This window comes from Serratia sp. CY32780 (assembly GCF_052169135.1).
GTDB lineage: Bacteria > Pseudomonadota > Gammaproteobacteria > Enterobacterales > Enterobacteriaceae > Serratia > Serratia sarumanii.
Map to the genome: position 1 here is coordinate 1 of NZ_JBJNLI010000003.1, position 111,804 is coordinate 111,804.

The following is a 111,804-nucleotide window of genomic DNA, read 5'->3' on the forward strand; positions in this document are numbered from 1 at the left end:
TCGGGCTCGACCGGTAAACCGAAGGGCGCGATGAACGAACACCGCGGGGTGGTCAACCGGCTGGTGTGGATGCAGGAGGCCTACGGCCTGACGGCGGCGGACACGGTGCTGCAAAAAACACCGTTCGGCTTCGACGTCTCGGTGTGGGAGTTCTTCTGGCCGCTGATGGTCGGCGCGCGCCTGGTGATGGCGAAGCCGGAAGGGCACAAGGATCCGGACTACCTGAGCCGCGCGATCGAACAGTATGGCGTCACCACGCTGCACTTCGTGCCGTCGATGCTGCAAAGCTTCCTGGCGGACGGGCAGGCGGCGACGCGCTGCGGGCAGGTGGTGCGGGTGATGTGCAGCGGGGAAGCGCTGCCGGCGACGCTGGTGGCGGAGTTTTACCGCCGGCTGCCGCAGGCGGAGTTGCATAACCTGTATGGGCCGACGGAGGCGGCGGTGGACGTCACCGCCTGGCACTGTTCGCGGGAGGCGGAACGGGTGTCGGTGCCGATCGGGCGGCCGATCGCCAACACGCGCATCTACCTGCTGGACGAGCGCGGGCAGCCGGTGCCGCTGGGGGCGGTGGGCGAGCTGTATATCGGCGGGGTGCAGGTGGCGCGGGGCTACCTGCACCGGCCTGAACTGACGGCGGAGCGCTTCTTGAGCGATCCGTTCGCGCCGGGCGGGCGGATGTACCGCACCGGCGACGTGGCGCGTTATCTGGCGAACGGCGACATCGAGTACCTGGGGCGCAACGATCAGCAGGTAAAAATCCGCGGCTTCCGCATCGAATGCGGGGAGATAGAGGCGGCGCTGGCGACGCACCCGGCGGTGCGCGAAGCGGTGGTGGATGCACGGGCGGTGGGCGACGACAAACGGCTGGTGGCGTGGGTGGTGCCGGCCGCGGACGTGGCGGAAGAGACGCTGGCGGGCGCGCTGCGGCAGCATGTGAGCGCGGCGCTGCCGGACTATATGGTGCCGTCGGCCTGGGTGGTGGTGGCGGCGTTGCCGCTGTCGCCGAACGGCAAGCTGGATCGTCGGGCGTTGCCGGAGCCGCAGGGGGCGCAGAGCCAGGCGGCGTACGAAGCGCCGCAGGGTGAACACGAAACGCTGCTGGCGGCGATCTGGCGCGAGCTGCTGAACGTGGAGCGGGTCGGGCGCCACGATAACTTCTTCGAGCTGGGGGGCCACTCGCTGCTGGCGGTGCGTCTGACCAACCGTCTGCAGCAGATGGAATGGCAGCTGCCGTTGCAGGTCCTGTTCGCCAATCCGACGCTGCTGGCATTGGCGCAGCAACTGCGGAGAACCGATGAGGCGCTGCCGCCGATCGAGGCTATGCCACGCGGCGCCGCGTTGCCGCTGTCGTTTGCTCAGCAGCGTTTGTGGTTCCTGACGCAGTTGGAAGGCCTGAGTGAAACTTACCATATTCCCCTGGCACTGAGCCTGCGCGGCGAGCTGGATCTGCCCGCCTGGCGGCAGAGCCTGGATGCGCTCTATGCCCGCCACGAAGCGTTGCGCAGCCGGTTTGTCACCGTCGAGGGGCAGCCGCAGGCGCACATTCTGCCGGCAGACGCGCTGCCGTTGACGGTGCACGATCTGCGTGGGCGGCAGGATGCTCAGAGCCAGGCGCGGCAACTGGCGCAGCGCCTGACGGAGGCGCCTTTTGATTTGACGCAGGGGCCGCTGGTGCGCGCCGCGCTGATCCGCCTGGCGGATGAGGAGCATCTGTTCCTGCTCACCTGTCATCACATCATTTCCGACGGTTGGTCGACCGGCATTCTGCTGCGTGAACTGGGGGCGTTGTACGGCGCTTTGCGTCGCGGCGATGCCGATCCGCTGCCGCCGCTGCCGCTGCAATACGCAGATTACGCCGCCTGGCAGCGTCGCTATCTGACGCCGGAGCGGCTGGCGGCGCAGGCGCAATACTGGCGCGAAACGCTGAGCGATGCGCCGGCGCTGCTGACGCTGCCGACCGACCGGCCGCGTCCGACGGTGCAGTCTTTCAGCGGCGGGGAGGTGCCGATCGCGATCGACGCCGAGCTGACGCAGGCGCTGCGGCAGTTCAGCCGGCAGCATGGCGGCACGTTGTTCATGACGGTGCTGGCGGCCTGGAGCCTGGTGCTGGCGCGCATGGCCGGGCAGCAGGAGCTGGTGATCGGTACGCCGGAGGCCAACCGTGGCCGGCTGGAAACCGAATCGCTGGTCGGCTTCTTCGTCAGCACGCTGGCGCTGCGCATCGATCTTCGCGACGATCCGGATCTGCCGACGCTGATCGCGCGGATCCGCCACGCGGTGCTGGCGGCACGGGAAAATCGCGATCTGCCGTTCGAGCAGGTGGTGGAGCTGGTCAATCCGCCGCGCCACCTGGGTTATACCCCGCTGTTCCAGGTGATGTTGGCCTGGCAGGACGGCTCGGTGCGCGATATCTCGCTGCCTGGGCTGCAGGCCGAGAGTGCCGAGTTGGGCTATCAGATCGCCAAGTATGATTTGACGCTCGATCTGGCGGAGCGCGACGAGCAAATCAGCGGGACGCTGAACTTCGCCACGGCGCTGTTCGACCGCGCTACCGCCGAACGTTACGGCGTTTACCTGGTGCAGGTGCTGCGGGCGATGGCGACAAATGCTACGCAGCCTGCGTCGCATCTCGATCTGCTGCCGGCTGCCGAGCGCGAACTGTTGTTGTACGGCTGGAACCGAACCGCGGAAGTTTATCCGGCGCAGAGCTGTGCCCACGTCCTGTTTGAACAGTGGGTGCAGCGCACGCCGGACGCCGTTGCGGTGGTGAACGATCGGGACAGCCTGAGCTACGCCCAATTGAACGCCCACGCCAACCAACTGGCGCACCAACTCATCGCACAGGGCGTGCGCCCGGGCGATCGCGTGGCCACGTCGCTTGAACGCAGCGTTTCTCTGGTCATCGCCCAGCTGGCGATCCTCAAGGCGGGGGCCGCTTATGTGCCGCTCGATCCGCACCTGCCCGTTGCGCGGCAGGCGTGGATCATCGGCGACAGCGGGGCGTCGTTGATCCTGTGCGATCGCGATATCGACCGCGAGATAGCCGGCGAGATCGCCTGCCTGCGTATCGATCGGCTGCGGCAGAATCCGACCCACGATCCGGCGGTGCCTCGCGCCGGCGGCGCGCCGGCCTACATCATGTATACCTCGGGCTCGACCGGTACGCCTAAAGGCGTCATGGTGACGCACCAAGGCATCCTCCGGCTGGCGATCAACAATCGTTTTGCGTCGTTTGAACGCGGCGATCGCTTCGCTTTCGCCGCCAATCCGGCGTTTGACGCCAGCACGCTGGAAATGTGGGGAGCCCTGTTGAATGGCGCCAGTCTGGCGATCATTGCGCCGGAAGTGTTGACGGAAGCCGAGGCGTTGGCGGCGGCGCTGGTGCGGCAAGGGATTAACGTCTTGTTCCTGACCACCTCGTTGTTTAACCAATATGCCCATAGCATCGCCGCGACGCTGGCGCAGTTGAAATATCTGCTGAGCGGCGGTGAAGCGGCGGATCCGCACGCCTTTGCCCGCATGCTGAAAGAGGCTGGGCCGGTACGGTTGATCAACGCTTATGGGCCGACCGAGTGTACGGTGTTCGCCACGACGGCCACGATCGAGCGAGTGGATCCATGGCAGCGTTTGCCTATCGGGCGGCCGATCGGCAATACCCGGATTTATCTGCTGGATGAGCACGGGCAACCGGTGCCGCTCGGCGCGACCGGCGAGATCTACATCGCCGGCCCCGGGGTGGCGCTGGGTTATCTCAACCGCGCAGAGTTAACGGCAGAGCGATTCCTGGCGGATCCGTTTAACCCAGGCGAGCGGATGTATCGCACCGGCGATCTGGCGCGCTATCTGCCGGACGGCAATATCGACTACCTGGGACGCAACGATCGGCAGGTGAAAATTCGCGGCTTCCGCATCGAATGCGGTGAGATCGAGGCGCGAGTGGCCGGTCATCCGGCGGTGCGCGAAGCGGTGGTGGATGTCCTCGGCGAAGCGGACAATAAGCGACTGGTAGCCTGGGTGGTGCCGGAGGCTGACGCGGCTCGCCAGACGTTGGCGGTGACGCTGCGACAGTATCTGGCGGGGATGTTGCCGGAGTTTATGCTGCCGGCGGCCTGGGTGGCGCTGGATACGCTACCGCTGACGCCGAACGGCAAACTGGATCGGCGCGCGCTGCCTGAGCCGCAGGAGGACGCCTACGTGCGTGAGGTTTACGCCGAACCTGAAGGCGAACTTGAAACGCTGCTGGCGGGGATCTGGCGCGAGCTGCTGGGCATTGAGCGGGTCGGGCGCCACGATAACTTCTTCGAATTGGGCGGCCACTCGCTGCTGGCGGTGAAGTTGATGGCGCAGCTGCGCCGTGTCGGGCTGAGCGCCGGGGTGCAAACGCTGTTCACCGCGCCGACGCTGTCAACGCTGGCGCAGACGTTGGTCACGCAGCAGGAAGTGAGCGTGCCGGCCAACGGTATCCTGCCGGGCTGCGTAGCCATTACGCCGGAGATGTTGCCGCTGGCGACGCTGAGTCAGCCGGAGATCGACGCGGTGGTGGCGCAGGTGCCGGGCGGCGTGGCCAACGTACAGGACATCTACGCCTTGTCGCCGCTGCAGGAGGGGATTTTGTTCCACCATCTGCTGGCGGAACGGGGCGACCCGTACCAGCTGTCCGCGGTGCTGCGTTTCGACAGCCGTGCGCGCCTGGACGCCTGGCTGGCGGCGATGCAGCAGGTGATCGATCGCCATGACATTCTGCGCACCGCGTTCATCACGCAGGGCGTGTCATCACCGGTGCAGGTGGTGTGGCGCAAGGCCGAGTTGTCGCTGCGAGAACTGCGGCTCAATCCGGAGGAGGGCGAGATCGGTTCGCGGCTGACGGCGTTGTTTGATCCGCGCCGCGTGCGGCCTGATCTGACGCGCGCACCGTTGCTGAGCTTTGTCGCCGCACAGGGGGAAGAAGGCAGTTGGTGCGTGCTCCAGCAGTGGCATCACCTGATCGGCGACCACTCGACCCTGGCGGTGATGCAGGAGGAGATCAACCTGATCCTGGCCGGGCGCGGGGACGAACTGGCCAAGGCACCGCCGTTCCGCAACGCGGTGGCGCAGGCAAGGCTCGGCGTCAGCAAGGCAGAACACGAACGGTTCTTCCGCACTATGCTGGCGGATATCGATGAACCGTCGCTGCCGTTCGGCCTGAGCGACGTGCATGGCGAAGGGCGGGATATCTCGACGGCGCACCTGGCCTTACCGCCTGCGCTCAACCAACAGCTGCGGCGGCAGGCGCGGCGGCTGGGCGTCAGCCTGGCCAGCCTGTGCCACCTGGCCTGGGCGCAGGTGTTGGCGCGCGCTACCGGCCGCGATGAGGTGGTATTCGGCACCGTATTGTTGGGCCGCATGCAGGCCGGAGACGGGGCGGAACGGGCGCTCGGATTGTTTATCAATACGTTGCCGCTGCGGCTGGATGTCAACGAGGTCGGCGCGGAATCGGCGGTGTTGCAGGCGCACATCCGGCTGAGCGGGCTGCTGGCCCATGAGCATGCGCCGCTGGCGTTGGCGCAGCGCTGCAGCGGCGTCGCCGCGGGCACGCCGCTGTTCAGTGCCCTGCTGAACTACCGGCATAACAGCGGCGAGGATACCGCATTGCCGACCGGCGTGTCGCTGCTCGATAGCCAGGAACGCACCAACTATCCGTTCGTGCTGTCGGTCGAGGACGGCGGTGATTCGCTGGGCCTGACGGCGCAGGTCAGGCAGCCGATTGAAGCGCAGCGCGTGTGCGGCTATATGGCGCAGGCGTTGAGCGCATTGGCGCAGGCATTGGAGCAGGCGCCTCAGACACCGGTCTGTGAACTGGAGGTGATGCCGGATGAAGAGTATGCGCTGCAGCTGTGCCGCTGGAATCATACGGCGGAAGCTTACCCGGCGGATACCTGCGTGCACGAACTGTTTGAACAGCAGGCGCGGCTGACGCCGCAGGCCATCGCTTTGATCCAGGATGCGCAACGGCTCAGCTACGCACAGTTGAATGCGCGCGCCAACCGGTTGGCGCACCGGCTGATTGAGCGCGGCGTACAACCGGGCGACCGGATCGCGGTGCGGCTGGCGCGCAGCATCGAACTGGTCTGCGCCCAATTGGCGGTAATCAAGGCCGGGGCGGCGTATGTGCCCATCGATCCGCAACTGCCGGCCGCGCGTCAGGCGTGGATCGCCGATGACAGCGGCGCCTGCCTGATGCTGACGGACGCCATCGGCGACGAGGAGATCCCGCAGCTGACGGTCGAGGATCGCGAAGCTGAAGATCATAACGGTAACCCGGCGTTGCGCGTGTCGAGCGGCGCGACGGCCTACATCATGTATACCTCCGGCTCGACCGGTACGCCGAAAGGCGTCATGACGCCGCACCAGGGGATCACGCGTTTGGTGCGCAACAACCGCTACGCCGCTTTTGACGCCGACGACCGCATCGCCTTTGCCGCCAATCCGGCATTTGATGCCAGCACGATGGAGGTTTGGGCCGCCCTGTTGAATGGCGGTGCGCTGGTGGTGATCGCGCCGGAGGTGATGATGGAGGCCGAGCGTCTGGCGGCCGAACTGCAACGCCATCGCATCACCACGCTGTTCTTGACCACTGCGCTGTTCAATCAGTATGTGCACAGCATCAGTGGCGCACTGGCGCAGTTGAAATATCTGATTAGCGGAGGGGAGAAAGAGGATCCGGGCGCTTATGCGCGGTTGTTGCAAGAGCGGGGGCCGGTGCACCTGATCCATGCCTATGGGCCGACGGAGACCACCACCTTTGCGACAACGGCACGTATCGAGCGGGCTGAAGGGGAGGCGCGCTTGCCGATTGGGAAACCGATCGGCAATACCCGCGCTTACTTGCTGGACGCCCGCGGGCGCCCGGTGCCGATGGGGGCGGTGGGGGAATTGCATATCGGCGGCGTGGGGGTGGCGTTGGGCTACCTGAACCGACCGGAACTGACGGCACAGCGCTTTCTGAGTGATCCGTTCAATCCGGTCGGCGGCGGCCGCATGTATCGCACCGGCGATCTGGCGCGTTATTTACCGGACGGCAGTCTTGAATACCAGGGGCGATGCGATCAGCAGATCAAGCTGCGCGGGTTCCGCATCGAACCGGGCGAGATTGAGGTGCAGCTGGCGGCGAGCCCGTGGGTGCGGGAAGCGGTGGTGCAGGTTTGTTCGACGGAACATCATCCGCGCCTGGTCGCCTGGATCGTACCGACGGCCGACGTTGACCGCAGCGCGTTGCAGGGACAGCTGCGGGCCTATCTGAGCGAACGTTTGCCGGAGTACATGGTGCCGTCGGCTTATGTCTGGCTGGATGCGCTGCCGTTGACCGCCAACGGCAAGCTGGATCGGCGTGCCTTGCCGGAGCCGGAGCGCGCGGCAGTCGGCACTCGGGAGTATGTGGCGCCTCAGGGGGAGACCGAAACGACGCTGGCGCGGGTATGGTGCGAGCTGCTCGAGATTGGCCAGATAGGGCGCCACGACAATTTCTTCGAGCTCGGTGGCCATTCGCTGCTGGCGGTACGTCTTTCCAGCCAGCTGCGTCAGCAAGGCATCACCTTGCCGGTACAGGCGATCTTCAACCATCCGATATTGGCCGAGCTGGCCGAGCGGATAGATCGTCGCACCGCAGAGGCTCCGATGCGCAAGGCGGTGCCGGCTCGCAGCAGCGGCAGCCGGCCGCCGCTATTCTTCGTTCCGACCGGCTTTGGCGACCACTCCTACGTGTTTGAATTGGCCAAGGAGATCGACAAGACCTTCCCGGTCTACGCCGTGCCGTGGCCGGCGATGGAGGAGAAGCCGGCCACCATGTCCGATATGGCCGCCAGCGCCGTGGCGTTGATTCGCGAAGTGCAGCCGCAGGGGCCATACCATCTGGCGGGGTACTCTTCCGGCGGGGTGTTGGCCTATGCCATCGCCGAGCAGCTGCAATCGGCCGGGGAAGCGGTCGCCTTCCTGGGGTTGATCGACACGTTGCGGCCGGTGGAGGCGATGCACAGCCCGGTCCAGCTGTTGCTGAACTGGGTGGAGTCAACGCAGGAAAGGCCGGATCCCCAGTTCTGTCAGCAGTTGGCCGAGCTGCCGTTGCCGGAGGCGATCGCGGCCGTGCAACGCGCCGGGATCAAGACTCAGCGTGAGGAAGTGGCCGACGAGGCGGCGCTCTGGCAGCAGCGGCACCACTACGCCAAACTGGTGGAAGCGACCCTGGTGCAGCCCGCATCGCTGAAAATCCATCTGTTCAAGGCGAAGCAGGAGCAGGTTTCCGTCAATTCGCAGAACGCACAGTTCCAGGCGTATTGGCAGAGGATCAAGCAGGCGGGATATTGCCGCGAAGACGCTTCCGCGTTGGGATGGGATAAGCTGCTGCCGCCGGCGACCGTCCGCGTCAGCCAGGTCAACGGCGACCATGTGTCGATGATGGAGCATCCGGTTCATCGGCGTGAACTGGGGCAACACTTCAACCTGGCGTTGCGCGAGCTCGGACAGGCGTAAGCCGGCGAGATGTATCCGATGAGAAAGCCCTCGCAAGAGGGCTTTTTTTTACCCGTTGGCGGCGGTTTTGACGAGTTCCACCACCAGCGGTGAAAGCTCGCCGCGCAGCGCGGCGCGTTCCGACTGGAACAGCGTGGCGACGTAAAAACGCCGGCCCGGCAGTTCGATGGCGCGCACGTCGCCTTCGGTGTCGTGGCCGCTGACGATCAGCGGGAAGCGCTCAAGATCGGCGACGAACTCCGGATTTACGCCGAAGTTGCAGTGGTAGCCTTCATGGGTGTTCAGGCTACCGTAGGCCTGCGCGACGCGGGTGTCAGGCTGAAAAGCGATGTCGCCGGTTTTTTCCACCAGCGAACAGCTCAGCGGGGCGATCACCAATCGGCCGCCGCTGTCGGTTTCCGCATGGCCGGCGTCGTGCCAGCCCATCACGTTGCGGGCGTACTCGACGATGGCGTATTGAAAACCGCCGCATGAGCCGAGGAACGGCACGTCGTTTTCCCGCGCATGGCGGATCGCCATAAAGGCGCCGTCGTCGTAACGATACGGGCTGCCCGGCACCACCCAGATGGCGTCGAAATTTTGCAGCACGTCGGGGGAGGTCAGGGTTTCTGTCGGTAGCCATTGGGGCTGCACGTCGATGTCGAGATGGGCGGCGGTGAGCTGGAGCGCCACGGGGATAGCCTGATGGGCCACGGCTTGCGGGTTGTAATCACCGACCAGAGCAATGCGAACTTGAGCTTTCATCATTTCCTTTCCTGTGCGGGTAAAAAAGGAGATTACAGGAAAGTAGAGTGTCGAGCCGCCGCTTTTTAAACGTGGCGCACAAAAAAGCCCGGCGTTGGCCGGGCTGGAAAAAAGAGGGTCAGTACAGCGAGGGCGCGCCGGCCGGTCGGGTTTTGAAGCGGCGGTGCAGCCACATGTATTGCTCCGGCGCCCGCATGATCTCTTTCTCGATCACTTTGTTCATGTAAGCCGCCGCCGCCTGTTCGTCGCTGAGCGGGTAGTCTTCCAGGGCCGGTTGAATCAGCAGGTCGTAGCCGCGGCCGCCTTCGCGGCGGATCAGCACCACCGGCACCAATGCCGGGTTGGCCATGCGCGCCAGCATGAAGGTGCCGCTGGTGGTGGCGGCCTGATCGACGGCGAACAGCGGCGCGAATACGCTGCCGCGCGGGCCGTAGTCCTGATCCGGCGCGAACCATACCGCCTCGCCGCGCTTGAGCGCGTGCACCATGCCGCGCAGATCCTTGCGATCGATCATCGCCTTGTTGGAGCGCATGCGGCCCTTGGTCTGCGCCCACTCCATCGCCTTGTTGTTGTGCGGGCGGTACATCGCCATCATCGGTTGGCACAGGCCCATCGCCCGGCCGCCCAGCTCCAGCGACATAAAGTGCACGCCGATCACCAGCACGCCGCGATCGTCGCGCTGCGCCATTTTGAGGTGGTTGATGCCGGAGACGTTGAACCAGCGCTTGACGCGTTTATCCGACCAGAACCAGGCCATGCCGGTTTCCAGCAGGCCCATGCCGAGCGATTCGAAGTTGCCCACCACTTTACGTTCGCGCTGCGCTTCGTCCATCTCGGGGAAGCACAGTTCGAGGTTGCGGCGGGTAATGGTGACGCGACGCTTAAGAAAACGCATCGAAGTGCGCCCCATCCACACCCCCAGCCGATTGAGCAACGGGTAAGGGAGCTGTACCAGCAGGAACAGCAGGGCCAGGCCGAACCAGGTCAGCCAGTAGCGCGGGTGCAGCAAGGAAAGTTGAAATCTCTTTTGGCGTTTCATAGCAGCTCGTTTATGCGTTAGGGGGTAGCAACCTGTAACGCATAAAGGATCCACTCGATTGCGATACAACACTCAGACACCCAAGTACGGCCAGGGTTTAGTCGGAATTCCATAATTGACTAAACATTTACATTCGAAGGGCGGTTTGCGCTGCTATCAGGCTTCGGAGGGATAGCTGTTGGCCAGCGGAGGCGGCTCTAGGAACGTGTATGTTAACACAGGGTACGGGGTACAGAGGAAGAGGGGCATGCGAATATTCTCATTCGCGTTGCCCCTGAGTTGAAGATTGGCTCGTTTTATAGGCTGGGAATGATAATCGCGGCGAAAATCGCAGCGATCACCAGCCATTTCAGCAGGTAGTAACCGCGGCGGTTGCGCGCCTTCAGGCGCTGGCCGGCATCGCGCACCGCGTTGACGTATTTGAAGATGCGGTTGATGCCGCCGGTGCGGTCCTGATCGTCGTTTGGCGAGCTGGCCGCCGACATCAGCGTGGTGCCGACCCAGTGGTTGACCGCCTGCGCCCAGCGCCATTTCATCGGCCGCTCGACGTCGCAAAACAGAATGATGCGCGTCTGATCGGTGGCGTTCTGCGCCCAGTGCACGTAGGTTTCGTCGAAGATCACCGCCTCGCCGTCGCGCCAGCTGTGCTGCTCGCCGTCCACCTCGATGAAGCAGCGATCGTCGTTGGGCGTCATCAACCCCAGGTGATAGCGCACCGAGCCGGCGTAAGGATCGCGGTGTTTACCCAAATGGCTGCCGGGCGGCAGCTCGGCGAACATCGCGGCCTTGACCGACGGGATGCGGTTGAGCAGCTCGACGGTTTTTGGGCACAGCGTCTGCGCCGAAGGGTGGCTGTCGCTGTACCACTTCAGATAGAAACGTTTCCAGCCGCGTTTGAAGAAGGTGTTGAACCCCGCATCGTTGTGCGACTGCGCCTTTTTGATGTGATGCTGCAAGCGCACCGCTTCCTCGCGGATCACCTGCCAGTTGTCGGTCAGCGTCTGCAGCTCCGGGAAAACTTTTTCGTCGAAATAGGGCTGCCTGGCGGGCAAACGGGAGAAACCGGTCATAAACATATTGATCGGCCCCATAAAGGTGGAGTGATCGAACAGTTGGCGGGTAAGCTTTTGTTTCTCCTTGCCGCGGGAGTGTGCGTAAAGGAAGCTGACGATAAAAACGCCTATAATGATGACGGCAACCATAGAATCCATCCCTGTCATTACTGATTATTACGAGGTAAAAAACGTAAAAATTATAGTTTTGTGACAGATAAAATTTAACTTTTTCGTGCCATTTCGCCATTGTTGAACGTAGATGGCATGAAAAGTTAATTAAGATGTGAGTGTTGATATTTTATGTTGGTATTTTTGGTTTTCGTACTATTCTTAGGTTTCTTTAACGGGATTGTGTGCCATCTTATTTCATGAAGAATGGCACGTATCTGAGAAAAGAGGGACTTATGAAGAAATCAATCATTGCCTTGTCTGCACTGCTGCTCGCTTCCCCGGTGTTCGCCGCTGAGACCGCGACCGACACCGCCGCTCACGCCAGCAACGAGGTCGTTGCCGAAGCGCACAAAGGAGCGGATACCGCCAAAGAAAAGCTGCACCAGTCTCAGGACAAGGGTGAAGAGCTGAAGCTGAAAGCCAAGCACGCCGCCGAAGGCAAGAGCGACAGCGTCGGCAGCAAAGTGAGCGAAGGCTCGCAAAAGGCCTGGCACTCCACCAAGCAAGGTTCAGAGAAGGCTTGGGACAAGACCAAGCAAGGGGCGGAAAGCCTCAAGAACAAAGTGACCGAATAAGGTCGCCGCTTTGCCACAAGGGCCGCGCTGCGGCCTTTTTTATTGCCCGCAAACCGGGGGCGCCCCAAAAGAAAAAGGCGCTTATCAAATGAGATAAAGCGCCTTTTCAACACGTTAACTGACTAGTATCAGTTCATGCCGTATTTTTTCAGCTTCTTGCGCAGCGTGCCGCGGTTGATGCCCATCATCAGGGCTGCGCGGGTCTGGTTGCCACGGGTGTATTGCATCACCATGTCCAACAGTGGCTGTTCAACTTCAGCCAGTACCAGCTCATACAGGTCATTTACGTCTTGACCGTTCAGTTGAGCAAAATAGTTCTTCAGTGCTTGTTTAACCGAGTCACGCAGAGGCTTTTGAGTCACCTGATCTTGTGAGTTAACGGTAGAAACGGTCAGTACGTCAGAATTTACGCGTTGTTCGAACATAGTTCTGTCAGCTCTTTTTTTACGCTAAGATTTTCGAAATATGCCTCCAACGCCTCCAGCTGTTCGCTGGCATCCTCTATGGCGTTGAATGTGCGCCGAAACTGGTCATTCGGAGCGTGTTCCTGGAGATACCAGGACACGTGCTTACGAGCAATCCGGAATCCCTTGCCTTGGCCATAGAAGCCGTGCAATTCCCGAATGTGCCCAATCAACAAGCGCTTCACCTCGCCAAGCGGCAGCGGCGGCAGCAACTCCCCAGTGTCCAGATAATGCTGGATTTCCCGGAAGATCCAGGGTCTCCCCTGAGCAGCGCGGCCTATCATCAGGGCATCGGCCCCGGTGTAGTCGAGCACTGCTCTGGCTTTATGCGGGTCAGTAATATCCCCATTCGCGATAATCGGAATGGAAACACTCTGCTTAACTGCCCGAATGCTGTCGTATTCCGCGTCGCCGTTAAACAGACAGGCGCGGGTTCGGCCGTGAATCGTCAGGGCCTGAATACCACAGTCTTCGGCCAGTTGGGCAATCTCTACACAGTTACGATGCTCTGGCGCCCAGCCGGTGCGAATCTTCAGCGTTACCGGCACATCCACCGCGTCAACCACCGCGTGGAGGATCCGTTTAACCAGATCCGGGTACTGCAACAAGGCGGACCCGGCAAGCTTCCGGTTCACTTTTTTGGCCGGGCATCCCATATTGATGTCGATGATCTGCGCGCCGCTGGCCACGTTGATACGCGCGGCGGCGGCCATATCATCAGGATCGCATCCGGCAATCTGCACGGAGCGGATCCCTGGTTCATCGCTATGCACCATACGCAGACGCGACTTATCCGTCCGCCACACCTCCGGGTTGGAGGAGAGCATCTCGGATACAGCCATCCCAGCACCCATTGCATGACAGAGGGTTCTGAACGGGCGATCTGTAATACCGGCCATCGGGGCCGCAATCAGGCAATTAGTAAGCTGGTGGTGTCCAATGCGCATAGACAAAGAGTGACCATACTGTGTCCGCAAGGGCGCGTATATTACGCATTTTTGCGCCGAGATGAAAGGCCAAACTTTAACCAATTGGCGCGATATTAGGGCAAAAAATGCGCTGCGCAGTGATTCATAAAAATATTGTATATATTTTACAATGAGTTGACGAAAAGTGCTTATTTAGTGTGCGGTAAAATATTCGCCTTTGCGCAGAATATTATCTGCATTCACCCGCGTTTTTTGCCGGGATAGCCTGCCTGGAAGGCGCATTGTCAGGGCGATCCGTCGTTGAACGGCGAAAAATTGCATAAAATTTTGTCTCGCCCGCGGGCCGATCGCCAGGCAAAAAAAATCCACCGGCGCAGGGCCGGTGGATGAGGGAGCAATAGACCGTGACGCTTACTTGCGGCGGCCGGTGATGCGGCACCACTCTTCACGCTCGGCGGCCGGGTCGAGCGTGAACTTCTCTTCGTAGGCTTGCGCAACGCTGCTCGCCTGACTGGCCAGCACGCCGGACAGCCCCAGATGGCCGCCGGCCTTCGGCAGGCAACCGATCAGCGGCGCCAGCTCGCGCAGCGGGCCGGCGAGGATGTTGGCGACCACCACGTCCGCCAGCAGGTCCGCCGGCTGGTCTTTCGGCAGATACAGCTCCAGACGCTCTGAAACGCCGTTACGCTGCGCGTTGTCGCGGCTGGCCTGAATGGCCTGGGGATCGATGTCGATGCCGATAGCGCGCGCCGCACCCAGCTTCAGCGCGGCGATTGCCAGGATGCCGGAACCGCAACCGAAGTCGATGACGGTTTTGCCGGCCAGATCGAGGCCGTCCAGCCACTGCAGGCACAGCGCGGTGGTCGGGTGGGTGCCGGTGCCGAACGCCAGGCCCGGATCGAGCATCACGTTGACCGCATCGGGATCCGGCACGTCGCGCCAGCTCGGGCAGATCCACAAACGCTCGCCGAAGCGCATCGGGTGGAAGTTATCCATCCATTCGCGCTCCCAGTCCTTATCTTCCAGCTGCTCTATCTTGTGGCGGAAACCGGCGCCCAGCAGCGGGTGCTGTTCCAGCATCGCCACCACCTCGGCCATATCGGTTTCCGCGTCGTACAGGCCGATCACGTCGGTATCGCCCCACAGCAGGGTTTCACCCGGCAAGGGTTCGAACACCGGGTTGTCGTGGGTGTCCTGGAAGGTCACCGACACGGCGCCGCTTTCCACCAGCGCGTCGCTCAGGTCTTCCGCCTGGCTGCCGGTGGTGTTCAGTTTGAGTTGGATCCAAGGCATAGCAATTCTCTTCAAGAGGGTAATGATGACGCCGTCCGGCGCTTTTCGCCGACGACGTTACCGAGATAAAACGCCAACAGGCTGAGCAACAGCGAAGGCACGATAGGGTGCAGCCCCGCCGGCTGCAGGTTGAAGCTGGCCAATAGCGTATAGCATACCGCACCCGACACCATTGAGCTAAGCGCTCCCTGAGCATTGGCGCGTTCCCAGTACAGGCCCAGCACCAGCGGCCACAGGAACACCGCCTCCAGCCCGCCGAAAGCCAGCAGGTTGAGCCAGATGATCATCTCCGGCGGCCGCCAGGCCGCCAACAGCACCAACAGGCCGAGGATCAGCGTGGTCAGGCTGGAGAAGCGCTTGATCAGCCGCTCGTTGTGGATCTGCTGTGGGCGTACGCCAAGGTAGAGATCCTTGATGATGGTGGCGGAGGATTGCAGCAGTTGGGCGTTGATGGTCGACATGATCGCCGCCATCGGCGCCGCCAAGAAAATCCCGGCGGCGTACGGCGGCAGCACGGTGATCATCAGCGTCGGGATCACCTGATCGGGGATCTTGAGATCCGGCAACACCGCGCGGCCGAGCGCGCCGGCCAGGTGCATGCCGAACATCAGCACCGCCACCACCACTGTGCCGAGCAGAATGCCGCGGTGCACCGCCTTGCTGTCCTTGTAGGAGATACAGCGCACGGCGGTGTGCGGCAGGCCGATCACCCCGAAGCACACCAGGATCCAGAACGACGCCATAAACGGCAGGCTGAGGATCTGATCGCCGCCCTGCGGCGACACCAGCGCCGGATCGATCTGCTGCAGTTTGCTGACTGCGCTGTCCAGTCCGCCGGCGGCATGGATCACCGCCACCAGCAGCAGCACGGTGCCAAGCAGCATCACCAGCCCCTGCATGGCGTCGTTCAGCACGCTGGCGCGGAAGCCGCCGAAGGCGGTGTACAGCGCGATGCTGATGCCGAAGATCAGCAGGCCGGTGTCGTAAGGAATGCCGGCGGCGGTTTCCAGCAGGCGTGCGCCGCCGATAAACTGCACCGTCATGGCGCCGAGGAACGCCACCAGCAGGCTGAGGCTGGCCAGCCACACCAGCAGGCGGCTTTGGTAGCGGCCATACAGCATGTCATTGAGGGTGATAGCGTTGTAGCGCCGCGCCAGGATGGCGAATTTCTTGCCCAGCACGCCGAGCGACAGCCACACCGCCGGCAGCTGGATCATCGCCAGCAGCACCCAGCCTAGGCCGTATTTGTAGGCGGCGCCGGGGCCGCCGATAAACGAACTGGCGCTGATGTAGGTGGCGGTCAGGGTCATCGCCAGCACAAAGCCGCCCATCGAGCGGTTGCCGAGGAAATATTCGCTGAGGAAATTTCCATTCTGACGGCGGCGATAGGCGTATACCGACAGGCCGAATACCAGCAACAGGTAGGCGACCAGCGGCAGGATCACTTCAGTTTGCATCGCTGTCCTCCAGCGAAATGTCGCGGAACACCGTGCGCACCATCAGCCAGCACAGGCCGATGAACAGCAGCGGCACCAGCAGGCAGGCCATTTCGAACCAGTGCGGCAGGCCGGTGACGCCGACGGCGCTGTCCGGCAGATAGGCCGCCAGCCCCCAGGCCAGCAGGTAGAGCAGCGTCAGCCCCAGCGCCCAGCGCGCTTCGCGGTGCGCCTGAATAAAGCGTTTGTCCATCCGTGTCTCCCATAGGTTTACGGTGATGGATTCATCAAAGGTAGGGAATTTTACGGCATGACGGCGTTTTGCCAAGCCGTTACTGGCGGCAACGCCAAAGAAAAAGGCCGGTGATTAACCGGCCTTTCGTCAGACGATGCTGCGTGCTGCCTTAGGTTTCCTGCAGACCCAGCTTCTTCTCCAGATAGTGGATGTTGGTGCCACCGTGCTGGAAGTTTTCGTCGTTCATGATCTTCTGCTGCAGCTCAACGTTGGTTTTGATGCCGTCGATGATCAGTTCAGCCAGGGCGTTTTTCATGCGGGCAATCGCCACGTCACGGTTTTCGCCGAAGGTGATCAGTTTGCCGATCATGGAGTCATAGTACGGCGGTACGGTATAACCGGCGTAGATATGAGATTCCCAACGCACGCCGAAACCGCCTGGCGCGTGGAAGCGGGTGATCTTGCCCGGGCTCGGCAGGAAGGTGTTCGGATCTTCGGCGTTGATGCGGCATTCTACCGCGTGGCCGTGGATCTTCACTTCTTCCTGTTTGATCGACAGCGGCTGACCGGCAGCGATGCGCAGCTGCTCTTTGATCAGATCCACGCCGGTGATCATTTCGGTAACCGGGTGCTCTACCTGAATACGGGTGTTCATTTCGATGAAATAGAACTCGCCGTTTTCATACAGGAACTCGAAGGTACCCGCGCCGCGGTAGCCGATTTCCACGCAGGCTTTCGAGCAGCGCTCGCCGATGTAACGGCGCATTTCGCTGGTGATGCCCGGCGCCGGCGCTTCTTCGACCACTTTCTGGTGGCGGCGCTGCATGGAGCAGTCGCGCTCGGCCAGATAGATGGCGTTGCCCTGGCCGTCGGCCAATACCTGAATCTCGATGTGGCGCGGATTCTCCAGGTATTTTTCCATGTACACCATGTCGTTGTTGAAAGCCGCTTTGGCTTCCGCTTTCGTCATGTTGATGGACTGCTCAAGGTCTTTGTCGCTGCGCACCACGCGCATGCCGCGACCGCCGCCGCCGCCGGAGGCCTTGATGATCACCGGATAACCGATGCGCTTGGCGAAGGCACGGTTTTTATCCATGTCGTCGGTCAGCGGGCCGTCGGAGCCAGGTACGCACGGCACGCCGGCTTTCTTCATGGCGTTGATCGCGGAAACCTTGTCGCCCATCAGGCGGATGGTCTCGGCTTTCGGGCCGATGAAGATGAAGCCGGAGCGTTCAACCTGCTCGGCGAAGTCGGCGTTCTCGGACAGGAAGCCGTAGCCCGGGTGGATCGCCACCGCGCCGGTGATTTCCGCCGCCGAGATGATGGCCGGGATGTTCAGGTAGCTTTTTACCGATGGCGCAGGACCGATGCAGACGGTCTCGTCGGCCAGCAGCACGTGTTTCAGATCGCGGTCGGCCGCGGAGTGAACCGCAACGGTCTTGATGCCCAGTTCTTTACAGGCACGCAGGATGCGAAGCGCGATCTCGCCGCGGTTGGCGATAACAATTTTATCAAGCATGGGGGCGCCTCGTTATTCGATGACGACCAGCGGCTCGTCATATTCGACCGGCTGGCCGTTTTCCACCAGGATGGCTTTCACGACGCCGGACTTGTCCGCTTCGATCTGGTTCATCATTTTCATGGCTTCAACGATGCACAGGGTATCGCCGGCGTTCACTTTCTGGCCCACTTCAACGAAGGCTTTCGCGTCCGGGCTTGGGGTGCGGTAGAAGGTGCCTACCATTGGGGAACGAACGACGTGGCCACTCACGGCCGCCGGTGCTGCAGGGGTTTCTGCCGCAGGCGCGGTGGCAACGGCGTTAGCCAGGGCTGGCTGCTGCTGTGCCGGCATCGCGTAGGCCTGCTGCATGACGGGATAAGCCTGCGCCGGTGCGGCACGGCTGATGCGAACCGATTCTTCGCCTTCAGAGATTTCCAGTTCAGAAATGCCTGATTCTTCAACCAGTTCGATCAGTTTCTTGATTTTACGAATATCCATGAGTGTGATTCCGTACTCTTTTTGTGGAGCAATTAGTGGGTTTTCGACAGACGGTTAACCGCTGCCTGTAAAGCGAAAGCGTAGCCATCCGCGCCGAGGCCGCAAATCACCCCTACCGCTACGTCCGAGAGATAAGAGTGATGGCGGAAAGGTTCGCGGGCGTGCACGTTGGACAGGTGGATCTCGATGAACGGGATCTGCACCGCCAGCAACGCATCGCGCAGCGCCACGCTGGTGTGCGTGAACGCCGCCGGATTTATCAGAATGAAATCGGTGTTGCCGCGCGCCTGATGGATGCGATCGATCAGCTGATGCTCGGCGTTGGACTGCAGATGGCTCAGGGTAATATCCAATGCGGATGCCTGGTTTTCCAATCCGTTAACAATCTCTGTCAGCGTCGTGCTGCCGTACTTCTCCGGCTCACGCGTCCCCAGCAGATTGAGATTGGGGCCGTTCAGAAGCAAAATGTGAAACTTATCCGCCATTGTGCTGGTATCTCCGGCAATAAAACCATCATCGTAGAAAATAACCCGATGTTATCGATTTGTCACCTGTTAAGGGGCAAATTCACCCTGAGAACAGAAACAAGGTCGGGCATTATAACGATATCGTAGCAATTCGCAGCTAAATACTGGTCTTATCAGCGAAGATATTCAACCCCAAATCGACGAACTCGGGGATCCGTGACAGGAATATGAGCGCTGGAACACAGAAAAAGTTCCCGCCGGCGGCGCGCGTTTTTCCGTACCAATAACGCGCGCCGCCGCGTAGTTCAGCGCCACCAGGCGCGGAATTTCTTGTAACGCAGGCCCAACAGCGCCACCGCCAGCAGCGCGTAGATGAACGGCTGGGGGGAAAACGTTTTGACCGACCACAGGTAGTGGATGGGGGCGAGGATCGCCGCCAGATAGACGAAGTTGTGCAACAGTTGCCATTTGGCGCCCAGTTTGCGCATCGCCCACAGCGTCGAGGTGGCCGCCAGCGCCAGCAGGATCAGCCAGGTGAGGATGCCGAGCGTCAGATAAGGGCGGTTCACCAGCTCGCTGCCCAGCAGGCCGAGGTTGCTTAGCCCCAGTTCCAGCGTGGAGTAGCTTATCAGGTGCAGCGTGCCCCAGGCAAAGCACCACAGCCCCACCAGGCGGCGGCAGCGGATCAGCAGCGGCTGGCGGGCGTAGCGCGCCAGCGGGGCGATAGCCAGCGTGGCCAGCAGCAGTTTCAGCGTCATCCTGCCGGTAAAATGCTGGATGTCCTTGGACGGATCGGCGCTGAACCAGCCTTGATCCACCGCCAGCACCAGCCAGAGAAAGGGCAGAAACGCCACCAGATGCAGGGCGGCTTTCAGCCATTTGATATGAACAGGCGTCAGGCGCACTTAGAAATTCTCCCGCAGATCCATGCCGCGATACAGCGACGCCACCTGGTCGGCATAGCCGTTGAACAGCAGCGTCGGCTGGCGTTTGACGTCGAGAATGCCGCCGGAGCCGATGAAACGCTCGGTGGCCTGCGACCAGCGCGGATGATCGACGTGCGGATTCACGTTGGCGTAAAAACCGTACTCGTTCGGCGCGGATTGGTTCCAGGTAGTCGGCGGCCGATCGCGCACCAAACGGATATGCACGATCGATTTGATGCCCTTGAAGCCATATTTCCACGGCGTGATCAGCCGCAGCGGCGCGCCGTTTTGCGGCGGCAGGGTTTTGCCGTACACGCCGACGGTCAGCAGCGCCAGCGGATGCATCGCCTCGTCCAGCCGCAGCCCTTCGACGTAGGGGTATTTCAGGCCGCCGCCGATAAAGCGATCTTTCTGGCCGGGCATCTGCTCCGGATCGTACAGCGTCTGGAAGGCCACGTAGCGCGCGTTGCCGTTCGGTTCGGCCAGCTTGATCAGCTTGCCCAGTTCGAAACCGATCCACGGCACCACCATCGACCAGGCCTCGACGCAGCGCATGCGGTAAATGCGCTGTTCCAGCGGGAAACGCTTCATCAGATCGTCGATATCCAGCGTTATCGGCTTCGCCACTTCGCCGTCGATGCGCACTTTCCAGCCTTCGGTTTTCAGCCCGCCGGCGTTGGCGGCCGGATCGGCCTTGTCGAGGCCGAACTCATAGAAGTTGTTGTAGCCGGTGACCTTGTCTTCCGGCGTCATCGCCAGCTGCGCCTGCCAGGCGGTCGGTTTGCTGAATTCCAGCGCTTTGCCCGGCGGTGCCTTGGGGCGATCGTTGCCCTTGAACCACGACAGCAGGTCCGCCTGTGCGCCGGTGGGCAGCGCCAGCGAAGCGGCGGTGATACCGAGCGCCTGCAGCACCTTGCGCCGCTGGTGGAATACGCTCTCCGGCGTGACGTCGGCCTCGGTCAATTTGGGGTGTTTGTTCATGCTTATGTTCTCCGCGACTATTCCCGCCGCTTGCGAGCGGCTGACGGGTCTTCATGAAATAAGCATGGCGCTAAAGGCGGCCGGAAGCGAGGGGACGCGGGAAAATATGAAATTTCGCAGAAGCGGGCGATCCCCCCGTCGCCGGGGGGAGAAGGTCAGCGGATTTTCACCAGGGTGCGGCCGGTGATTTGGTTGTTCAACAGCGCGGCGGCGGTGGCCGGCGCCTGCTCGAGGGAGATTTCGTGCGTGGCCTGCTGATAGAAGCTGTCCGGCAGAATGCCGGCCAGCCGTTCCCAGGCGGTTTGGCGGCGATGCAGCGGCGTATGCACCGAATCCACGCCCTGCAGGCGCACGTTGCGCAGAATGAACGGCATCACGGTAGTCGGCAGCTGATAACCGCCCGCCAGGCCGCAGGCGGCGACGGTGCCGTTATAGTTCATCTGCGCCAGCACCCGCGCCAGCAGTTTGTCGCCGACGGTGTCCACCGCGCCGGCCCACAGCTGTTTCTCCAGCGGACGCGGCATGTCGATATAGCCATCGCGCGGCATCACCTCTTTGGCGCCGAGCGCTTTCAGGTAGTCGGTATTGCTGTCGCGGCCGCTGATGGCGGTCACCCGGTAACCCAGCGCCGCCAGCAGGGCGATGGCGGTGCTGCCCACGCCGCCGCTGGCGCCGGTGACCAGGATATCGCCGTCGTCCGGGTGCACGCCGCCTTCCTCCAGCGCCATCACGCACAGCATGGCGGTAAAGCCGGCTGTGCCGATGATCATCGCCTTGCGCTCATCCAGGCCGTTCGGCAGCGGCACCAGCCACTCACCGGAGACGCGCGCCTGCTCGGCCAACCCGCCCCAGTGGTGTTCGCCCACGCCCCAGCCGGTGAGCACCACGCTTTGCCCCTCTTTGAAGCGATCGTCGCGGCTGTGGCGCACGGTGCCGGCGAAGTCGATGCCCGGCACCATCGGGAAGTTGCGCACGATCTTGCCTTTGCCGGTGATCGCCAGCGCGTCCTTGTAGTTCAGGCTGGACCAGTTGATGTCGACGGTGACATCGCCTTCCGGCAACCGATCGCTGTCGATATCTTTGATATGAGCCAGAGTTTGGTCGTCTTGTTGTTCCAATAACAGTGCACGCATGTCACTCTTCCTCTCGTTTACACTTTTCTATTCAATGGCTGAATCACAGTTATTTGACTATATGCATAATAAGCGGCCCAAGTCCTGATAAAGGACAAAAATGGCGCTTGCAGGTTTAATTCCTCGGCAAGGCTTGTTAGGGTTGGACGGCCCCTTTTAGCTAAAGGGTGAACACTCACTTAACCATAGCGGACAAGGCACAGGGATGCGATTTACCACCAAACTCTCTGCATTGATCACTCTGTTGGTCGCGCTGGCGATGTTTTTGATGCTGATGGGATGCTCATACAGCTTCTTTTACGTTACCCAGGATCGCCAGGAGCGCCGCTTGGATTCGCTGGTCACCACTCTCGATCAAGCCATGCTGAGCGAGCCGCCGCAGGAGCAGGAAAAATGGTTGCCGATCGTCATGCGCACGCTCGGCATCGTGTCGATCCGCATAGAGGCCGGTAGCAGCCAACTGCTCGACTATCAATTGCCGACGCAGGAAAAAGAGCACTGGGATGCGCTGAACGGTTATCGTCAGGTCTCGCGTCCCCTGTTGCAGCATCCGGGCAGCACGCTGCACATCACCTACCGCGATCCCTTCGCCAGCGATGTGCGCACGTTGCAATCCACCGCCGCCGTCACGCTGTCGATCGTCGTGATGGTGGTGGTTTTGCTGTTCAGCCTGCGCTGGCTGCGTGAGCAGGCCGACGGCGAAGATCGTCTGGAACGCCGCGCACGGCGCATTCTGAACGGCGAACGCGAAAACGTCATGCAGGGCGACGTGCGTGAGTGGCCGGCCAATGTCAGCGGCGCGCTCGACCGCCTGCTGGCCGATCTGGCGGAAGCGCGGGAAGAGCGCAGCCGGGTCGATACGCTGATCCGCGCCTTCGCCGCGCAGGACGCCAAAACCGGGCTCAATAATCGCCTGTTCTTCGATAACCAGTTGACCACTCAGCTGGAAGACGAAGGCTCGCACGGCATCGTGATGATGGTGCGGCTGCCCGATTTCGAGACCCTGCGCGAGACGCACGGCAGCGTGGCGGTGCAGGAGCTGATGTATTCGCTGGTCAATCTGCTGTCTACCTTCGTGATGCGCTATCCGTCGGCGCTGCTGGCGCGCTACTTCCACAGCGATTTTACCGTGTTGTTGCCGCATCGAACCCTGAAGGAGGCCGACGGCATCGCCTCACAGCTGGTCAACGCCATCGATGCCTTGCCTTCCACGGCGCTGATCGACCGCGAGGCCTTCCTGCACATCGGCATCGTGGCGTACCGCAGCGGTCAAACCACCGAGCAGGTGATCGATTATGCGGAGCAGGCGACGCGCCACGCTACGCTGCAGGGCGAAAACGGGTGGTATGTGTACGACAGCCAGGTGCCGGAAAAGGGGCGCGGCAGCGTCAAGTGGCGCACGCTGCTGGAACAGGTGCTGGCGCGCGGCGGCCCGCGGCTGTATCAGAAACCGGCGGTGACCGTGGGGGGCGAGGTGCACCATCGCGAGATCATGAGCCGGATCTATGACGGCACCCAGGAATTGCTGCCGGCGGAATATATGCCGCTGGTGCAGCAGCTCGGGCTGGCGGAAAGTTACGATCGCCAACAAGTGAGCCGCATCATTCCCTTGTTGACGCAGTGGCCCGAGGAAACGCTGGCGTTTCCGCTGTGCGTGGACTCGATTTTGCAGCGCTCTTTCCAGCGCTGGCTGCGCGATACATTGCTGCAGTGCGAAAAAAGTCAACGTCGGCGAATTCTGATTGAACTTGCGGAGGCAGATGTGTGTCAACATATCGACCGTTTGCGTCCGGTGCTGAGGCTGTTGTCAGGGCTGGGCTGCCGCCTCGCGGTGTCCAAAGCGGGTTTAACCGTGGTCAGTACGTCCTATATCAAGTCGCTGCAGGTGGAGATCGTCAAGCTCCACCCGGGGTTGGTGCGGAGCATCGATAAGCGGGACGAAAACCAGCTGTTCGTGCAGAGCCTGACCGGCGCCTGCGCGGGCACGCGCGCACAGGTGTTCGCCGCCGGCGTACGCACGCGCAACGAGTGGCAGACGCTGAAAGAGCGCGGGATCCACGGCGGGCAGGGCGACTTTTTCGCGCCGCCGGAACCGATCGACGCGGGGCGTAAAAAATATTCACGTCGTTATCGCGTTTAAGCTGATTGCCGGACAAAAATTGACGTAGAATGAGCGCCGGATCCATCTGGGCCATGTCACCCGTCATTTTGGAGTTTTCTCCAATCTGCCTGCGACAACGACGCCTATTTGAGATAGGCTCTTGTCAGCTTTTATCTGGTTGGCGTTGGTAGGTGCTTACCATCGGCGGCAATCAGGGAATATGTTAGATTTTATGAGCTGTGTTACGCCGTTTCGTGCGTTGACAGGGTGGTAAACTGAGCCTTTGTTCAGGGAATTCAGGCCTCATCCAATTTCCGTGCATTCGAGCAGAAACAATACAGACTATTTTTCACCGAAGTAGAACGTTTTTGCGCCTTGTCGCTGCTTCGTGTGGTTGGTAAAGTAGGCGGATTTTATTTTCCGCCCCCAGCTTGCAGGATTATCCTTTCGTTATGTTTAAGAAATTTCGTGGCATGTTTTCCAACGACTTGTCCATCGACTTGGGTACCGCCAATACCCTGATTTATGTTAAAGGGCAAGGCATCGTACTGAATGAACCTTCGGTGGTTGCCATTCGTCAGGATCGTGCCGGCTCCCCAAAGAGCGTCGCGGCCGTCGGTCATGACGCCAAACAGATGCTGGGCCGCACCCCCGGCAACATCGCGGCTATTCGCCCGATGAAAGACGGCGTGATCGCCGATTTCTTCGTGACCGAAAAAATGCTGCAGCACTTTATCAAACAGGTTCACAGCAACAGTTTCATGCGCCCAAGCCCGCGCGTGCTGGTCTGTGTGCCGGTCGGCGCGACCCAGGTTGAACGCCGCGCTATCCGCGAGTCCGCCCAAGGGGCCGGCGCGCGTGAAGTGTTCCTGATTGAAGAGCCGATGGCGGCGGCGATCGGCGCTGGTCTGCCGGTCTCCGAAGCGACCGGTTCCATGGTGGTGGATATCGGTGGCGGTACCACTGAAGTGGCGGTGATCTCGCTGAACGGCGTGGTGTACTCCTCTTCCGTACGCATCGGCGGCGACCGCTTTGATGAAGCCATCATCAATTATGTGCGCCGCAACTACGGCTCGCTGATCGGCGAAGCGACCGCCGAGCGCATCAAGCACGAAATCGGTTCTGCCTATCCGGGCGACGAAGTGCGCGAAATCGAAGTCCGCGGCCGTAACCTGGCCGAAGGCGTACCGCGCGGCTTTACCCTGAACTCCAATGAAATCCTCGAAGCCCTGCAAGAGCCGCTGACCGGCATCGTCAGCGCGGTGATGGTTGCGCTGGAGCAGTGCCCGCCAGAATTGGCCTCCGACATTTCCGAACGCGGCATGGTATTGACCGGCGGCGGCGCGCTGCTGCGCAACCTCGATCGCCTGCTGATGGAAGAAACCGGCATCCCGGTCGTGGTGGCGGAAGATCCGCTGACCTGCGTGGCACGCGGCGGCGGCAAGGCGTTGGAAATGATCGACATGCACGGCGGCGATTTGTTCAGCGAAGAATAGTCAGCCCCTGGAAGGAGGAATCGTATCGGATGAATGCGCACAGCGAGAATCGGGTACGGTTCCTCTTTCTGTTGTCGAGGAACTCGCATAATTTATGAAGCCGATTTTTAGCAGGGGGCCTTCCCTGCAACTGCGACTTTTTTTGGCGGTGATTGCGGCCATTGGCCTGATCGTTGCCGACAGCCGGCTCGGCACGTTCGTGAAGATACGCAACTACATGGACACCGCAGTCAGCCCTTTCTATTTTCTGGCCAACGGGCCGCGTAAAGTTTTGGACAGCGTGTCAGAAACGCTGGCCACCCGCCAACAGCTGGAGCTGGAAAACCGCGCTCTGCGGCAGGAACTGCTGCTGAAAAACAGCGATATTCTTCTTCTTGGCCAATTCAAGCAGGAAAACGCCCGCTTGCGCGAGCTGCTGGGTTCTCCGCTGCGCCAGGACGAACACAAGATGGTCACCCAGGTGATCTCCACCGGCTCCGATCCCTACAGCGATCAGGTGGTGATCGACAAAGGGTCGGACAACGGAGTCTATGAAGGCCAGCCGGTGATCAGCGACAAGGGCGTGGTCGGCCAGGTGGTGGCGGTGGCGAAAGTCACCAGCCGCGTGCTGCTGATCTGCGACGCCTCGCACGCGCTGCCGATCCAGGTGCTGCGCAACGATATTCGAGTGATCGCCGCAGGCAGCGGCTGCGCCGACGATCTGCAGCTGGAGCACCTGCCGAACAACACCGATATCCGCGTTGGCGATGTGCTGGTCACCTCCGGCCTCGGCGGCCGCTTCCCGGAAGGCTATCCGGTGGCGGTGGTTTCCTCGGTCAAGGTCGATAACCAGCGCGCTTACACCGTGATTCAGGCGCGGCCGACCGCCGGTCTGCAGCGCTTGCGCTACCTGCTGCTGCTGTGGGGCGCCGATCGCAACGGCGACATGCCGTTGCCGCCGGACGAAGTGCACCGCGTGGCCAATGAACGCCTGATGCAGATGATGCCGCAGGTGCTGCCGCCTGCCGGTTCGGTCGGGCCGCAGCTGCCGGCGCCGGCCACCGGCGTGGCGCCGCAAACCGTCGCTCCGGCGTCTGTCCAGCCCCAAGCTCAGCCTGCCGCGGCGGGAGTGGTGCCATGAACAGTTACCGCAGCCACGGGCGCTGGATCATCTGGCTGTCGTTCCTGGTGGCGTTGGTGCTGCAAATCATGCCGTGGCCGGAACAGATCTACATGTTCCGGCCTTCGTGGCTGGTGCTGATCCTCATTTACTGGGTGATGGCCTTGCCGCACCGCGTCAACGTCGGCACCGGCTTCGTGCTGGGGTTGATCATGGATCTGATCCTCGGCTCTACGCTGGGCGTGCGCGCGCTGGCGCTGGGCATCATCGCCTATCTGGTGGCGTTCAAATTCCAACTGTTCCGCAATATGGCGCTGTGGCAACAGGCGCTGATCGTCGTGCTGCTGTCGCTGTCGATGGACGTGGTGGTGTTCTGGGCTGAGTTTTTAGTGATCAACGTCTCTTTCCGCCCAGAGGTGTTCTGGAGTAGTGTGGTAAACGGCATTTTGTGGCCGTGGTTATTCCTGTTGATGCGCAAAATCCGCCGTCAGTTCGCCGTACAGTAAGGGTATCTCAATGACTTCGCTTTATCTGGCCTCCGGCTCCCCACGTCGACGTGAACTGCTGACCCTGCTCGGCGTGTCGTTCGACATTTTGCTGACGCATACCGAAGAGCAGCGCCGGGAAGGCGAAGCCGCCGAAGCCTATGTGCGCCGCCTGGCGCAGGACAAGGCCAAAGCCGGCGTAGCGCTGGCGCAGGAAGATCGGCTGGTGCTGGGCGCCGACACCATCGTGGTGCTCAACGGCCGGGTGCTGGAGAAGCCGCGCGACGAAGCCCATGCGGCGGAAATGCTGGCGGCGCTGTCCGGCAAGCAGCATCAGGTGATGACGGCGGTGGCGATCGCCGATCGCCACGACGTGCGCTGCCAGCTGGTGGTGACCGACGTGACGTTCCGCAGCCTGTCACAACAGGATATCCGCGACTATATTGCTACGGGCGAACCGATGGATAAGGCGGGCGCCTATGGAATTCAAGGAAAGGGTGGTTGTTTCGTCAGAACGATAACCGGGAGTTATCACGCGGTGGTTGGTCTGCCGCTGGTCGAAACACATGAGCTGCTCAGTAATTTTGTCGCATTACGTGATGTAAGAACCGGTTGATGGGCGCTGCCATTATCGACCGGCTCTGAGGAGAAGGCATGACAGCTGAGCTACTGGTTAATATCACACCGTCTGAAACGCGGGTCGCCTATATCGATGGCGGCATTCTGCAAGAGATCCATATCGAACGCGAATCCAAACGCGGCATCGTCGGCAATATCTATAAAGGGCGCGTCAGCCGCGTCCTGCCGGGGATGCAGGCGGCGTTCGTCGACATCGGCCTGGACAAGGCCGCCTTCCTGCACGCCTCCGACATCATGCCGCATACCGAATGCGTCGCCGGCGACGAGCGGAAAAACTTCCACGTGCGCGACATCGCTGAGCTGGTGCGCCAGGGGCAAGACCTGATGGTGCAGGTGGTGAAAGATCCGCTCGGCACCAAGGGCGCGCGCCTGACCACCGACATCACGCTGCCTTCGCGCTATCTGGTCTTCATGCCGGGCGCGGCGCACGTCGGCGTTTCGCAGCGCATTGAAAGCGAAGCCGAGCGCGAGCGCCTGAAAGCCATCGTTGCGCCGCACTGCGACGAGCTGGGCGGTTTTATCATCCGCACCGCGGCGGAAGGCATCGGCGAGGAAGAGCTGGCGCAGGACGCCGCGTTCCTCAAACGCCTGTGGACCAAGGTGATGGAGCGCAAGAAGCGCAACCAGACCAAATACAAGCTGTACGGCGAGCTGGCGCTGGCGCAGCGCATCCTGCGCGATTTCGCCGGCGCGGCGTTGGATCGCATCCGCGTCGATTCGCGGCTGACGCACGATCTGCTGGTGGAGTTTACCGGCGAGTACATTCCGGACATCACCAACAAGCTCGAACTCTATACCGGCAGCCAGCCGATTTTCGATCTGTACGATGTGGAAAACGAGATCCAGCGCGCGCTGGAGCGCAAGGTGGAGCTGAAGTCCGGCGGCTATCTGATCATCGATCAGACCGAGGCGATGACCACCGTTGACATCAACACCGGCGCCTTCGTCGGCCACCGCAACCTCGACGAAACCATCTTCAATACCAACATCGAGGCGACGCAGGCCATCGCGCGCCAGCTGCGGCTGCGTAACCTGGGCGGCATCATCATCATCGACTTTATCGATATGAACAACGAAGAGCATCGCCGCCGGGTGCTGCACTCGCTGGAGCAGGCGTTGAGTAAAGATCGGGTAAAAACCACGATCAACGGCTTCTCTCAGCTAGGCTTAGTTGAAATGACGCGTAAACGCACGCGTGAAAGCATTGAACATGTGCTCTGTCACGATTGTCCTACTTGCAATGGGCGCGGCACCGTGAAAACGGTGGAAACCGTGTGCTACGAGATCTTGCGCGAGATTGTGCGCGTGCACCATGCTTACGATTCCGATCGCTTCCTGGTGTACGCCTCCGCGGCGGTCGGCGAAGCGTTGAAGAGCGAAGAGTCGCATGCGCTGGCCGAAGTGGAGATCTTCGTCGGCAAACAGGTGAAGGTGCAGATCGAACCGTTGTACAGCCAGGAGCAGTTCGACGTCGTCATGATGTAGCCCGTCCGACATCGTAAGGGCCCGGCATGCCGGGCCCGTCAGAGCATAGATATTCCCGTTGCCAGGCAGCGGAGCAAGGAGAACTGCGTGAGGCGACTGCCTGGGATTCTGTTAGCAACAGGCGCCACCCTAATCGTGATTGTGGCGCTGCTGATCAGCGGGCTGCGCCTGATGCTGCCGAAGCTGAACGACTATCGTCCCCAACTGCTGGCGCAGGTGGAGAAGCTGTCCGGCGTGCCCGTGCAGATGGATTTCCTGCAGGGCAGCTGGGAAACGTTCGGCCCACAGCTTGAAATGCGCAACCTGAGCGCCACGCTGCCCAAAAGCGATGTGCATATCGAACGCGTGACGCTGGCGCTGGACGTGTGGCAATCGCTGCTGCACTGGCGCTGGCAGTTCCGCGATCTGACCTTCTATCAATTCCGCCTCGATCTGAACGCCACGCTGGGCGGCGACCGGCAGGGCGAAGGCCTTGAGCCGGGCAAAATCGGCGATCTGATGCTGCGCCAGCTCGACCATTTCGATCTGCGCGACAGCCGTATCTCATTCCTGACGCCTGCCGGCGCGCGCGCCGAATTCGACATTCCCCAACTGACCTGGCTCAACGGCCGCGAGCGCCACCGCGCCGAGGGGCAGATCAGCCTGTCGACGCTGAACGGCCAGCACGGCGTGGTGCAGCTGCGCATGGACCTGCGCGATAATCAGGGCCTGTTGGACACCGGCACGGTCTACCTGCAGGCCGATAACATCGACATGAAACCCTGGTTTACCCGCTGGCTGCGCGCCAACACCGGGCTGGAAAGCGCCGACTTCAGCCTGGCGGCCTGGCTGCAGGTGCAGAACGGCGAGATTGCCGGCGGCCATGCTTTGCTCAAGCAGGGGGCGGCCAACTGGGATACCGGCGCCGCGCAGCACCGGCTGGACGTGGACAATCTGGCGCTGTCGCTGCGCCGCCAGGGCACCGGTTGGCAGCTCGACGTGCCGCAGCTGCGGTTGAGCACCGATGGCCAGGCCTGGCCGCAGGGCACGCTTTCTGCCCTGTGGCTGCCGGAAAACACCGAGTTCATGGGGCCGGCACAGAATGAAGAGCTGCGGGTGCGTGCGACTAACCTTCAGCTGGAGCGCCTGTCGGCGCTGCTGCCGACCTTCTCGTTCCTCAGCCCGGACGTGCTCGATCGCTGGAACGATCTGCAGCCGCAGGGGACGATGGAGGCCCTGGCGCTGGACATCCCGCTGAAGCAGCCGGAAAAGAGCCGTTTCCAGGCGCTGTGGCGCGATGTCAGCTGGCAGCGTTGGGAGCTGCTGCCCGGCGTCAACCACTTCTCCGGCGCGTTGAGCGGCGGGGTGGAGAACGGCCGCCTGACGCTGGGGCTGGCAGGCAGCACCTTGCCTTACGGCGATATGTTCCGTGCGCCGCTTGAAATCAGCAGCGCGCGCGGCGCGCTGACCTGGCGTTACAACGATCAAGGCTGGGAGCTGGCGAGCCAGGGGCTGGACGTCAAGGCGAAGTCGCTGTGGGTCAACGGCGATTTCCGTTATCAGCAGCCGGCCAAGGGCGATCCGTGGCTGAATATCCTGGCGGGCATCCGCCTGTATGACGGCGCCGAGGCCTGGCGCTATTTCCCGGAACCGCTGATGGGCAAGCATCTGGTGGACTACCTGAGCGGCGCCATTCAGGGCGGCCAGGTGGATAACGCCACGCTGATTTATTCCGGCGATCCGCAGCACTTCCCGTACCGTAAAAACGAAGGGCAGTTCGAAGTCTTCGTGCCGCTGCGTCACGCCACTTTCCAGTTCCAACCGGGCTGGCCGGCGCTGACCGATTTGGCGATCGACCTCGACTTCGCTAACGAAGGATTGTGGATGCATGCGCCGCAAACCCGGCTGGGCAAGGTGGCGGGCAAAAATATCAGCGCGGTGATCCCCGATTACCTGAAAGAGCGGCTGCTGATCGACGCCGAAGTCGCGGGTGCGGGCAGCGACGTGCATGACTACTTCATGCAGACGCCGCTGCACGATTCGCTGGGGGCGGCGCTGGATCAGCTGCAGATTGGCGGTGATGTCAGTGGGCGCTTACATCTCGATATTCCCCTGGACGGCGAGCAGGTCAGAGCCACCGGTGAAGTGGCGCTGAACAACAACTCGTTGCTGATCAAGCCGCTGGACAGCGAACTGCAAAAGCTCAGCGGCAAGTTCCGCTTCGACAACGGCAACCTGCAGAGCGACCCCCTGTCGGCCACCTGGTTCGGGCAGCCGGTGGCGGTCAACTTCACCACTCAGGAAGGCGAGCGTGACTACAAGGTCAACGTCGGCCTGAAGGGCGACTGGCAGCCGGGCAAGTTCCCCGGCCTGCCGAAAGAGGCCGCCGATGCGCTCCGCGGCAGTGCGCCCTGGCAGAGCCAGGTGGCCATCACGCTGCCGCATCAGGGCTCGGCCAGCTACGATATCGGCCTTGACGCAGATCTGAAGAAAGTGAGCAGTCACTTACCTTCGCCGTTGGACAAGGCGCCGGGCGAAGCCTTGCCGGTGAACGTCAAGGTCAAAGGCGGTCTGAACGGCTTCATGTTGACCGGCAGTGCGGGCAAGCAGAACCGCTTCAACAGTGAATGGAGCTTCGACAAAAAACAGGTGAATCTGGCGCGCGCCGCCTGGCGAACCAACGGTGGCGGCACGCCACCGCTGCCGGCCGGCAAGTCGATGACGCTGAACCTGCCGGCGCTGGACGGCGAGCAATGGCTGGCGCTGCTGGCGCCGGCGCTGAAACAGGGCGGCGGCAGCGGTCAGGTGGGCGGTTTCAGCTTCCCCACCACCGTGGCGCTGACCACGCCGCAGCTGCTGTTGGGCGGCCAGGCTTGGCATAAGCTGACGCTGTCGGCCGAAAAACAGCTGGGCGCCACCGTGGTGAGCGCCAAGAGCGATGAAGTGGACGGCAGCCTGCGGGTGGCCGATCGCGGGCCGTGGCGCGCCGATATCAACTACCTGTACTACAACCCGCAGTTCGCCGAAACGAAAAGCGCGGCGGGTTCGCCGCCACCGCCGCCGGAGAAAGTCAGCTTCCGCGACTGGCCTTCGCTGATGCTGCGCTGCAAGTCGTGCTGGGTGCTGGGGCAGAACCTCGGCAAGGTCGAGGCGGATCTGAGCAATCGGGGCGATACTCTGACGCTGGATCACGGCCTGGTCGATACCGGCAAAGGGCGCATGAGCGCCACCGGTCTGTGGAAGCAGAACGCGCAGGAAGAGCGCAGCTCGCTGAAAGGCAAGCTGCTCGGCGGCAAGATCGATGAAACCGCCGCCTTCTTCGGCATCACCATCCCGCTGAAAGGCGCGCCTTACGACGTGGACTTCGATTTGTACTGGCGCGGCGCGCCGTGGCAGCCGCAGGTCAATACGCTGAGCGGTGCGCTGCAGGTCAAAATGGGCAAGGGAGAAATCGACAGCATGGGCGGCGGCCGCGCCGGCCAGCTGCTGCGACTGGTCAGCTTCGACGCCTTGCTGCGCAAGCTGCAGTTCGATTTCAGCGATACCTTCGGTAAAGGCTTCTACTTTGATTCCATCCGCAGCACCGCCTGGCTGAAAGATGGCATAATGCATACTGATAATCTATTGATCGACGGCCTGGCGGCGGATATCGCCATGAGTGGCCAGATCGATCTGGCGCGCCGCCGCATCGATATGGAAGCGGTGGTGGCGCCGGCGATTTCGGCGACGGTCGGCGTGGCCACTGCGTTTGTCGTTAACCCGATCGTCGGCGCGGCGGTGTTCGCCGCCTCGCAGGTGCTGGGGCCGCTGTGGAGCAAGATTTCGCTGATTCGTTACCATATCAGCGGCGATCTCGACCAGCCGAAGATCAATGAGGTACTTCGTAAGGCAAAGGAGGATAAGGCGTCATGAGGAATGCTAACGTTGCGTTGTTGCAGTTGTGCAGTGGCGATCAGGTGCGCGATAACCTGGCCCAGATTGAACAGCAGATCAAGCAGCTCAATGCCGGGGTAAAACTGGTCATGACGCCGGAGAACGCGCTGCTGTTCGCCAACTCCGCAGCCTATCGCCAACAGGCGGAAAAACAGGGCGATGGCCCGCTGCAGAACGCGGTGCGCGAACTGGCGCGCCGCTATGGCGTGTGGTTGCTGGTGGGCTCGATGCCCTTGATCAGCCGCGAAAACCCGGAGCTTATCACCACCAGCAGCCTGTTGTTCGACGATCAGGGCGAGATCCGCGCCCGCTACGACAAGCTGCACATGTTCGATGTGGACATCAACGACGCGCACGCCCACTACCGCGAGTCGGATACCTACCAGCACGGGCAGCATCTGACGGTGGTGGATACGCCGGTCGGGCGTTTGGGAATGACCATATGCTACGATCTGCGCTTCCCCGCGCTGTTCCAGGCGCTGCGGGCGCAGGGCGCTGAACTGATTTCGGTGCCGGCGGCCTTTACCCGGGTCACCGGTGAAGCGCATTGGGAAATCCTGCTGCGCGCCCGGGCGATCGAAAACCAGTGCATGATCCTGGCGCCGGCGCAGGTGGGGCGCCACGGGCCGACCCGCCGCACGTGGGGCCACACGCTGGCTGTCGACGGCTGGGGCAAGGTGCTGGCCGAGAACCCGGACGCCGTGGCGGCGCTGAAGGTGCGCGTGGACACCACAAGCCTGCAGCCCCTGCGGCAACAGATGCCGGTGCTGCAGCACAACCGATTCCAGACGTCGCTGACGGCGCCGTCTGACACGTTATCCTCCAATCAAGAGTGAAACCATTATGAGCCTGACGTTTGTCAGTGAGCAGTTACTCGCTACCAACAAGCTGAGTCATCAAGACCTGTACCAGGTACTGGGTCAACTGGCAGAACGCCGTATCGACTACGCCGATCTCTATTTCCAGTCCAGCTATCACGAAGCCTGGGTGATCGAGGACGGCATCATCAAGGATGGCTCTTACAATATCGACCAGGGCGTCGGCGTGCGCGCCGTCAGCGGCGAGAAGACCGGTTTCGCCTATGCCGATCAGATCACCCTGAATGCGCTGCAGCAGAGCGCCCAGGCGGCGCGCAGCATCGTGCGCGAGCAGGGCGACGGGCGGGCGCACACCCTGGGCGAAATCGGTTACCGGGCGCTGTACCCGCTGCTCGATCCGCTGCAAAGCCTGCCGCGCGAAGAGAAAATCGCCCTGTTGCACCGCGTCGATAAAGTGGCGCGCGCCGCCGATGCGCGGGTGCAGGAAGTGAACGCCAGCATCACCGGCGTTTACGAGCAGGTGTTGGTGGCTGCCACCGACGGCACGCTGGCGGCGGACGTTCGCCCGCTGGTGCGGCTCTCCGTCAGCGTGCTGGTGGAGCAGGACGGCAAGCGTGAGCGCGGCTCCAGCGGCGGCGGCGGCCGTTTCGGTTACGACTATTTCCTGGAAAGCGTCGACGGTGACGTGCGCGCCGATGCCTATGCCAAAGAAGCGGTGCGCATGGCGCTGGTCAATCTCGGAGCGGTGGCGGCGCCGGCCGGCAATATGCCGGTGGTGCTGGGGGCCGGCTGGCCTGGGGTGCTGCTGCACGAGGCGGTGGGCCACGGCCTGGAAGGCGATTTCAACCGGCGCGGCACCTCGGTGTTCAGCGGCCATATGGGCGAGCTGGTGGCTTCCGAGCTGTGCACCGTGGTGGATGACGGCACCCTGCAAGGGCGCCGCGGCTCGCTGGCGATCGACGACGAAGGCGTACCGGGCCAGTACAACGTGCTGATCGAAAACGGCGTGCTGAAAGGCTACATGCAGGACAAACTCAACGCGCGGTTGATGGGCGTCGCGCCGACCGGCAACGGCCGCCGCGAGTCCTACGCGCATCTGCCGATGCCGCGCATGACCAATACCTACATGCTGGCGGGCCAATCGACGCCGGAAGAGATCATCGCCAGCGTCGAGTACGGCCTGTACGCGCCGAACTTTGGCGGCGGCCAGGTGGACATCACCTCCGGCAAGTTCGTGTTCTCCACCACCGAAGCCTACCTGATCGAGAAGGGCCGCATCACCAAACCGGTGAAAGGGGCGACGCTGATCGGCTCCGGCATCGAGGCGATGCAGCAGATCTCGATGGTCGGCAACGATCTGGCGCTTGATAAAGGCGTGGGCGTGTGCGGCAAGGAAGGCCAGAGCGTGCCGGTGGGCGTCGGCCAACCGACGCTGAAACTGGATACGCTGACCGTCGGCGGCACGGCGTAATCTTTCCTCAAGGGGCCACGCGCTGGCTCCTTGTTCATTCCCCATGTTGCGTTTTTTCTCGCCCGCGCAAAGAGTGCTGTGCGGCGATGATGCCGAGAAAGATGACGATGGCGTGCTTTGGTGTCTCTATCCAGCGTTGGCTGCTGTTACTGGGCGTTTTGTCCCTGACGGGCTGCGCCCGTTCCGATGCGCTGTGGGGCGTGGTCGATAAGCTCTGCATGGCCAACTATCAGCAAAAGCGAGATCCGGCCCCGTGTGAGCAGATTTATATGCCGCAGGGGAAAGCGCAGGGCTTTAGCGTGCTGCAAAACCCGCGTTATCCCTATCATTTCATTCTGGTGCCGACGGCGCCGCTTTCCGGCATTGAAAGCCCGCTGCTGCTGGCCGGAGAACGAACGGACTATTTTGGCTATGCATGGCTGATGCGTTACCGGCTGGCCGCCGAGTATGGCGGGCCGGTGCCGGACGACAGGCTGGGCATGGCGATCAACTCCGCTTACGGCCGCAGCCAGAACCAATTGCACATTCACCTGACCTGTCTGCGCGAGGATGTGCGGCGCCAGCTGCAGGCGGAACGCCCCTACATACAGGAACAATGGCGCCCCTTGCCGGATAAGCTGCTGCGCCACACCTACTATGCCCGCCGCGTGATGCAGCCGGCCGCGATGGGCATCTACCCGATTAGGGATCTTGCGGATTATTTTCATCTGTCGCCGCCGCAGCTGGCGGAGTATGGCGTGGCCGTCGTCCCGACCACGTTTGCCGGCCAACGGGGTTTTATCTTGCTGGCCTCGAAGCGCGGCTGGGACGTCGGCAACCGCGCCTCGGTAGAATCGCTGCTGGATAAAACGTGCGCGATTTTGCCGCGTTAATCTCAAGACGGCAGGTGAGAGCGATGCGCTCTCACCTTATTCTTCCTATCTGAATCGCGCATCCCGCGCAAACAGGAAAGCGGCCTCCCGCAGGCGAGCGTCGGCTTCCGCCTGAGCCCCCTGATAGCGCAAGATCATGATTAGCGTGGCGTAGACGTTGGCATCGATGCGGCGTTGCAGATAGGCGTTGGCCCACTGCCGATAGCCGGTCAACAGGGCATCATCACGCGTTTGGTTATAGACCAGCAGCGCGTGAGATTGCTCGTCGAACGTTTTGCGCTCCCGGTAGATCCAGGCGGCCGGCGGCGGCATCTGCTCGATGCTGTCGATGGTGGCCAGCATGGTGCGCTCCGATTGGGTGAGCGCCATGCGCCCTTGCCAGGTGAAGACCGCCATCGCCAACACGCCGACTGCCGCCATCGCCACCGGCAGGCTCAGGGCTTTAGCGAACGGCAGGGGGCGCGGCTCGCCGGTTTGGCCGTCCAGCAGCGCCAGCAACAGCAGAAACACCAGCCAGTGCGGCGTAGACAGATAGAAAGGGTATTCCAACTGGGTGTGCACCAGCATCGGCAGCAGCACCAGGAACAGGCCGACGCGGGCACCGGCCGGTTGCTCGCGATCCCGTTGCCAGGCGCGTTTCAGCAGCAGCGCGCCGGCGACGAGGACGATAACGATCCCCGCCAGCGCCGGCAGGCCGCCCTCAACCCACCACAGCAGGATTTCATTGTGCGGATGCCCGGCGACTTCCAGCACTTCTCGCCAGGGCATTGCCTGTAGGCGGAAGTGCGCGAAGCTGTATTCAAAGCCGCCGTAGCCCCAGCCCAGCAGCGGTTTGGCCAGGATCATGGCGCCGACGTCATGCAGCATGGTGAGGCGCGCACTATTGGAAAGCTCCCGACCGATCAGACCCGCGCGGCCATCCAGGCCGAAACCGGTGAACAACACCGTGGTGCCGATCGCCACGCCCAACAGCAGCGCGCCGCCGGCCCAGCAGCTTGCGGCCGGGCGCTGGCGGGCAAAGCGCCACAGCAGCAGCGCCGCCGCCAAGGCGCCGCCCAGCCAGGCGGCGCGTGACTGGATCAGCACCAGCAGGGCGGAGAAAGCGGCCAGTAGGGCGAGCAGCGGGAGCTGCCGCCGCCGCGTCGGCGTGGAGAGGGGGGCAAGCAGCAGCCAGAGCGCCAAAGCCAGCCCGGTGGCGATAAAGCTGCCCAGCACGTTCGGCTGTTGGAAGACGCCATAGACCCGGTGGCCGTTGGGGGCCACCCAGGCCAGCGCGGGGGCGAACAGTTGCAGCGCCGCCAGCAATGCCTGAACGCTTACGGCGAACAGCAGGCCGTACAGCAACAGATCGCGTTGCCGGGTGGTGAGGCGCAGCTGCAGGCAGGCGACATAGAACAGCCAGCCACCGAGCAAACCGGCGCTGCGCCACAGGGCGTCTTCGCGCCACTCGGCGCGGGTATACAGCAGCGGCAGCGCCAATACGGCGATGCCGAGCAGCAACAGGCGTGCCGTGGGGGTAAGCGAAAGACGGGTACGGCCAAGGCAAACGCTGGCGGTCACGAGCAGCGTGGTCAGCGCCATGGCGCTCCAGGCCAGAATGTTTTGCGGCAGCGCCAGGCCGCCGCCGCCCATGTTGGGGTGATAAAACGGCAGGATCGCCGCCATCCAGATCAGCAGCAGGGGCAGCACGGCGATAGCCGGCGCGTTAATGGCGGTTTTATCGGTCATGGTGAACCTGCCATGTTTCGATATCGATCATTGAATGCATATTATTAGGATTCCCTATCCTTATCCTGGTGTTTAAATTCGCTGAAGCTTCAATACCTAAAATTTTTTATGGAAATTGAAAAGACTTCCTATTGAAGCGATAAATAAATTTTTCCTCTGTTAGCGCGGGGGCGGCTTATATAAAAAGGGGTAAGCCGTATTTCAGTTGCCTGCAAAGGGTGTTTTATTTGTTTGAAAAAACAGGGTTGTCATTTTCTCAAATTCACCTTGCTCCAGTCAATTTTTAATCTTTTATTTTATTTTTATATTTAAATCAAGGCATTGTGATTTTTTGTGCGTAGTAAAACGCCGTGTGTGCGACAACGAACGCCTGGACCGACAGGCGATGTAGCCAATAAGATAAGCATTTTCTTGTTAAATCGTTGTTGCCAATGACGGCGCGGCGATCGTGGTTTTATTTACCGCTGTTTTTTATTTTTATTTTATATTTTCTTTATTGAACCTGTATTTATTTTCATTAAGATTCTTCTTGTTTTTTATTGGTTGTTTTTAAATTTTATTTAAATCCATTTTATTAAGATTGTTCTGTTACTGTGGAAATAAAGGGGTGATGATCCCCCTATCCCTGTTGCCGTGCCGCAAGACGGATTAACGCGCCTGTAAAAGCGCGTTAATCCACGCTTCACAGACCTCACTCCACTTCGCCAATCCGTTCCAGCGCATCCACCACCAGATCCCAGAATTTATCCTGATCCAGTTTGACCGCCACCTGAGTGTGGCAGTCCGGCGGCGGCGGCGCGCGGAAATCCGCGACCGTCATGCCCAACGTCAGGGTGCCGGTGAGTTCGATATCCACCGGCGCTTTGCGCACCGTCATCACGCTCGGATCGATCACGTAGGCGACGGCGCAAGGATCGTGTACCGGCGGGGCGCTGAAGCCCTGCGCCTGTTGGTACATACGGCCAAAGAATGCCAGCAGTTCGCCGACGAAGGCGGCCGGCCGGGTGCCGAGGGCGGCGATACGCGCGCAGACTGCCGGCGTGGCCAAAGCCTGGTGGGTAAGATCCAGCCCGACCATGGTCAGCGGCCATTCTTCGTTGAACACGATGTGCGCCGCCTCGGGATCGATTTTGATATTGAACTCCGCCACCGCGCTCCAGTTGCCCACATGGTAGCCGCCGCCCATCAGCACCACTTCCTTGACCCGCTCGGCAATGCGCGGCTCTTTGCGCACCGCCATGGCGATATTGGTCAGGCCGCCGGTCGGCACCAGCGTCACGCTGCCGGGCGGGTGGGCCATCACCGTATCTATGATCAGATCCACCGCGTGGCGCGAGTCCAGCTGCAGGTGGGGTTCCGGTAGCACCGGGCCATCGAGGCCGGAATCGCCGTGGATATCGGGCGCCACTTCGATATTGCGCACCAGCGGGCGCGGGCAGCCGGCGGCGAAGGGCACGCCGGTGATATTGGCGATGCGCGCCACCGCCAGCGCGTTGCGCGTCACTTTGTCCAGCGTCTGATTGCCCACCACGGTGGTGACCGCCAGCAGGTCGATCTGCGGATTGCCCCAGGCCAGCAGCAGGGCGATGGCGTCGTCATGCCCCGGGTCACAGTCCAGTATGATTTTTTTCATGATTATTCCTGATGCAGGGAGAGGTTCCCGCAGCATAACGCAGCGCGGCGGCGTGGGATAATGCCGATGGTGCTTTTGTTAACGGCATCAAAGCCTTGCCACTTTTACGATGTAATGAAACGTAAAGCCTGCTCGCCGGGCTTTACCCTGGAGGTTACTCCAGGGTTTACAGTGAGCTTCAGCGTCAATGCACAGAGGAGAGGCGGGATGAGCTTACTGAAAAGGTTGTTGGGGCAAGGCGGTATTAACCGCGGTCATCAGCGCGCGGGCCACGGCGGCGGGCATCATGGCAACCGCTATAACCAGCATGGCGAGCCGGGGCCGCAGTGTCCGGAATGCCGGGCGGTGAATAAATCGGGCGCGCGTTATTGCCACCGCTGCGGTCAGCCGTTTGCCGCGCTGAGCGCCACCTGCGGCCAGTGCGCCGCGCCGCTGCCGCCGGGCAGCCGCTTTTGCCCGCAGTGCGGCGGCGGTGTGCCGTGAACCGGGGCGGTTGGACGCTAGCGTTGCTGCTGGGCGCCATGGCGCTATGGACGCTGCTGGCCTGGGGCTTAGCCGGCGTGCTGGCCTGGCTCCCGGCGTTGGCGGAAGCGGCCGGCGGCGTATCGCTGCCGGTGAACAGCGCGCTGAGCCTGGTGCCGCAGGCAGTGCTGGACGCCTGGCTGCCGTGGCTGAAACAGCTGGGCAGCGGGCTGGCGAGCTATTTTCCTCTGCTGCTGAACTGGGCCGGCTACGCCGTCTGGCTGCTGTGGGGCCTCGGCATGCTGGCGCTGATGCTGCTGGGCGCGCTGGCGCACCGCTATTTGAGCGCCGCTCAGCGATAGCCCTGATAGACCGCCGCCACGCGTTCGAAATAGTCGGTTAGGTAGTTGATGCACACCTGCACCTTCAGCGGCAGTTTGTCCTTCTCGGTATAGAGCGCGTAGATCGGCCGCGGATCCGAATGGTAGCTTTTGAACAGGATCTCGATCTCGCCGCGCTTGATCTCTTCGATCACCCACATCAGCGGGGCGTAGGCGATGCCGGCGCCGTTTTTCAGCCAACGGATCATGGTGGAGGAGTCGTTGGTGACGAAGCGCCCCTGCGGAGAAATGCGCGTGGTGATGCCCTCCGGCGACATCAGTTCAAATTCGCTGTCGGGCCGCACGCTGTACTCGAGCCAGGAAAAGTTGACCATGTCGCTCGGCTTCTGCGGCGTGCCGTGCTGGCTGAGGTAGCTTTTGGCGGCGCACACCACCATCGGCATCTGCCCCAGGCGGCGGGAGAACAGGCTGGAGTCCTGCAGCGCGCCGGTGCGGATCACCAGATCCAGCCCGTCGGTGATCAGATCCGGCGCCGGAATGCCGGTCACCAGGTTGACCGTCAGGCCAGGGTACTCTTTCATCATCTCGGCGGTCATGTTCGCCAGCACGTTTTGCGCCATGGTGGATGAGCTGCCGATGCGCAGCGTGCCGGCGGGGGTATTGTTAAATGCGTACAGCTGCTCATGCACTTCGCTGACTTCCTGCAGCATGCGTCGGCAACCCTGATAGTAGATTTTGCCGGCCTCGGTCAGGCCGATACTGCGCGTGCTGCGGTTCAACAGCTTGACCTGCAGCTCATTTTCCAGTTTCGAGACGGTTTGGCTGATCGATGAAACGCTCATGCCGAGTTGGCGCGCGGCCGCGGTAAACGACCCGAACTCAACCACTTTGGCGAATACCGACATCCGTTTTAATCTTTCCATTATTCACTCTGGCTTAAAAGTGATTTAGATCACAGATTGTTGATGCCTTGATAGTAAGCAGGCTAATATAACGTGGTCGGGTGAATAGACCTTACCAACGTGCGAGAGCGATCGGCAACGCAATCCTGCCGCTCCTCCGGCACCCTCGCAATCCCTGTCGTGGATGTCTGCCCCAAAGTTTAACCTTTTTTCGGGTTCGTGACCTGGACAAGCTGCCTGGTCAAGATTTGTGGCGCGCGCACGCTAAAATGTAAAGAGAATGTGAATGGCGAGACCTGTCTTTCCCCGGCGCAGTGAACAATAAGGAAAAAGTGATGAGTTTGCTTCCGGTTATGGTCATCTTCGGACTGTCGTTTCCGCCGGTGTTTTTCGAGCTGCTGGTGTCGCTGGCGCTGTTTTTCCTCTTGCGCCGCCTGCTGCAGCCGACGGGGATTTACGATTTTGTCTGGCATCCGGCGCTGTTTAACACCGCGCTGTATTGCTGCTTGTTTTATCTGATTTCATGTCTTTTTGTTTGAGGTCGCTGTGAAAAATTTTTCGATAAAAATAACCCGAATCGCGATCACTTTGATTCTTGTGCTGCTGGGCATCGTCGCGGTATTCAAGGCCTGGGTGTTTTACACCGAGTCGCCGTGGACGCGTGACGCCAAGTTCACCGCCGACGTGGTGGCGATCGCGCCGGACGTCAGCGGCCTGCTGACCGACGTGCCGGTGGTGGACAACCAATTGGTGAAGAAAGGGCAGGTGCTGTTCGTGGTCGATCGGCCGCGCTATGAGCAGGCGCTGGCGCAAGCCAGTGCCGACGTCGCCTACTATCAGACGCTGGCGGCGGAAAAGCGGCGCGAGGCCGGCCGCCGCGTGAAGCTGGGCGTGCAGGCGATGTCGCAGGAAGAAATCGACCAGTCGAACAACTCGCTGCAGACCGTGCAACACCAGCTGGCGAAGGCCGTGGCGACGCGTGAGCTGGCGCAGCTGGATCTGGAACGCACCACGGTGCGCGCTCCGGCCGATGGCTGGATCACCAACCTCAACGTACACGCCGGCGAATACATCACCCGCGGTTCGGTGGCGGTGGCGCTGGTGAAGAAAGACTCCTTCTACATCCTGGCCTATCTGGAAGAAACCAAGCTGAACGGCCTGAATAAGGGCGATCGTGCGGAGATCACCCCGCTCGGCAGCAACCGCATCATGCATGGCACCGTCGACAGCGTGGCGGCGGCGGTGAACAACAGCAGCAGCACGGTGAACAACAAAGGATTAGCCTCGATCGACAGCAACCTGGAGTGGGTGCGCCTGGCGCAGCGCGTGCCGGTGAAGATCCTGCTGGACGCCAAGGACCAACAGCATCCGTACCCGGCCGGCACCACCGCCACCGTGGTGATCGTCGGCAAGAACGATCGCAATGCCGACAGCGGCTCGCCTTTTGTGCGCCTGATGCACCGGCTGCGTGAGTTCGGCTAATGAACAGCCCAACCTTTATCCGGCTGAGATTCGCCTTCAAGCTCAGCTTCGCGATTGTGTTTGCGCTGTTCGTCGGCTTCCATCTCAATCTGGAAACCCCGCGCTGGTCGGCGATGACTGCCGCCATCGTCGCCGCCGGCCCGGCCTTTGCCGCCGGCGGTGAACCCTTCTCCGGCGCCATCCGCCACCGCGGCTGGCTGCGCATCATCGGCACCTTTATCGGCTGCTTCGTCGGCCTGCTCATTATCATCACCACCGCCCGCGCGCCGGTGGTGATGCTGCTGTTGTGCTGCATCTGGGCCGGTTTCTGCACCTGGCTCTCTTCACTGATCAAGGTCGAGAACTCCTACGCCTGGGGCCTGGCCGGCTATACCGCGCTGATCATCATCGTGACGGTCGCCACCAGCGAGGCCCATCTGCTGGAAGCGCCGCAGTTCGCCATCGAGCGTTGCAGCGAGATCGTGCTGGGCATCGTCAGCGCCGTATTGGCGGATCTGCTGTTCTCGCCGCGTTCGATCAAGCAGGATATCGATCGGGCGGTGGATCAGCTGCTGGTGGATCAATATCGCCTGATGCAGATGTGCATCAGCAACGCCGACAAAGAAGACATCGACCGCGCCTGGAGCAATCTGGTGAAGAGCACCACGGCGCTGGACGGCATGCGCAACAACCTGATGATGGAGTCTTCGCGCTGGCAGAAGGTCAATCGCCGGGTGAAGGCGCTGCATACCCTGTCGCTGACGCTGATTACCCAGGCTTGCGAAACCTACCTGATCCTGTTGAATCACCCGGACGCGCTGCAAGCGAGCCTGCGGGAACAGCTGATGGTGCCGGCGGAAACCCCGCAGGAGATCCACAGGCGCATGAAGCTGTTGCGCCAGGTGCTGACCACGCATCGCTCCGAAGAAACGCTGCCGACCCTCACTGGCTGGGTCGGCGCGGCAACGCGCTACCTGCTGCTGTCGAAGGGCGTACACACCAACGGCAGCATCAGCGCGGTGGAAGAGGACGTGTTGAGCAATGAAACGGTGGTCAAGCCGACCTCGGCGGAAGGGCATCATGCGATGATCAACGGCCTGCGCACCTTTGTGGCCACGGCGTTCGGCTGCCTGCTGTGGCTGTGGACCGGCTGGACGTCCGGCAGCGGCTTTATGGTGATCATTGCGGTAATCACCTCGCTGGCGATGCGCACCCCGGCGCCGCGCATGGTGGCGATGGATTTCGTGCTGGGCATGCTGGCGGCGATCCCGGTCGGCTCCCTGTTCTTCATGGTGATCCTGCCGGCGACACAGCAGAGCATTTTGCTGCTGTGCCTCAGCCTCGGCCTGCTGGCGTTTTTCATCGGCATCGAGGTGCAGAAGCGGCGGCTCGGTTCGCTGGGGCTGCTGGCAGGGACCATCAACATTCTGGTGCTGAGCAACCCGATGGAGTTCAACGTCACCCAGTTTCTCGACGGAGCGCTCGGCCAGTTCCTCGGCAGCTGCGTCGGGCTGATGGTGCTGCTGTTGATCCGCGACAATTCGCGCGAACGCACCGGCCGCACGTTGCTCAACCAGTTCGTCAGCAGCGCGGTGTCGGCGCTGACCACCAAGGCGGCGCGCCGTCGGCAGAACCACCTGCCTGCGCTGTATCAGCAGCTTAATCAACTGCTGATGATGTTCCCGAACGACATCGCCAAGTATCGTCTGGCGCTGAACCTGATCATCGCCCACCAGCGCATGCAGCGGGCGGAGATTCCGGTCAGCGAAGAGCTGTCGGCCTTCCACCGCCAGATCCGCAGCACCGCCGATCGGGTGGTCTCGGCCAAAAACGACGTCAAGCGCGCCTATTACTACGATCGCTTGCTGGGTGAAATGAACGAGTACCAGCAGAAGCTGGTGGACAATCAGGCGCCGCTCAGCGTCACCGGGCCGGTGAAGCGCCTGGCCGACATGCTGCATCGCTATCGCCACGCCTTGATCGATTGATGCGTTCCCGCCTGTTGCGCCGCGTTGTGCGGCGCCTTCCCCGACTATACTGAAAGCAGCGCCTGGCACGGCGGGCCGTCTCATGTGGGGCGACCCGTTTTCAGAGCGACTCCGAGTGCCAGAACGGCTGGAAAGTGGCATCATTGTCATGAATGGATGAAACTCTTACCGCCGCGAAAATGTGACGTGCCGGTCATCTTAGTTTCATCCAGGTCGACTATATAGCTAACTAGCCTGGGGGCGCTGCGGTGCCTTCGGCGGCATAATTTCAGGGAATGTCATGAACAAGCGGATTCTGTTGGCGATTGTCATCGCCGTGGTCATCGCCGTCTTCAGCGCGCTGCGCGGCAACGAGCACCGTGCGATCGACGGCAACCCGGCGGTGGCCCAAGCGCCGGCGGGACAGCAGCAGAGCATCGATCGGCTCACGCAGCAGCAAACGGTGGTGAGTTACCTGCAGCAGCATCAGCGGCTGCCGGGCTATTACGTCACCAAGAAGCAGGCGCGCGAGCAGGGCTGGGATCCGCGTTCAGGCAACCTCTGTGCGGTATTGCCGGGCAAGGCGATTGGCGGCGATCGGTTCTCTAACCGTGAAGGGCAACTGCCGAGCGCCGGCGGCCGGGTCTGGCGCGAAGCGGACATCAATTATCAGTGTGGCCGGCGCGGCGCCGATCGCCTGCTGTATTCGAGCGACGGTCTGATCTTCGTCACGCGCGACCATTACAAAAACTTCATTCGTGTGGAGTGAGTTTGATGGCAAAAGTAGAGTTTGATTTCGAACAGATCCAGGATGTGCCGACCTTCTACCGCGATTTCGCGCACAAGTTTGCGCTGGACGAGGGGTTTGGCGCCAACCTCGACGCGCTGTGGGACGTGGTGACCGGCGATATCGGCCTGCCGGTGGAAATCGAGTTCACTCACCTGAATGCCCGCAGCAAGCGTCGTTTCGGCGCGATCATTCTGCTGTTTGAAGAGGCGGAAGAAGAGCTGGAAGGCAGCCTGCGTTTCAATATCCGCGAAAGCAGCGGCGAACCGGCCCATCACCGGGGATGAAACGGGTTCATCCCGGGATGGCGGCGGCGCTTAGTCGGCCGCTTCGGCCAGCTCGCGCAGGTATTGGAAGATCTGGCGGTAAGCCTTAGGCGGCTTGTTGGCGGCCTTCTCTTTCTGTGCGTTGCGCACCAGTGAACGCAGCTGTTGGCGATCGGCGGCCGGATACAGATCCAGGATCGACGGAATCACGTCATCGCCTTCTTCCACCAGACGGTCGCGCAGCGCTTCCAGCTTGTGGAACAGCGAAACCTGCTGGTTGTGGCGGTTTTTCAGCTTGTCGAGCGCGGTCTGGATCGGCTCGATATCGCGGGCGCGCAGCATCTTGCCGATCAGCTGCAGCTGACGGCGACGGCCCTCTTTCTTGATCTTCTGCGCTAGCTCGATGGCGGCGCGCAAATCTTCGTCCAACGGGATGCGATCCAGCGCGTTTTTGCCCAGATCGACCATTTCGGCCCCCAGGTCTTTCAGCGCTTCGGCATCACGTTTAATCTCACTTTTACTGACCCAGATAATCTCGTCATCGTCCTCGTTTTCATTCTCCGGGACATCGTCGAGCCAGTCTTCAGGCTGTTTGTTCATGGTAGGCTCCGTTAAAAAGAGGCTAATCCTAACAGGTTGTCCGGCAACCCGCCAATTGCGTGCCTTGAGCAAACTGAGTATAGCTGCCACGTTGGGGGATTATCGCGCCTGGCTGCCCGTCTTGGGAATTTGCACGGTTGTTTTTATCACCCTGTCTGTATAAAATTTTATACAAAAGGAGGTGATATTCATGGATGATGGCATCGAGAAAGCCATTGATTGGCGTGGCTCATCGCTAGAGGATTTGCTGGCCTTCCCAATCGATGCGCGAAAAGCGGCAGGATTTGAACTGAGTAAAGTGCAAAGAGGTCTGGAACCCGGTAATTGGAAACCGATGGCCAACTGCGGAAGCGGCGTTATCGAAATCCGTTTATATGCCATCGGTGGGGTATTCAGGGTGGTCTATGTGGCAAAGTTCAGCGAAGCGATCTATGTCTTGCACAGCTTTCAGAAGAAGGCGGAGAAAACCAGCCGCCACGATATTCAGATAATCAAAGCGCGTTATGACGCGGTCATTAATGAGCGGAGTAAAGGTCATGACCAAGCCGATTGATAGCGATTCGCGCCACGTTACGCCCGCAGGCGGCAATGTGTTTGCGGATCTGGGATTTTCCGCCGACGAGGCTCGGCAATTGCAAGCGCAGTCCAATGCGGAAATTGCGCAGCTTATCGCACTGAAAAAACAGCTGATGGGTGAGATCAGCGCGTGGATTGAGGAAGAAGGTTATCGCCAGGAGGAGGCGGCGCGTTATCTGCACACTTCCCGGCCGCGCGTGTCCGACGTGGTGAATCAGAAAACCGAGAAGTTCACGCTGGATGCGTTGGTCAACATGATGGCGAATATTGGCAAGTCGGTAAAACTGATCGTCGAGTGATGCACGGCTTTTGCATGTTATCCCGGCTTTGCCGTTCGGCTTTATGCGAAATTCAACGCGGTTCCTGTTAGACTCAACGGCAGAGATCTCAGGATTTTTGCGCGCCGCTCCGCGTGCACAACTACGCCGCTCCGGCACTTTTCTCAACGATTTTCTGATTAATTATGGCAGATTGATGAAAGTAGTCACTCAAGTTGCAGAACAGCGCAAGGCGCTGGAACAGGCCGTTTCTCAGGCGCTGGAGCTGGCCCGCGCCGGTTCCGACGCGGCGGAAGTCGCGGTCACCAAATCGACCGGTATCAGCGTCAGTACCCGCTTCGGCGAGGTGGAAAACGTCGAGTTCAACAGCGATGGCGCGCTGGGCATCACCGTGTATCACCGCCAGCGCAAAGGCAGCGCCTCTTCCACCGATCTCAGCCCGGACGCCATCGCCCGCACCGTACAGGCGGCGCTGGATATCGCGCGCTACACCTCTGAGGATCCTTGCGCCGGCCCGGCGGAGAAAGATCTGCTGGCGTTCGAGGCGCCGGATCTCGATCTGTTCCACCCGATCGAGCTGGACGCCGAGCGCGGCATCGAGCTGGCGGCGCGCGCCGAGCAGGCTTCGTTGGCGGCGGACAAGCGCATCACCAACACCGAAGGCGGCAGCTTCAACAGCCACTACGGCATCAAGGTGTTCGGCAACAGCCACGGCATGCTGCAAAGCTACTGTTCCAGCCGCCACTCGCTGTCCAGCTGCGTCATTGCTGAGCAGGACGGCGATATGGAGCGGGATTACGCTTACACCATCGGCCGTGCGATGGGCGATCTGCAAAGCCCCGAGTGGGTGGGGCAGGAGTGCGCCCGCCGTACGCTGGCGCGTCTCGCGCCGCGCAAACTGTCGACCATGAAGGCGCCGGTGCTGTTCGCCTCCGAGGTGGCCACCGGGCTGTTCGGTCATCTGGTGGGCGCCATCAGCGGCAGCAGCGTTTACCGCAAATCGACCTTCCTGCTGGACTCGCTCGGCAAGCAGATCCTGCCGGCGTGGCTGACCGTCGAAGAGCATCCGCACCTGCTGAAAGGGCTGGCGTCGACGCCGTTCGACAGCGAGGGCGTGCGCACCCAGCGGCGCGATATCGTCAAGGACGGCGTGCTGCAAACCTGGCTGATGACCAGCTACTCGGCGCGCAAGCTGGGCCTGCACAGCACCGGCCATGCCGGCGGCATCCATAACTGGCGCATTGCCGGGCAGGGCGCCGACTTCGCCGGCATGCTGAAACAGCTTGGCACCGGCCTGGTGGTCACCGAGCTGATGGGCCAGGGCGTCAGCGGCGTCACCGGCGATTACTCGCGCGGCGCCGCCGGTTTCTGGGTGGAAAACGGCGAGATCCAATATCCGGTCAGCGAGATCACCATCGCCGGCAACCTGAAAGACATGCTGCGCAACATCGTCAGCGTCGGCAGCGATATCGAAACCCGCAGCAATATCCAGTGCGGTTCGGTGCTGCTGCCGGAAATGAAGATCGCCGGTCAGTGATCCGCGGCGCGGCCGGCGCCCGCCGGCCGCGCGTTATCCAGTCTTAACCTTGCTTACAAATCTCCGGTTTCGGTTTTGCCCGGCCTTGCCTATGGTAACGGTGGGTTAATTAAAACAATAACTGGAAGGTGAGCAAACATGCAGAATACCCTGAAAGCGCTGGCGGCGTTGACGCTGCTGGCAGCCAGCTCGCTGGCGGTCGCCGCCGATCTGGGCGACGATATGGACACCCTGGCAGAAAACTACAAAACGGTGCTGAATACCGATTCCGCCGCCACCCTCAAACAGAGCCTGCAAAACATGCGCGCCGCCGCGCAGGACGCCAAACAGGGCACCCCGCCGAAGCTGGAAGACAAAGCCGCCGACAGCCCGGAGATGAAAGATTTTCGTCACGGGCTGGATACCCTGATCGGCCAGATCGATCAGGCGCTGGCGCTGGCCAATCAGGGCAAAGTCGCCGAAGCGAAGCAGCTGGCGCAGGGCTTCAAGCAAACCCGCGACGCCAACCACAAGAAATTCCGCTAACCCGTCAACCGTCGCGCCCGTCTTCCGTCAGATAGGAGGAGGGCGCCTGCCCCAGCACGCGGCGAAACATGGTTGAAAACGCCGCGCTGCTGTCATATCCCATCTCCATCGCCACCTGCGTTACGCTGCGCCCTTCGGCCAGCAGCGCCAACGCCAGCACCACGCAGGCGCGCTGGCGCCATTGCGAAAACGGCAGGCCGGTCTGCGCGCGAAAGAAGCGGCTGAAGGTGCGAATGCTCATGTACAGACGAGGGGCCCACCGCTGCGCGGAGTCGTGAGCGTCGGGGTGCTGCAAAAAGGCGCGGCACAGCTCGCCCAGCCGGGAATCGGCGGGCAGCGGGATGTGCAGGGGCAAGGGCTGCAGCCGAGCCAGCTCATGCAGCAACAGCGTCGCCAGCGCTCCGTCGCGCCCCTCTTGTGCATACTCCAGCGGCATATCCACCGCGGCCATCAACAGCTGGCGCATCAGCGGGGTGACGCTGACCACCTGACAGACCTGCGGCCGTTCGGCGGGCAACGCGCCGGGTTCGAGATACAGGCTGCGGGTGGTGACGCCGACCATCCTCACCGCGTGCGGCATCTGCGGCGGCAGCCACACTGCGTGCTGCGGCGGGACGACCCAATTGCCTTGCTGCGTGAAAACGTGCATGACGCCGGTGGCGCCGTACAACAACTGCGCGCGCCGGTGGCTGTGCATCGGCAGCAGGTGCCCCGGCGGATAATCGGTGCCGATGGCGATCACCGCGCGCGTTACGTGGTCGATGTCATCAATGCGGACGTTGCGCATGTGTTCCCTTTGGCGGGCAGATTGGCCGAAACGCAATGATAGTTGGCCTTTCATATAAAGCAAGCCAACGGCCGTCGCCCTACTATCGGAGCAGAAAAATAACGCTTGTTCGGGGCGCCGCTATTTTATCGGCCATATAGCCCGTGCAAGTTTTCACACCGGGGTGGGACGAAGATTTTCGTTCTCGCAATACAAGAAGTTAATAAGGAATAAATCGTCTTTTTATTCCAACACCTGAAGCAATAGTTCTTAGCGCAGTTCAATGACTATAAGGTGATATTTCATGTATAAGTTCGGTGTGGTTGGCGGCGGAGCCGCCGGGATCGCTTTTGCGTATAACTTTATAAAAAATAAGTCGGTTAATCATTGCAAAAGGCCGCTTTCCCTGACGGTGTTCGACAAGCAGGGCTTCAAGGGCGGTATGGCATACAGCAGCGATTTTGACAGCCATATATTAAATATGACGCCGGAAAATATGTCGGCGGATATTTTCGACGATGCGCACTTCGTCGATTGGATCACCATGCATTTCCCACAGTTTTGCCAGGATCGTTATCCGCCGCGCTGGCTGTATCGTGAATATCTCGATTTTATTCGCGACATGACGATTTATATGGCGGCGGACAGCAACGTAGCGCTGAATTTCATAACCGCCGAAGTGAATGCCATCGCGCCGCTGGAAGCCGACTACCGGCTGACCACCACCTGTGGCGGCGCCGAACAGATGAACGCGCTGGTGCTGTGTTCGGGGCACAACCCGCCGGAATGTCTCTATCCGGTGGATGGGGTGATCGCTTATCAGGCCCACCAGGATCTGCCGCCGATCAACCCTTATTCGAGCATCGGCGTGATCGGCTGCAGCCTGACGGCGATTGACGCCATCGTTGAGCTGATGGAGCGCCTGGGGGCGACCGACATCTGCGCCCTGTCGCGCTCGGGCCTGTTCCCCAGCGTGCAGCCGGCGCTGATGCGTCCGCCGCCGGAGGCGTTTGTGGAGGGGGTGCGGCGCTTTGTCGCCGGCCGCGATTTCATTGACGCGCACCAGCTGGTGCATGCGATCAACGCCGCGCTGGCGCGCCACTATCCGGGGCCGGAGCGGTTGACGGTGCTCTCGGCGCTGGGGGAAAGGCGCGATTGTTACCGCGATCTGGCGGAAAGCCTCGATCGCGCTCGTTTTGCCCGGGAGCATATCTGCAGCTATCTGGCGGCGATCCACCCGGCGGTGTGCGCCGCCTGGGTCAAGATGGATGCCAACAACCGGCAGGTCTTCATGCGCTTTTACAACTCCTCCTGGATGCGCAATCGGCACGCCATGCCGATCAAGAACGCCAACAAGATCGTAGCGGCGTTGGAGAGCCAACGCCTGCGCGCCTGTGGCGGCCTGGCGGATATCAGCAAGGGAACGGACGGGTTTATCCTTCGTTGCCATGAGGCGCGGGTACATGCGCAGTATCTGTTCAACTGCACCACGCCGTCCTATCAACTGCCGCCCAACCGTCTGAGCCAGCAACTGCTGCAAGACGGGCTGGTGCAAGAGAACCTGTTCGGCGGCGTGAAGTGCAACCCGCACACGCTGAAAATCGCCGACCGACGCGGCCGCGAGCAGCATCTCTACTCGCTCGGCGCGCCTGCCAAGGGCGATCTTTTTTACACCTCGGCGATGGAGTCCATCACGCGAGATATCAGCAAGATCGTGTTCAACAACCCTATTTTCAACGCAAAGAAGGCTGAAGCATGAAAAACGTAGCGCTCTTTGTCGGCAACGACATTTTCTCCTGGCTGGTGTGTCAGGATCTGATCGCCACCCTGAAGGGCGAGTGTGCCTTTACGGTGTATTTCCCTCTGGCGAAAAGCGCCGGGCGCACGCAGGAGCCGGCGGTTCGCCGCCTGGGGCTGTATGAGCGCGAAGTGCTGAACGATTTCGTGTTCCCGTTCGTTGGCCGCAACGCTGCCGCCTGCGAGGGGGCCTATCAGCCGCCGGCCCTGTTCCTGGCCGCCGCCGGGGTCAAAGCGCATCGCGTTCTCGACATCAATGACGCCGCGTTTATCAGCAGCCTGGGGCATATGGATGGGGTGATCTCCCTGCGCTGTTATCAGAAATTCTCCGCCGACTATGTGCGCGCCTTCAGCCGACGCGGCAAGCTGCTGTGGAACCTGCATCCGGGGGACTTGCCGCGTTATCGCGGGGTGATGACGCTGTTCCGCGCGTTGATGAACGGTGACAGGGACTGTGCGGTAACGCTGCATGAAATGGATGAGCACTGGGACGCCGGCCCGGTTATCGCCCGCCTGCCCGCCGAGCTGCGTCACGATCTGTCGTTCCTGGAAAACATGATGCTGTTGGGCGTGCAGAGTGGCTCCTTCCTGGCGCGCCGGCTGATGTTGGCGGAGCACAGCGAAGCGATAGCGGCGGAAAAGCAGGGCGATTCGCGCTATTGGGGCTTCCCGGACGCGCAGACGCTGGCGCAGGCGGAACAGGCGGGCATTGAGCTGGTGGACCATGACGCCGTGCGCGAGCAGTATCTGGGGCTGTTCGTCGGCGATCGTTTCCACCCGCTGGCGGGGCAGTTCTGCGCCGGGTTCGACGACTTCGTGCGGGCGCACGGCCATGATTGAAACCTTGATTGTACTGGGTGCCGGTTTTCTGACCGGCATCACCACCATTCTGTTCGGCTTCGGCGGCGGCTTTGTGGTGGTGCCCTTCGTCTATCACCTGATCTCCGCCTCGGGCGAGCAGCCCGGCCAGGCGATGCATATCGCGGTGGCGACCTCGACGGCGGTGATGATCCTCAACGCGAGTTACGCCACGCTGACCAACTGGCGCAGCGGCAACCTGCTGCGCGAAACCATCGTGCCGCTGATCTTTTTCATCGGCATCGGCGCGGCGCTGGGCGCGTTCGCCTCTTCGCTGCTGGCGGACGGCGTGATCCGCGGGCTATTCGTGGCCTATATGGCGGTGACCATCGCCGACTGTCTGTTCCGCCGGGGTTTTTTGATCAAACCGGCGCGCGCCGAACTTTCCCCCGCCACGCTGTGGGGCGGCGGGCCGCTGATCGGCGGCATCGCCACCCTGCTGGGGGTGGGCGGCAGCGTGATGACGGTGCCGCTGCTGCGCCGCCATGGCTACGACATGAAGTATTGCGTCAGCGCCGCCAACCCGCTGTCGATCCCGGTGGCGGTGATCGGCGCGCTGATGTATATCGTGTTGGGGTGGCGCGAGATGAGCGGGCCGCAGTATCTGGGCTACGTCAATCTGAACGTTCTGGGGCTGCTGGTGGTGGCGGGGATTGCGGGGATCGTATTTGCCAGGCGCTGTTTGCCTAAGGTGAGCGATGCGCTGCATGCCAAAATCTACGTGCTGCTGCTGATCGCCGTGCTGATCGCTATCTGCGTCTGAAACAGAAAGGGCGGCCGGATGCCGCCCTGAGAACCGCTTAACGGTGGTATTCGCCCGCCGCTTCCGGCTGGTACAGCAACTCCAGCACTTCAATCCGCGCTTCTTCACCGTTCGGCAATTGCCAGGAAATCTGCTTGCCGACGTGCATGCCGAGCAGCGCTGCGCCCAGCGGCGCCATCACCGACAGCTGATCGTGGCTGTCTTTCAGCGATGCCGGGTAAACCAGCGTGCGCACGTGCTCTTCATCGGTGTGCAGATCGCGAAAACGCACGCGGCTGTTCATGGTCACCACGTTGGCAGGCATTTTCTCCGGCGGCAGGATTTCCGCGCGATCCAACTCGTCGTTCAGCGCGGCGGCGACGTCGGTGTTGGTAAAGGCCGGTTGTTCCAATAGCGCATCCAGGCGTTCCGCATCCAGCTCATTAATAGTAATGATGGGTTTGGTCATTCCACTCTCCAGTCAAATCAAAGGGTGCCAGTCTGTGCACCCATAAATTCGGAAAAACAACACAAAGCAACACCCCCGCGCCAGAGGAGCGGGGGTGTGGGTAATGTCGATTTGTCCCATTGATAGTAGGCGGTTGGGACGAGAAAAGAAAGAGATCCCGATCACGAAGGCTTTTATCGTCAATTGTGGCGAAAGAAACGGTTAGCCCGGTTATCTATTTGTTATCTCATTAACTTTTTCACCGCAGCGCCGTTTTGCGAAATGGATCCCCGCGCGTCATGCGATTTCCACTTCGAACTGGAAAAAACCGGTCTACACAGAAAATCCTACCGGGGGTAGGGTAAAGACATCACAGAAAGCGGGTTATTCAGGTGATGCGCTTTACGGCTTACTGATTAATGTGGGATCTAGGGGTACTGAAAAGTGAATGATGGATCTGCTTCGATAAAAGAAATTGAACAATCCGATGTCAGCGCAGCCGGTGAGATCACCGCTCGGGTGTTGGCGGATATTGCCGCGATGCTGAATGCTGAAAATATTTATACCAATGCGGTGCAGCAACAGATGCTGGAATCGCATATTCGCGCCATGGTGCTGCGTTCAATAACTGGCGAGCCGTTGCCGGAGGTGGATAAATCGTTGTTCGACGAAATCTCCGCCGAATCCATGCAAATGGCGGAGCGCGTGGTGAATCAGTTTGGCACATTGCCTATCGAAGAAGCCTATTTATTGTCAGTGCACTTCGAAGTGGCGAAAGATAATAACGCATAGCGGTTAACGCATCGATTTCAATCAGGAGAATATACCATGGGTCAAATTACCGTAGTGATCGGCGATCGTTTGGGTAAAGGGCAAAAAGTCGGCCAGGGCGTTGAAAACGCAGGCGGAAAAGCGGTGGTTATCCCCGGCGTGGCGGCGGATATGAAGCTGGGTGACGTCATGAAAGCGGAAAACGCGCAGCTGGGCATCTCTTTTTGCGGCAGCGGCGGCGCCGGCGCGATTACCGCGCAAACCAAACACGGCTACAAAGCCAAATACGGTATGCGTTCGGTGGAAGAGGGAGTGACGGCAATTAACGAAGGCTGCAACGTGCTGGGCTTCGGCTTTATGGATAAAGAAGAGTTGGGCCAGAAACTGGTGGAAGCCTACATCAAAAAACATGGCAATCCATAATGAAAGAGCAATATACCACATCGGTAAAGGTGGAGGGTAAAGGCGACAGCAAAGCGAAAGCTTTTGCTTCCGCCTTGGCTAATGTGCAGGGCGCGGTATTAAAGTCCACCAACAATATTCTGCTGCGTATCGAGCCGCAGGACGTCAGCGTCGTGAGAGCGGAAGAGAAAATAACTAAAGAGAAATTTCTTTTCTTCTTTTTGCCGCGTGAAAGAAAGAGCTATGCCGTTTCTTTGGAAATAACCGTGAACGTAACCATTATCAATACAGAGAAGGTTGTCTTCGTCACGAAATAAAAACGTTAGCATAAATGAAAGGGTATACTGATGTTTTTAATCATCTTATTTAAATCGATTATTATCGGTGGGCTGGTGGGGGTCGGCGTAGGGGCCGGCGCCGCACGCATGTTCCACGCGCCGACAACACAGGGCATGGGGGCGTTTCGCACCCTGGGCGAGCTGAATTCCTGCGAGGGCGATCCGGCTTCCCACTTCTCATTCGGTCTGGGCTTCTTCTTCAACGCCTGGGCGTCTTCCGTGGCGGCGGGTTCCTTCACGCAGGACGTCGACCACCGCATCATCCCGCACTGGGGCGCGGCGGCCCTGATGGTCAAGAACCGCAATCTGGCGCAAACGCTGCACGATCCGAAAAAAATGGCCATCGCCTGCGGCATCATCGGCATGCTGGTGGTGGCGTTCCTCAATACCACCGCTTCCGCCGTGCCGGCCGCGCTGCAGGTCACCGCGATCAAGGTGCTGGTGCCAGCGGCCAACCTGCTGGTGAACACCGTGATGCCAGTGATCTTCTGGCTGGCGGCGATCGACGCCGGGCGCCGTTCCGGCTTCTGGGGCACCATCTTCGGCGGCCTGGCGCAGCTGATCATGGGCAACGCCGTGCCGGGCCTGGTGCTGGGCATTCTGATCGGCAAAGGCGTGGAAGAGAGCGGCTGGAACAAGATCACCAAGATCATGATGGCGGTGATCGTGCTGCTGTTCGTGCTGAGCGGCTTCTTCCGCGGCTTCGACATGAAAGTTCTCGAGTCCTTCAGCCTCGGCGTGCCGGGCTGGCTGGACGCCATTCACAACACCCTGAGCGGTAAATAAGGAGCGGGATGATGGAAGAGCAAACCCAAAAAGGCTTCTGGTACGCCGACTGGTCATTCCCGATTTTTGTTGGCCTGCTGTCCTCTGGCGTGTTCGCCGGGACGCACATGTATTACCTGTACGGCATCGGCGCCTTTAACGAAGTGGCGTTCGTTTCCATGCTGCGGGCGGGGATGGATACCGGCGTATACGGCGCGGTGGCGGCGTTCGGCGCCAGCTTCCTGTTCGCGCGCATCATCGAAGGCTCGCTGGTGGGCATCCTGGACATCGGCGGCGCGATCCAGACCGGCGTCGGGCTGGGCGTGCCGGCGCTGCTGCTGGGAGCCGGCATCGTGTTCCCGGTCGCCAACTTCGCCGCTTCGCTGGTGACCGGCCTGGTCATCGGCCTGGCGATCGGTTACGTGATCATCCTGGCGCGCAAATTCACCATCAATCAGAGCAACTCCACCTACGGGGCGGACGTGATGATGGGCGCGGGCAACTCGTCGGGCCGTTTCCTCGGGCCGTTGATCATCCTGTCGGCGATGACCGCCTCGATCCCGATCGGCATCGGTTCGCTGCTCGGCGCGCTGCTGTTCTATATCTGGGGTAAACCGATCACCGGCGGAGCGATCCTCGGCGCGATGATCCTGGGGGCGATCTTCCCGGTAGCCATTTCTTGAGAGGCCTGCGCCAGGCGCCGCCCGATGCGGCGGCGCCCGGGCTAACAGGAGCAATGCGGTATGTATGACTTAGTAATCAGAGGCGCCAGACTGGCGGACGACACGCTGATCGATCTGGCGGTGAAAGACGGCAAAATCGCCTCGGTCGGGCGGCTGGCGGCGGACGTCAGCGCCGTTCGCCAACTGGATCTGGCGGGCAACTGCCGCCTGAGCGCCGGTTGGATCGATGCGCACGTGCACTGCTATCCCGACTCGCCGATTTACCATGACGAGCCGGATCGGGTCGGCGTCGCCAGCGGCGTCACCAGCGTAGTCGATGCCGGCAGCACCGGCGCCGACGATATCGACGCCTTTTATCAGCTGACGCGCAGCGCAAAAACCAACGTGTTCGCCTTCCTCAACATCTCGCGCATCGGCCTGCTGCGGCAGAACGAGCTGGCGGAGTTGACGGACATCGACAAGCGCGAGGCCGGCCAGGCCATCGCCAACCATCCCGGTTTCATTATCGGCATCAAGGCGCGCATGAGCAGCAGCGTGGTGGGCAAGAACGGCACCCGGCCGCTGGTGTTGGCCAAAGAGATCCAGCGGGAAAACCGCCAACTGCCGCTGATGGTGCATATCGGCAACAACCCGCCGGATCTGGACGAGATCGCCGATCTGCTGACCCGTGGCGACATCATCACCCACTGCTACAACGGCAAACCGAACCGCATTCTGACACCGGCGGGCACGCTGCGCGAGTCGATCCAGCGCGCGCTGCGGCGCGGCGTGTTGCTCGACGTGGGGCACGGCACCGCCAGCTTCAGCTTCGAGGTGGCGCGCCAGGCGATCAAGCTGGGCATTTTGCCGCACACCATCAGCTCCGATATTTACTGCCGCAACCGCATAAACGGGCCGGTGCACAGCCTGGCGACGGTGATGTCCAAATTTTTCAGCGTCGGCCTGACGCTGCCGCAGGTGATCGCCTGCGTGACGGAGAACGCCGCGTCGGCGCTGCAGCTCAGCGGCAAAGGGCGGCTGGAGCCGGGCTATGACGCCGATTTCACGCTGTTTGAACTGCGCCGCGAACCGCAGGTGTTCGCCGACGCCGAGGGGCAAACCGCCGAGGGCGAACAGCTGTTGGTGCCGCTGGCCGCGGTGGTGGCCGGGGAAATCCTATTAACCGAACAAGGGGAGGCAAGCGATGTCTTCGATTTATGAAAAATACGGTTTGAAGCAGGTGATCAACACCTCCGGCCGCATGACCATTCTCGGCGTTTCCACGCCGCGCCAGGATGTGATCGACGCCGTTGACTACGGCCTGAATCACTATTTCGAAATCAAGGATCTGGTCAACAAGACCGGCGCCTACATCGCCGATCTGCTCAACGTGGAGGACGCGGTGATCGTTTCCTGCGCCTCGGCGGGCATCGCCCAGTCGGTGGCGGCAGCGATCGTCAAAGATAACGCCAATCTGCTGGTGAACCTGCACTCGGCGCCGATCGCCGTGCCGCGTGAGATCGTGTTGCCGCGCGGCCACAACGTCAACTTCGGCGCGCCGGTGGACACCATGGTGGCGCTGGGCGGCGGCAAGGTGGTGGAAGCGGGCTACGCCAACGAATGTTCGCCGGAGCAGATTGAAGCCTGCATCACGCCGCAGACGGCGGCGATCCTGTACGTCAAATCGCACCACTGCGTGCAGAAAAGCATTCTGTCCGTCGAACAGGCGGCGGTGGTGGCGCGCAAGCATAACCTGCCGCTGATCGTCGACGCCGCGGCGGAAGAAGATCTGATGTGTTACTACCAGATGGGAGCCGATCTGGTGATCTACAGCGGCGCCAAAGCCATCGAGGGGCCGACCAGCGGCCTGGTTATCGGCAAGAAACAGTACGTCGAGTGGGTGAAGCTGCAGTCCGGCGGCATCGGCCGGGCGATGAAGGTCGGCAAAGAGGGCATCCTCGGCCTGACGCAGGCGATCGAAAGCTATCTGACGCTTGAGAAAACCACCGGGCAACAGATGGTGGCGCGGATGACGCCGTTCCTCGACAGCCTCAACACCCTGACCGGCATCAGCGCCAGAACCGTCTGGGACAGCGCCGGCCGCGATATCGCCCGCGCCGAGATCGCCTTCGACGAAGCGGTGCTGGGGCGGTCGACCTATGACATCGTCCAGGCGCTGAAAACCGGCGACATCGCCATCTACTTCCGCGGCTACAAGGCCAACGAGGGCAAGATTGAGGTCGACGTGCGCAGCGTCGATGAGCAACAGCTGATGACCGTCTTTACCTGTATCAAAAACCTGTTTACGGAGAAACAAGCATGAAGCTGCAGCCTAACTACTATCGCGACCGCGTCTGCCTGAACGTGCTGGCCGGCTCCAAAGCCAACGCGCAGGACATCTACGCCGCGGCGGAAGGCCATGTGCTGGTGGGCGTGCTCTCCAAGAACTACCCGGACGTCGACAGCGCGGTGACCGACATGCTGCGCTATGCGCGCCTGATCGAAAACGCGCTCTCGGTCGGCCTGGGCGCCGGCGATCCGAAGCAGTCGGCGATGGTCAGCCTGATCGCTCAGCAGGTGCAGCCGCAGCACGTCAACCAGGTGTTTACCGGCGTTGGCGCCAGCCGCGCGCTGCTGGGCCAGAACGACAGCGTGGTCAACGGCCTGGTATCGCCGACCGGCCGCGTCGGTTGGGTGAAGATCTCTACCGGCCCATTGAGCGCCGCGGCGCCGGACGGCATCGTGCCGGTGGAAACCGCCATCGCCCTGCTGAAAGACATGGGCGGCAGCTCCATCAAGTATTTCCCGATGGGCGGCCTGAAGTGCAAGGACGAATATCAGTACGTAGCCAAGGCCTGCGCTGAGCATGACTTTATGCTGGAGCCGACCGGCGGCATCGATCTGGAGAACTACGAGCCGATCGTCGAGATCGCGCTGGCGGCCGGCGTGAAACGCGTGATCCCGCATATCTACAGTTCGATCATCGACGCCGCCAGCGGCGATACGCGCCCACAGGACGTGAAAACCCTGCTGGCGATGACCAAAAAGCTGGTGGGCTGAACGCGCAATGGGATGAGGTAAAGGCTGGGAGGCGAAGGCTTTCCCCTGGCGCGGCATGCCGCGCCGTTACCTATACTCAGGTCTGAGGATAACTATGCGAAACTGGCAGGCTCCAACCCGACGCACCGCGTTGTTCCTGGCGCTGCTGGCCGTGACCGGCCCGGCGCTGCATGCTGAGGATGCAATGAATTCCACGTCATCTCATTTCGCCTATATCGGCACCTACAATCCCAACGGCGAAGGCGTTTACCGGGTGCAGGTCGATCCGGCCAGCGGCGCGCTGAGTCACACTACGCTGGTCAGCAAAGTGCCGAATCCGGCGCAGCTGACGCTGGGCGCTGATGGCAAGACGCTGTATGTCGCCAGCGAAGTGGCCGATTTCAACGGCGGCAAGCACGGCGGCATCACCGCTTACCGGGTCAATCCGGCCGACGGCGGCCTGACGCAGCTCAACCAGGTGGATTCGCAGGGAGCGGGGCCGGTGTATCTCTCATCGACGCCGGACGGGCGCCATCTGCTGGTGGCGAACTATGTCAGCGGCAGCGTGGCGGCTTTCCCGATCGAAGCGGACGGCAGCCTGGGCGCCGCCAGCTCGGTGCAGCAACAGCAGGGCCCGGCGGGCGCGGCCAAACCGGCGGCGGCGGTGAACGGCAGCTTCGCCATCAGCGATCACAACGGCCCGCATGCCCATATGATCGCCAGCGATCCGAGCGGCAAGTTCGTGTTCTCCACCGATCTGGGGTTGGATCGCATCTACCAATGGCGCTTTGACGCCGCGAGTGGCCGGCTGACGCCGAACGATCCGCCGTGGATCGCCGCCTCTTCCGCCGGCGCGGGTCCGCGTCACTTTGTGTTCCATCCGGACGGCGAAACCGTGCTGCTGGTGAACGAAGAGGCCTCGACGTTGACCAGCTACCGTTTTGATCGCCAAAAAGGTACTCTGAAACAACTGCATGCGGTTTCCGCGCTGCCCGCCGACTATCAGGGCACCAGCTTCGCTTCGGGGCTGGCGCTCAGCAAGAACGGCGACACGCTGTACGTCGCCAACCGGCTGCATAACAGCATTGCCCAGTTCAGCGTGGGCGCCGGCGGTGAGTTGAAACCGGTGGCGGAAACCTGGACGCGCGGCGATTACCCGCGTTCGCTGGCGCTGAGCCCGGATGGCCGCTATCTGTATGCGTTGAACCAGCGCAGCGATAACGTCACCCGCTTCAGCGTAAACCCGACGGACGGCAAACTCAGCGTTGTGGGCGGCTATCTACCGATCGGCAGCCCCTCGCAAATGGTGTTCCTGCCGCCGCCGAAGTAACCCGTGGCCCGCCCGGTTCGCCGGGCGGGTCGCCTGATTGACGGACACAGAATGGTGCGATTTCCTTACCCGCGTTTGGCTTACTTGTTCGATGCTTTGCAAACCGAGACTTTGCCGCAGGATGAGCTGGCGAAGCGTTTCGCCGTGTCCACCCGCACGGTGCGGGCGGACATCACCGCGCTGAACGAGATTCTGGACAAATACGGCGCGCGTTTCGTGCATAACCGCGGTGCCGGCTATCGTCTGCAGGTCGATAACGCCGCGCTGTTCAGCGCCCTGCAGCATCAGGAGCGCCGCAAGCATGCCACCCCGCGCAGCGCGCAGGAGCGTGTGCATTATCTGCTGGTGCGTTTTTTGACCTCAGCCTTCTCCCTTAAACTGGAAGATCTGGCCGACGAGTGGTTCGTCAGCCGCGGTACGTTGCAAAACGACATGGCTGAGGTGAGAGAGCGTCTGGCGCACTATCAATTGACGATTGAAACCAAGCCGCGTTACGGCATGAAGCTGTTCGGCACGGAGATGGCGATCCGCGCCTGCCTGACCGATCTGCTGTTCCAACTGCAGCTGGCCGACGCCGAGAACCCGCTGCTCAACAACGAGATCCTGCTGCAGCCGCAGGTAGCGGCGTTTGCCGGATTGCTGCACCCGCTGCTGTCGCAATACGCCATTCGCCTGACCGACGAGGGTGAGCAGTACCTGATCTTCTACTGCGCGGTGGCGCTGCGGCGCATCAACGACGGCTATCCGCTGCCGGACTTCGAGGTGGAAGACGGCGACGATGCGGTGCGCCAGGTATCGACCCGCCTGGCGGCGGAACTGCGTTCGGCCTCCGGCAAAGAGATCTCGATGGCCGAAGAGGCCTATCTGCGGGTCAATATCGCCGCGCGGCGCGTGCAGGACGTGCAGCCGACCGAGATCAACGCCGACGATGAAGAAGCGCTGGTGGACTACATCCTGTCCTACATCAACGCACACTATAACTACAACCTGCAGGGCGACGAGCAGCTGCGGGCCGATCTGCTCACCCATATCAAGACCATGATTACGCGGGTGAAATACCAGATCAATATCCCCAATCCGCTGTTGGCCAACATCAAGCAGCACTATCCGATGGCTTACGACGTGACGCTGGCGGCGGTCTCCAGCTGGGGCAAATACACCCCCTATACCCTGAGCGAGAATGAGATAGGCTATCTGGTGCTGCACATCGGCGTGGGGCTGGAGCGGCATTACAACATCGGTTATGAACGCCACCCGCAGGTGATGCTGGTGTGCGATACCGGCAACTCGACGGTGCGCATGATCCAGGCGCAGATTGCGCGTAAGTATCCGCAGCTGGTGATGACGCGCATCGTCTCGCTGCGCGATTACGAGATGCTTGCGCATATCGACGAAGACTTCGTGATTTCCAACGCCCGCATCGGCGAAAAGAACAAGCCGGTGGTGGTGATGTCGCCGTTCCCAACCGATTACCAGCTGGAGCAGCTGGGCAAGCTGGTGCTGGTGGATCGCACCCGACCGTACATGCTGGAGAAGTTTTTCGACGCCGAGCATTTCATGGTGCTCAACGAGCCGCTGACGCAGGCGGAACTGTTCAGCCGGGTGTGCGGCCAGCTGGAGCGGGAAGGGTACGTAGGCGCGGACTTTTATCCGTCGGTGGTCGAACGCGAGGCGATCGTCTCCACCTTGCTGGGCGAGGGCATCGCGCTGCCGCACTCGCTGGGGCTGCTGGCCAAAAAGACCGTGGTGGTGACGCTGCTGGCGCCGCAGGGCGTCGCCTGGGGAGAAGGCGAGGTCGCGCACGTGATTTTCCTGCTGGCGATCAGCAAGAGCGACTATGAAGAGGCGATGGCGATCTACGAGCTGTTTGTCACCTTCGTGCGTGAACGCTCAATGAGCCGCCTGCTGAGCAGCGACAGCTTCGACAGCTTTAAAGCGGTGGCGCTGGACTGCCTGAGCCGGAGCTGAGTGGGAGAGGATATGGGGGATTGGGCGCAAAGGTGCGCCCTCAGCGGCTAATCTTCATCAAACCCGGAGTTGAACAGCTCGACGACCGCCTCCAGCGCGTTGACTTCGTCGGGGCCGGTCGCTTCGACTTCGATATGCCGGCCCTGGGCGGAGTCCAGCATCAGCAGCGCGATGACGCTGCTGGCCTCGGCTTCGGTGCCGCTTTCGTTGCGCAGCATCACTTCGGCGTCGAAGCTTTGCACCAGCTCGAACAGTTTCATCGCCGGGCGCGCGTGCATGCCCAGCTTGTTTTTGATTTCAACCGTCTGTTTGACCGTCATTGTTTACGCTTTTCCAGCGTGCGGTGGCGCGACTGCACGTTCTTGCCGCGCGAGCGGAAGTAATCGGCCAGCTGTTCCGCCACGTACACCGAGCGGTGCTTGCCGCCGGTACAGCCGATGGCGACCGTCAGGTAGCTGCGGTTGTTGGTTTCCAGCATCGGCAGCCATTGCTCCAGGTAGCTGCGGGTCTGGTAGATGAAGTTGTGCACTTCAGTATGGCGATCGAGGAACGACGCGACCGGCTTATCCAGACCGGTCATCGGCCGCAGCTTCGGATCCCAGTGCGGGTTCGGCAGGAAGCGCACGTCGAACACGTAGTCGGCGTCGATCGGGATGCCGTGCTTGAAGCCGAAGGATTCGAACACCATGGTCAGCTCGCGCTCACGCTTGCCCAGCAGGCGGGTGCGCAGCATTTCGGCCAGTTCGTGCACCGACATTTCCGAGGTGTCGATAATCAGGTCAGCCCGCGAGCGCAGCGGTTCGAGCAGATCGCTCTCTTCGTCGATGGCGCTTTCCAGCGACAGGTTTTTGCTGGAGAGCGGGTGCAGGCGGCGGGTGTCGCTGTAACGGCGGATCAGCGTGTTGCGATCGGCGTCGAGGAACAGCAGCTGCGGCGAGAAGCTGTCCGGCAGCTGAGTCATCGCGTATTCGAACACTTCCGGCGATTCCGGCATGTTGCGCACGTCGATGCTGACCGCCGCGGAGATATTGCGTTCCGCCAGCGTATTGGCGAGCTGCGGCAGCAGCACCACCGGCAGGTTGTCAACGCAGTAAAAACCCATGTCTTCCAGCGCCCGCAAGGCGACGGATTTTCCGGAACCGGAACGGCCGCTGACAATCATCAGCACCATGTGGCAACTCCCCTGGCATCGCGGTGGCGTTCATCGCCACCGGTGGAAACTTTGTTATTCCGGCCGAGGCCGGATCCATCATCGTGAAACAGTAACGTTATCCGGGCTGGAAGTCACGCCGGCCGGGCATTACTCGGTGATGATTTGGTAAAGTTCTTCGTCGCTTTGCGCGGCGCGCAGGCGGCGGCATACGGTTTTGTCGGCCAGGCGTTTGGCGACCAGCGACAGGGTATGCAAATGGGTTTTGCACTGATCGGCAGGCACCAGCAGCGCGAACAGCAGGTCGACCGGCTGGTTGTCGATAGCGTCGAAAGCGATGGGTTGGTCGAGACGGATAAACACGCCAACGGCCCGCAGTGTGTCCTCTTCCAGTTTGCCGTGGGGAATGGCGATACCGTTGCCGATACCGGTGCTGCCCATGCGCTCCCGGGTGAGAACCGCGTCAAACACCACCTGCGAAGGCAGATTGAGCTGTTTGGCGGCCAGTTCGCTGATAATTTCCAAAGCCCGCTTCTTGCTGGTGCAGTGTACCGAGCTTTTGGTGCACTCGATGTTTAACACCGAGCTTAATTGCATATATTCGTTGTTCATCTCATCTTCACTTAAAACCGCGCCGCCGGGCGCACCCGGCAAGGCGGTTTTTCGTCGGTTTTAACCCTGATTACCGTTCGGCGCGTCACCCATGCGGGTCACGCGCCGAAGGGCGAGGCGGCGACGGATGCCGCCTCATGGAGTGGGTTAGGGTGTCAGTGTTGCTTCAATTTGTCTTTATGTTTGTTCAATTGACGTGCCAATTTGTCGATCAGCGTATCAATTGCGGCATACATATTCTCGTCTTCCGAGGTGGCGTGCAACTCGCCTCCATTCACGTGCACCGTTGCTTCCGCAATTTGCTGCACTTTTTCCACACTTAATACAACATACACCTGATTGATGCGATCAAAATACTGTTCGAGTTTGGCGAACTTGTTGTTCACGAACTCGCGCAACGGATCGGTGATTTCGATGTGGTGTCCGGTAATGTTGAGCTGCATAGTGTCTTCCTTCTCAATAGAGGTCAAACCAACTGTTTACGCTGGTTCGACGGCGGGATGGACAAAGACTCTCGGTACTTGGCGACGGTGCGCCGCGCCACGATGATCCCCTGATCGGCGAGCAGGGTGGCCAGCTTGCTGTCGCTGAGTGGCTTGGCGGGGTTTTCCGCCGCAATCAATTTCTTCACCAACGCGCGGATCGCCGTCGAGGAGGCTTCGCCGCCGCTGTCGGTATTCACGTGGCTGGAGAAGAAATACTTCAATTCAAAAATGCCGCGCGGGCTGTGCAGAAACTTCTGCGTGGTGACGCGCGAGATCGTCGATTCATGCATCTCCACGGCCTGGGCGATATCCGCCAGCACCATGGGTTTCATAAACTCTTCACCTTGCTCGAAGAACGCCTGCTGTTGGCTGACGATGCAGCGGGTGACTTTCAGCAGCGTCTCGTTGCGGCTCTCCAGGCTTTTAATCAGCCACTTGGCTTCCTGCAGGTTGCTGCGGATAAACTGGCCGTCGGCTTCGCTGCGGGCGCTGTTGCCCAGCGCGGCGTACTGCTGATTGATCTTCAAACGCGGCACGCTGTCGCCGTTGAGCTCGACCGTCCATTTGTTCTGCGTCTTGCGCACCAGCACGTCCGGGATCACGTATTCCGACTCGCCGGTATTGATCGACTGCCCCGGGCGCGGATCGAGCGACTGAATCAGCAGCATCGCTTCTTTCAGTGTATCTTCTTTTAGCCGGGTTGATCGCATCAGGCTGCGAAAGTCGTGGTTGGCCAACAGATCCAGATGGTCGCTGATGATCAGCCGCGCTTCGGCCAGGTAAGGGGTGTCTTTGGCGTATTGGGAGAGCTGCACCAGCAGGCAATCGCGCAGATCGCGCGCGGCGACGCCGATCGGATCGAAACGCTGCACGCGCTTCAATACCGCCTCGACTTCCTCGAGGGTCACGTTCTCGTCGCCCAGGCTTTCCAGAATGTCTTCCAGCGGCACGGTGAGATAGCCGGTGTCGTCCACCGCGTCGACGATGGAGGTGGCGATGGCGGCGTCGGTATCGGAGAACGGCGTCAGATCCACCTGCCACATCAGGTAATCCTGCAGCGTTTGGGTGGTCTCGCCCTGATAGACCGGCAGTTCGTCGTCGCTGTAGTCGGTGCCGGTGCCGGACGGCGTGCCGGCGGTGTAGATCTCATCCCAGGTGGCGTCCAGCGGCAGCTCTTCCGGCATGTCTTTCTGTTCCAGCGCCTCGCGGGTATCGAGCCCCTCGGTCTCCTGGGTTTCTTTGGCGTCGATTTCGTCGTGCAGATCGGTCTGTTCAAGCAGCGGATTGCTCTCCAGCGCCAGCTGGATTTCTTGCTGAAGCTCAAGCGTGGACAACTGCAGCAGGCGGATCGCCTGCTGGAGCTGAGGAGTCATGGCCAGCTGTTGGCTGAGCCTGAGTTGCAAACCTTGCTTCATAGTTTTCTGTCTACTTCCGTTAACGGTGTCGCCCCGCAGGGCGCGCCGGCGCTTAGAGGCGGAACTCTTCGCCCAGATAAACGCGTTTAACCTGCTCGTCGGCCAGAATAGCATCCGGCGTGCCGTGGGCAATCAGTTTGCCCTGGCTGACGATGTAGGCGCGTTCACACACGTCCAGCGTCTCGCGCACGTTGTGGTCGGTGATCAGCACGCCCAGGCCGCTGTCACGCAGGTGCTCGATGATTTTCTTGATATCGATAACGGAAATCGGATCCACCCCGGCGAAGGGTTCGTCCAGCAGTATGAATTTCGGGTTGGCCGCCAGCGCGCGGGCGATTTCGACGCGGCGACGCTCACCGCCGGACAGCGCCTGGCCAAGGCTGTCGCGCAGATGGGAGATATGGAACTCTTCCATCAGCTCCTTGGCGCGGTCTTCGCGCTGTTCGCTGGTGAGGTCGGGGCGAATCTCCAGCACCGCCATCAGGTTGTCGTACACGCTCAGGCGGCGGAAGATCGACGCTTCCTGCGGCAGGTAACCGATGCCGCGGCGCGCGCGGGCGTGCAGCGGCAGCAGGCTGATGTCTTCTTCGTCGATCACGATGCGCCCGGCGTCGCGCGGCACGATGCCGACCACCATGTAGAAGGTGGTGGTTTTACCGGCGCCGTTCGGCCCGAGCAGGCCGACGATCTCGCCGGATTTCACTTTCAGGCTGACGTCTTCGACAACTTTACGGCCCTTGTAGGCTTTCGCCAGGTTTTCTGCGATGAGTGTTGCCATAAGTGATTAGTTACTCTTTTTCTGCTCGTTTTTGTCTTGCAACTGCGACGGTACCAGAACCGTTGTCACGCGTTTGCCTTTGTCGCTAAACGCCTGCATTTGCTGCTGTTGCACCAGATAGGTGATGCGATCGCCTTTCACGTTGCTGTCGAGCTGCTCCAGATAGGCGTTGCCCGTCAGGGTCACCAGCTGGGTCGCCACGTCGTAACGCACTTTCTGCGCGTGGCCTTTGACCGGCTTGCCGCTGTCCTGCATCTGGTAGAAGGTTACCGGGTTGCCGAACGCTTCAATATAGGTCTTATTCTGATCTCCGCCCGGGCGGGTGACCACCACCTTGTCGGCGCGAATATCGATGGTGCCTTGCTTGATCACCACGTTGTCGGTGAAGGTGCTGACGTTGCTCTGCATGTCCAACGACTGCTTGAGCGAGTCGATGCTGACCGGCTGGCTGGAGTCGGATTTCAGCGCCAGAGCGGGGGCGCTGGCGGCCAAAACTAAGCTGCCGAGCAACAGGTTACGGAGTTGGTTTTTGGTTCTGAATTTCATAGTTGGTCTTAACCTTATCAATCAGCTCAGCGGTTTTGGTCCGCAGGTTCCCACGCATTTTCATGCCGTTAGAGGTAAAATTGGTCCCGTAAATCGTGACTTCGTCATCGGAGGTGACGTCCTGGGTGACCAGGTTTACCTGAGCGTTGTCCGTCTTAATTTTTTCCAGCTGCGAGGTGGTGGTCAGGCTGTTTACCTCGACGTGACCATACAGATACAGCATCCGGTCTTTCGTCAGTTTGGCGCGATCGGCGCGAACTGACCAGGTGGCCACCGCATTCTCATCGAACAGCGTCATTACCGGCTGGGTGAACCAGCTCAGCTCGCCGGCGGTGTAATACTTCGCGTCTTCCGCCACCAGTTTGTAATTCAGCTTGCCGGCCGGGTTGTACACCACGGTGACCGTGTGCTGGCTCTGGTAGGTCGGATCCTTATCGTTGACCGGGCCAGGGGCCGTGTCGTCGCTAAAATCCGTCATGTTCCAGCCGATCAGCGCCAGAACGATCACCGTCAACAGGATGGTGATCCACAGTTTGGTTTTACTCATATCGACAGCCCTTTGGCGTCCTCCAGCTTATTTTGAGCCAAAAGAATGATGTCGCACAGTTCGCGCACCGCGCCGCGGCCGCCGGCAATGCGGGTGACGTAGTGGGCGCGCGGCGTCAGCAGCGGGTGGGCGTCCGCCACCGCGACCGCCAGGCCGACCTGCGCCATCACCGGCCAGTCGATCAGGTCATCGCCGATATAGGCGACCTGATCCGCCGTTAACGACAGTTTATCCAACAGTTCGCGGAAGGCCAAAAGCTTATCGGATTGCCCCTGATACAGATGGGTGATACCGAGCGTCTGCGCGCGGTCTTCCAGCAGCTTGGCGGAGCGACCGGTGATGATCGCCACCTCGATGTCCGAGGTTTTCAAGCAGCGGATGCCGTAGCCGTCGCGCACGTTGAACGCTTTCAATTCTTCACCGTTGTTGCCCATGAAGATCAGGCCGTCCGACAGCACGCCGTCAACGTCGCAAATCAACAGGCGGATGTTCCCGGCACGCGCCATAACCTCTTGTTCTACCGGCCCGTAGCAGGTTTCTACCATACCCATTCCGTTCTATTCCTTAATTAAACGACGCCGGCGCGCAGCATGTCATGCATATGTACCACACCCAGCAACTGGTCGCCATCGGCAACCAGCAGCGCGGTGATGTGGCGTTGTTGCATCAGGTTCAATGCATCGACCGCCAGGATGTTGGGGCGCACCCGTACGCCGCCCGGCGTCATGACATCGGCGATCTTCGCCTCGTGCAGGTTGATGCCCATGTCGAACACCCGGCGCAGGTCGCCGTCGGTGAAGATGCCGGCGATTTTCATCAAATCGTCGCAGACAACCGTCAGGCCCAGATTTTTGCGGGTAATTTCCAGCAGCGCGTCGCGCAGTGAGGCGTCGGCGCTGACGTGGGGCATTTCGTCGCCGCTGTGCATGATATCGCTAACCCGCAGCAGCAGTTTGCGGCCGAGTGCGCCGCCCGGATGCGACAGCGCGAAATCTTCCTGCGTGAAACCGCGCGCCTTCAGCAGCGCGACGGCCAGCGCATCGCCCATCACCAGCGTGGCGGTGGTGCTGGTGGTCGGCGCCAGCCCCAGCGGGCAGGCTTCCTGCGGCACCTTGATGCACAGGTGGATATCCGCCGCCTTGCCCATCGAGCTTTCCGGATTGTTGGTCATACAGATGAGGGTGATCTGCTGGCGTTTCAATACCGGGATCAGCGCCAGGATCTCGCTGGACTCGCCGGAGTTGGAGATGGCGAGCACGATGTCCTGTGGGGTGACCATGCCCAAATCGCCATGGCTGGCCTCCGCCGGGTGAACGAAGAATGAGGGGGTGCCGGTGCTGGCGAAGGTCGCGGCGATCTTGCAGCCGATATGGCCGGATTTGCCCATGCCCATCACCACCACTTTGCCGCCGCAGGCGGCGATCGTTTCGCAGGCGCGGGTGAAGTCTGCGTTGATGTAGCTGTCGAGCTGAGCCAGCCCTTCACGCTCTATCTGAAGCACTTCTTTGCCGGCCTGCTGAAAATCGAAGCCCGGTTGCAACTCAATGTTCGACATACTCATTCCCGTCGGTTTAGCCGAAAGTACTGAAAGGGTTAAAGAACAGCACCGCAAGATACGCAATAAAGCCACATAATAACAGAGCGCCCGCCAGGTGACCGATGCGATGCTTGCGGCCGATGCACAGTACGCTCAGCAGCACGCTGGCCGCCAGCATCACCCAGTAATCGCGCTGGAAGGCGGCGGCGTCTACGCTGCCCGGCGACAGCAGGGCGGGGACGCCCAGCACGATCACCGTGTTGAAAATATTGGAGCCGATGATATTTCCAATCGCCATATCATCCTCGCCCTTCAGCGCCCCGGCGATGGAGGTAGCCAATTCGGGCAGGCTGGTGCCGATGGCGATAATGGTCAAGCCGACCACCAGTTCGCTCAGGCCGAAATAGTGCGCAATCACCGTCGCGTTATCGACCACCATTCTGGAAGAGAGCGGCAGAATGATAAACGCCAGCACCAGCCACAGCACCGCCACGGTGTTGCTGCTGTCCTGCGGCAGCTCGGCGATCTGCTCCATGGTCAGGCTGTCGCTGCCCTCGCGCTGCGCCAGCCGGGCGATTTTCAGCATCAGCAGGATGAAGCCGGCGGCGGCGGCCAGCAGCAGCACGCCGTCCAGCCTGCTCAGGGTGCCGTCCATCAACACGAAACCGCACAATACTGTGACCGCTAACATCAACGGCAGTTCGCGCCGCAGTATCTCGGAACGCGCGGCCAGCGGGTGAATCAGCGCCGCCACACCCAGGATCAATAAGATGTTGGTGATGTTGGAACCTAATACGTTGCCAACGGCCATATCTATCTGCCCGTTCAGCGCGGCGGTGGTGGACACGATCAGCTCCGGCAGCGAAGTGCCGATGCCGACGATGGTCATGCCGATGATCAACGGCGGGACGCCGAGCGAGCGGGAAATCACGGCAGCACCATAAACTAAGCGGTCTGCACCATACACCAGTAGAAATAAACCAACGATTAATAATGCTATCGCGAGAAACATGCAGGATCCTTTGTCGGGTATTATCCCGGTTCGTTGGTTAAAGCCGTCAATGCGGCGGTATTGCTTGCCCTCCGTTGCGCGCGCGTGAGCCGCAGCAACGGTTTTTCCCGGCTAATAGTTGAACAGTTTCGTTTTTTTTCGTTATGGCGCCAATTTTGACCGGGTGGCGCGGAAAAGTAAAACCAATGGCACCATTGGTTGCGAAATGGCAGTAAGTTTTTGTAAAGATGAGACGGATTGCGCCCATTGCTTTAACATCACGGGTAGATTCAGCAAAAGATGAGTCGTAAAGGGTCCATTAACATGCTCCAAAAGGCAGATAATTTGGTCGAAGTGCGCGACATGAGCTTCTCGCGCGGCGACCGACGGATATTTGAAGACATCAACCTGACGGTGCCTCGCGGTAAGGTCACGGCGATCATGGGGCCATCGGGCATCGGCAAAACCACGCTGCTGCGCCTGATAGGCGGCCAGCTGGCGCCGGACAGCGGGGAGATTTGGTTCGACGGCGACAACATTCCCGCGTTGTCCCGCCGTCAGTTATACGACGCGCGCAAAAAGATGAGCATGCTGTTCCAGTCGGGCGCGCTGTTCACCGATTTGACCGTGTTCGAAAACGTGGCCTACCCGCTGCGCGAGCACAGCAACCTGCCTGAACCCCTGCTGCGCAGCACGGTGCTGATGAAGCTGGAAGCGGTGGGGCTGCGCGGCGCGGCCCAGCTGATGCCCAATGAGCTTTCCGGCGGCATGGCGCGCCGGGCGGCGTTGGCGCGCGCGATCGCGCTGGACCCTGAGATGATCATGTTCGACGAACCTTTCGTCGGCCAGGATCCGATCACCATGGGGGTGCTGGTCAAGCTGATCGATGAGCTGAACCATGCGCTGGGCATTACCTGCATCGTGGTGTCGCACGACGTGCCGGAGGTGCTGAGCATCGCCGACTACGCCTATATCGTGGCCGATCACCGGGTGATCGCCGAAGGCACCACGCAGCAATTGCAGAACAATCCTGATGCGCGCGTGCGCCAGTTTCTGGATGGTATAGCGGATGGGCCGGTGCCGTTCCGCTATCCGGCCGGGGATTATCAGACCGAACTGCTAGGCTTAGGGAGTAAATAAGCTCATGTTATTAAGAGCGTTAGCGTCGTTGGGGCGCAGTGGCATCAACACCAGCGCCAGCTTCGGCCGCGCCGGGTTGATGCTGTTCAACGCGTTGATTGGCCGGCCGGAACCCGGCAAGCAGTGGCCGTTGTTGTTGAAACAGCTCTACAGCGTCGGCGTGCAGTCGCTGCTGATCATCATGGTCTCCGGGCTGTTCATCGGCATGGTGCTGGGCCTGCAGGGTTATATCGTGCTCACCACCTACAGCGCCGAGGCCAGCCTCGGCATGATGGTGGCGCTGTCGCTGCTGCGCGAGCTGGGGCCGGTGGTGACGGCGCTGCTGTTCGCCGGCCGCGCCGGTTCCGCGCTGACGGCGGAAATCGGCCTGATGAAGGCGACGGAGCAGATCTCCAGCCTGGAAATGATGGCGGTCGATCCGCTGCGACGCATCGTGGCGCCGCGCTTCTGGGCGGGGCTGATCAGCATGCCGCTGTTGACCATCATTTTCGTGGCGATCGGCATCTGGGGCGGCTCGGTGGTCGGCGTGGACTGGAAGGGCATCGACAGCGGCTTCTTCTGGTCGGCGATGCAGGGCGCCGTAGAGTGGAAAAAAGATCTGCTCAACTGCCTGATCAAAAGCGTGGTATTCGCCATTACCGTAACCTGGATTGCCATTTTCAACGGGTACGACGCCGTGCCTACCTCTGAAGGGATTAGCCGGGCGACGACGCGTACCGTGGTGCATTCGTCACTGGCGGTGTTGGGATTGGATTTCGTGCTGACAGCACTGATGTTTGGGAATTGATTCGATGCAAACGAAGAAGAGTGAAATCTGGGTTGGGGCATTTATGCTGATCGCGCTGTGCGCCATCGTGTTTATCTGCCTGCAGGTGGCGAACCTTAAATCGATCGGCAGCGAGCCGACCTACCGCATTTACGCGACGTTCGACAACATCGGCGGCCTGAAACCGCGTTCGCCGGTGAAGATTGGCGGCGTGGTGATCGGCCGCGTGGCAGACATCGAACTCGATTCGAAAACCTACACGCCGCGCGTGGCGCTGGATATCCAGAAAAAGTACGACCAAATCCCGGATACCAGCTCGCTGGCGATCCGCACCTCCGGCCTGCTGGGCGAGCAATATCTGGCGCTTAACGTGGGCTTCGAAGATCCTGATATGGGCACCGCCATCCTGAAAGACGGCGGCACCATTCAGGACACCAAATCAGCCATGGTTCTGGAAGACCTGATCGGCCAGTTCCTGTATAAAAGCGGCGGTCAGGACAGCGCCAAACCGGGAGACGCGGCCGCTGAGCCGGCTGCCGGTGCCGCACCGCAACCCGCTGTTCCAAATCATTAAGAGAGGATACCTGCATGTTTAAACGTTTACTGATGGTGGCTCTGCTGGTGGTTGCACCGCTGGCGAGCGCAGCCGACCAAACCAATCCTTACAGCATGATGCAAGAAGCGGCGCAGAAGACCTTCAGCCGTTTGAAGAATGAACAGCCGAAGATCAAGCAGGACCCGAACTACCTGCGCTCCATCGTGCATCAGGAACTGATGCCGTTCGTGCAGGTGAAATACGCCGGCGCGCTGGTGCTGGGCCGTTACTATAAAGAGGCGACGCCTGCACAGCGCGAAGCTTACTTCACCGCCTTCCAGGCTTACCTGGAGCAGGCTTACGGCCAGGCGCTGGCGATGTATCACGGCCAGACTTACCAGATCGCGCCTGAACAGCCGCTGGGCAATGCCGACATCGTGGCCATTCGCGTCACCATCATCGACAACGGCGGCCGCCCGCCGGTGCGTCTGGATTTCCAATGGCGCAAGAACAGCAAAACCGGCTACTGGCAGGCCTATGACATGATCGCCGAAGGCGTCAGCATGATCACCACCAAGCAGAACGAGTGGGCGTCCACGCTGCGTACTCAGGGCATCGACGGCCTGACCAAACAGCTGCAGGCCGCCGCCGCGCAGCCTATCACGCTGGACAAGAAAAACTGATGTCGGCAGCGCTCAGCTTCGAATCAGAGCAGCAGACGCTGATCCTGCGCGGTGAACTGGACCGGGAAACGCTGCAGCCGCTGTGGCGGCAGCGCGACGCGCTGATGGCGGATAAAACCGCGATCGACGTGGCGCAACTGCAGCGCGTAGACTCCGCCGGGCTGGCACTGTTGCTGCATCTGCAGGAAGAGCAGCGCGAGCGCGGCGTCGCGCTGAAAATTTTCGGCGCCACCGAGCGCCTGAAAACGCTGATTGCGCTCTACAACCTGCAGGCGATAATGCCTGTCGATACCGCCGGTTAGCGGCGTTTTACGCCGCCCTTGCGTGGTAAAACGATACAAAGCCCCTGTTATGCAGGGGCTTTTTCTTTGGTTTAAGAAAACATCGTATTCCACTAAGATACTAGGCTGTTTATGATCCTTTAGCGGCAGAACTGGATACTATGGAAACCAACGAGATTAAAGACGTGCTGATGCAGGCATTGGCACTGGATGAAGTACATGTGACGGGCGACGGCAGCCATTTTCAGGCGATCGTGGTCGGCGAATTGTTCGCCGGCATGAGCCGCGTCAAAAAACAGCAGACGGTTTACGCACCGCTGATGGAATACATTGCGGACAACCGCATTCATGCCTTGTCTATCAAGGCGTACACCCCTGAAGAGTGGCAGCGAGACCGCAAACTCAACGGATTTTAAGGCTGTTTGCCCTGCCGGGCGGGCAGCTTCAGATTAGATAACAGAGAGTAGTCAGATGGATAAATTTCGTGTGCAGGGTCGGACCCGCCTGAGCGGTGAAGTGTCTATTTCCGGGGCCAAAAACGCCGCCCTGCCGATCCTGTTCGCCGCCCTGTTGGCGGAAGAGCCGGTCGAGCTGCAGAATGTCCCCAAGCTGAAGGACATCGACACCACCATTAAACTACTCAATCAGTTGGGTACCAAGATTGAGCGCAACGGTTCGGTCTTCGTGGACGCCAGCGGCGTGAACGAGTTCTGCGCCCCTTACGATCTGGTGAAAACCATGCGTGCTTCCATCTGGGCGCTGGGGCCGCTGGTGGCGCGTTTCGGCCGCGGTCAGGTTTCCCTGCCGGGCGGCTGTGCGATCGGCGCGCGTCCGGTCGATCTGCACATCACCGGCCTCGAGCAGCTGGGTGCCGAGATCAAGCTGGAAGAAGGCTACGTCAAGGCGTCCGTCGAGGGCCGCCTGAAGGGCGCACACATCGTCATGGACAAGGTGAGCGTGGGCGCGACCGTGACCATCATGAGCGCCGCGACCCTGGCGACCGGCACCACCGTTATCGAGAACGCCGCGCGTGAGCCGGAAATTGTCGATACCGCCAACTTCCTCAATACGCTGGGCGCGAAGATCAGCGGCGCCGGCAGCGACAAGATCACCATCGAGGGCGTCGAGCGTCTGGGCGGCGGCGTGTACCGCGTGCTGCCTGACCGCATCGAGACCGGCACCTTCCTGATCGCCGCCGCGGTTTCCGGCGGCAAAGTGATGTGCCGCAACACTCGTCCGGACACGCTGGACGCGGTGCTGGCCAAGCTGCGCGAAGCCGGTGCCGATATCGAAGTGGGCGAGGACTGGATCAGCCTGGACATGCACGGCAAACGCCCGAAAGCGGTCACCGTGCGCACCGCGCCGCACCCGGGCTTCCCGACCGACATGCAGGCCCAGTTCAGTCTGCTGAACCTGGTGGCGGAAGGCACCGGCGTCATCACCGAGACCATCTTCGAAAACCGCTTCATGCACGTGCCGGAACTGATCCGCATGGGCGCGCACGCGGAAATCGAGAGCAACACCGTGATCTGCCACGGCGTTGAGCAGCTGTCCGGCGCTCAGGTGATGGCGACCGATCTGCGCGCTTCCGCCAGCCTGGTGATCGCCGGCTGCATCGCCGACGGCGTGACCGTCGTCGATCGCATCTACCACATCGATCGCGGCTATGAGCGTATTGAAGACAAGCTGCGCGCGCTGGGTGCTAACATCGAGCGCGTGAAAGGCGAGTAAGTCATTAGCGCCGGCGCGGCTGCGTCGGCAGGATGAAAATCAAAGGGCCGGCTATCAATGCCGGCCCTTTTTTAATTGTTGTCTTCCGGGAATTCGCCCACCGTCATTTTCAACGTAATGCGTTTGCCGTCGCGCAGCACGATAACCGGTATCTCGGTGCCCGGCCTGATCTCCGCCACCTGATCCATGGTCTCCAGCACGGACACCGCCGGTTTGTTATCCACGTTGATGATGATGTCGTTGATCTGGAAACCGGCGCTGCTCGCCGGGCCGTTCGGCGTGATTTCGGTCACGATGATGCCCTGCAGGCGATCGATGCCGGAATTGGAGGAACGCAGCGGAATGATCTCCTTACCCTGAATGCCGAAATAGCCGCGGATAACGCGGCCGTCGCGGATCAGCTTGTCCATGATTTTGGTGGCCAGTTCGATCGGAATGGCGAAGCCGAGGCCCTCCGGCGTTTCGCCGTCGGTGATTTTGTCATAGGTCAGGGTATTGATGCCGATCAGCTCGCCCAGCGAATTGACCAGCGCGCCGCCGGAGTTGCCGCGGTTGATTGAGGCATCGGTCTGCAGGAATGTCTGCCGGCCGGTGGTGCTCATACTGATGCGCCCGGTGGCGCTGAGGATGCCCTGAGTCACGGTCTGCCCCAGGTTGTACGGGTTGCCGATTGCCAGCACCACGTCGCCGACGTGGGCAACGCGATTTTTATTGGTCGGGATCACCGGCAGGTTGCCGGGATCGATCTTCAGCACCGCCAAATCGGTCAGGCCGTCGGAGCCGACCAGCAGCGCTTCGTAGCGGCGGCCATCCTGCAACACCACGGTGATCTGCTGAGCGTCTTTGATCACGTGGCGGTTGGTGATGATATAGCCGCGTTCGTTCATGATCACGCCGGAACCGAGCGACAGCACGTTGGCGGCGCCGTTCAGGTTGCGGTTGTAGATGTTCACCACGGCGGGCGCGGCGCGGCGCACCGCTTTGTTGTAGCTCACCGGCGTTTCGTCGCTGGTATTCTCGGTTTTCTCTGCAAACAGGCCGTTGGAAGAGCGCAGCACGGGCAGAGCGGCCAACAGCAGGCCGGCAACGATGAGACCGATAACGACAGAACGCAAGAGCTTAGCAAACATGGAGTTTTCGTGGTGTGGTGAACGATGTTCGGAGGATAGCATGAGTTAACCGGGCGCAGTATGTCACCGAGCCCGGTTTTTGCACAAATTAACGCAGCAGCAGATAAATGGTTTCGTTACCGCGCACGATATTGAGCGCCATCACCGGCGGTTTGGCTTCCAGCACCTTGCGCAGCGCGGTGATGCTGTCCACGCGCTGGCGGTTGACGCCGATGATCACGTCGCCTTTTTGCAGGCCGATTTGCGCCGCCGTCGAGCCTTTATCCACGTTCTCCACCTTCACGCCCTTGTCGCCGCTCGGCAGCGCGCCGTTGCTGAGGGAAACCCCCTGCAGCGCCGGCGACAGCGTTTCGGCATTGGTCGAGGCGCTCTCGCTGTTGTCCAGCGTGACCGAGACTTCCTGCGGTTTGCCGTCGCGCAGCAGGCCCACCTTGAGGGTTTTGCCCGGCGCGGTGGTGCCGACCTTGGCGCGCAGTTCGGCGAAGCTGTTCACCGGCTTGCCGTCGACGGAAACCAGAATATCCCCGGCTTTGATGCCGGCCTTGGCGGCGGCGGATTTCGGCAGCACTTCGCTGACGAAGGCGCCGCGCTGCGCGTCGGTGTTGAAGGCTTTGGCCATGTCCGGGGTCATTTCACTGCCCTTGATGCCGAGCAGGCCGCGTTTCACTTCGCCGAATTCGATCAGCTGCTGGCTCAGGTTCTGCGCCATATTGCTCGGAATGGCGAAGCCGATGCCGACGTTGCCGCCGCTCGGCGCCAGAATGGCGGTATTGATGCCGATTAGCTCGCCGTTCAGGTTAACCAACGCGCCGCCGGAGTTGCCGCGGTTGATCGAGGCGTCGGTCTGAATGAAGTTTTCCAGCCCTTCCAGATTCAGGCCGGTGCGGCCCAAGGCCGAGATGATGCCGGAGGTGGCGGTTTGGCCCAGGCCAAACGGGTTGCCGACCGCCACGGCGAAGTCGCCGACGCGCAGCTGATCGGAATCGGCCATCTTGATGGCGGTCAGGTTTTTGGTGTCGCTGAGCTGCAGCAGGGCGATGTCGGATTGCTCATCACGGCCGACCAGTTTGGCGTCCAGTTCACGGCCGTCGTTCAACTGCACGCGGATTTTATCGGCGTTGTTGATGACGTGGTTGTTGGTCAGCACGTAGCCTTTGGCAGCGTCGATGATGACGCCGGAGCCCAGCCCTTCAAACGGGCGAGAGCTCTGCTGCTGACCGGGGAAATTGGGGCCGAAGAAGCGTCTGAACTCTTCCGGCAGCTGTTGACGCTGCACCTGGGTGCCGGCGACATGCACGCTCACGACGGCGGGCAAGACTTTTTCCAGCATCGGCGCCAGGCTCGGCAGCGGCTGCCCCTGAACGGCGACGGGCAGGGCCGCGTTGGCCACCGGTGCGGCGCTGAGCGCCAGGCCGAGGCTCATTGCCAATGCACTAAGAATTAACGACTTTTTCTTCATTGATGATAACTCTCTCAATACCTGCCGATGAAAATTTGATGATAAGGCAATCACCTTGTCATAGTGAAGGGTAAGACCGTGAATTTGCGTGCAAAGTTCAGTAAAGGTAATGCGAAGGAAGGTCAATAAGGCACAAACGGGGTTAAACCCGCGGGTGGCCCCGCGGGTGAAGAAGGGGTATCAGTCGCGGCGCGCGCTTTGGCCGCGCAGCAGGCCGGAGGCCCCTTCAGAATAGTCGCGCGGCATTTCCACCGGCGCCTGATCGTTGTCCGCTTCCGCTTCGGTCAGGCGATAGCGGAACGGGTTCTCCTGCATCGGCAGATCCGGCAGCAGGTTGTTGGAGCTTTTCGCCATATGCTGATACAGCTGACGATAATCGCGCGCCATGTTGTCCAGCAGCTCGGCGCTGCGGGCAAAGTGGCCGACCAGCTCCTGACGGTACTCTTCCAGCTCGGTTTTGCTCTTGTCCAGCTCGTTCTGCAGGACTTGTTGTTGACGTAATTTACGGTTGCCAAAACGCATCGCCACCGCACCAATCACGATACCGACGACCAAACCAATCAGCGCATACTCCCAGGTCATGATGACTCCTATTTTGACTTCGTTGTTCCGCAGGGATTTTTCACTTAATAATATCCACTATAACCGTTAACCTTGTCAGAGTGGAATCCTGATGCGCTTCCACCCAGTGTTTACAGGGTTTTCAGCGGCGCCCGCAGCGGGCATTTGTGGCGATAACGGTGCGAATCGGCATCAACTTGCCGCCAACGTTGGCTAAATAATTTCTAAGCGTTCTTAGGGAACATCGAACAGATGCAGGCACTATCACCGTTATCTCGCTACCAGCAGGCGCTGGAGGCGGGGGAATATCAGGCCGATGAGGTTCAACGCCGGGCCGTCACTCAACTGGATCGCATTTATCAGGCCTTGCTGCAAAAACCGGCGGCGAGCGCGCCGGCCGGCGGGCTGCGCGGCAAGCTCAGCCGTTTGCTGGGCAAAGGCGGCGAAACGGCGCCGCAGCGCCCGGTGCAGGGGCTGTATATGTGGGGCGGCGTCGGGCGCGGCAAAACCTGGTTGATGGACATGTTCTTCCACAGCCTGCCGGGCGATCGCAAAATGCGTCTGCACTTCCACCGCTTCATGCTGCGGGTGCATGAAGAGCTGACCGAACTGCAAGGGCGGGAAAACCCACTGGACATCGTCGCCGACGGCTTCAAGGCCGAAACCGACGTATTATGCTTCGACGAATTCTTCGTGTCTGACATCACCGACGCCATGTTGCTGGCCACGCTGCTGCAGGCGCTGTTCGCCCGCGGCATCACGCTGGTGGCCACGTCGAACATCCCGCCGGACGATCTGTATCGCAACGGCCTGCAGCGGGCGCGTTTCCTGCCGGCTATCGATCTGATCAACGAGTTCTGCGACGTGATGAACGTCGACGCCGGCATCGACTATCGTCTGCGCACCCTGACCCAGGCTCACCTCTATCTGACGCCGCTGAACGACCAGACGCGCGCGACCCTGGATCGGATGTTCGTCAAACTGGCGGGCAAGGCGGGGGAGGAGGCGCCGGTGCTGCAGATCAACCATCGGCCGCTGCAGGCCATTCGTTCGGTGGACGGCGTGCTGGCGGTGGATTTCCACACGCTGTGCGAAGAGGCGCGCAGCCAGCTGGATTACATTGCGTTGTCGCGACTGTATCACAGCGTGATCCTGTATAATGTGCAGGTGATGGGGCCGCTGAAAGAGAATACCGCGCGCCGTTTCCTGGCGCTGGTGGACGAATTCTACGAGCGGCACGTCAAGCTGGTGATCGGCGCCGAGGCGTCGATGTTCGAGATCTACCAGGGGGAACGGCTTAAGTTCGAGTACCAGCGCTGCCTGTCGCGCCTGCAGGAAATGCAGAGCGAAGAGTACCTCAAGCTGCCGCATCTGCCCTGAGTCCGCCGGGCCTATCGCCGGTTGCCTGCCGCCGGCGATAAATTTATTTTCCATTCAAAAACCGTTCGATCTTTGTGAGCGACTTCTCTATAATCTTGCGACCCCACGTTACAACAAAGTTTTTTTTCCCAAAAACTTTATAGTGCCGGCAATGGCTATTCGAAGGGGTAGGTTTGCTGGACTTGTATGGTCGTGTGAGCCTCAACTGTTTTCGAGCGTTTGGGTGTTCACCAACGTGTAACTAATTATTGGGTAAGCTTTCTAATGAAAACTTTTACAGCTAAACCAGAAACCGTAAAACGCGACTGGTACGTTGTTGATGCAGATGGTAAAACTTTAGGCCGTCTCGCTACTGAACTGGCTCGTCGCCTGCGCGGCAAGCATAAAGCGGAATACACCCCGCACGTGGATACCGGTGATTACATCATCGTTCTGAACGCTGACAAAGTTGCTGTAACCGGCAACAAGCGTACAGACAAAGTGTACTACCACCACACCGGCCACATCGGTGGTATCAAGCAAGCGACCTTTGAAGAGATGATTGCCCGCCGTCCTGAGCGCGTGATTGAAATCGCGGTTAAAGGCATGCTGCCAAAGGGCCCGCTGGGTCGTGCTATGTTCCGTAAACTGAAAGTTTACGCGGGCACCGAGCACAATCACGCGGCACAGCAACCGCAAGTTCTGGACATTTAATCGGGATTAATGGCAATGGCTGAAAATCAATACTACGGCACTGGTCGCCGCAAAAGCTCCGCCGCTCGCGTCTTCATCAAGCCGGGCAACGGTAACATCGTTATCAACCAGCGCAGCCTGGAACAGTACTTCGGTCGCGAAACTGCCCGCATGGTAGTTCGTCAGCCGCTTGAACTGGTCGACATGGTTGGCAAACTGGATCTGTACATCACCGTTAAAGGTGGTGGTATCTCCGGTCAAGCTGGCGCTATCCGTCACGGTATCACCCGTGCACTGATGGAATACGATGAGACTCTGCGTTCTGAACTGCGTAAAGCTGGCTTCGTCACCCGTGACGCTCGTCAGGTTGAACGTAAGAAAGTCGGTCTGCGTAAAGCACGTCGTCGTCCGCAGTTCTCCAAGCGTTAATTTTCGCTGCTTCGGCAGTGCGATTTACGCAAAAAACCCGGTGCTTCACCGGGTTTTTTTATGCCTGAAATCCGCCATCCCCGACTAAAATCTGTGGCATATCAGACAATTCAACATGAATTCGCCGCACCGCCCCCACAAAACAAGCAAAATCTGGTAAACTATCACCCACTTTTGCGCCTGTTCGCCGTGCAGTTGACCCCCTGGGCCGGTTTTTCATGGGCTCGGGTCGCGCTGCGTGCTGCCGGCCTGCGGCAAGATTATTCAGGATAGCAGCCTGTCAGTTGGCTATTCGCAGTATTTTCTAGATAACTTGGAGGTTTTCATGGCTGTCGCTGCCAACAAACGTTCGGTAATGACGCTGTTCTCTGGCCCGACCGACATTTTTAGCCATCAAGTACGTATCGTACTGGCGGAGAAAGGTGTCAGCGTCGAGATCGAGCAGGTCGAAATGGATAACCTGCCGCAAGATCTGATTGACCTCAACCCTTACCAGACGGTGCCTACGCTGGTCGATCGCGAACTGACCCTGTATGAATCCCGCATCATCATGGAATACCTGGATGAGCGTTTCCCGCACCCGCCGCTGATGCCGGTTTACCCGGTTGCCCGTGGCGAGAGCCGTCTGATGATGCTGCGCATCGAGAAGAACTGGTACTCGCTGATGGACAAGATCGAGAAGAGCAGCGGCCAGGAAGCGGAATCTGCCCGTCGCCAACTGCGTGAAGAGCTGCTGGCGATCGCGCCGATCTTTGGTCAGACGCCGTATTTCATGAGCGAAGAGTTCAGCCTGGTGGATTGCTACCTGGCGCCGCTGTTGTGGCGTCTGCCGCAGCTGGGCATCGAATTGAGCGGTGCCGGCTCCAAAGAGCTGAAAGGCTACATGACCCGCGTCTTCGAACGCGACGCCTTCCTGGCTTCCCTGACCGAAGCCGAGCGTGAAATGCGCCTGCAGACCCGGGGCTAAGCGCGATGGACATGTCTCAGATGACGCCGCGTCGCCCGTATCTGCTGCGGGCGTTCTACGACTGGCTGCTGGATAACCAGCTGACGCCGCACCTGGTGGTCGACGTGACTCGCCCGGACGTGCAGGTGCCGATGGAGTTCGCGCGTGACGGCCAGATCGTGCTGAATATCGCGCCGCGGGCGGTAGGCAACCTGGCGTTGGGTAACGAAGACGTGCAGTTCAACGCGCGCTTCGGCGGCGTGCCGCGTCAGGTTTCGGTGCCGATGGCCGCCGTGTTGGCGATCTATGCGCGTGAAAACGGTGCCGGCACGATGTTCGAACCGGAAGCCGCCTACGACGAGAGCGAAGGCGTGTTCGAAGGCCTGGACAATGAGACGATCCCTTCGGAAACGCTGATGTCCGTGATCGACGGCGATCGCCCGGACACCGCGGAAGACAACGGCCCGGACGACGAACCGCCGCAGCCGCCGCGCGGTGGCCGCCCGGCGCTGCGCGTGGTGAAATAAGCCCGCGCGAACAAACGAAAAAGCACCCTATGGGGTGCTTTTTTTTTGCCCGGCAGAAATGAATCAGCCTTTCAAGGCGGCAATGCAGGCATCGCGCGGCGCGCTGAGATCGCCTACGCGCACGGTGGACAAGGCGCGGGTTGCGCGCTGGCGGAAACTGGTGACGGCGGTGTCGCCTTGCACTTCCGGCGGCGCGGTGCAAATGTCATTGAGCGGCAGATCGTTGCCTTTGTTGAGCGCCTGCAACACCGCCGCCGGATTGTAGATCAGGGCGGCGGAGAGGGCCGATTTGATGCCGGCGGTAAAGCCGGCATTGCCGCCGCCGGCCAGCTTGGGCGCCAGGGCAATCCAATTGTCGTCCCCCAGCCGGATGCTGTTTTCCACGGCGTTGAACTGCCCGGCCTTGCCTAACTGAGCCACGACCGGCCGCGCGCCGCGCGCTTCGATATTGTAACCAACCTCCTGCGAATCCAGCGCCATGGCTGAAGCGCTGAAACTGACGGCCAGCAGCGCGCCGGCCAACAGGGAAATGGAGCATTTCATGTTCGCTATCCTTATCTCGGTGTCAGGCGCAGCCGCGCCCCGCAATGGTGTCAACTCAATACTATAGCGCGTTGAGACGGTGAGGAGAGGGGGAGGAGTGACAAAGCGTGACAGGCTAAAAACGGAGGCCCGGCAATATGCCGGGCCTCCGATGGTACGGAAGGTTTACACTTCCAGGTAGTTCATGATGCCATCTGCCGCTTTGCGGCCTTCGGCAATCGCTGTCACCACCAGGTCGGAGCCGCGCACCGCGTCACCGCCGGCGAAAATTTTCGGGTTGCTGGTCTGGAACGCGTTGTCGCTACCTTCCGGCGCCAGGATGCGGCCCTGTTTATCGAGCTGCACGTCGTGCGCCGCCAGCCAGTCCATGCGGTGCGGGCGGAAGCCGAACGCCATCACCACCGCGTCCGCGTCGATCACGTGTTCGGAACCCGGTACCTGCTCCGCCGCCTGACGGCCGTTGGCATCCGGCGCGCCCAGCTGGGTACGCACCATTTTCACCCCGGCCACGCGGCCGGCGCTGTTCAGTTCGATGCTCAGCGGCTGCAGGTTGAACTGGAAGTCCACCCCTTCTTCCCGGGCGTTCTTCACTTCGCGCTTGGAGCCAGGCATGTTGGCTTCGTCGCGGCGGTAGGCGCAGATGACCTGCGTCGCGCCCTGGCGCACCGAGGTGCGCACGCAGTCCATGGCGGTATCGCCGCCGCCCAGCACCACCACCCGCTTGCCTTCCATGCTGACGTAAGGCTCGTGCTGATCGGCTTCATACCCCATCAGCTGCTTGGTGTTGGCGATCAGGAACGGCAGCGCGTCGTACACGCCCTGCGCTTCCTCGTTCTCCAGGCCGCCGCGCATCGACTGATAGGTGCCGACGCCGAGGAATACCGCATCGTACTCGCTCAGCAAGGTCTCCATGCTGACGTCTTTGCCCACTTCGGTGTTCAGCTGGAACTCGATGCCCATCTCGCTGAAAATGCCGCGGCGTTTGACCATCACTTCCTTTTCCAGCTTGAAGGCCGGGATACCGAAGGTCAGCAGGCCGCCGATCTCAGGATGACGGTCATACACCACCGCCTTGACGCCGTTGCGGGTCAGCACGTCGGCGCAGGCCAGCCCGGCGGGGCCAGCGCCGACGATCGCCACGCGCTTGCCGGTCGGCTGCACGTGTGACATGTCCGGCTTCCAGCCCATTTCGATGGCCTTATCGCTGATGTAGCGCTCGATATTACCGATGGTGACCGCGCCGAACTCGTCGTTCAGGGTGCAGGAGCCTTCGCACAGGCGATCCTGCGGGCACACGCGGCCGCACACTTCCGGCAGGCTGTTGGTCTGATGCGCCAGGTCCGCCGCTTCCATGATGCGGCCTTCGTTGGCCAGCTTCAGCCAGTTCGGGATGTAGTTGTGCACCGGGCACTTCCACTCGCAATACGGGTTGCCGCAGGACAGACAGCGGTCAGCCTGGGCCTTGGCCTGGGTTTCCGAAAACGGTTCGTAGATCTCGACGAACTCGATTTTGCGGATCTTCAGCGGTTTCTTTGGCGGATCAACACGCTGCAGGTCGATAAATTGATAAACGTTCTGGCTCATTAATGACCTACCTCTTACTGCGCCTGCACCCGCAGCTCGGCTGCGGAACGGCTACGGTGACCCAACAGCGCTTTGACATCGCTGGACTTCGGTTTGACCAGGGCGAACTTCGGCGCCCATTCCGGCCAGTTGGCCAGGATCTCTTCCGCGCGGGAAGAGCCGGTCGCCTGCACGTGTTCGGTGATCAGGCCGCGCAGGTGCTCCTCATGGATCGCCAACTGATCGACATCCAGCACTTCCACCAGCTCCGGGTTCACGCGCTTGCGGAACTCGCCGTCTTCGTCCAGCACGTAGGCGAAGCCGCCGGTCATGCCGGCGCCGAAGTTGATGCCGGTTTTACCCAGCACGCAGACGATGCCGCCGGTCATGTATTCGCAGCCGTTGTCGCCGATGCCTTCCACCACGGTGATGGCGCCGGAGTTGCGCACCGCGAAGCGTTCGCCCGCGCGGCCGGCGGCGAACAGTTTGCCGCCGGTGGCGCCGTACAGGCAGGTGTTGCCGACGATGCTGGCTTCATGGCTGCGGAAGGCGGAGCCGATCGGCGGACGCACCGCGATGCTGCCGCCGGCCATGCCTTTGCCGACATAGTCGTTGGCGTCGCCGGTCAGGGTCAGCTCGACGCCGCCGGCGTTCCAGACGCCGAAGCTCTGCCCGGCGGTGCCGGAGAAGTGCGCCTTGATCGGATCGGCCGCCATGCCCTGATCGCCGTGCACGTCGGCGATTGCGCCGGACAGCATGGCGCCCACGGAGCGGTCGGTGTTGCGAATGTCGAAGTAGAAGGTTTTACCCTGCTTCGCTTCGATATGCGGCTGCGCCTGCGCCAGCAGCTCTTTGTTCAGCAGGCCCTTGTCGAACGCCGGGTTGCTGCTTTCGGTGCAGTACACCGCTTTGCCCGGATGCGGCGTGGCGGTTTTCAGCAGCGGCGACAGATCCAGCTTGTTCTGCTTGGCGGAGATGCCGTCCAGCTCGGTCAGGAACTCGGTGCGGCCGATCAGATCCACCAGCTGGCTCACGCCCAGCTGTGCCATGATCTCGCGGGTTTCACGCGCGATAAACTGGAAGTAATTCGTCACGCGTTCCGGCAGGCCGTGGTAGTGATCGCGGCGCAGCTTGTCGTCCTGAGTCGCGACGCCGGTCGCGCAGTTGTTGAGGTGGCAGATGCGCAGGTATTTGCAGCCCAGCGCCACCATCGGCCCGGTGCCGAAGCCGAAGCTTTCCGCGCCCAGGATCGCCGCCTTGACGATGTCGACGCCGGTTTTCAGGCCGCCGTCCACCTGCAGGCGGATCTTGTGGCGCAGGCCGTTGGCCACCAGCGCCTGCTGGGTTTCCACCAGGCCCAGCTCCCACGGACAGCCGGCGTATTTCACCGAGGACAGCGGGCTGGCGCCGGTGCCGCCGTCGTAACCGGCGATGGTGATCAGATCGGCATAGGCTTTCGCCACGCCGGTGGCGATGGTGCCGACGCCCGGCTCGGAAACCAGTTTCACCGAGATCACCGCTTTCGGGTTGACCTGCTTCAGGTCGAAGATCAGCTGTGCCAGATCTTCGATTGAGTAGATGTCGTGGTGCGGCGGCGGGGAGATCAGCGTTACGCCCGGCACCGAGTAACGCAGTCTGGCGATGTACGGAGTGACCTTGTCGCCCGGCAGCTGGCCGCCTTCGCCCGGTTTGGCGCCCTGCGCCACCTTAATCTGGATCACGTCGGCGTTCACCAGGTAGGCCGGCGTCACGCCGAAGCGGCCGGAGGCCACCTGTTTGATGCGCGACACCTTGTCGGTGCGGTAGCGCGCCGGATCTTCGCCGCCTTCGCCGGAGTTGGAGAAGCCGCCGAGGCCGTTCATGGCGATCGCCAGCGACTCGTGCGCTTCCGGGCTCAGTGCGCCGATCGACATCGCCGCGGTGTCGAAGCGTTTGAACAGCGACTCCGCCGGTTCAACCTGATCGACCGGGATCGGTTCGCCTTTCGGCGTGATGGCCAGCAGATCGCGCAGCATGGCGACCGGCCGCTCGTTCACCAGCTTGGCGTAGGCCTGATAGTCGCTATATTCCCCGCTGTGCACCGCTTTTTGCAGCGAGTTCACCACGTCCGGGTTGTAGGCGTGGTATTCGCCGCCGTGCACGAACTTCAGCAGGCCGCCTTGCTCCAGCGGTTTGCGTTTCAGCCAGGCGCGCTTGGAAAGGTTCTGCAGATCCTGCTGGAAGTCGCTGAAGCTGGCGCCGCCGATGCGGCTGACCACGCCCTGGAAGCACAGATCCGCCAGATCGCGATGCAGGCCGACCGCTTCGAACAGCTTGGAGCAGCGGTAAGAGGCGATGGTCGAGATGCCCATTTTGGACATGATCTTGTACAGGCCTTTATTGATGCCGTTGCGGTAGTTCAGCATCACGTCGCGGTATTTCTTGTCGATCGCCTGGCTGTCCACCAGCTTGGCCAGGGTTTCATAGGCCAGGTACGGGTAGATGGCGGTCGCGCCGAAGCCGAGCAGCACGGCGAAGTGGTGCGGATCGCGGGCGCTGGCGGTTTCAACGATCAGGTTGGCGTCGCAGCGCAGGCTTTTCTCCACCAGGCGGGTTTGCACGGCGCCAACGGCCATCGGGGCCGGGACCGGCAGGCGGCCGGGCGCGATGGCGCGGTCGGACAGCACCAACAGCACCGCGCCTTCGCGCACCTTGCGTTCCGCTTCGTCGCACAGGGCGCGAATGGTCTGCTCCAGATCCTGTTGCTGCGGATCGAAGGTCAGATCGAGCGTCTCGGCGCGATAGTATTCGCCTTCCAGCGTGGTGAGCTGTTTGAAATCGGAGTACAGCAGGATCGGCGATTTGAAGCTCAGGCGGTGCGCCTGGCCTTCGGCTTCGCAGAACACGTTCATTTCACGGCCGATGCTGGTGGCCAGCGACATGACGTGCGCTTCGCGCAGCGGATCGATCGGCGGGTTGGTGACCTGCGCGAACTGCTGGCGGAAATAGTCGTAAACGATGCGCGGCCGGCTGGAGAGCACGGCGAACGGGGTATCGTCGCCCATCGAACCGGTGGCTTCCTGGCCGATCTCGCCCAGCACGCGGATCACCTGATCCAGCTCTTCGCTGCTGTAGCCGAACTGTTTCTGGTAGGTTTCGAGCTGTGCGTCGTCGAGTTCGCGGCTGCCGACCTGATCGTCCGGCAGATCTTCGAACGGCACCAGACGTTTGACGTTTTTCTCCATCCACTCTTTATACGGGTGGCGGCTTTTCAGATCGTTGTCGGTTTCCGCCGAGTGCAGAATGCGGCCGCTGCGGGTGTCGATCACCATCAGCTCGCCGGGGCCGACGCGGCCTTTTTCCACCACTTCATCCGGCTGGTAATCCCAGATGCCGACTTCGGAGGCGCAGGTGATCAGCTTGTCTTTGGTGATCACATAGCGCGCCGGGCGCAGGCCGTTGCGATCGAGGTTACAGGCGGCGTAGCGGCCGTCGGACATCACGATGCCGGCCGGGCCGTCCCACGGCTCCATGTGCATCGAGTTGAAGTCGAAGAAGGCGCGCAGATCGCCGTCCATGTCCGGGTTGTTCTGCCAGGCCGGCGGCACCAGCAGGCGCATGGCGCGGATGAGATCCATCCCACCCGCCAGCAGCAGCTCCAGCATGTTGTCCAGCGAACTGGAGTCGGAGCCGGTTTCGTTGACGAACGGCGCAGCGGCCTGCAGATCCGGGATCAGCGGCGTTTGGAATTTGTAGGTACGGGCACGCGCCCATTGGCGGTTGCCGGTGATGGTGTTGATTTCGCCGTTGTGCGCCAGGTAGCGGAACGGCTGCGCCAGCGGCCAGCGCGGCACGGTGTTGGTGGAGAAGCGCTGGTGGAACAGGCAAATGGCCGATTCCAGGCGCAGGTCCGCCAGATCGAGATAGAAGCGCGGTAGATCCGCAGGCATGCACAGGCCTTTATAGATCGTCACCAGATTGGAGAAGCTGCAGACGTAGAAGCTGTTGTCCTGCACGCGTTTCTCGATGCGGCGGCGCGCCACGAACAGGCGGCGCTCCATATCGCGCGGGCGCCAGCCGGCCGGGGCGTTAACGAAGATTTGCTCGATGCGCGGCAGGGAGGAGAGGGCGATTTCACCCAGCACGTCCGGGTTGGTCGGCACTTCGCGCCAGCCGACGATCGACAGCGTTTCGTTTTGCAGCTCTTCTTCCACGATGCGGCGGCTGAGGCGCGCTTCCTCTTCATTCTGGCTGAGGAACATCATGCCGACGGCGTAGTTCTTGGCCAAACGCCAGCCGCGCTCTTCCGCCACCATGCGGAAGAAGCGATCGGGTTTTTGCAGCAACAGACCGCAGCCGTCGCCGGTCTTGCCGTCGGCCAGGATCGCGCCGCGGTGCTGCATGCGGGCCAGCGCGTGAATGGCGGTGCGCACCACCTTGTGGCTAGGTTCGCCTTCTATGTGGGCGATCAGGCCGAAACCACAGTTGTCCCTCTCTTGGGATTTATCGTACAACATATCGTGAACCTCCCCAGGCTCTGCGTGACTCTCACAACCTACTGCGAGGGGGCTTCCCAATTTCAGGCAGAAGTCCAATCAGCAAGTTAACCCCGCCAATCTGCTTTTCCGCCCTCCATCAATGGCCTCTCGTGACGGTCTCACAAGTGGTATAGGACTTGTTTTAAGAGGGAGTCTTCAATTACTGCATAAATATGACGAGACGTTTGCCCGTCCAGAAAGCTTCCAGCGGACTTCCAACTTAGCGAGAAAGAATTCGCAGGTCAAATGTGGGCTTAAGATAGATTCTTATCGAATTTATGGTGTTTATTTATTTGAAAAATAAGGTGTTTAATGCATTTTTGCACTATCGTGGGGCAACGCCGATCCCCGCAGAAGTGTGAGCTGTCTCACTATAGTGCAACCCCTTAATCTCTGCACCATGCTAGTGCGGGGGTTAATGGCAGAGTTTTATTCTATAAGATATTGCTTAGTTGATGTTTATGACTATTTTTCACCGTGTTGTCATATTGCCGTTAACGGTTGCGTGACGATTAGAATAATTCATCAGAATTATAGTGAATTGATTTGCGTTTATGATGAATAGTTATGCCTGGTGGCGCCTTGCGGGGAAAGCGTTGATCTCTGTCATCGCGGGAAAAGCCGTTTCTTATTAGCATCGCGGCTTTGAACACAGAGAATCACCAAGATTATGCAGTTGCCGCAATTAGTCAATATGTTTGGCGCGGATCTCCAGCGCCGCCATGGCGAAAAGATCCATAAACTCACGCTGCATGGCGGATTCAACTGCCCTAACCGCGACGGCACGTTGGGGCGCGGCGGCTGTACGTTTTGCAACGTCGCTTCATTCGCCGATGAGGCGATGCAGCGGCAAAGTATCGCCGAACAGCTGGCGCAGCAGGCCGCGCGGGTCGACCGGGCGCGGCGCTATCTGGCCTATTTTCAGGCCTATACCAGCACCTATGCGGAGGTCGAACTGCTGGCGTCGATGTATCGGCAGGCGTTGGCGCAGAGCGACATGGTCGGCCTGTGCGTCGGCACTCGCCCGGACTGCGTGCCGCCCGCCGCATTGGATCTGCTGACGGGGTATCGCGAAGAGGGTTATGAAGTGTGGCTGGAGCTGGGGCTGCAGACGGCGCACGATAAAACGCTCAAACGCATCAACCGCGGCCATGATTTCCGCTGCTATCAGCAGACCGCGCAACGGGCTCGGCAGCGCGGGCTGAAGGTGTGCTGCCATCTGATCGTCGGGCTGCCGGGAGAAACCCAGCGCGATCATCTGCTCACGCTGCAGCGGGTGGTGGAGAGCGGCGTGGATGGCATCAAGCTGCATCCGCTGCACGTCGTTACCGGTAGCACCCTGGCCCGCGCGTGGCGCGCCGGGCGCTTGCCCGAACTGGCGCTGGAAGATTACGCCGTCAGCGCCGGGGAGATGATCCGCCACACGCCGGGCGAGGTGGTGTATCACCGCCTGTCCGCCAGCGCCCGTCGGCCTACGCTGCTGGCGCCGCTGTGGTGCGAAAACCGCTGGCGCGGCATGCAGGCGGTGGGTGCTTATCTGCAGCAATACGGCGGGCAGGGCAGCGCGCTGGATGCCGCCCTGCATTATTCACCGACGTTATAACTGCAGGTTGGCGCGCACCTCCACGCGGGCGCGCTGCAGATCGGCCTGCAGCTGCGGATTCGCCAGCAGTCGTGCGGCGAGCGCCGTCGCCGCCAACTTGCCGCCTTCCAGATCGCTCGGGTAGTGAACGCCGGCAATCACCCGGCTTTGCGCATTGCTTGCCGCCCGCTCAAACAGCGCGCTGCGTTTTTCCGGCACCATCTGCGCCAACAGGAGTGCCGTCAGGTAGCTGTCCATCGCGTGTCCGCTAGGGTAGGAATCGCCTTCCGGCGGCGGCAGCAGCGGTTTCACGCGGCTGTCGGCCTCATAGGGGCGCGGGCGGCCATAGAAGGCCTTGGCGGGCATCAGGCTTTGTTCAAAGTCCTGATAGACCCGGCGGAACAGGGCGGCGGTGAGCGGATGGCGATCGACGGTAAAGGTCGGGCCGAAGATCTCGCGGGCGAAGGGGAAGGCGGCGTCTTCCAGGTGGTCGTCCCGCTTGGCTTTGGCGATTTGTTCCGCCGTGCGGTTAGCCTGAATGGCCAGCACCGCCTGCAGATCCGCCCGATTCTGCGGCGTATCCGTTGAAGGCGGCGGCGGCAACAGCGTGGCGATTTGCCGTTGCTCTGCACTCAGATAGCCGGTCACGGCAGTGGCGGCCTTCAGGGGCAAAATAACGGTCAAAGACAGGACGAACAGGGTAGTGCGATAGATGGTTAACATGGTCAATCCTCACGTCAGGGAAATGAGGAAGCCTGCCGGGCTGGCCACAACGCTGCTGCCGGTGAAAGTAAACCGCGGGATAACATCCTTTCCCTTACTTCAAGCCTCAGGGCTTCGCTATCCGTGTCTGCTAAAGCATGCGTCATGCACGGTGCATCATTAATATATTAACGGAAAGGCCTTCTCAAGCGGCTGAGGTGTGGGGTGCGTCACATAAAAAGTCTTTTAGTTACAAGTGATTAATCCCTAAGTATGAGCGGATTGATCAACGTGCTTTTCCACGGTGTCGACGGCAATGAACCGCCCGATGCACGCCAGACGCCGCTATTTTCCGTTAGCAGGACTTGACTCTCAGACACGGCGGAAAAATTTACGGTATGATTCAAAAGATTGTGTCTGATGGGAGCCGCTATGAAGCAAATCCGGGTGTTGGCCCAGTACTACGTTGATTTAATGGTGAAACTGGGGTTGGTGCGCTTCTCGCTGCTGCTGGCCTCGGCGCTGGTGGTGCTGGCGATGGTGGTGCAGATGGCGGTGACCATGCTGCTGCGCGGCGAAGTGGAAAGCATCGACGTGGTGCGTTCAATCTTCTTCGGCCTGTTGATCACCCCGTGGGCGGTCTACTTCCTCTCGGTGGTGGTGGAGCAGCTGGAGGAGTCGCGCCAACGGCTGGCGCGGCTGGTGGACAAGCTGGAAGAGATGCGCCACCGCGATCTGGAGCTCAATCAGCAGCTCAAAGACAATATCAGCCAGCTGAATCAGGAGATCGCCGATCGCATCAAGGCGGAAGAAGAGCGCCTGCAGGTGATGGAGAAGCTGACGGAAGAGATGGAACAGCGCGAGCTGGCGCAGATTGAGCTGGGCCAGCAGTCGGCGCTGCTGCGTTCCTTCCTCGACGCCTCGCCGGACCTGGTCTACTACCGCAACGAAGACAAAGAGTTCTCCGGCTGCAACCGCGCGATGGAGCTGCTGACCGGCAAGAGCGAGAAGCAGCTGATCGGCCTGACGCCGTTCGACGTCTACGGCCAGGAGATCGCCGAAAAGGTCATTGAGACCGACGAGAAGGTGTTCCGCCACAACGTTTCGCTGACCTACGAACAATGGCTGGTGTATCCCGACGGCCGCAAGGCCTGTTTCGAACTGCGCAAGGTGCCGTTTTACGACCGGGTGGGCAAACGCCACGGGCTGATGGGCTTCGGCCGCGATATTACCGAGCGTAAGCGCTACCAGGACGCGCTGGAGAACGCCAGCCGGGAGAAGACCACCTTTATCTCCACCATCAGCCACGAGCTGCGTACGCCGCTTAACGGCATCGTCGGCCTGAGCCGCATCCTGCTCGATACCGAGCTGAACGACGAGCAGCTGAAATACCTGAAGACCATTCACGTCAGCGCCATCACCCTCGGCAATATCTTCAACGACATTATCGAAATGGACAAGCTCGAGCGGCGCAAGGTGCAGCTCGACAACCAGCCGGTGGACTTCACCGGTTTCCTGGCGGATCTGGAGAATCTCTCCGGCCTGCTGGCGCAGCCGAAAGGGCTGCAGTTCATCATGGAGCCGCAGACGCCGCTGCCGCAGCAGATCGTGACCGACGGTACGCGCCTGCGGCAGATTTTGTGGAACCTGATCGGCAACGCGGTGAAATTCACCCAGCAGGGGCAAATCGTGGTGCGCGTGCGGCGCGAGGCGCAGGAGAAGCTGGTGTTCGAGGTGGAAGACTCGGGCATGGGCATCCCGCAGGACGAGCAGGACAAGATCTTCGCCATGTATTACCAGGTGAAAGATCAGCGCGGCGGCCGCCCGGCCACCGGCACCGGCATCGGGCTGGCGGTCTCCAAGCGACTGGCGCAGAGCATGGGCGGCGACATCACCGTGCGCAGCGAACAGGGGCACGGTTCTTGCTTCACTCTGACCATCCAGGCGCCGGCGGTGCAGGAAGCCGTCAGCGCGGCGCCGGAGGAAGAGGAGCTGCCGTTGCCGGCGCTGCACATCCTGCTGGTGGAGGATATCGAGCTGAATGTGATCGTGGCGCGCTCGGTGCTGGAGAAACTGGGCAACAGCGTCGAGGTGGCGATGAACGGCCACGACGCGCTGGCGATGTTCGATCCGGACGAGTTCGATCTGGTGCTGCTGGACATTCAACTGCCGGACATGACCGGGCTGGACATCGCTCGGGCGCTGCGTGAGCGCTATGCCGGGCAGGCGCTGCCGCCGCTTGTTGCGCTGACCGCCAACGTGCTGAAAGACAAAAAAGAGTATCTCGAGGCGGGTATGGACGATGTGCTGAGCAAGCCGTTGTCGGTGCCGGCGTTGACCCAGGTCATCAAACACTATTGGGATCATCAACCTTCTCACACTTCAAAGAAAACGGAGCACAAGGCGATGCAGATTAATGAGTCGTTACTCGATACCGCGATGCTGGAACAGTACATGGATCTGGTTGGCCCGCAGCTGATCCACCAAAGCCTGGAAATGTTCGAACAGATGATGCCGGGCTATCTGGCGGTGCTGGACTCCAACATGACGGCGCGCGATCAGAAAGGTATCACCGAGGAAGGGCACAAGATCAAGGGCGCCGCCGGTTCGGTCGGTCTGCGCCATCTGCAGCAGCTGGCTCAGCAGATTCAAACGCCGACGCTGCCGGCCTGGTGGGATAACGTGCAGGATTGGGTGGATGAGTTGAAGCAAGAGTGGCGCAACGACGTGCAGGTACTGCGGGCTTGGGTAGAGAACGCTGAAAAAAAATGACCCCGACCTAAGCCGGGGTGCGCGAATATTGCGCCAACACCAGGGAAATTGTGAACCTGCGTATTGGTTTCAGTGTTCTGGTCGAGCAGGTTGTAGCGAATTCCTAAACATCATACAGCCAACAACATAGCAAATGTAAGCGCTCTTGTTAGAAGATTCATTAAAATGTGTGATGTAGATTAGTGTTTGTCAACTCCGAGCACGAACCAGTTGACAGCAGCGACAGGAGTAAGAGTGATGAAAAAGGTGGGTGTAGTCCTCAGCGGCAGCGGCGTTTATGACGGTACGGAGATCCATGAAGCGGTGCTGACGCTGCTGGCGTTGGATCGTGCCGGCGCGCAGGCGGTGTGCTTTGCGCCTGATAAACCACAACGCCATGTTATTAATCACTTATCGGGTGATGAGATGGCGGAGACGCGCAATGTCCTGATTGAGTCGGCGCGCATTGCCCGCGGCGCGGTGCAGCCGCTGGCGCTGGCGGAGGCCGCGCAGCTGGATGCGCTGATCGTGCCCGGCGGCTTTGGCGCCGCCAAGAACCTCAGCAATTTCGCCGAAGCCGGCGCGGAATGTTGGGTCGATGAAGATTTGGCGCGCCTGACGCGCGAGATGCATAAGGCCAACAAACCAATTGGCCTGATGTGCATCGCGCCGGCGCTGTTGCCGAAACTGCTGGATCAACAAGCGCGGCTGACCATTGGCAACGATCCGGACCTGGGGGAAGTGATTGACGCCATGGGCGGCGAACCGGTGATTTGCCCGGTGGACGACATCGTGGTGGACAGCGATCACAAGATCGTGACCACGCCGGCCTATATGCTGGCGCCGTCGATCGCGCAGGCGGCCCTCGGCATCGATAAGCTGGTGGCGCGGGTGCTGGAACTGGCCGAATGAGAAAATCGCTCGGCGGATGGCGGCGGCCGCGCCCGTGGTATTGGCTGAAGCGCGGCGTCATCGCGATCCTCGGCCTGTGGGCGTTGGGCATTGTGCTCTTCGCCTTCCTGCCGGTGCCGTTTTCCGCCGTGATGGTGGAGAGGCAAGTCAGCGCCTGGCTGAGCGGCGACTTCGGCTACGTCGCCCATTCGGACTGGGTGTCGATGGACGACATCTCGCCGCAAATGGCGCTGGCGGTGATGGCGGCGGAGGATCAGAAGTTTCCAGACCATTGGGGCTTCGACGTGGCGGCCATTGAAAAGGCGCTCAGCCACAACGAGAAGCGCCCGACGCGCATCCGCGGCGCCTCCACGCTGTCGCAGCAAACCGCCAAGAACCTGTTTCTGTGGGATGGCCGCAGCTGGCTGCGCAAAGGGCTGGAGGCCGGATTGACGTCGGGCATCGAGCTGGCGTGGACCAAACGGCGCATTCTGACGGTGTATCTGAACATCGTCGAGTTCGGCGACGGGGTATTCGGCGTGGAGGAGGCTTCACAGCGCTTTTTCCATAAGCCGGCTAAACGGCTGAGCGCGGCCGAGGCGGCGCTGCTGGCGGCGGTATTGCCGAATCCGCATCGTTTCAGGGCCGATGCGCCGTCCGGCTATGTGGTGCAGCGTCAACAGTGGATCATGCGCCAGATGCGGCAGCTGGGCGGGGAAGCGTTTTTACGCGAGAACTCGCTGGATTAAACGGGCGGGAACGGCAGGGCGCCGTTCCCGCCAAGCGGATTATTTCACATAGGTAAAGGCGGTGGTGACGTGCTTCACGCCGCTGACCTGGCTGGCGATCTGCGCCGCAGACTGCCCTTCCTGCTGCGTGACCAGGCCCAGCAAGAACACTTCGCCGTTTTCGGTAGTGACCTTCACGTTGGACGATTTCACCGTATCGCTGGTCAACAGCTGCGAACGCACCTTGGTGGTGATCCAGGTGTCGGAGGACGCGGTGCTCAGGCTGACCGGCGTGCCCTGACGGATTTCGTTATACACTTCGCTCGTGCCTTCCACGCCCATGGCGATCTGCTTGGCGCGCGCGGTGAGATCGGCGTTAGGCGACTGGCCGGTCAACAGCACCTTGCCCTGATAGGCGGTGGCGACCACCCGGGCATCTTTCTTCAACTGCTGGTCTTTGCTCAGGGCGTTTTCGACCCTGGCTTCCAGCGTGCCGTCATCCACCTGGGTCCCTACGCTGCGCGGGTCGGTGGCGGTTTTGGTGGCGACGGCCGCACTGCCGACGACGACGCCGGCGATACAGCCTTGCAACAGCAGGGCGCTGGACAGCACTGCAAATGTGGCTTTTAGCTTCATCTCAGTTCCTTAATCGTCCTGGTGGGGGAATAACGTGTTGTCTATCAGGTCGCACAGGCAGTTTACGGTCAGCATATGCATTTCCTGAATGCGTGAGCTGCGGTGCGACGGGATGCGGATCTCGACGTCCTGCTGGCCGAGCAGCCCGGCCAGCTCGCCGCCGTCGTAGCCGGTGAGCGCGACGATGGTCATATCGCGCGTAACGGCCGCCTCGACCGCTTTCACAATATCACGGCTGTTGCCGCGGGTGGAAATCGCCAGCAGCACGTCGCCGGTGTGCCCGAGCGCGCGCACCTGCTTGGCGTACACTTCGTCGTGCAGCCGATCGTTGCTGATCGCCGTCAGCACCACGTTGTCGGCGTTGAGGGCGATGGCCGGCAGGCTGGGGCGCTCGGTTTCAAAACGGTTGATCATACTGGCGGCGAAGTGCTGCGCGTTGGCCGCCGAGGTGCCGTTGCCGCAGCACAGGATTTTGTTGCCGTTGAGTAAGGATTGAACCAGCGTCATTGCAGCGCGGGAAATGGCGTCCGGCAATGCTTCCGCCGCCGCGATCTGGGTTTGGATGCTTTCGGTAAAACAGACTTTAATTCTATCCAGCACGTTGTATTAATCCACTAAGTCAAAGGGCCGGTCTGCGCCGCAAAACCCCGATTAATCCGCATTGAAGGCGTTGGGTATCCATTCTAACTGGCTACCGGTAATGGCCAAAACATCAAAACGGCAAGATGATGTGTCAAAACTGGCTCCGCGCCCCGCCAGCCAGACGGCGGCGGCGTGCAGCAACCGCCGTTGTTTGCGAAAGGTGACGCTGGCGGCCGCGCCGCCGAAGGCGTCGTTGCGGCGGTAGCGCACTTCGACGAATACCCAGGTAGCGCCGTCGCGCATGATGAGGTCGAGCTCACCACCGCGCACCGCGACGTTGGCGGCGCAGAAGGTGAGCCCGGCGTGTTCCAGGTGACGGCGGGCCAGTAACTCATAGCCCGCCCCTGAGGCGCGTGGGTTCAAGAGACCGGAACGACCGTGCCCTGACGGTATTGCAGCCAAGGCAGCTTACGGTTGATCACGCAGTTCGGCGACGCGCTCAGCATACCGGTGGTGCCGGAAACCTGGAAGCCCGGCAGCTGGCGCATTTCAGCAAAGTGGTTGGCCAATGTCCAGGCATCCATCCCCATCGCATACAGGCGCACCAACGAGTAGTCGTTGCGGAAGCGCGCGCTGGCCTGCTGCAACAGCTGAGGGTTTGAACCGGCCAGCAGCGGGATATCGCTAAACTGCAGGCCTTCCATTTCCAGACGGAAGTCCGGGCCGGCGCCGGCCTGGTAGCTGCGCGAGCTGGCGTACATCGCCGGCTTGCCGCGCGAGCTGGTGGCCATGTCGATCATCGGTTTGATCAGCGTCAGTTGAGACTGCGTGGCGACGATATACACCGCGTCGACGCCGCCGGTTGCGGCGGGCACGTCGCTCGGCGGCGCCGGAATGGTCAGCCCGGCGATGGTCACGCTCTGCGGCGCCGGGGCGCTCGACATCGGCGTGCCGGTCATGCGGATGCCGCCGCTGTTCACCATCTGGCGCAGCTCGCCGGCGGAGCCGATGTCCTGACGCAGCACGGTTTGCCCGCCTTGCTTCTGCCATTCCTGGTTAAAGGCCTTGGCGACGCGATCGCCGAAGGCGCCGCGCGGCACCAGCAGCAGCGGTTGACGCTTCTGCTGTTCCCAGATGTGGCGAGCGGCGTCGCGCGCTTCATCTTCCGGCGACAGGGCGAAGTAACAGATGTTCAGGTTGTCCTTCGGCGTTTCCGGCTGGTTGAGCGCCAGCACGTTCAGCGTGGTGGTGCTGGCGGACAGCTGATCGACGTTCTCTTTCAGCAGAGGCCCGACCACCAGGGTGGCGCCATCCTGCTGCGCCTGGCTCAGCAAGGCGGCCAGCGGCTGGCTGGTGGTGTCGTACACTTTGACCTGCGCGTTGGCGGCCTGCGGCGGCGTTATCGGCGCGCTGGACGGCGCAGCGGGTTGCGCGGCGGTCACGGCAGGCTGGCTTTCTTGCGCCGAAGGGCTGACCGCGCCGTTGGCGTTGATGTCACCCGTGGCGGCCTGATCGGTCGGCGCCGTTTGGGCCGGTGCGCTGGCCGGTGGCGCGGCTTGAGGCTGCGGCGCCGGCATGGAACCGCCGTTTTTCGCCGCTTCGAAGCCTTGCTGGATGGCGTCGGCGAACACTTTCGCCTGGCCGTTCAACGGCAGCAGCAGGGCGATTTTCGAGGTGGAGGCCTGGGTGAAGTTCAGCACCTGGTTCAGGCGAGCCGGCAGCGTTTTGGCCGCCGGGTTCTTCGGATAACGGTTCTGCCAGTCTTTGATGCCGGCCTTCAGCAGATCGGGATCCTGCTTGTTGTCCTGATAGACGCGCAGCAGATCCAGCCAGCCTTGCAGCACGTTCTCGTCGGCGTTGATCACCAGGCTGTTCATCTCCTGCGGCGTCAGCTGCAGCAGCGCCTGCCAGGTCTGATCCAGGTTGTCCTGATGCGGTTTGCCGGTCAGCAACGGCTCCTGAGCGATATAGGCGCGGATCAACGGCAGCGACGCTTTGCCCTGATTGGCGGCGATCTGCGCCTGGTAGTAGCGCACCTTCTGATTCGGCGACAGCGAACCGCTGTCCAGGTGGCCCAGCGTGCTGCGGGCGCTGACGTAGCTCTTGTTGGCGATCTGCAGTTCGGCGGTCAGCAACTGGCGTTCAGTCTGCTGCGCGCCGCTGAGGTTTTTCGGCAGCTGATTCAACTGGTCGCCGGCCTGCGGCAGTTTTCCTTCACGCAGCAAGGCGCGAATAGCAAGTAATTGCCAGTCAGCCTTGTTATCATCGCTGCTTTGCTGCAACTGCTGCAGGTAGTAATCGGAGCTGGCGCTCGCTTCGTCCTGTATATTGGCGGGCGGCGTTTGCGGGGCCCGACTTGGACAGCCTGCCAGGAAAAGGGCGGCCGCGATGACTGCGGTAAGTCGGACAGGCTTGGAACGCCCTGCTTTGGTACGAACGAATGTTGAGGAAAGCATACTGTATCCAGTGATGTTTTTTTCAAGATGCTCAATATTAAATCGGCAACCCGGATGAAACAATGAATCAACACCAACAATCAGTCATTTCTGCATCAACGCTGTATGTGGTGCCCACCCCAATCGGCAATCTGGGCGATATCACCCACCGCGCGTTAGAGGTACTGAAAAGCGTTGATCTGATCGCGGCGGAAGACACGCGCCATACCGGATTGCTGCTGCAACACTTCGCGATCAACGCGCGTCTGTTCGCGCTGCATGACCACAACGAACAGCAAAAGGCCGATCAGCTGCTGGCGAAACTGCAGGAGGGCCAGAGCATCGCGCTGGTGTCCGACGCCGGCACGCCGCTGATCAACGATCCCGGTTATCACCTGGTGCGCCGCTGCCGCGAGGCCGGCATTCGCGTGGTGCCGTTGCCGGGCGCCTGCGCCGCCACCACCGCGCTGTGCGCCGCGGGCGTCGCTTCCGACCGTTTCTGCTACGAGGGCTTCCTGCCGGCGAAAACCAAGGGGCGCAAGGATACGCTGATGGCGCTGGCGGAGGAACCGCGCACGCTGATTTTCTACGAGTCCACTCACCGCCTGCTGGAAAGCCTGCAGGACATGGTCACCGTCTGGGGGCCGCAGCGCTATGTGGTGCTGGCGCGCGAGCTGACCAAAACCTGGGAATCTATCCACGGCGCGCCGGTGGGCGAGCTGCTGGCGTGGGTGCAGGAAGACGAAGTGCGCCGCCGCGGCGAGATGGTGCTGATCGTCGAAGGCCACAAGGCGCAGGAGGATGCGCTGCCGCTCGAGGCGCTGCGCACGCTGGCGCTGCTGCAAAAAGAGCTGCCGCTGAAAAAGGCGGCGGCGCTGGCGGCGGAAATCCACGGCGTGAAGAAAAATGCGCTGTATAAGCACGCGCTGGAGCAACAACAGCCGTAAAGCGGTTGACCTGCCGCCGCCGCGACGCTACTATCCGCGCCGGAGTTGACCAGACAGTCGCCGCTTCATTGCCGTCCTCTTCGGGGAGACAGATGGAGGGGAGGAAAGTCCGGGCTCCATAGGGCAGGGTGCCAGGTAACGCCTGGGAGGCGCAAGCCTACGACTAGTGCAACAGAGAGCAAACCGCCGATGGCCCGCGCAAGCGGGATCAGGTAAGGGTGAAAGGGTGCGGTAAGAGCGCACCGCGCGGCTGGCAACAGTTCGTGGCACGGTAAACTCCACCCGGAGCAAGGCCAAATAGGGGTTCACATGGTACGGCCCGTACTGAACCCGGGTAGGCTGCTTGAGCCAGTGAGCGATTGCTGGCCTAGAGGAATGACTGTCCACGACAGAACCCGGCTTACCGGTCAACTCCCTCGACAAAAGAAAACCCCGCGCAACGCCAGTTGCGCGGGGTTTTTCGTTTTCCGGCCGGCTTACACCGGCAGGTCAATCAGCAGTGCGCGCAGCGGCGTCTCGGCGCGGATCGTCAGGCGATTCTCCTCGCGCACGAAGGCGCCGTCGCCGCAGGTCAGGCGTTGTTCTTCGTGGCGCTCGCCGGTGGCGGCGATGGTGCCGTGAATCGACTGCAAATAGGCGCGCGGCCCGTTAATCGTCAGCGTTTGTTCTTCGCCCGGCTGCAGATCGAGATGGTGGATCCAAACCTGCTGGCGCAGCTGCAGGCTGCCCTGCGCGCCGTCCGGCGAGGCCAGCAGCAGGTTGCCCGCCGCCGGCAGCGTCAGGCGCTGCACCCGCTCGTTGTTGCGTTCCGGGCAGGCGTCCAGCCACAGCTGCAGGCGAGTCAGCGGCGTATCGCTGCTGACGTTCTGTTCGCTGTAGCTCAGGCTCGGCTGGGTGGCCAGCAGCAGCGCTTCACCGGCTTTGGCGCGCGCGGTGTTGCCGTCGCTGTCGCGGTATTCCGCCTCGCCCTGCAGGATCAGGTTCAGGATATCCACGCTGGGATAGGTGCGCGGCTGGAACGACGCGCCCGGCGCCAGCACCTCCTGATTCAGCACCCGCAGCGACGCGTAGCCCATCAGTTTGGGATCGAAGTAGTGACCAAAGGAAAAGGTGTAGCGAGCCTGCAGCCAACCAAAGTCAGCTTGCCCGCATTGTTGTGCTGTTCTGCATGTGATCATGGCAATCGGCTCTCTAAATTCATTATCCAAATGGTAAGCATCTGGACGTCGGATTGTTAGCCAGTTAATCTGGTCGGCATATTCAAATTTCCTGACAGAGGGATGTGATGGCCAGAGATCGGGCGCTCACGCTTGAGGCGCTGAGAGTGATGGACGCGATCGACCGGCGCGGCAGCTTCGCCGCGGCCGCCGACGAATTGGGCCGGGTGCCGTCGGCGCTCAGTTACACCATGCAAAAATTGGAAGAAGAATTGGACGTGGTGCTGTTCGACCGTTCGGGCCACCGCACCAAGTTCACCAACGTGGGGCGCATGTTGCTGGAGCGCGGGCGGGTGCTGCTGGAAGCGGCCGACAAGCTGACCACCGACGCCGAAGCGCTGGCGCGCGGTTGGGAAACCCACCTGACCATCGTCAGCGAAGCGCTGTCGCCGCCGAGCCTGCTGTTTCCGCTGGTGGACAAGCTGGCGCTGAAGGCCAACACCCAGGTGTCGATTTTCACCGAGGTGCTGGCGGGCGCCTGGGAACGGCTGGAGCAGGGGCGCGCCGACATCGTGATCGCGCCGGACATGCACTTCCGCGCGTCGTCGGAGATCAACACCCGCAAACTGTACAAGGTGATGAGCGTTTATGTCGCCGCGCCGGATCACCCGATCCACCAGGAGCCGGAGCCGTTGTCCGAGGTGACCCGCGTGAAGTACCGCGGCATCGCGGTGGCGGATACCGCCCGCGAGCGCCCGGTGTTGACCGTACAGCTGCTGGATAAACAACAGCGCCTGACGGTGAGCACCATCGAAGACAAACGCCTGGCGCTGCTGGCCGGGCTGGGGGTGGCGACCATGCCGTACCCGATGGTGGAGAAAGATATCGAAGCCGGGCGGCTGCGCGTGGTGGGGCCGGAATACAGCCGCGAAGCCGATATCATCATGGCCTGGCGGCGCGACAGCATGGGGGAGGCGAAGGCCTGGTTCCTGCGCGAAATTCCGCGCCTGTTCGCACAGCGCTAACGCCGGTTGGATGACATCCCCTTGCCGGGCGGCAAGGGGATTTTTTTGCCTTAGCCGAAGCGCTGGTCGCGGCCGTGCGGCTCGTCCAGATCCTGCGCCGGCCCGATGGAAATGATGCCGTGCGGGTTGATGGTGGCGTGGCTGCGGTAGTAGTGGTTGCGAATGTGCGGCAGGCTGACCGTCTCGGCGATGCCCGGCATCTGGTAGATGTCGCGCAGGAAACCGTACAGGTTCAGGTAGTCGCTGATGCGGTGTTTGTCGCACTTGAAGTGGGTGACGTACACCGGATCGAAGCGCACCAGCGTGGTCCACAGACGCAGATCGGCTTCGGTCAGCCGATCGCCGGTCAGGTAGCGGTGCTGCCCCAGGATCTGCTCCAGGCGTTCGAGCGCGCTGAAGACCCCGCTGACCGCGTCGTCATACGCTTCCTGGCTGGTGGCGAAACCGGCCTTGTACACGCCGTTGTTCACTTGATCGTAAATCCAACCGTTCAGCTCATCGATTTTGCCGCGCAGATCGGCCGGGTAGTAATCGCCCGCGCGGGCGCCCACGCCGTCAAACGCGCTGTTGAACATGCGGATGATATCGGCGGATTCGTTACTGACGATGGTTTGCTGCTGTTTATCCCACAGCACCGGCACGGTTACGCGCCCGCTGTAGTGCGGATCGGCCCGCAGGTAGATCTGATACAGGAAGTCGGCGTGATACAGCGGATCGCCGGTGGTTTCAGGAAAATCCTGGCCGAAGGTCCAGCCGTTTTCCAGCATCAGCGGGTGCACCACCGAGACCGGAATGATCTGCTCCAGCCCTTTCAGTTTGCGCATCAGCAGCGTGCGGTGCGCCCAGGGGCAGGCGAGAGAAACGTACAGGTGATAACGACCCGCTTCGGCCTGGAAGCCGCCCGCGCCGTGTTCGCCCGGCTGACCGTCGGCGGTCACCCAATTGCGAAACTGAGCGGTTGAACGTTTGAAACGGCCGCCGGTAGATTTGGTGTCATACCAGATGTCTTGCCAAACGCCATCGACGAGTTGTCCCATGGGAGTCTCCTTGGTGTCCGAGTGAAAAGCGACAGGGCCCGGCATGCCGGGCCCTGAATGACAGTTTAGATTACCATTTCTTGTTCAGAAGACGGTCGATGCTAAAGCCGCCAGGGCCTGCGACCGCCAACACGATGAAGCCGCCGGCGATGGTCAGGTTTTTCATGAACATCAGCTGGTTTACGCCTTCCGCAAAGTCAGTGTGGAACAGCAGCGCGGTCAGAATGGTGAAACCGGCAGTGAACAGCGCCACGGTGCGGGTCAGGAAGCCGAACAGGATCGCCAGACCGCCGCCAAATTCCAGCAGGATGGTCAGTGGCAGCAAGAAGCCAGGCACGCCCATCGATTGCATGTACTGTTGGGTACCGGCATAAGCGTCACCCATTTTGCCGTAGCCTGCCACGATAAACAGGATTGGCATCAGAATACGAGCAACCAACAAACCTGTATCTTCTAATTTTTTCATCATCTACTCCAACGTGTTTTTGTGTGCCTGTTCGGCGGTAGTCATATCAACGGGCGGCGTAGCGGGTCTCTTACCCTGTCCGCTCCGTCTCGAATTGATGGAGTGAATGTTAAGCGGGAAGTGCTCAGGTTGTTAGCAAGTAAAACTGTCGTAATTTTTCAAAAAATCTGAATCTTTAGCGTGCTAATAAACTGACGCTTGTCAGCAGGTTGCCCGGCCCTCGGGATAAGCAGCGCTGTTTTAGGGGGGAAACGAGGGCGGAGCAACAGGATGTTTGAAGGAAAAGCGCGGGGCTTACTTGGCGGAGAAGGTCTTTTTAAACAGGCGGATAGCGCTCCAGGCGCCGAAAGCGCGGCGCGACCAGCGGATCATCTTGCTGGGGTGGCGGATGCCGTACAGCGCCATGACGCTGGAACCGAGCACCAGATAGCGGCGCAGGCCAAACACCGTCTGCCAGCCGCGGTCGATGCGTTCGGTCTTTTCCAGCCATAAAGACTTGTGTTCGGCCAGATCCAGACGCTGTTGCTGGATCTGGCGAATCAGCCTCTCTTTTTTCCATTCCAGATAGCGGCGGCGGCTCATGGCTCGCGCTCCAGTTCGGCACGATCGAGTTCCAGTTGCTTGCGCGTGGCGCCGAGCAGCGTGGTGCGACGGGCCTTGACCAGCGTCCAAATGGTGCCAACCACGGCCAGGAACAGCAGCACGCCGGTCGTGGCACCCAGCGCCATCAGCCGATAGACCGGATCGATGGCCCAGAAGATCAGGATCAGCAGGCTCATCAAACCGAAGGCGGTAAACAGCAGCGTCATACCGGCCATGATCAGCAGCTGAATGAGGTTGGCTTTCTCCTCTTCCAGCTCGACCACCGCCAGCCGGACACGGGTTTCCACCATGCCGACCAGGATCGTGATGATGCGCTGACCGATATCCAGGACCCCTTTAGCGGGGCCCTGCGCGCGCACTTGCGGTTGTTCAGCCATGATTAACGACGCGCGAGCAGCACGCCCAACACCACGCCGACCGCCGCGCCGATGCCGATGCCGGTCCACGGGTTGTCGCGCACATAGTCGTCGGCCTGGCCGGCGATCTGCTTGGTTTGCGAAGCCAGCTTGTCACCGGCGTCGCTCAGGCGAGCGCGGGTCTCTTTCAGCGCGCCTTCCGCCTTCGAGCGCAGCTTCTCCAGCTCGGCTTTCGGCTTGTCGGTAGAGGAGTTCAGCACTTCCTCCAGCGTATCGGCTAAGGACTTCAGTTCAGCGCGTAAGTTTTCTGCATTTGAATCATGTGCCATGTGATTATTCCTTAACGTTTATTTCGACAGACTTTTAACATAGCGGATTTTTTCGCCGGAGCAAAGGGGTGATGGCCAGCAGATAACACCAGGCATCAATCCCATATGCTTAATAAATCCCGTGTGATGGGGCTCTCATCGATAAATCCGCTGGTACAAAAAAATTATTCCGCCTGAGCGCGTTTCAGCTCAGCCTGCGCTTCCGCCAGCTTCTGCTGCTTCTTGGCGACCTTGTCCAGCTTGCCGGTTTGCTGCGCTTCTTTCAGCTCCTGCCGGCGTTCGTCGACCTTGCGCTGTTTCTCTGCGATATTTTCCTGGCGTTCGGCCTGCAGGCCGGCTTCGGTACAGTGAGTCTGCACTTCGCTCAGTGCTTTTTTCAGCCCGTCCACGCGGTGGGTGTTGCCGTGCTGGGTGGCATAGTCGATTTGCTGCTGGATGTCTTGCGCTTTGGCGGCGCAGCCGCCCTCAGCGGCCGAAGCGAGGGCCGGCAGCGTGCAGAGTGGCAACAGCAGTAACAGTGAATGGCGTAATTTCATCTTTCAGTTCCTTTTCATGGGATGCCTGAACAGGCACCCGCTTTCCTGACTGCCGAAGGCGGCAGCGCGAGAGGAGGGCGTTCATCGCCGGCTGAAGTTACCCTTCAGCATAGTCATGAAACCGGCGCGCCCCCAAAGAATCAGCCGTGACTCGGTGCTGACTGATTAATTCTTGAGCTAATCGGTGCGAATGAAAATGAAAATAATGCAATGAAAGGAAACCCCTTCATATGAAGGGGGATTATCCCAGATTGAGTGGGGAACGCGCAAATTCGCGTACCCAATGCGACGGCACGGGGGATTCGCTCAACGCGATGTGGTAACCGGGCGGCAGGATGGTTTGCAGCGCTTCGCGCGCCAGCAACTGCTGCTCCGGCGAATCCAGACGGATGACCAGGCCATCGCCTTCCGGCGTGATGCTTTTGATGCGGATGCCGCGCTCATCCAGGCGCTGGTAGACGTAAAAACCGTCGGGCAGCGACAGCCCTTGCTGGCTGGCGCGAATGCGCAGCTCGCTCTCGGTGCGCACCATGCAGGGCACCAACAGCGTCGCCAACGCCAGCAGGGCGAGCGCGATCATCAGGACGTATTGCCAGCGCGGGCGCTTTGCTGTCACGCCCCTTTCCCCGGGTTCTGGCCGCTGGCGCGTTTCTTGCGCCACAGCACGATCAACGAGCCGATCAACCCGACCACCAGCAATACCAGCGGCAACATCATCAGGCAGAACATCAGCTGATCTTCATACTTGCGGAACACCGGGGTTTTGCCCAGCGCGAAGCCCAGCGTCGTCAGGATCAAGACCCACAGCAGGCCGCTCATCCAGTTGAAGAACTGGAAGCGCGCGTTGCTCAGGCCGGACAGGCCGGCGATGGTCGGCAGCAGGGTGCGCACGAAGGCCAGGAAGCGGCCGACCAGCAGGGCGGAAAGCCCGTGGCGGTGGAACAGGTTGTGAGCGCGTTGATGGTAGTGGGCCGGCAGGTGCGAAAGCCAGCCTTGCACCGTTCGCGTATTGCCGAGCCACCGGCCCTGTATGTAGCTGACCCAGCATCCCAGGCTGGCGGCGACGGTCAGGATGACGATGGTCAGCGGGAAGCCCATGGTGCCTTTGGCGATCAGCACGCCGACCAGGATCAGCAGGCTGTCACCCGGCAGGAAAGCGGCCGGCAGCAGGCCGTTTTCCAAAAACAGAATCATGAACAGCAGGATGTAGAGGGTCCACACCAACGAAGGGTTCGCCAGCGTCTCAAAATCCTGCTGCCACAGGGCATGTATCAGTTCTTTAATGATGTCCATCCGGTGTTCCTAAAACGTCATTGTTTATTTTTATCTCAGCGGCGGAACGGGCGTGGGCTGAAAGCGCGCGGCGATCCTGAATGCTGATAACGATGAAACGGCGTTGCTTTAAGGTTTTTAGCGGTGCGACACCGGTCATAGGTGATAAGTCAGCGTGCCACGGTACTGCATGTTACTTTCTTTCCAGCCGGCCTGCCGACTCTGTTGCCTGGAGGAGTCCAGCATCCAGTCGACCTGGGCAAGCCGGTTGGGAGCCGGAGTGTCCTGGCGGGGGAAGCGAATTCGGTAGCCCGGCTCTGCGGCCAAGGTATAGACCGGCGCCGGCAGGGAGGATGCGAGCAGCGAACCGGGGAAAGAGTGCGCTCTGGGCAGCAGCAGCGGCAACTTGCCGGGGGCTTTGCGGCGCGCTTCGGCCGGTGCCCGATACACATGATCATAGGGGGAAAGCGCCGGCTCCGCCAGCAGCGGCAGGCTGCTCAGCGCGCTGGGGGTTGGCTTGGGTGACGCCACGCATAGCTGTTGGCCGGAGACCGAACCGGTCCAGCAAAAAACAGCAATCAGCATGGCAAACAACCAGCGCATTTATTCGCGTCCCGCCCCCGCAGCAATGGGTAAAAAAGTGGGCTAACTCTACCAAAATAGCACGATTGGCAACAGGGAAATCTACGTTGCCGACGGTGAAATAGTACACGGCAAACGGCGGTTCCGGCATCGATTCAGCGGATTTTACATTACCTGACATAAGCCGACGGTTTTTGACCGCCGTGGCTATTTCGGTTCGTGGCTCACGCCATCCAGATGCACCACCGGATTCTCGGCGAACAGATAGCGGTCGGCATTGTATTCGAAATCGTCGCTGGTGGCGTTGAACAGCATCTGCTTGGTGTTTTCCAGGTGTTGCCACATCGCCAGTTTGGCGGCGTAAGGATCTTTGCGCATCAGCGCCTTGAGGATCTGATCGTGATCGTCGCACCAGCTGGCGATCGAACGTTCGTCGATATGTTCGTGCAGTTTCTTCCAGTAAGGGTTGTTGACCCGCTGCACCCACATTTTTTCCACGATGGTGGCCATGGCGGTGTTCTGGGTGGCCAGCGCCACCTGCACGTGGAACTTCAGATCCCACTGCGAGTCGCGAAAGCGATCCTCTTTGCGGGCGTGCTCCTGGATCTCCATCAGCTGCACGATATCTTGCTTGGTCACCTGGGTGGCGGCGAATTCGGCGATGTTGCTTTCGATCAGCTGGCGCGCCTGCAGCAGCTCAAACGGGCCGGCGGTGGCGAACTCGATGCTGTCGCCCGGCACCACCAGGTGTTTTTGCTGGTTGGACACCACGTGGATCCCGGATCCCTTGCGCACGTCCACATAGCCTTCCACTTCCAGCATGATGATCGCTTCGCGCACCACGGTGCGGCTGACATTCATCTCTTCGGCGATGTATCGCTCGGCCGGCAGCTTGTCGCCCACCGGGTAGCGGCCGCTTTCGATGCGTTGTTTAAGCTCGGCGGCCAGTTGCTGATACAGGCGTCTGGTTTCAGTGAATTCCATAGTGAATGCTCTATACGGTGCGGTGGGAAGGGGCGCGTGGCCATCGGATTTGTTATACCACTTATTCGGCACCGCTGCCAGAGGAGCAGAAGGCCCGGCGCGGGGGCCGGGCGACGGGATCAGCTGCGCGCCGGAGACGGCTGCAGCGCGGCCGGTTGCGCTTCGGCGGCCGGGCGGTTTTGCAGCACCGTCCAGATGACGATGGCGCCGAGAATATCGAAGACCGACAGCGCGGCGAACAGCGGGCTGAAGCCGAGAGTGTCCGCCAGGGCGCCGACCACCAGCGCGAACAGCGTGCTGGCGGTCCAGGCCGCCATGCCGGTCAGGCCGTTGGCGGTCGCCACCTCATTGCGGCCGAACACGTCGGAAGAGAGGGTGATCAGCGCGCCGGACAGCGCCTGATGGGCGAAGCCGCCGACGCACAACAGCGCAATAGCCGCGTAAGGGCTGGTGAACAGGCCAATCATGCCGGGGCCGATCATCAACACCGCCCCCATCGTCACCACCAGCTTGCGCGAGACGATCAGATTGACCTTGAAATACTTCTGGAACAGCGGCGGCAGGTAGCCGCCGACGATGCAGCCGAGATCGGCGAACAGCATCGGCATCCAGGCGAACATGGCGATCTCTTTCAGGTTAAAACCGTAGGCCTTGAACATGAACAGCGGGATCCAGGCGTTGAAGGTGCCCCAGGCCGGCTCCGCCAGAAAGCGCGGCAGCGCGATGCCCCAGAACTGGCGGTTGCGCACGATCTGCCAGGCGGACATTTTTTTGGCGTTAGAGGTCTGGTGCTGCGCCTCCTGGCCTTCGAGGATGTAACGGCGTTCTTCCTGGCTCAGTTTCTTCTGATCTTTTGGGTGTTTGTAGAACAGCAGCCAGCAGATGGCCCAGATCAGGCTCAGCACGCCGGTGATGATGAACGCCATCTCCCAGCTGTGCGCCACGATGGCCCACACCACCAGCGGCGGGGCGATCATGCCGCCGATCGACGAACCGACGTTGAAATAGCCGACGGCGATCGAACGCTCTTTGGCCGGAAACCACTCGCTGCTGGCCTTCAGCCCGGCGGGGATCATCGCCGCCTCGGCCATGCCGACCGCGCCGCGCGCCAGCGCCAGGCCGCCCCAGCTGTTGGCCAGCGCGGTGCCCATGCAGAACAGCGCCCACAGAATGGCGAACATGGCGTAGCCGACCTTGGTGCCCAGCACGTCCAGCACATAGCCCGCCACCGGCTGCATCACGGTGTAGCAGGCGGAGTAGGCGGCGACGATGTAGGAATACTGTTGGGTGGTGATGTGCAGCGTATCTTCCAGCGTCGGCGCCGCCACGGCGATGGCGTTGCGGGTCAGGTAACCCAGCACGGTGCCGACGGTCACCAGCCCGATCATGTACCAGCGTAACCCTTTAATTTTACGCATCCGAAATGTCTCCCCGTTTGAAGGTATGGCCGACGATGCGGCTGGCGAGACAATAACCTGTCATACAGGTTTAAAAGTTGAGTGATATCACAAAAGGAATTATTCGCCTGAGCGATACTGTCGCCGATGAAATAGCGCATTTATGGCGCAAGTTTGCCGTAAAAACGAGCAGAAAAGGGGTTGAGGGACAGCAAAACGGCAGGCGTCGAGAAAAATATGCTGGACGCTCATTGAAATTGGTGTGATAACTTTTGTGATTCGATCCCCATGCCGCACGGCAAGTAAGGTAAGGAGCCCGAGATGGCGACGTTTTTGAGCGAAGATTTCCTGCTGGACAGCGAATTTGCCCGGCGTTTGTATCATGACTACGCGGCGGACCAGCCGATTTTCGATTACCACTGCCATTTGCCGCCGCAGCAGATCGCGGAGAATACCCGCTTCAGCAACCTGTACGATATCTGGCTGCGGGGCGATCACTATAAATGGCGGGCGATGCGCACCAACGGCGTGGCGGAGCGGCTGTGCACCGGCGATGCGGGCGATCGCGAGAAATTCGACGCCTGGGCCGCCACGGTGCCGCAC

Annotated in this window: 110 protein-coding genes and 1 other RNA gene (1 of these 111 only partly in view); 57 read left to right on the plus strand and 54 right to left on the minus strand. The window is 61.0% G+C overall.

Annotation, left to right across the window (positions count from 1 at the left end):
• Positions 1-8,505 (plus strand): amino acid adenylation domain-containing protein (locus ACJ8HH_RS16290; RefSeq protein ID WP_442516991.1); only part of this gene is annotated, 8,505 nt, incomplete at its 5' end.
• Positions 8,506-8,553: 48 nt separating this feature from the next.
• On the opposite strand, the gene ACJ8HH_RS16295 is transcribed toward ACJ8HH_RS16290, so the two are convergent.
• The 3 genes from ACJ8HH_RS16295 to lpxO all read right to left on the minus strand — a co-directional run bounded on the left by ACJ8HH_RS16295 (position 8,554) and on the right by lpxO (position 11,490).
• Entirely contained in the window at positions 8,554-9,252 is a 699-nt protein-coding gene (locus ACJ8HH_RS16295) for a CTP synthase C-terminal region-related (seleno)protein (protein WP_223182220.1), read from the minus strand.
• 115 nt (positions 9,253-9,367) lie between these two features.
• Positions 9,368-10,288: a kdo(2)-lipid IV(A) palmitoleoyltransferase gene (lpxP, locus tag ACJ8HH_RS16300; protein ID WP_033648968.1), complete on the minus strand. Its 921-nt coding sequence runs from the start codon at positions 10,286-10,288 to the stop codon at positions 9,368-9,370.
• A gap of 296 nt (positions 10,289-10,584) precedes the next feature.
• Positions 10,585-11,490, minus strand: coding sequence for a lipid A hydroxylase LpxO (gene lpxO, locus ACJ8HH_RS16305; protein WP_033648969.1), 906 nt, complete (start codon positions 11,488-11,490; stop codon positions 10,585-10,587).
• Positions 11,491-11,747: 257 nt separating this feature from the next.
• Between lpxO and ACJ8HH_RS16310 the strand changes: the two genes are divergently transcribed.
• Complete coding sequence (locus ACJ8HH_RS16310) at positions 11,748-12,089, plus strand: hypothetical protein (RefSeq protein ID WP_004936850.1); 342 nt, start codon at positions 11,748-11,750, stop codon at positions 12,087-12,089.
• A 128-nt stretch (positions 12,090-12,217) separates the two neighbouring features.
• Here the strand turns inward: ACJ8HH_RS16310 and fis are convergent, their stop codons facing one another.
• From fis to acuI, 11 genes are all read right to left on the minus strand, one after another.
• The gene (gene fis / locus ACJ8HH_RS16315) at positions 12,218-12,514 is read right to left on the minus strand and encodes a DNA-binding transcriptional regulator Fis (protein ID WP_000462905.1); all 297 of its coding nucleotides are present in this window, start codon (positions 12,512-12,514) and stop codon (positions 12,218-12,220) included.
• Positions 12,496-13,500, minus strand: coding sequence for a tRNA dihydrouridine synthase DusB (gene dusB / locus ACJ8HH_RS16320; RefSeq protein WP_004936856.1), 1,005 nt, complete (start codon positions 13,498-13,500; stop codon positions 12,496-12,498). The genes fis and dusB overlap by 19 nt, the downstream gene beginning before the upstream one ends.
• Before the next feature lie 393 nt (positions 13,501-13,893).
• Positions 13,894-14,775 (minus strand): 50S ribosomal protein L11 methyltransferase, encoded by an 882-nt coding sequence (gene prmA, locus ACJ8HH_RS16325; protein ID WP_033648970.1) that lies wholly within the window; start codon positions 14,773-14,775, stop codon positions 13,894-13,896.
• 11 nt (positions 14,776-14,786) lie between these two features.
• Positions 14,787-16,232, minus strand: coding sequence for a sodium/pantothenate symporter (gene panF, locus ACJ8HH_RS16330; RefSeq protein ID WP_033636180.1), 1,446 nt, complete (start codon positions 16,230-16,232; stop codon positions 14,787-14,789).
• Positions 16,222-16,464, minus strand: coding sequence for a YhdT family protein (locus tag ACJ8HH_RS16335; RefSeq protein WP_033636179.1), 243 nt, complete (start codon positions 16,462-16,464; stop codon positions 16,222-16,224). Before ACJ8HH_RS16335 ends, panF begins: the two co-directional genes overlap by 11 nt.
• A 151-nt stretch (positions 16,465-16,615) precedes the next feature.
• Entirely contained in the window at positions 16,616-17,965 is a 1,350-nt protein-coding gene (gene accC, locus ACJ8HH_RS16340) for an acetyl-CoA carboxylase biotin carboxylase subunit (RefSeq protein ID WP_004936886.1), read from the minus strand.
• 12 nt (positions 17,966-17,977) lie between these two features.
• The gene (accB, locus tag ACJ8HH_RS16345; RefSeq protein ID WP_033636178.1) at positions 17,978-18,445 is read right to left on the minus strand and encodes an acetyl-CoA carboxylase biotin carboxyl carrier protein; all 468 of its coding nucleotides are present in this window, start codon (positions 18,443-18,445) and stop codon (positions 17,978-17,980) included.
• A 32-nt stretch (positions 18,446-18,477) separates the two neighbouring features.
• Positions 18,478-18,930 (minus strand): type II 3-dehydroquinate dehydratase, encoded by a 453-nt coding sequence (gene aroQ / locus ACJ8HH_RS16350; protein WP_004936891.1) that lies wholly within the window; start codon positions 18,928-18,930, stop codon positions 18,478-18,480.
• A 287-nt stretch (positions 18,931-19,217) separates the two neighbouring features.
• Positions 19,218-19,817: a protein-methionine-sulfoxide reductase heme-binding subunit MsrQ gene (msrQ, locus tag ACJ8HH_RS16355; RefSeq protein WP_060425051.1), complete on the minus strand. Its 600-nt coding sequence runs from the start codon at positions 19,815-19,817 to the stop codon at positions 19,218-19,220.
• Positions 19,818-20,819 (minus strand): protein-methionine-sulfoxide reductase catalytic subunit MsrP, encoded by a 1,002-nt coding sequence (msrP, locus tag ACJ8HH_RS16360; RefSeq protein WP_060451948.1) that lies wholly within the window; start codon positions 20,817-20,819, stop codon positions 19,818-19,820. It lies immediately after the preceding gene.
• A 155-nt stretch (positions 20,820-20,974) separates the two neighbouring features.
• The gene (gene acuI / locus ACJ8HH_RS16365) at positions 20,975-21,952 is read right to left on the minus strand and encodes an acrylyl-CoA reductase (NADPH) (RefSeq protein WP_047570383.1); all 978 of its coding nucleotides are present in this window, start codon (positions 21,950-21,952) and stop codon (positions 20,975-20,977) included.
• A 205-nt stretch (positions 21,953-22,157) separates the two neighbouring features.
• Between acuI and csrD the strand changes: the two genes are divergently transcribed.
• The 10 genes from csrD (at position 22,158) to ACJ8HH_RS16415 (ending at position 36,330) form a co-directional block, all read left to right on the plus strand.
• Positions 22,158-24,092, plus strand: a complete 1,935-nt coding sequence (csrD, locus tag ACJ8HH_RS16370; RefSeq protein WP_033636174.1) for an RNase E specificity factor CsrD — start codon at positions 22,158-22,160, stop codon at positions 24,090-24,092.
• 413 nt (positions 24,093-24,505) lie between these two features.
• Positions 24,506-25,549 (plus strand): rod shape-determining protein MreB, encoded by a 1,044-nt coding sequence (mreB, locus tag ACJ8HH_RS16375; protein WP_003855260.1) that lies wholly within the window; start codon positions 24,506-24,508, stop codon positions 25,547-25,549.
• A 94-nt stretch (positions 25,550-25,643) separates the two neighbouring features.
• A complete protein-coding gene (gene mreC / locus ACJ8HH_RS16380; RefSeq protein WP_039569448.1) occupies positions 25,644-26,669 on the plus strand; it encodes a rod shape-determining protein MreC in 1,026 nt (341 codons plus the stop codon).
• Positions 26,666-27,154 carry a rod shape-determining protein MreD gene (gene mreD / locus ACJ8HH_RS16385; protein ID WP_004936918.1) on the plus strand — a complete coding sequence of 163 codons (489 nt, stop codon included), beginning with the start codon at positions 26,666-26,668 and terminating at the stop codon, positions 27,152-27,154. Before mreC ends, mreD begins: the two co-directional genes overlap by 4 nt.
• 10 nt (positions 27,155-27,164) lie before the next feature.
• A complete protein-coding gene (locus ACJ8HH_RS16390; RefSeq protein ID WP_043148080.1) occupies positions 27,165-27,749 on the plus strand; it encodes a Maf family protein in 585 nt (194 codons plus the stop codon).
• Positions 27,750-27,787: 38 nt separating this feature from the next.
• Positions 27,788-29,257 carry a ribonuclease G gene (gene rng / locus ACJ8HH_RS16395; RefSeq protein ID WP_016930237.1) on the plus strand — a complete coding sequence of 490 codons (1,470 nt, stop codon included), beginning with the start codon at positions 27,788-27,790 and terminating at the stop codon, positions 29,255-29,257.
• Positions 29,258-29,344: 87 nt separating this feature from the next.
• Complete coding sequence (yhdP, locus tag ACJ8HH_RS16400) at positions 29,345-33,148, plus strand: AsmA2 domain-containing protein YhdP (RefSeq protein ID WP_033648976.1); 3,804 nt, start codon at positions 29,345-29,347, stop codon at positions 33,146-33,148.
• Complete coding sequence (nit1, locus tag ACJ8HH_RS16405) at positions 33,145-34,005, plus strand: deaminated glutathione amidase (protein WP_033636170.1); 861 nt, start codon at positions 33,145-33,147, stop codon at positions 34,003-34,005. The genes yhdP and nit1 overlap by 4 nt, the downstream gene beginning before the upstream one ends.
• 7 nt (positions 34,006-34,012) lie before the next feature.
• Positions 34,013-35,458: a metalloprotease TldD gene (tldD, locus tag ACJ8HH_RS16410; protein WP_033648977.1), complete on the plus strand. Its 1,446-nt coding sequence runs from the start codon at positions 34,013-34,015 to the stop codon at positions 35,456-35,458.
• A gap of 107 nt (positions 35,459-35,565) precedes the next feature.
• Positions 35,566-36,330, plus strand: coding sequence for a CDP-diacylglycerol diphosphatase (locus tag ACJ8HH_RS16415; protein ID WP_033649104.1), 765 nt, complete (start codon positions 35,566-35,568; stop codon positions 36,328-36,330).
• A gap of 45 nt (positions 36,331-36,375) precedes the next feature.
• On the opposite strand, the gene ACJ8HH_RS16420 is transcribed toward ACJ8HH_RS16415, so the two are convergent.
• Positions 36,376-38,058, minus strand: coding sequence for a PglL family O-oligosaccharyltransferase (locus ACJ8HH_RS16420; RefSeq protein WP_033648978.1), 1,683 nt, complete (start codon positions 38,056-38,058; stop codon positions 36,376-36,378).
• 691 nt (positions 38,059-38,749) lie between these two features.
• Entirely contained in the window at positions 38,750-39,691 is a 942-nt protein-coding gene (gene uriH, locus ACJ8HH_RS16425) for a uridine-preferring nucleoside hydrolase UriH (RefSeq protein WP_060451949.1), read from the minus strand.
• Positions 39,692-39,898: 207 nt separating this feature from the next.
• On the opposite strand from uriH, the gene ACJ8HH_RS16430 reads away from it, so the two are divergent.
• Together ACJ8HH_RS16430 and ACJ8HH_RS16435 are read left to right on the plus strand one after the other, a co-directional pair.
• Positions 39,899-40,174, plus strand: a complete 276-nt coding sequence (locus tag ACJ8HH_RS16430) for a zinc ribbon domain-containing protein (RefSeq protein WP_041036845.1) — start codon at positions 39,899-39,901, stop codon at positions 40,172-40,174.
• Complete coding sequence (locus tag ACJ8HH_RS16435; protein WP_197766268.1) at positions 40,171-40,515, plus strand: hypothetical protein; 345 nt, start codon at positions 40,171-40,173, stop codon at positions 40,513-40,515. The genes ACJ8HH_RS16430 and ACJ8HH_RS16435 overlap by 4 nt, the downstream gene beginning before the upstream one ends.
• Here the strand turns inward: ACJ8HH_RS16435 and aaeR are convergent.
• The gene (aaeR, locus tag ACJ8HH_RS16440) at positions 40,506-41,417 is read right to left on the minus strand and encodes an HTH-type transcriptional activator AaeR (protein ID WP_025304394.1); all 912 of its coding nucleotides are present in this window, start codon (positions 41,415-41,417) and stop codon (positions 40,506-40,508) included. The two genes, ACJ8HH_RS16435 and aaeR, sit on opposite strands and share 10 nt — an antisense overlap.
• A gap of 314 nt (positions 41,418-41,731) precedes the next feature.
• Here aaeR and aaeX point away from each other — a divergent pair, with 314 nt between their 5' ends.
• The 5 genes from aaeX to ACJ8HH_RS16465 all read left to right on the plus strand — a co-directional run bounded on the left by aaeX (position 41,732) and on the right by ACJ8HH_RS16465 (position 45,898).
• Positions 41,732-41,935 carry a p-hydroxybenzoic acid efflux pump operon protein AaeX gene (gene aaeX / locus ACJ8HH_RS16445; protein ID WP_004936952.1) on the plus strand — a complete coding sequence of 68 codons (204 nt, stop codon included), beginning with the start codon at positions 41,732-41,734 and terminating at the stop codon, positions 41,933-41,935.
• Between the two features lie 7 nt (positions 41,936-41,942).
• Positions 41,943-42,878, plus strand: coding sequence for a p-hydroxybenzoic acid efflux pump subunit AaeA (gene aaeA / locus ACJ8HH_RS16450; RefSeq protein ID WP_033648981.1), 936 nt, complete (start codon positions 41,943-41,945; stop codon positions 42,876-42,878).
• Positions 42,878-44,845, plus strand: a complete 1,968-nt coding sequence (gene aaeB, locus ACJ8HH_RS16455) for a p-hydroxybenzoic acid efflux pump subunit AaeB (RefSeq protein ID WP_039569416.1) — start codon at positions 42,878-42,880, stop codon at positions 44,843-44,845. Before aaeA ends, aaeB begins: the two co-directional genes overlap by 1 nt.
• A 280-nt stretch (positions 44,846-45,125) precedes the next feature.
• On the plus strand, positions 45,126-45,593 hold the full coding sequence (locus ACJ8HH_RS16460) for a ribonuclease (protein ID WP_033648983.1): 468 nt from the start codon (positions 45,126-45,128) through the stop codon (positions 45,591-45,593).
• A gap of 5 nt (positions 45,594-45,598) precedes the next feature.
• Positions 45,599-45,898 (plus strand): barstar family protein, encoded by a 300-nt coding sequence (locus ACJ8HH_RS16465; RefSeq protein WP_004936963.1) that lies wholly within the window; start codon positions 45,599-45,601, stop codon positions 45,896-45,898.
• Between the two features lie 30 nt (positions 45,899-45,928).
• On the opposite strand, the gene yjgA is transcribed toward ACJ8HH_RS16465, so the two are convergent.
• Positions 45,929-46,477, minus strand: a complete 549-nt coding sequence (gene yjgA / locus ACJ8HH_RS16470; protein ID WP_004936968.1) for a ribosome biogenesis factor YjgA — start codon at positions 46,475-46,477, stop codon at positions 45,929-45,931.
• 190 nt (positions 46,478-46,667) lie between these two features.
• Between yjgA and ACJ8HH_RS16475 the strand changes: the two genes are divergently transcribed.
• The 4 genes from ACJ8HH_RS16475 to cybC all read left to right on the plus strand — a co-directional run bounded on the left by ACJ8HH_RS16475 (position 46,668) and on the right by cybC (position 49,393).
• Entirely contained in the window at positions 46,668-47,030 is a 363-nt protein-coding gene (locus ACJ8HH_RS16475; RefSeq protein WP_060419802.1) for a type II toxin-antitoxin system RelE/ParE family toxin, read from the plus strand.
• Complete coding sequence (locus ACJ8HH_RS16480) at positions 47,014-47,352, plus strand: helix-turn-helix domain-containing protein (protein WP_060419800.1); 339 nt, start codon at positions 47,014-47,016, stop codon at positions 47,350-47,352. Before ACJ8HH_RS16475 ends, ACJ8HH_RS16480 begins: the two co-directional genes overlap by 17 nt.
• Positions 47,353-47,527: 175 nt before the next feature.
• Entirely contained in the window at positions 47,528-48,868 is a 1,341-nt protein-coding gene (gene pmbA / locus ACJ8HH_RS16485; protein ID WP_033648986.1) for a metalloprotease PmbA, read from the plus strand.
• Between the two features lie 138 nt (positions 48,869-49,006).
• Positions 49,007-49,393, plus strand: coding sequence for a cytochrome b562 (gene cybC / locus ACJ8HH_RS16490; protein WP_033636156.1), 387 nt, complete (start codon positions 49,007-49,009; stop codon positions 49,391-49,393).
• Positions 49,394-49,397: 4 nt separating this feature from the next.
• Here cybC and ACJ8HH_RS16495 read toward each other — a convergent pair whose 3' ends face one another.
• Positions 49,398-50,180 carry an AraC family transcriptional regulator gene (locus tag ACJ8HH_RS16495; RefSeq protein WP_033648987.1) on the minus strand — a complete coding sequence of 261 codons (783 nt, stop codon included), beginning with the start codon at positions 50,178-50,180 and terminating at the stop codon, positions 49,398-49,400.
• 283 nt (positions 50,181-50,463) lie between these two features.
• Between ACJ8HH_RS16495 and ACJ8HH_RS16500 the strand changes: the two genes are divergently transcribed.
• Genes ACJ8HH_RS16500 through ACJ8HH_RS16510 form a run of 3 tightly spaced genes read left to right on the plus strand, consistent with a single transcriptional unit; the run spans position 50,464 to position 53,577 of the window.
• Positions 50,464-51,918, plus strand: a complete 1,455-nt coding sequence (locus tag ACJ8HH_RS16500; RefSeq protein ID WP_033648988.1) for an FAD/NAD(P)-binding protein — start codon at positions 50,464-50,466, stop codon at positions 51,916-51,918.
• On the plus strand, positions 51,915-52,796 hold the full coding sequence (locus ACJ8HH_RS16505) for a formyltransferase family protein (RefSeq protein ID WP_060388258.1): 882 nt from the start codon (positions 51,915-51,917) through the stop codon (positions 52,794-52,796). Before ACJ8HH_RS16500 ends, ACJ8HH_RS16505 begins: the two co-directional genes overlap by 4 nt.
• On the plus strand, positions 52,789-53,577 hold the full coding sequence (locus tag ACJ8HH_RS16510) for a sulfite exporter TauE/SafE family protein (RefSeq protein WP_033636153.1): 789 nt from the start codon (positions 52,789-52,791) through the stop codon (positions 53,575-53,577). Before ACJ8HH_RS16505 ends, ACJ8HH_RS16510 begins: the two co-directional genes overlap by 8 nt.
• Positions 53,578-53,614: 37 nt before the next feature.
• Here ACJ8HH_RS16510 and rnk read toward each other — a convergent pair whose 3' ends face one another.
• A complete protein-coding gene (gene rnk, locus ACJ8HH_RS16515; protein ID WP_060451950.1) occupies positions 53,615-54,025 on the minus strand; it encodes a nucleoside diphosphate kinase regulator in 411 nt (136 codons plus the stop codon).
• Positions 54,026-54,469: 444 nt separating this feature from the next.
• On the opposite strand from rnk, the gene ACJ8HH_RS16520 reads away from it, so the two are divergent.
• The 10 genes from ACJ8HH_RS16520 (at position 54,470) to ACJ8HH_RS16565 (ending at position 63,279) form a co-directional block, all read left to right on the plus strand.
• Positions 54,470-54,796, plus strand: a complete 327-nt coding sequence (locus ACJ8HH_RS16520; protein WP_089185451.1) for a glycine dehydrogenase — start codon at positions 54,470-54,472, stop codon at positions 54,794-54,796.
• A 36-nt stretch (positions 54,797-54,832) separates the two neighbouring features.
• A complete protein-coding gene (locus tag ACJ8HH_RS16525) occupies positions 54,833-55,198 on the plus strand; it encodes a glycine-rich SFCGS family protein (protein ID WP_033636151.1) in 366 nt (121 codons plus the stop codon).
• On the plus strand, positions 55,198-55,494 hold the full coding sequence (locus tag ACJ8HH_RS16530) for a DUF4312 family protein (protein WP_033636150.1): 297 nt from the start codon (positions 55,198-55,200) through the stop codon (positions 55,492-55,494). Before ACJ8HH_RS16525 ends, ACJ8HH_RS16530 begins: the two co-directional genes overlap by 1 nt.
• 30 nt (positions 55,495-55,524) lie before the next feature.
• On the plus strand, positions 55,525-56,301 hold the full coding sequence (locus ACJ8HH_RS16535) for a DUF4311 domain-containing protein (protein ID WP_004937006.1): 777 nt from the start codon (positions 55,525-55,527) through the stop codon (positions 56,299-56,301).
• Between the two features lie 11 nt (positions 56,302-56,312).
• Positions 56,313-56,963, plus strand: coding sequence for a DUF4310 family protein (locus ACJ8HH_RS16540; RefSeq protein ID WP_033636148.1), 651 nt, complete (start codon positions 56,313-56,315; stop codon positions 56,961-56,963).
• A 60-nt stretch (positions 56,964-57,023) separates the two neighbouring features.
• Positions 57,024-58,163, plus strand: a complete 1,140-nt coding sequence (locus ACJ8HH_RS16545) for an amidohydrolase/deacetylase family metallohydrolase (RefSeq protein WP_041036830.1) — start codon at positions 57,024-57,026, stop codon at positions 58,161-58,163.
• The gene (locus ACJ8HH_RS16550; RefSeq protein WP_060451951.1) at positions 58,147-59,265 is read left to right on the plus strand and encodes a DgaE family pyridoxal phosphate-dependent ammonia lyase; all 1,119 of its coding nucleotides are present in this window, start codon (positions 58,147-58,149) and stop codon (positions 59,263-59,265) included. The genes ACJ8HH_RS16545 and ACJ8HH_RS16550 overlap by 17 nt, the downstream gene beginning before the upstream one ends.
• Positions 59,262-60,002 (plus strand): 2-dehydro-3-deoxy-phosphogluconate aldolase, encoded by a 741-nt coding sequence (gene dagF / locus ACJ8HH_RS16555; RefSeq protein WP_033648993.1) that lies wholly within the window; start codon positions 59,262-59,264, stop codon positions 60,000-60,002. The genes ACJ8HH_RS16550 and dagF overlap by 4 nt, the downstream gene beginning before the upstream one ends.
• Before the next feature lie 94 nt (positions 60,003-60,096).
• On the plus strand, positions 60,097-61,311 hold the full coding sequence (locus ACJ8HH_RS16560) for a lactonase family protein (RefSeq protein ID WP_060451952.1): 1,215 nt from the start codon (positions 60,097-60,099) through the stop codon (positions 61,309-61,311).
• Between the two features lie 51 nt (positions 61,312-61,362).
• Positions 61,363-63,279 carry a BglG family transcription antiterminator gene (locus ACJ8HH_RS16565; RefSeq protein ID WP_033648995.1) on the plus strand — a complete coding sequence of 639 codons (1,917 nt, stop codon included), beginning with the start codon at positions 61,363-61,365 and terminating at the stop codon, positions 63,277-63,279.
• A 47-nt stretch (positions 63,280-63,326) separates the two neighbouring features.
• Here the strand turns inward: ACJ8HH_RS16565 and npr are convergent, their stop codons facing one another.
• The 11 genes from npr to ACJ8HH_RS16620 form a co-directional block, all read right to left on the minus strand.
• Positions 63,327-63,599, minus strand: a complete 273-nt coding sequence (npr, locus tag ACJ8HH_RS16570; protein ID WP_033648996.1) for a PTS phosphocarrier protein NPr — start codon at positions 63,597-63,599, stop codon at positions 63,327-63,329.
• The gene (gene rapZ, locus ACJ8HH_RS16575) at positions 63,596-64,450 is read right to left on the minus strand and encodes an RNase adapter RapZ (protein WP_015379177.1); all 855 of its coding nucleotides are present in this window, start codon (positions 64,448-64,450) and stop codon (positions 63,596-63,598) included. The genes npr and rapZ overlap by 4 nt, the downstream gene beginning before the upstream one ends.
• Positions 64,451-64,579: 129 nt before the next feature.
• Positions 64,580-65,041, minus strand: coding sequence for a PTS IIA-like nitrogen regulatory protein PtsN (ptsN, locus tag ACJ8HH_RS16580; RefSeq protein WP_016930212.1), 462 nt, complete (start codon positions 65,039-65,041; stop codon positions 64,580-64,582).
• 155 nt (positions 65,042-65,196) lie between these two features.
• Complete coding sequence (gene hpf, locus ACJ8HH_RS16585) at positions 65,197-65,484, minus strand: ribosome hibernation promoting factor (RefSeq protein ID WP_004937038.1); 288 nt, start codon at positions 65,482-65,484, stop codon at positions 65,197-65,199.
• 23 nt (positions 65,485-65,507) lie between these two features.
• Entirely contained in the window at positions 65,508-66,941 is a 1,434-nt protein-coding gene (gene rpoN / locus ACJ8HH_RS16590) for an RNA polymerase factor sigma-54 (protein WP_033648997.1), read from the minus strand.
• A gap of 52 nt (positions 66,942-66,993) precedes the next feature.
• Positions 66,994-67,719 (minus strand): LPS export ABC transporter ATP-binding protein, encoded by a 726-nt coding sequence (gene lptB / locus ACJ8HH_RS16595; RefSeq protein ID WP_004937040.1) that lies wholly within the window; start codon positions 67,717-67,719, stop codon positions 66,994-66,996.
• Positions 67,720-67,725: 6 nt separating this feature from the next.
• The gene (gene lptA, locus ACJ8HH_RS16600) at positions 67,726-68,265 is read right to left on the minus strand and encodes a lipopolysaccharide ABC transporter substrate-binding protein LptA (RefSeq protein ID WP_004937045.1); all 540 of its coding nucleotides are present in this window, start codon (positions 68,263-68,265) and stop codon (positions 67,726-67,728) included.
• Positions 68,234-68,812: an LPS export ABC transporter periplasmic protein LptC gene (gene lptC / locus ACJ8HH_RS16605; protein WP_033636134.1), complete on the minus strand. Its 579-nt coding sequence runs from the start codon at positions 68,810-68,812 to the stop codon at positions 68,234-68,236. The genes lptA and lptC overlap by 32 nt, the downstream gene beginning before the upstream one ends.
• A complete protein-coding gene (gene kdsC, locus ACJ8HH_RS16610) occupies positions 68,809-69,363 on the minus strand; it encodes a 3-deoxy-manno-octulosonate-8-phosphatase KdsC (protein ID WP_021505108.1) in 555 nt (184 codons plus the stop codon). The genes lptC and kdsC overlap by 4 nt, the downstream gene beginning before the upstream one ends.
• 17 nt (positions 69,364-69,380) lie before the next feature.
• Positions 69,381-70,367 carry an arabinose-5-phosphate isomerase KdsD gene (gene kdsD / locus ACJ8HH_RS16615; protein ID WP_033648998.1) on the minus strand — a complete coding sequence of 329 codons (987 nt, stop codon included), beginning with the start codon at positions 70,365-70,367 and terminating at the stop codon, positions 69,381-69,383.
• A gap of 16 nt (positions 70,368-70,383) precedes the next feature.
• Positions 70,384-71,361, minus strand: a complete 978-nt coding sequence (locus ACJ8HH_RS16620) for a calcium/sodium antiporter (protein ID WP_025160120.1) — start codon at positions 71,359-71,361, stop codon at positions 70,384-70,386.
• A 303-nt stretch (positions 71,362-71,664) separates the two neighbouring features.
• On the opposite strand from ACJ8HH_RS16620, the gene mlaF reads away from it, so the two are divergent.
• The 7 genes from mlaF (at position 71,665) to murA (ending at position 76,476) form a co-directional block, all read left to right on the plus strand.
• Positions 71,665-72,480, plus strand: coding sequence for a phospholipid ABC transporter ATP-binding protein MlaF (mlaF, locus tag ACJ8HH_RS16625; protein WP_028127533.1), 816 nt, complete (start codon positions 71,665-71,667; stop codon positions 72,478-72,480).
• A 4-nt stretch (positions 72,481-72,484) separates the two neighbouring features.
• Positions 72,485-73,267, plus strand: coding sequence for a lipid asymmetry maintenance ABC transporter permease subunit MlaE (gene mlaE, locus ACJ8HH_RS16630; protein WP_004937059.1), 783 nt, complete (start codon positions 72,485-72,487; stop codon positions 73,265-73,267).
• A 4-nt stretch (positions 73,268-73,271) separates the two neighbouring features.
• A complete protein-coding gene (gene mlaD, locus ACJ8HH_RS16635) occupies positions 73,272-73,820 on the plus strand; it encodes an outer membrane lipid asymmetry maintenance protein MlaD (RefSeq protein ID WP_033636129.1) in 549 nt (182 codons plus the stop codon).
• Between the two features lie 14 nt (positions 73,821-73,834).
• A complete protein-coding gene (gene mlaC / locus ACJ8HH_RS16640; RefSeq protein ID WP_033636128.1) occupies positions 73,835-74,464 on the plus strand; it encodes a phospholipid-binding protein MlaC in 630 nt (209 codons plus the stop codon).
• Positions 74,464-74,766: a lipid asymmetry maintenance protein MlaB gene (gene mlaB / locus ACJ8HH_RS16645; RefSeq protein ID WP_016930202.1), complete on the plus strand. Its 303-nt coding sequence runs from the start codon at positions 74,464-74,466 to the stop codon at positions 74,764-74,766. The genes mlaC and mlaB overlap by 1 nt, the downstream gene beginning before the upstream one ends.
• Positions 74,767-74,906: 140 nt before the next feature.
• Positions 74,907-75,161, plus strand: coding sequence for a BolA family iron metabolism protein IbaG (gene ibaG / locus ACJ8HH_RS16650; protein ID WP_004937066.1), 255 nt, complete (start codon positions 74,907-74,909; stop codon positions 75,159-75,161).
• Between the two features lie 55 nt (positions 75,162-75,216).
• Positions 75,217-76,476 (plus strand): UDP-N-acetylglucosamine 1-carboxyvinyltransferase, encoded by a 1,260-nt coding sequence (gene murA, locus ACJ8HH_RS16655; RefSeq protein ID WP_004937068.1) that lies wholly within the window; start codon positions 75,217-75,219, stop codon positions 76,474-76,476.
• Positions 76,477-76,547: 71 nt separating this feature from the next.
• Here murA and degS read toward each other — a convergent pair whose 3' ends face one another.
• The 3 genes from degS to zapG all read right to left on the minus strand — a co-directional run bounded on the left by degS (position 76,548) and on the right by zapG (position 79,647).
• Complete coding sequence (gene degS, locus ACJ8HH_RS16660; RefSeq protein WP_033636127.1) at positions 76,548-77,606, minus strand: outer membrane-stress sensor serine endopeptidase DegS; 1,059 nt, start codon at positions 77,604-77,606, stop codon at positions 76,548-76,550.
• Positions 77,607-77,694: 88 nt separating this feature from the next.
• Positions 77,695-79,065: a serine endoprotease DegQ gene (gene degQ, locus ACJ8HH_RS16665; protein WP_033636125.1), complete on the minus strand. Its 1,371-nt coding sequence runs from the start codon at positions 79,063-79,065 to the stop codon at positions 77,695-77,697.
• 180 nt (positions 79,066-79,245) lie between these two features.
• Complete coding sequence (gene zapG / locus ACJ8HH_RS16670; RefSeq protein ID WP_004937074.1) at positions 79,246-79,647, minus strand: Z-ring associated protein ZapG; 402 nt, start codon at positions 79,645-79,647, stop codon at positions 79,246-79,248.
• 231 nt (positions 79,648-79,878) lie between these two features.
• On the opposite strand from zapG, the gene zapE reads away from it, so the two are divergent.
• The 5 genes from zapE (at position 79,879) to sspB (ending at position 83,580) form a co-directional block, all read left to right on the plus strand.
• A complete protein-coding gene (zapE, locus tag ACJ8HH_RS16675) occupies positions 79,879-81,006 on the plus strand; it encodes a cell division protein ZapE (RefSeq protein ID WP_033648999.1) in 1,128 nt (375 codons plus the stop codon).
• A 264-nt stretch (positions 81,007-81,270) separates the two neighbouring features.
• A complete protein-coding gene (gene rplM / locus ACJ8HH_RS16680) occupies positions 81,271-81,699 on the plus strand; it encodes a 50S ribosomal protein L13 (protein WP_004937079.1) in 429 nt (142 codons plus the stop codon).
• Between the two features lie 15 nt (positions 81,700-81,714).
• Positions 81,715-82,107 carry a 30S ribosomal protein S9 gene (rpsI, locus tag ACJ8HH_RS16685; RefSeq protein WP_004937080.1) on the plus strand — a complete coding sequence of 131 codons (393 nt, stop codon included), beginning with the start codon at positions 81,715-81,717 and terminating at the stop codon, positions 82,105-82,107.
• Positions 82,108-82,432: 325 nt separating this feature from the next.
• Positions 82,433-83,074, plus strand: coding sequence for a stringent starvation protein SspA (gene sspA, locus ACJ8HH_RS16690; protein WP_025304366.1), 642 nt, complete (start codon positions 82,433-82,435; stop codon positions 83,072-83,074).
• Positions 83,075-83,079: 5 nt separating this feature from the next.
• A complete protein-coding gene (gene sspB / locus ACJ8HH_RS16695) occupies positions 83,080-83,580 on the plus strand; it encodes a ClpXP protease specificity-enhancing factor (protein ID WP_004937084.1) in 501 nt (166 codons plus the stop codon).
• Positions 83,581-83,643: 63 nt separating this feature from the next.
• Here the strand turns inward: sspB and ACJ8HH_RS16700 are convergent, their stop codons facing one another.
• From ACJ8HH_RS16700 to gltB, 3 genes are all read right to left on the minus strand, one after another.
• Positions 83,644-84,123, minus strand: a complete 480-nt coding sequence (locus ACJ8HH_RS16700) for a hypothetical protein (protein ID WP_033649000.1) — start codon at positions 84,121-84,123, stop codon at positions 83,644-83,646.
• 165 nt (positions 84,124-84,288) lie between these two features.
• Positions 84,289-85,707 (minus strand): glutamate synthase small subunit, encoded by a 1,419-nt coding sequence (locus ACJ8HH_RS16705; RefSeq protein ID WP_033649001.1) that lies wholly within the window; start codon positions 85,705-85,707, stop codon positions 84,289-84,291.
• Positions 85,708-85,721: 14 nt separating this feature from the next.
• Entirely contained in the window at positions 85,722-90,182 is a 4,461-nt protein-coding gene (gene gltB / locus ACJ8HH_RS16710; RefSeq protein ID WP_048321983.1) for a glutamate synthase large subunit, read from the minus strand.
• A 691-nt stretch (positions 90,183-90,873) separates the two neighbouring features.
• Here gltB and ACJ8HH_RS16715 point away from each other — a divergent pair.
• Positions 90,874-91,806, plus strand: a complete 933-nt coding sequence (locus ACJ8HH_RS16715) for a TIGR01212 family radical SAM protein (RefSeq protein ID WP_048321982.1) — start codon at positions 90,874-90,876, stop codon at positions 91,804-91,806.
• Here ACJ8HH_RS16715 and ACJ8HH_RS16720 read toward each other — a convergent pair.
• Positions 91,801-92,508, minus strand: a complete 708-nt coding sequence (locus ACJ8HH_RS16720) for an acid phosphatase (RefSeq protein ID WP_033649004.1) — start codon at positions 92,506-92,508, stop codon at positions 91,801-91,803. The genes ACJ8HH_RS16715 and ACJ8HH_RS16720 overlap by 6 nt on opposite strands.
• A gap of 411 nt (positions 92,509-92,919) precedes the next feature.
• Between ACJ8HH_RS16720 and arcB the strand changes: the two genes are divergently transcribed.
• The 3 genes from arcB (at position 92,920) to mtgA (ending at position 96,878) form a co-directional block, all read left to right on the plus strand.
• A complete protein-coding gene (gene arcB / locus ACJ8HH_RS16725) occupies positions 92,920-95,259 on the plus strand; it encodes an aerobic respiration two-component sensor histidine kinase ArcB (RefSeq protein ID WP_033649005.1) in 2,340 nt (779 codons plus the stop codon).
• Positions 95,260-95,496: 237 nt separating this feature from the next.
• Entirely contained in the window at positions 95,497-96,150 is a 654-nt protein-coding gene (gene elbB / locus ACJ8HH_RS16730; RefSeq protein ID WP_047570433.1) for an isoprenoid biosynthesis glyoxalase ElbB, read from the plus strand.
• Positions 96,147-96,878 carry a monofunctional biosynthetic peptidoglycan transglycosylase gene (gene mtgA, locus ACJ8HH_RS16735; protein WP_060451954.1) on the plus strand — a complete coding sequence of 244 codons (732 nt, stop codon included), beginning with the start codon at positions 96,147-96,149 and terminating at the stop codon, positions 96,876-96,878. Before elbB ends, mtgA begins: the two co-directional genes overlap by 4 nt.
• A 39-nt stretch (positions 96,879-96,917) precedes the next feature.
• Here mtgA and dolP read toward each other — a convergent pair whose 3' ends face one another.
• From dolP to ACJ8HH_RS16755, 4 genes are read right to left on the minus strand one after another with little or no spacing between them, the layout of a single operon-like run.
• Complete coding sequence (dolP, locus tag ACJ8HH_RS16740; RefSeq protein ID WP_033636114.1) at positions 96,918-97,493, minus strand: division/outer membrane stress-associated lipid-binding lipoprotein; 576 nt, start codon at positions 97,491-97,493, stop codon at positions 96,918-96,920.
• Between the two features lie 9 nt (positions 97,494-97,502).
• A complete protein-coding gene (diaA, locus tag ACJ8HH_RS16745) occupies positions 97,503-98,093 on the minus strand; it encodes a DnaA initiator-associating protein DiaA (RefSeq protein ID WP_004937103.1) in 591 nt (196 codons plus the stop codon).
• A 51-nt stretch (positions 98,094-98,144) separates the two neighbouring features.
• Complete coding sequence (locus ACJ8HH_RS16750) at positions 98,145-98,498, minus strand: YraN family protein (RefSeq protein ID WP_086556960.1); 354 nt, start codon at positions 98,496-98,498, stop codon at positions 98,145-98,147.
• The gene (locus ACJ8HH_RS16755; RefSeq protein WP_060451955.1) at positions 98,495-100,531 is read right to left on the minus strand and encodes a penicillin-binding protein activator; all 2,037 of its coding nucleotides are present in this window, start codon (positions 100,529-100,531) and stop codon (positions 98,495-98,497) included. Before ACJ8HH_RS16755 ends, ACJ8HH_RS16750 begins: the two co-directional genes overlap by 4 nt.
• Positions 100,532-100,593: 62 nt before the next feature.
• Here ACJ8HH_RS16755 and rsmI point away from each other — a divergent pair, with 62 nt between their 5' ends.
• On the plus strand, positions 100,594-101,457 hold the full coding sequence (rsmI, locus tag ACJ8HH_RS16760) for a 16S rRNA (cytidine(1402)-2'-O)-methyltransferase (protein WP_004937108.1): 864 nt from the start codon (positions 100,594-100,596) through the stop codon (positions 101,455-101,457).
• A 41-nt stretch (positions 101,458-101,498) separates the two neighbouring features.
• Positions 101,499-101,876: RNase P RNA component class A (gene rnpB / locus ACJ8HH_RS16765), an RNA gene on the plus strand.
• A 57-nt stretch (positions 101,877-101,933) separates the two neighbouring features.
• On the opposite strand, the gene ACJ8HH_RS16770 is transcribed toward rnpB, so the two are convergent.
• The gene (locus ACJ8HH_RS16770) at positions 101,934-102,635 is read right to left on the minus strand and encodes a pirin family protein (protein ID WP_033636111.1); all 702 of its coding nucleotides are present in this window, start codon (positions 102,633-102,635) and stop codon (positions 101,934-101,936) included.
• Between the two features lie 107 nt (positions 102,636-102,742).
• Between ACJ8HH_RS16770 and ACJ8HH_RS16775 the strand changes: the two genes are divergently transcribed.
• A complete protein-coding gene (locus ACJ8HH_RS16775) occupies positions 102,743-103,639 on the plus strand; it encodes a LysR family transcriptional regulator (protein ID WP_004937113.1) in 897 nt (298 codons plus the stop codon).
• Positions 103,640-103,689: 50 nt separating this feature from the next.
• Here the strand turns inward: ACJ8HH_RS16775 and ACJ8HH_RS16780 are convergent, their stop codons facing one another.
• The 11 genes from ACJ8HH_RS16780 to ACJ8HH_RS16830 form a co-directional block, all read right to left on the minus strand.
• Complete coding sequence (locus ACJ8HH_RS16780) at positions 103,690-104,676, minus strand: glutathione S-transferase family protein (RefSeq protein ID WP_033649007.1); 987 nt, start codon at positions 104,674-104,676, stop codon at positions 103,690-103,692.
• A 70-nt stretch (positions 104,677-104,746) separates the two neighbouring features.
• Entirely contained in the window at positions 104,747-105,142 is a 396-nt protein-coding gene (locus ACJ8HH_RS16785) for a DoxX family protein (protein WP_004937119.1), read from the minus strand.
• Positions 105,143-105,436: 294 nt separating this feature from the next.
• A complete protein-coding gene (locus ACJ8HH_RS16790; protein WP_004937121.1) occupies positions 105,437-105,724 on the minus strand; it encodes a YqjK-like family protein in 288 nt (95 codons plus the stop codon).
• Entirely contained in the window at positions 105,721-106,122 is a 402-nt protein-coding gene (locus tag ACJ8HH_RS16795; RefSeq protein WP_033636106.1) for a phage holin family protein, read from the minus strand. The genes ACJ8HH_RS16790 and ACJ8HH_RS16795 overlap by 4 nt, the downstream gene beginning before the upstream one ends.
• A 2-nt stretch (positions 106,123-106,124) precedes the next feature.
• Positions 106,125-106,430: a DUF883 family protein gene (locus ACJ8HH_RS16800; RefSeq protein WP_004937125.1), complete on the minus strand. Its 306-nt coding sequence runs from the start codon at positions 106,428-106,430 to the stop codon at positions 106,125-106,127.
• A gap of 164 nt (positions 106,431-106,594) precedes the next feature.
• Positions 106,595-106,966 (minus strand): DUF1090 domain-containing protein, encoded by a 372-nt coding sequence (locus ACJ8HH_RS16805; protein WP_033649008.1) that lies wholly within the window; start codon positions 106,964-106,966, stop codon positions 106,595-106,597.
• Positions 106,967-107,207: 241 nt separating this feature from the next.
• Positions 107,208-107,582 carry an EnvZ/OmpR regulon moderator MzrA gene (gene mzrA / locus ACJ8HH_RS16810; protein ID WP_004937130.1) on the minus strand — a complete coding sequence of 125 codons (375 nt, stop codon included), beginning with the start codon at positions 107,580-107,582 and terminating at the stop codon, positions 107,208-107,210.
• Complete coding sequence (locus ACJ8HH_RS16815) at positions 107,579-108,259, minus strand: DedA family protein (protein ID WP_033636104.1); 681 nt, start codon at positions 108,257-108,259, stop codon at positions 107,579-107,581. Before ACJ8HH_RS16815 ends, mzrA begins: the two co-directional genes overlap by 4 nt.
• 135 nt (positions 108,260-108,394) lie before the next feature.
• On the minus strand, positions 108,395-108,841 hold the full coding sequence (locus tag ACJ8HH_RS16820) for a hypothetical protein (RefSeq protein WP_033649009.1): 447 nt from the start codon (positions 108,839-108,841) through the stop codon (positions 108,395-108,397).
• 186 nt (positions 108,842-109,027) lie between these two features.
• A complete protein-coding gene (gene exuR, locus ACJ8HH_RS16825) occupies positions 109,028-109,804 on the minus strand; it encodes a transcriptional regulator ExuR (RefSeq protein WP_033636102.1) in 777 nt (258 codons plus the stop codon).
• Between the two features lie 119 nt (positions 109,805-109,923).
• Positions 109,924-111,222: an MFS transporter gene (locus ACJ8HH_RS16830; protein WP_033636101.1), complete on the minus strand. Its 1,299-nt coding sequence runs from the start codon at positions 111,220-111,222 to the stop codon at positions 109,924-109,926.
• Between the two features lie 77 nt (positions 111,223-111,299).
• Between ACJ8HH_RS16830 and ACJ8HH_RS16835 the strand changes: the two genes are divergently transcribed.
• Both ACJ8HH_RS16835 and uxaC read left to right on the plus strand, forming a co-directional pair.
• On the plus strand, positions 111,300-111,467 hold the full coding sequence (locus ACJ8HH_RS16835; protein WP_154067248.1) for a hypothetical protein: 168 nt from the start codon (positions 111,300-111,302) through the stop codon (positions 111,465-111,467).
• A gap of 55 nt (positions 111,468-111,522) precedes the next feature.
• Positions 111,523-111,804, plus strand: the 5' portion of a protein-coding gene (uxaC, locus tag ACJ8HH_RS16840) for a glucuronate isomerase (RefSeq protein ID WP_033649010.1). Its footprint extends 1,131 nt past the window's final position; only the first 282 of its 1,413 coding nucleotides appear in the window; its start codon is at positions 111,523-111,525; the stop codon falls past the right edge of the window.

What these genes read in the sequence shown, in the direction of transcription:
- ACJ8HH_RS16295 (WP_223182220.1), bottom strand. Translation starts at nt 9,252, where the DNA reads ATGATGAAAGCTCAAGTTCGCATTGCTCTGGTCGGTGATTACAACCCG.
- lpxP (WP_033648968.1), bottom strand. Translation starts at nt 10,288, where the DNA reads ATGAAACGCCAAAAGAGATTTCAACTTTCCTTGCTGCACCCGCGCTAC.
- lpxO (WP_033648969.1), bottom strand. Translation starts at nt 11,490, where the DNA reads ATGGTTGCCGTCATCATTATAGGCGTTTTTATCGTCAGCTTCCTTTAC.
- ACJ8HH_RS16310 (WP_004936850.1), top strand. Translation starts at nt 11,748, where the DNA reads ATGAAGAAATCAATCATTGCCTTGTCTGCACTGCTGCTCGCTTCCCCG.
- fis (WP_000462905.1), bottom strand. Translation starts at nt 12,514, where the DNA reads ATGTTCGAACAACGCGTAAATTCTGACGTACTGACCGTTTCTACCGTT.
- dusB (WP_004936856.1), bottom strand. Translation starts at nt 13,500, where the DNA reads ATGCGCATTGGACACCACCAGCTTACTAATTGCCTGATTGCGGCCCCG.
- prmA (WP_033648970.1), bottom strand. Translation starts at nt 14,775, where the DNA reads ATGCCTTGGATCCAACTCAAACTGAACACCACCGGCAGCCAGGCGGAA.
- panF (WP_033636180.1), bottom strand. Translation starts at nt 16,232, where the DNA reads ATGCAAACTGAAGTGATCCTGCCGCTGGTCGCCTACCTGTTGCTGGTA.
- ACJ8HH_RS16335 (WP_033636179.1), bottom strand. Translation starts at nt 16,464, where the DNA reads ATGGACAAACGCTTTATTCAGGCGCACCGCGAAGCGCGCTGGGCGCTG.
- accC (WP_004936886.1), bottom strand. Translation starts at nt 17,965, where the DNA reads ATGCTTGATAAAATTGTTATCGCCAACCGCGGCGAGATCGCGCTTCGC.
- accB (WP_033636178.1), bottom strand. Translation starts at nt 18,445, where the DNA reads ATGGATATTCGTAAAATCAAGAAACTGATCGAACTGGTTGAAGAATCA.
- aroQ (WP_004936891.1), bottom strand. Translation starts at nt 18,930, where the DNA reads ATGGCGGATAAGTTTCACATTTTGCTTCTGAACGGCCCCAATCTCAAT.
- msrP (WP_060451948.1), bottom strand. Translation starts at nt 20,819, where the DNA reads ATGAACAAACACCCCAAATTGACCGAGGCCGACGTCACGCCGGAGAGC.
- acuI (WP_047570383.1), bottom strand. Translation starts at nt 21,952, where the DNA reads ATGCGTGCACTGTTATTGGAACAACAAGACGACCAAACTCTGGCTCAT.
- csrD (WP_033636174.1), top strand. Translation starts at nt 22,158, where the DNA reads ATGCGATTTACCACCAAACTCTCTGCATTGATCACTCTGTTGGTCGCG.
- mreB (WP_003855260.1), top strand. Translation starts at nt 24,506, where the DNA reads ATGTTTAAGAAATTTCGTGGCATGTTTTCCAACGACTTGTCCATCGAC.
- mreC (WP_039569448.1), top strand. Translation starts at nt 25,644, where the DNA reads ATGAAGCCGATTTTTAGCAGGGGGCCTTCCCTGCAACTGCGACTTTTT.
- mreD (WP_004936918.1), top strand. Translation starts at nt 26,666, where the DNA reads ATGAACAGTTACCGCAGCCACGGGCGCTGGATCATCTGGCTGTCGTTC.
- ACJ8HH_RS16390 (WP_043148080.1), top strand. Translation starts at nt 27,165, where the DNA reads ATGACTTCGCTTTATCTGGCCTCCGGCTCCCCACGTCGACGTGAACTG.
- rng (WP_016930237.1), top strand. Translation starts at nt 27,788, where the DNA reads ATGACAGCTGAGCTACTGGTTAATATCACACCGTCTGAAACGCGGGTC.
- nit1 (WP_033636170.1), top strand. Translation starts at nt 33,145, where the DNA reads ATGAGGAATGCTAACGTTGCGTTGTTGCAGTTGTGCAGTGGCGATCAG.
- tldD (WP_033648977.1), top strand. Translation starts at nt 34,013, where the DNA reads ATGAGCCTGACGTTTGTCAGTGAGCAGTTACTCGCTACCAACAAGCTG.
- ACJ8HH_RS16415 (WP_033649104.1), top strand. Translation starts at nt 35,566, where the DNA reads ATGGCGTGCTTTGGTGTCTCTATCCAGCGTTGGCTGCTGTTACTGGGC.
- ACJ8HH_RS16420 (WP_033648978.1), bottom strand. Translation starts at nt 38,058, where the DNA reads ATGACCGATAAAACCGCCATTAACGCGCCGGCTATCGCCGTGCTGCCC.
- uriH (WP_060451949.1), bottom strand. Translation starts at nt 39,691, where the DNA reads ATGAAAAAAATCATACTGGACTGTGACCCGGGGCATGACGACGCCATC.
- ACJ8HH_RS16430 (WP_041036845.1), top strand. Translation starts at nt 39,899, where the DNA reads ATGAGCTTACTGAAAAGGTTGTTGGGGCAAGGCGGTATTAACCGCGGT.
- aaeR (WP_025304394.1), bottom strand. Translation starts at nt 41,417, where the DNA reads ATGGAAAGATTAAAACGGATGTCGGTATTCGCCAAAGTGGTTGAGTTC.
- aaeX (WP_004936952.1), top strand. Translation starts at nt 41,732, where the DNA reads ATGAGTTTGCTTCCGGTTATGGTCATCTTCGGACTGTCGTTTCCGCCG.
- aaeB (WP_039569416.1), top strand. Translation starts at nt 42,878, where the DNA reads ATGAACAGCCCAACCTTTATCCGGCTGAGATTCGCCTTCAAGCTCAGC.
- ACJ8HH_RS16460 (WP_033648983.1), top strand. Translation starts at nt 45,126, where the DNA reads ATGAACAAGCGGATTCTGTTGGCGATTGTCATCGCCGTGGTCATCGCC.
- ACJ8HH_RS16465 (WP_004936963.1), top strand. Translation starts at nt 45,599, where the DNA reads ATGGCAAAAGTAGAGTTTGATTTCGAACAGATCCAGGATGTGCCGACC.
- yjgA (WP_004936968.1), bottom strand. Translation starts at nt 46,477, where the DNA reads ATGAACAAACAGCCTGAAGACTGGCTCGACGATGTCCCGGAGAATGAA.
- ACJ8HH_RS16475 (WP_060419802.1), top strand. Translation starts at nt 46,668, where the DNA reads ATGGATGATGGCATCGAGAAAGCCATTGATTGGCGTGGCTCATCGCTA.
- ACJ8HH_RS16480 (WP_060419800.1), top strand. Translation starts at nt 47,014, where the DNA reads ATGACCAAGCCGATTGATAGCGATTCGCGCCACGTTACGCCCGCAGGC.
- pmbA (WP_033648986.1), top strand. Translation starts at nt 47,528, where the DNA reads ATGAAAGTAGTCACTCAAGTTGCAGAACAGCGCAAGGCGCTGGAACAG.
- cybC (WP_033636156.1), top strand. Translation starts at nt 49,007, where the DNA reads ATGCAGAATACCCTGAAAGCGCTGGCGGCGTTGACGCTGCTGGCAGCC.
- ACJ8HH_RS16495 (WP_033648987.1), bottom strand. Translation starts at nt 50,180, where the DNA reads ATGCGCAACGTCCGCATTGATGACATCGACCACGTAACGCGCGCGGTG.
- ACJ8HH_RS16500 (WP_033648988.1), top strand. Translation starts at nt 50,464, where the DNA reads ATGTATAAGTTCGGTGTGGTTGGCGGCGGAGCCGCCGGGATCGCTTTT.
- ACJ8HH_RS16505 (WP_060388258.1), top strand. Translation starts at nt 51,915, where the DNA reads ATGAAAAACGTAGCGCTCTTTGTCGGCAACGACATTTTCTCCTGGCTG.
- ACJ8HH_RS16510 (WP_033636153.1), top strand. Translation starts at nt 52,789, where the DNA reads ATGATTGAAACCTTGATTGTACTGGGTGCCGGTTTTCTGACCGGCATC.
- rnk (WP_060451950.1), bottom strand. Translation starts at nt 54,025, where the DNA reads ATGACCAAACCCATCATTACTATTAATGAGCTGGATGCGGAACGCCTG.
- ACJ8HH_RS16525 (WP_033636151.1), top strand. Translation starts at nt 54,833, where the DNA reads ATGGGTCAAATTACCGTAGTGATCGGCGATCGTTTGGGTAAAGGGCAA.
- ACJ8HH_RS16530 (WP_033636150.1), top strand. Translation starts at nt 55,198, where the DNA reads ATGAAAGAGCAATATACCACATCGGTAAAGGTGGAGGGTAAAGGCGAC.
- ACJ8HH_RS16535 (WP_004937006.1), top strand. Translation starts at nt 55,525, where the DNA reads ATGTTTTTAATCATCTTATTTAAATCGATTATTATCGGTGGGCTGGTG.
- ACJ8HH_RS16540 (WP_033636148.1), top strand. Translation starts at nt 56,313, where the DNA reads ATGGAAGAGCAAACCCAAAAAGGCTTCTGGTACGCCGACTGGTCATTC.
- ACJ8HH_RS16545 (WP_041036830.1), top strand. Translation starts at nt 57,024, where the DNA reads ATGTATGACTTAGTAATCAGAGGCGCCAGACTGGCGGACGACACGCTG.
- ACJ8HH_RS16550 (WP_060451951.1), top strand. Translation starts at nt 58,147, where the DNA reads ATGTCTTCGATTTATGAAAAATACGGTTTGAAGCAGGTGATCAACACC.
- dagF (WP_033648993.1), top strand. Translation starts at nt 59,262, where the DNA reads ATGAAGCTGCAGCCTAACTACTATCGCGACCGCGTCTGCCTGAACGTG.
- ACJ8HH_RS16560 (WP_060451952.1), top strand. Translation starts at nt 60,097, where the DNA reads ATGCGAAACTGGCAGGCTCCAACCCGACGCACCGCGTTGTTCCTGGCG.
- ACJ8HH_RS16565 (WP_033648995.1), top strand. Translation starts at nt 61,363, where the DNA reads ATGGTGCGATTTCCTTACCCGCGTTTGGCTTACTTGTTCGATGCTTTG.
- npr (WP_033648996.1), bottom strand. Translation starts at nt 63,599, where the DNA reads ATGACGGTCAAACAGACGGTTGAAATCAAAAACAAGCTGGGCATGCAC.
- rapZ (WP_015379177.1), bottom strand. Translation starts at nt 64,450, where the DNA reads ATGGTGCTGATGATTGTCAGCGGCCGTTCCGGTTCCGGAAAATCCGTC.
- ptsN (WP_016930212.1), bottom strand. Translation starts at nt 65,041, where the DNA reads ATGAACAACGAATATATGCAATTAAGCTCGGTGTTAAACATCGAGTGC.
- hpf (WP_004937038.1), bottom strand. Translation starts at nt 65,484, where the DNA reads ATGCAGCTCAACATTACCGGACACCACATCGAAATCACCGATCCGTTG.
- rpoN (WP_033648997.1), bottom strand. Translation starts at nt 66,941, where the DNA reads ATGAAGCAAGGTTTGCAACTCAGGCTCAGCCAACAGCTGGCCATGACT.
- lptB (WP_004937040.1), bottom strand. Translation starts at nt 67,719, where the DNA reads ATGGCAACACTCATCGCAGAAAACCTGGCGAAAGCCTACAAGGGCCGT.
- lptA (WP_004937045.1), bottom strand. Translation starts at nt 68,265, where the DNA reads ATGAAATTCAGAACCAAAAACCAACTCCGTAACCTGTTGCTCGGCAGC.
- lptC (WP_033636134.1), bottom strand. Translation starts at nt 68,812, where the DNA reads ATGAGTAAAACCAAACTGTGGATCACCATCCTGTTGACGGTGATCGTT.
- kdsC (WP_021505108.1), bottom strand. Translation starts at nt 69,363, where the DNA reads ATGGGTATGGTAGAAACCTGCTACGGGCCGGTAGAACAAGAGGTTATG.
- kdsD (WP_033648998.1), bottom strand. Translation starts at nt 70,367, where the DNA reads ATGTCGAACATTGAGTTGCAACCGGGCTTCGATTTTCAGCAGGCCGGC.
- ACJ8HH_RS16620 (WP_025160120.1), bottom strand. Translation starts at nt 71,361, where the DNA reads ATGTTTCTCGCGATAGCATTATTAATCGTTGGTTTATTTCTACTGGTG.
- mlaF (WP_028127533.1), top strand. Translation starts at nt 71,665, where the DNA reads ATGCTCCAAAAGGCAGATAATTTGGTCGAAGTGCGCGACATGAGCTTC.
- mlaE (WP_004937059.1), top strand. Translation starts at nt 72,485, where the DNA reads ATGTTATTAAGAGCGTTAGCGTCGTTGGGGCGCAGTGGCATCAACACC.
- mlaD (WP_033636129.1), top strand. Translation starts at nt 73,272, where the DNA reads ATGCAAACGAAGAAGAGTGAAATCTGGGTTGGGGCATTTATGCTGATC.
- mlaC (WP_033636128.1), top strand. Translation starts at nt 73,835, where the DNA reads ATGTTTAAACGTTTACTGATGGTGGCTCTGCTGGTGGTTGCACCGCTG.
- mlaB (WP_016930202.1), top strand. Translation starts at nt 74,464, where the DNA reads ATGTCGGCAGCGCTCAGCTTCGAATCAGAGCAGCAGACGCTGATCCTG.
- ibaG (WP_004937066.1), top strand. Translation starts at nt 74,907, where the DNA reads ATGGAAACCAACGAGATTAAAGACGTGCTGATGCAGGCATTGGCACTG.
- murA (WP_004937068.1), top strand. Translation starts at nt 75,217, where the DNA reads ATGGATAAATTTCGTGTGCAGGGTCGGACCCGCCTGAGCGGTGAAGTG.
- degS (WP_033636127.1), bottom strand. Translation starts at nt 77,606, where the DNA reads ATGTTTGCTAAGCTCTTGCGTTCTGTCGTTATCGGTCTCATCGTTGCC.
- degQ (WP_033636125.1), bottom strand. Translation starts at nt 79,065, where the DNA reads ATGAAGAAAAAGTCGTTAATTCTTAGTGCATTGGCAATGAGCCTCGGC.
- zapG (WP_004937074.1), bottom strand. Translation starts at nt 79,647, where the DNA reads ATGACCTGGGAGTATGCGCTGATTGGTTTGGTCGTCGGTATCGTGATT.
- zapE (WP_033648999.1), top strand. Translation starts at nt 79,879, where the DNA reads ATGCAGGCACTATCACCGTTATCTCGCTACCAGCAGGCGCTGGAGGCG.
- rplM (WP_004937079.1), top strand. Translation starts at nt 81,271, where the DNA reads ATGAAAACTTTTACAGCTAAACCAGAAACCGTAAAACGCGACTGGTAC.
- rpsI (WP_004937080.1), top strand. Translation starts at nt 81,715, where the DNA reads ATGGCTGAAAATCAATACTACGGCACTGGTCGCCGCAAAAGCTCCGCC.
- sspA (WP_025304366.1), top strand. Translation starts at nt 82,433, where the DNA reads ATGGCTGTCGCTGCCAACAAACGTTCGGTAATGACGCTGTTCTCTGGC.
- sspB (WP_004937084.1), top strand. Translation starts at nt 83,080, where the DNA reads ATGGACATGTCTCAGATGACGCCGCGTCGCCCGTATCTGCTGCGGGCG.
- ACJ8HH_RS16700 (WP_033649000.1), bottom strand. Translation starts at nt 84,123, where the DNA reads ATGAAATGCTCCATTTCCCTGTTGGCCGGCGCGCTGCTGGCCGTCAGT.
- ACJ8HH_RS16705 (WP_033649001.1), bottom strand. Translation starts at nt 85,707, where the DNA reads ATGAGCCAGAACGTTTATCAATTTATCGACCTGCAGCGTGTTGATCCG.
- gltB (WP_048321983.1), bottom strand. Translation starts at nt 90,182, where the DNA reads ATGTTGTACGATAAATCCCAAGAGAGGGACAACTGTGGTTTCGGCCTG.
- ACJ8HH_RS16715 (WP_048321982.1), top strand. Translation starts at nt 90,874, where the DNA reads ATGCAGTTGCCGCAATTAGTCAATATGTTTGGCGCGGATCTCCAGCGC.
- ACJ8HH_RS16720 (WP_033649004.1), bottom strand. Translation starts at nt 92,508, where the DNA reads ATGTTAACCATCTATCGCACTACCCTGTTCGTCCTGTCTTTGACCGTT.
- arcB (WP_033649005.1), top strand. Translation starts at nt 92,920, where the DNA reads ATGAAGCAAATCCGGGTGTTGGCCCAGTACTACGTTGATTTAATGGTG.
- elbB (WP_047570433.1), top strand. Translation starts at nt 95,497, where the DNA reads ATGAAAAAGGTGGGTGTAGTCCTCAGCGGCAGCGGCGTTTATGACGGT.
- mtgA (WP_060451954.1), top strand. Translation starts at nt 96,147, where the DNA reads ATGAGAAAATCGCTCGGCGGATGGCGGCGGCCGCGCCCGTGGTATTGG.
- dolP (WP_033636114.1), bottom strand. Translation starts at nt 97,493, where the DNA reads ATGAAGCTAAAAGCCACATTTGCAGTGCTGTCCAGCGCCCTGCTGTTG.
- ACJ8HH_RS16755 (WP_060451955.1), bottom strand. Translation starts at nt 100,531, where the DNA reads ATGCTTTCCTCAACATTCGTTCGTACCAAAGCAGGGCGTTCCAAGCCT.
- rsmI (WP_004937108.1), top strand. Translation starts at nt 100,594, where the DNA reads ATGAATCAACACCAACAATCAGTCATTTCTGCATCAACGCTGTATGTG.
- ACJ8HH_RS16770 (WP_033636111.1), bottom strand. Translation starts at nt 102,635, where the DNA reads ATGATCACATGCAGAACAGCACAACAATGCGGGCAAGCTGACTTTGGT.
- ACJ8HH_RS16775 (WP_004937113.1), top strand. Translation starts at nt 102,743, where the DNA reads ATGGCCAGAGATCGGGCGCTCACGCTTGAGGCGCTGAGAGTGATGGAC.
- ACJ8HH_RS16780 (WP_033649007.1), bottom strand. Translation starts at nt 104,676, where the DNA reads ATGGGACAACTCGTCGATGGCGTTTGGCAAGACATCTGGTATGACACC.
- ACJ8HH_RS16785 (WP_004937119.1), bottom strand. Translation starts at nt 105,142, where the DNA reads ATGAAAAAATTAGAAGATACAGGTTTGTTGGTTGCTCGTATTCTGATG.
- ACJ8HH_RS16790 (WP_004937121.1), bottom strand. Translation starts at nt 105,724, where the DNA reads ATGAGCCGCCGCCGCTATCTGGAATGGAAAAAAGAGAGGCTGATTCGC.
- ACJ8HH_RS16795 (WP_033636106.1), bottom strand. Translation starts at nt 106,122, where the DNA reads ATGGCTGAACAACCGCAAGTGCGCGCGCAGGGCCCCGCTAAAGGGGTC.
- ACJ8HH_RS16800 (WP_004937125.1), bottom strand. Translation starts at nt 106,430, where the DNA reads ATGGCACATGATTCAAATGCAGAAAACTTACGCGCTGAACTGAAGTCC.
- ACJ8HH_RS16805 (WP_033649008.1), bottom strand. Translation starts at nt 106,966, where the DNA reads ATGAAATTACGCCATTCACTGTTACTGCTGTTGCCACTCTGCACGCTG.
- ACJ8HH_RS16815 (WP_033636104.1), bottom strand. Translation starts at nt 108,259, where the DNA reads ATGGACATCATTAAAGAACTGATACATGCCCTGTGGCAGCAGGATTTT.
- ACJ8HH_RS16820 (WP_033649009.1), bottom strand. Translation starts at nt 108,841, where the DNA reads ATGCGCTGGTTGTTTGCCATGCTGATTGCTGTTTTTTGCTGGACCGGT.
- exuR (WP_033636102.1), bottom strand. Translation starts at nt 109,804, where the DNA reads ATGGAATTCACTGAAACCAGACGCCTGTATCAGCAACTGGCCGCCGAG.
- ACJ8HH_RS16830 (WP_033636101.1), bottom strand. Translation starts at nt 111,222, where the DNA reads ATGCGTAAAATTAAAGGGTTACGCTGGTACATGATCGGGCTGGTGACC.